The sequence below is a fragment of the Flagellimonas ochracea genome (assembly GCF_009903685.1).
Lineage (GTDB): Bacteria > Bacteroidota > Bacteroidia > Flavobacteriales > Flavobacteriaceae > Flagellimonas > Flagellimonas ochracea.
Map to the genome: position 1 here is coordinate 401742 of NZ_JAAABI010000002.1, position 115343 is coordinate 517084.

At 40.8% G+C, this 115343-nt stretch carries 120 protein-coding genes and 1 tRNA gene (2 of these 121 cut by a window edge); 58 read left to right on the top strand and 63 right to left on the bottom strand.

Annotation, left to right across the window (positions count from 1 at the left end):
• Together GTQ34_RS07340 and GTQ34_RS07345 are read right to left on the bottom strand one after the other, a co-directional pair.
• Positions 1-322, bottom strand: partial view of a hypothetical protein gene (locus GTQ34_RS07340; RefSeq protein WP_166523125.1) — the 5' end (the start) only. The gene continues 425 nt to the left of window position 1, outside the view; 322 of the gene's 747 nt are visible here — the first part of the coding sequence; its start codon is at positions 320-322; its stop codon lies beyond the left edge, outside the window.
• Between the two features lie 9 nt (positions 323-331).
• On the bottom strand, positions 332-1588 hold the full coding sequence (locus GTQ34_RS07345; RefSeq protein ID WP_166523126.1) for a phage integrase SAM-like domain-containing protein: 1257 nt from the start codon (positions 1586-1588) through the stop codon (positions 332-334).
• Between the two features lie 897 nt (positions 1589-2485).
• On the opposite strand from GTQ34_RS07345, the gene GTQ34_RS07350 reads away from it, so the two are divergent.
• From GTQ34_RS07350 to GTQ34_RS07395, 10 genes are all read left to right on the top strand, one after another.
• Entirely contained in the window at positions 2486-3061 is a 576-nt protein-coding gene (locus GTQ34_RS07350) for a Crp/Fnr family transcriptional regulator (RefSeq protein ID WP_235914990.1), read from the top strand.
• Between the two features lie 79 nt (positions 3062-3140).
• Complete coding sequence (locus GTQ34_RS07355) at positions 3141-3599, top strand: nuclear transport factor 2 family protein (protein ID WP_166523127.1); 459 nt, start codon at positions 3141-3143, stop codon at positions 3597-3599.
• A 79-nt stretch (positions 3600-3678) separates the two neighbouring features.
• Positions 3679-4323 carry a DUF4386 domain-containing protein gene (locus GTQ34_RS07360; RefSeq protein WP_262885610.1) on the top strand — a complete coding sequence of 215 codons (645 nt, stop codon included), beginning with the start codon at positions 3679-3681 and terminating at the stop codon, positions 4321-4323.
• A 149-nt stretch (positions 4324-4472) separates the two neighbouring features.
• Positions 4473-5078, top strand: a complete 606-nt coding sequence (locus tag GTQ34_RS07365; protein WP_166523129.1) for a DUF2306 domain-containing protein — start codon at positions 4473-4475, stop codon at positions 5076-5078.
• 114 nt (positions 5079-5192) lie between these two features.
• Positions 5193-5996, top strand: a complete 804-nt coding sequence (locus GTQ34_RS07370) for a carbohydrate kinase family protein (RefSeq protein ID WP_208103859.1) — start codon at positions 5193-5195, stop codon at positions 5994-5996.
• Between the two features lie 19 nt (positions 5997-6015).
• On the top strand, positions 6016-6912 hold the full coding sequence (locus tag GTQ34_RS07375; protein WP_166523130.1) for a GNAT family N-acetyltransferase: 897 nt from the start codon (positions 6016-6018) through the stop codon (positions 6910-6912).
• A gap of 201 nt (positions 6913-7113) precedes the next feature.
• On the top strand, positions 7114-7665 hold the full coding sequence (locus GTQ34_RS07380; protein ID WP_166523131.1) for an AAA family ATPase: 552 nt from the start codon (positions 7114-7116) through the stop codon (positions 7663-7665).
• Between the two features lie 123 nt (positions 7666-7788).
• Positions 7789-8265 (top strand): GyrI-like domain-containing protein, encoded by a 477-nt coding sequence (locus GTQ34_RS07385; RefSeq protein WP_166523132.1) that lies wholly within the window; start codon positions 7789-7791, stop codon positions 8263-8265.
• A 95-nt stretch (positions 8266-8360) separates the two neighbouring features.
• On the top strand, positions 8361-8924 hold the full coding sequence (locus GTQ34_RS07390) for a Crp/Fnr family transcriptional regulator (protein WP_166523133.1): 564 nt from the start codon (positions 8361-8363) through the stop codon (positions 8922-8924).
• 68 nt (positions 8925-8992) lie between these two features.
• The gene (locus GTQ34_RS07395) at positions 8993-9856 is read left to right on the top strand and encodes an alpha/beta hydrolase family protein (RefSeq protein ID WP_166523134.1); all 864 of its coding nucleotides are present in this window, start codon (positions 8993-8995) and stop codon (positions 9854-9856) included.
• An 8-nt stretch (positions 9857-9864) separates the two neighbouring features.
• Here the strand turns inward: GTQ34_RS07395 and GTQ34_RS07400 are convergent, their stop codons facing one another.
• From GTQ34_RS07400 to GTQ34_RS07425, 6 genes are all read right to left on the bottom strand, one after another.
• On the bottom strand, positions 9865-10446 hold the full coding sequence (locus tag GTQ34_RS07400) for an NAD(P)H-dependent oxidoreductase (RefSeq protein ID WP_166523135.1): 582 nt from the start codon (positions 10444-10446) through the stop codon (positions 9865-9867).
• Positions 10447-10502: 56 nt separating this feature from the next.
• The gene (locus tag GTQ34_RS07405; RefSeq protein WP_208103860.1) at positions 10503-11123 is read right to left on the bottom strand and encodes a Crp/Fnr family transcriptional regulator; all 621 of its coding nucleotides are present in this window, start codon (positions 11121-11123) and stop codon (positions 10503-10505) included.
• Positions 11124-11260: 137 nt separating this feature from the next.
• Positions 11261-12124 carry an alpha/beta fold hydrolase gene (locus GTQ34_RS07410; protein WP_166523136.1) on the bottom strand — a complete coding sequence of 288 codons (864 nt, stop codon included), beginning with the start codon at positions 12122-12124 and terminating at the stop codon, positions 11261-11263.
• A 67-nt stretch (positions 12125-12191) separates the two neighbouring features.
• Positions 12192-13328 carry an NmrA family NAD(P)-binding protein gene (locus GTQ34_RS07415; RefSeq protein ID WP_166523137.1) on the bottom strand — a complete coding sequence of 379 codons (1137 nt, stop codon included), beginning with the start codon at positions 13326-13328 and terminating at the stop codon, positions 12192-12194.
• A 30-nt stretch (positions 13329-13358) separates the two neighbouring features.
• A complete protein-coding gene (locus GTQ34_RS07420; RefSeq protein ID WP_166523138.1) occupies positions 13359-13922 on the bottom strand; it encodes a carbonic anhydrase in 564 nt (187 codons plus the stop codon).
• A 64-nt stretch (positions 13923-13986) separates the two neighbouring features.
• Positions 13987-14391 (bottom strand): MarR family winged helix-turn-helix transcriptional regulator, encoded by a 405-nt coding sequence (locus tag GTQ34_RS07425; protein ID WP_166523139.1) that lies wholly within the window; start codon positions 14389-14391, stop codon positions 13987-13989.
• A gap of 883 nt (positions 14392-15274) precedes the next feature.
• Here GTQ34_RS07425 and GTQ34_RS07430 point away from each other — a divergent pair.
• On the top strand, positions 15275-16798 hold the full coding sequence (locus GTQ34_RS07430) for a GH3 family acyl-acid amido synthetase (RefSeq protein ID WP_166523140.1): 1524 nt from the start codon (positions 15275-15277) through the stop codon (positions 16796-16798).
• Positions 16799-16817: 19 nt separating this feature from the next.
• On the opposite strand, the gene GTQ34_RS07435 is transcribed toward GTQ34_RS07430, so the two are convergent.
• The 4 genes from GTQ34_RS07435 to GTQ34_RS07450 all read right to left on the bottom strand — a co-directional run bounded on the left by GTQ34_RS07435 (position 16818) and on the right by GTQ34_RS07450 (position 19616).
• Entirely contained in the window at positions 16818-17429 is a 612-nt protein-coding gene (locus GTQ34_RS07435) for a hypothetical protein (RefSeq protein WP_166523141.1), read from the bottom strand.
• Positions 17430-17616: 187 nt separating this feature from the next.
• Positions 17617-19038: a cardiolipin synthase gene (gene cls / locus GTQ34_RS07440; RefSeq protein ID WP_166523142.1), complete on the bottom strand. Its 1422-nt coding sequence runs from the start codon at positions 19036-19038 to the stop codon at positions 17617-17619.
• 190 nt (positions 19039-19228) lie between these two features.
• Positions 19229-19426, bottom strand: coding sequence for a hypothetical protein (locus GTQ34_RS07445; RefSeq protein WP_166523143.1), 198 nt, complete (start codon positions 19424-19426; stop codon positions 19229-19231).
• A gap of 28 nt (positions 19427-19454) precedes the next feature.
• Positions 19455-19616, bottom strand: coding sequence for a DUF1328 domain-containing protein (locus tag GTQ34_RS07450; RefSeq protein ID WP_166523144.1), 162 nt, complete (start codon positions 19614-19616; stop codon positions 19455-19457).
• Between the two features lie 177 nt (positions 19617-19793).
• Between GTQ34_RS07450 and GTQ34_RS07455 the strand changes: the two genes are divergently transcribed.
• Together GTQ34_RS07455 and GTQ34_RS07460 are read left to right on the top strand one after the other, a co-directional pair.
• A complete protein-coding gene (locus tag GTQ34_RS07455; RefSeq protein WP_166523145.1) occupies positions 19794-20840 on the top strand; it encodes a helix-turn-helix domain-containing protein in 1047 nt (348 codons plus the stop codon).
• A gap of 145 nt (positions 20841-20985) precedes the next feature.
• The gene (locus GTQ34_RS07460; RefSeq protein WP_166523146.1) at positions 20986-22014 is read left to right on the top strand and encodes a helix-turn-helix domain-containing protein; all 1029 of its coding nucleotides are present in this window, start codon (positions 20986-20988) and stop codon (positions 22012-22014) included.
• Here GTQ34_RS07460 and GTQ34_RS07465 read toward each other — a convergent pair.
• Entirely contained in the window at positions 22004-22720 is a 717-nt protein-coding gene (locus tag GTQ34_RS07465) for an SOS response-associated peptidase (RefSeq protein WP_166523147.1), read from the bottom strand. The two genes, GTQ34_RS07460 and GTQ34_RS07465, sit on opposite strands and share 11 nt — an antisense overlap.
• Positions 22721-22955: 235 nt before the next feature.
• On the opposite strand from GTQ34_RS07465, the gene GTQ34_RS07470 reads away from it, so the two are divergent.
• Positions 22956-24008 carry a helix-turn-helix domain-containing protein gene (locus tag GTQ34_RS07470; RefSeq protein ID WP_166523148.1) on the top strand — a complete coding sequence of 351 codons (1053 nt, stop codon included), beginning with the start codon at positions 22956-22958 and terminating at the stop codon, positions 24006-24008.
• Here GTQ34_RS07470 and GTQ34_RS07475 read toward each other — a convergent pair.
• Positions 24005-24889 carry a mechanosensitive ion channel family protein gene (locus GTQ34_RS07475; RefSeq protein WP_166523149.1) on the bottom strand — a complete coding sequence of 295 codons (885 nt, stop codon included), beginning with the start codon at positions 24887-24889 and terminating at the stop codon, positions 24005-24007. The genes GTQ34_RS07470 and GTQ34_RS07475 overlap by 4 nt on opposite strands.
• 214 nt (positions 24890-25103) lie before the next feature.
• On the opposite strand from GTQ34_RS07475, the gene GTQ34_RS07480 reads away from it, so the two are divergent.
• From GTQ34_RS07480 to GTQ34_RS07490, 3 genes are all read left to right on the top strand, one after another.
• Positions 25104-25805: a flavodoxin family protein gene (locus GTQ34_RS07480; protein ID WP_166523150.1), complete on the top strand. Its 702-nt coding sequence runs from the start codon at positions 25104-25106 to the stop codon at positions 25803-25805.
• A 2-nt stretch (positions 25806-25807) separates the two neighbouring features.
• Entirely contained in the window at positions 25808-26410 is a 603-nt protein-coding gene (locus GTQ34_RS07485; RefSeq protein WP_166523151.1) for a DUF2652 domain-containing protein, read from the top strand.
• Between the two features lie 235 nt (positions 26411-26645).
• Complete coding sequence (locus tag GTQ34_RS07490) at positions 26646-27683, top strand: helix-turn-helix domain-containing protein (RefSeq protein ID WP_166523152.1); 1038 nt, start codon at positions 26646-26648, stop codon at positions 27681-27683.
• 11 nt (positions 27684-27694) lie between these two features.
• Here GTQ34_RS07490 and GTQ34_RS07495 read toward each other — a convergent pair whose 3' ends face one another.
• From GTQ34_RS07495 to GTQ34_RS07505, 3 genes are read right to left on the bottom strand one after another with little or no spacing between them, the layout of a single operon-like run.
• A complete protein-coding gene (locus GTQ34_RS07495; protein WP_166523153.1) occupies positions 27695-27901 on the bottom strand; it encodes a hypothetical protein in 207 nt (68 codons plus the stop codon).
• A complete protein-coding gene (locus GTQ34_RS07500) occupies positions 27894-28247 on the bottom strand; it encodes a hypothetical protein (RefSeq protein ID WP_166523154.1) in 354 nt (117 codons plus the stop codon). Before GTQ34_RS07500 ends, GTQ34_RS07495 begins: the two co-directional genes overlap by 8 nt.
• The gene (locus tag GTQ34_RS07505; protein ID WP_166523155.1) at positions 28247-28576 is read right to left on the bottom strand and encodes a YtxH domain-containing protein; all 330 of its coding nucleotides are present in this window, start codon (positions 28574-28576) and stop codon (positions 28247-28249) included. The genes GTQ34_RS07500 and GTQ34_RS07505 overlap by 1 nt, the downstream gene beginning before the upstream one ends.
• Before the next feature lie 383 nt (positions 28577-28959).
• Here GTQ34_RS07505 and GTQ34_RS07510 point away from each other — a divergent pair, with 383 nt between their 5' ends.
• Positions 28960-32676: a bifunctional metallophosphoesterase/BamA family protein gene (locus GTQ34_RS07510; RefSeq protein ID WP_166523156.1), complete on the top strand. Its 3717-nt coding sequence runs from the start codon at positions 28960-28962 to the stop codon at positions 32674-32676.
• Positions 32677-32761: 85 nt separating this feature from the next.
• On the opposite strand, the gene GTQ34_RS07515 is transcribed toward GTQ34_RS07510, so the two are convergent.
• From GTQ34_RS07515 to GTQ34_RS07530, 4 genes are all read right to left on the bottom strand, one after another.
• Positions 32762-33142, bottom strand: coding sequence for a VOC family protein (locus GTQ34_RS07515; protein ID WP_166523157.1), 381 nt, complete (start codon positions 33140-33142; stop codon positions 32762-32764).
• 93 nt (positions 33143-33235) lie between these two features.
• Complete coding sequence (locus GTQ34_RS07520) at positions 33236-33727, bottom strand: SRPBCC family protein (protein WP_166523158.1); 492 nt, start codon at positions 33725-33727, stop codon at positions 33236-33238.
• Positions 33728-33802: 75 nt separating this feature from the next.
• Positions 33803-34651 (bottom strand): AraC family transcriptional regulator, encoded by an 849-nt coding sequence (locus GTQ34_RS07525; protein ID WP_166523159.1) that lies wholly within the window; start codon positions 34649-34651, stop codon positions 33803-33805.
• A gap of 171 nt (positions 34652-34822) precedes the next feature.
• On the bottom strand, positions 34823-35578 hold the full coding sequence (locus tag GTQ34_RS07530) for a sulfite exporter TauE/SafE family protein (RefSeq protein ID WP_166523160.1): 756 nt from the start codon (positions 35576-35578) through the stop codon (positions 34823-34825).
• A gap of 75 nt (positions 35579-35653) precedes the next feature.
• Between GTQ34_RS07530 and GTQ34_RS07535 the strand changes: the two genes are divergently transcribed.
• Positions 35654-37456, top strand: coding sequence for a sodium:solute symporter family protein (locus GTQ34_RS07535; RefSeq protein WP_166523161.1), 1803 nt, complete (start codon positions 35654-35656; stop codon positions 37454-37456).
• On the opposite strand, the gene GTQ34_RS07540 is transcribed toward GTQ34_RS07535, so the two are convergent.
• Entirely contained in the window at positions 37457-38047 is a 591-nt protein-coding gene (locus GTQ34_RS07540; protein WP_166523162.1) for a riboflavin synthase, read from the bottom strand.
• 58 nt (positions 38048-38105) lie between these two features.
• Here GTQ34_RS07540 and pdxA point away from each other — a divergent pair, with 58 nt between their 5' ends.
• The 8 genes from pdxA to GTQ34_RS07580 all read left to right on the top strand — a co-directional run bounded on the left by pdxA (position 38106) and on the right by GTQ34_RS07580 (position 44706).
• Positions 38106-39158 (top strand): 4-hydroxythreonine-4-phosphate dehydrogenase PdxA, encoded by a 1053-nt coding sequence (gene pdxA, locus GTQ34_RS07545; RefSeq protein WP_166523163.1) that lies wholly within the window; start codon positions 38106-38108, stop codon positions 39156-39158.
• 111 nt (positions 39159-39269) lie between these two features.
• Complete coding sequence (locus tag GTQ34_RS07550; protein WP_166523164.1) at positions 39270-39800, top strand: YceD family protein; 531 nt, start codon at positions 39270-39272, stop codon at positions 39798-39800.
• A 6-nt stretch (positions 39801-39806) separates the two neighbouring features.
• Positions 39807-40007, top strand: coding sequence for a 50S ribosomal protein L32 (gene rpmF, locus GTQ34_RS07555; protein ID WP_055395884.1), 201 nt, complete (start codon positions 39807-39809; stop codon positions 40005-40007).
• A gap of 174 nt (positions 40008-40181) precedes the next feature.
• Positions 40182-41180, top strand: a complete 999-nt coding sequence (locus tag GTQ34_RS07560; RefSeq protein ID WP_166523165.1) for a beta-ketoacyl-ACP synthase III — start codon at positions 40182-40184, stop codon at positions 41178-41180.
• Positions 41181-41203: 23 nt separating this feature from the next.
• On the top strand, positions 41204-41692 hold the full coding sequence (accB, locus tag GTQ34_RS07565; RefSeq protein ID WP_166523166.1) for an acetyl-CoA carboxylase biotin carboxyl carrier protein: 489 nt from the start codon (positions 41204-41206) through the stop codon (positions 41690-41692).
• Positions 41693-41761: 69 nt separating this feature from the next.
• Positions 41762-43114, top strand: coding sequence for an acetyl-CoA carboxylase biotin carboxylase subunit (gene accC, locus GTQ34_RS07570; RefSeq protein ID WP_166523167.1), 1353 nt, complete (start codon positions 41762-41764; stop codon positions 43112-43114).
• A gap of 33 nt (positions 43115-43147) precedes the next feature.
• Positions 43148-44263, top strand: a complete 1116-nt coding sequence (locus GTQ34_RS07575; RefSeq protein WP_166523168.1) for an NAD(P)/FAD-dependent oxidoreductase — start codon at positions 43148-43150, stop codon at positions 44261-44263.
• A complete protein-coding gene (locus GTQ34_RS07580) occupies positions 44260-44706 on the top strand; it encodes a GreA/GreB family elongation factor (protein WP_166523169.1) in 447 nt (148 codons plus the stop codon). Before GTQ34_RS07575 ends, GTQ34_RS07580 begins: the two co-directional genes overlap by 4 nt.
• A gap of 3 nt (positions 44707-44709) precedes the next feature.
• Here the strand turns inward: GTQ34_RS07580 and arfB are convergent, their stop codons facing one another.
• The 7 genes from arfB to GTQ34_RS07615 all read right to left on the bottom strand — a co-directional run bounded on the left by arfB (position 44710) and on the right by GTQ34_RS07615 (position 51787).
• Positions 44710-45114 (bottom strand): alternative ribosome rescue aminoacyl-tRNA hydrolase ArfB, encoded by a 405-nt coding sequence (arfB, locus tag GTQ34_RS07585; RefSeq protein WP_166523170.1) that lies wholly within the window; start codon positions 45112-45114, stop codon positions 44710-44712.
• Positions 45092-46093 (bottom strand): ABC transporter ATP-binding protein, encoded by a 1002-nt coding sequence (locus GTQ34_RS07590; protein WP_166523171.1) that lies wholly within the window; start codon positions 46091-46093, stop codon positions 45092-45094. Before GTQ34_RS07590 ends, arfB begins: the two co-directional genes overlap by 23 nt.
• 38 nt (positions 46094-46131) lie before the next feature.
• The gene (locus GTQ34_RS07595; RefSeq protein ID WP_208103861.1) at positions 46132-48285 is read right to left on the bottom strand and encodes a prolyl oligopeptidase family serine peptidase; all 2154 of its coding nucleotides are present in this window, start codon (positions 48283-48285) and stop codon (positions 46132-46134) included.
• A 75-nt stretch (positions 48286-48360) separates the two neighbouring features.
• A complete protein-coding gene (locus tag GTQ34_RS07600; protein WP_166523172.1) occupies positions 48361-49374 on the bottom strand; it encodes an aspartate-semialdehyde dehydrogenase in 1014 nt (337 codons plus the stop codon).
• Between the two features lie 183 nt (positions 49375-49557).
• Positions 49558-49965 (bottom strand): large-conductance mechanosensitive channel protein MscL, encoded by a 408-nt coding sequence (gene mscL, locus GTQ34_RS07605; RefSeq protein ID WP_166523173.1) that lies wholly within the window; start codon positions 49963-49965, stop codon positions 49558-49560.
• A 75-nt stretch (positions 49966-50040) separates the two neighbouring features.
• The gene (gene alr / locus GTQ34_RS07610; protein WP_166523174.1) at positions 50041-51150 is read right to left on the bottom strand and encodes an alanine racemase; all 1110 of its coding nucleotides are present in this window, start codon (positions 51148-51150) and stop codon (positions 50041-50043) included.
• Complete coding sequence (locus tag GTQ34_RS07615) at positions 51143-51787, bottom strand: thymidine kinase (protein ID WP_166523175.1); 645 nt, start codon at positions 51785-51787, stop codon at positions 51143-51145. Before GTQ34_RS07615 ends, alr begins: the two co-directional genes overlap by 8 nt.
• 154 nt (positions 51788-51941) lie before the next feature.
• On the opposite strand from GTQ34_RS07615, the gene GTQ34_RS07620 reads away from it, so the two are divergent.
• From GTQ34_RS07620 to GTQ34_RS07650, 7 genes are all read left to right on the top strand, one after another.
• Complete coding sequence (locus GTQ34_RS07620) at positions 51942-52613, top strand: hypothetical protein (protein WP_166523176.1); 672 nt, start codon at positions 51942-51944, stop codon at positions 52611-52613.
• Between the two features lie 49 nt (positions 52614-52662).
• A complete protein-coding gene (rsmI, locus tag GTQ34_RS07625) occupies positions 52663-53334 on the top strand; it encodes a 16S rRNA (cytidine(1402)-2'-O)-methyltransferase (protein ID WP_166523177.1) in 672 nt (223 codons plus the stop codon).
• A 54-nt stretch (positions 53335-53388) separates the two neighbouring features.
• The gene (locus GTQ34_RS07630; protein ID WP_166523178.1) at positions 53389-54423 is read left to right on the top strand and encodes a helix-turn-helix transcriptional regulator; all 1035 of its coding nucleotides are present in this window, start codon (positions 53389-53391) and stop codon (positions 54421-54423) included.
• 111 nt (positions 54424-54534) lie between these two features.
• Complete coding sequence (locus tag GTQ34_RS07635) at positions 54535-54885, top strand: hypothetical protein (protein ID WP_166523179.1); 351 nt, start codon at positions 54535-54537, stop codon at positions 54883-54885.
• A 9-nt stretch (positions 54886-54894) separates the two neighbouring features.
• Complete coding sequence (locus GTQ34_RS07640) at positions 54895-55245, top strand: SPW repeat domain-containing protein (RefSeq protein WP_166523180.1); 351 nt, start codon at positions 54895-54897, stop codon at positions 55243-55245.
• Positions 55246-55269: 24 nt separating this feature from the next.
• Positions 55270-55743, top strand: coding sequence for a YHS domain-containing (seleno)protein (locus GTQ34_RS07645; RefSeq protein WP_166523181.1), 474 nt, complete (start codon positions 55270-55272; stop codon positions 55741-55743).
• Positions 55744-55832: 89 nt separating this feature from the next.
• The gene (locus tag GTQ34_RS07650) at positions 55833-56408 is read left to right on the top strand and encodes a uracil-DNA glycosylase family protein (RefSeq protein ID WP_166523182.1); all 576 of its coding nucleotides are present in this window, start codon (positions 55833-55835) and stop codon (positions 56406-56408) included.
• Here GTQ34_RS07650 and GTQ34_RS07655 read toward each other — a convergent pair.
• From GTQ34_RS07655 to GTQ34_RS07665, 3 genes are all read right to left on the bottom strand, one after another.
• The gene (locus GTQ34_RS07655) at positions 56405-56989 is read right to left on the bottom strand and encodes a Crp/Fnr family transcriptional regulator (RefSeq protein WP_166523183.1); all 585 of its coding nucleotides are present in this window, start codon (positions 56987-56989) and stop codon (positions 56405-56407) included. The genes GTQ34_RS07650 and GTQ34_RS07655 overlap by 4 nt on opposite strands.
• A 70-nt stretch (positions 56990-57059) precedes the next feature.
• Complete coding sequence (locus GTQ34_RS07660) at positions 57060-57647, bottom strand: hypothetical protein (RefSeq protein WP_166523184.1); 588 nt, start codon at positions 57645-57647, stop codon at positions 57060-57062.
• Positions 57648-57729: 82 nt separating this feature from the next.
• The gene (locus GTQ34_RS07665; RefSeq protein WP_166523185.1) at positions 57730-58332 is read right to left on the bottom strand and encodes a carboxymuconolactone decarboxylase family protein; all 603 of its coding nucleotides are present in this window, start codon (positions 58330-58332) and stop codon (positions 57730-57732) included.
• Between the two features lie 48 nt (positions 58333-58380).
• Between GTQ34_RS07665 and GTQ34_RS07670 the strand changes: the two genes are divergently transcribed.
• From GTQ34_RS07670 to GTQ34_RS07685, 4 genes are all read left to right on the top strand, one after another.
• Entirely contained in the window at positions 58381-58809 is a 429-nt protein-coding gene (locus tag GTQ34_RS07670) for an OsmC family protein (protein ID WP_166523186.1), read from the top strand.
• 101 nt (positions 58810-58910) lie between these two features.
• On the top strand, positions 58911-59582 hold the full coding sequence (locus GTQ34_RS07675) for a lysoplasmalogenase (protein ID WP_166523187.1): 672 nt from the start codon (positions 58911-58913) through the stop codon (positions 59580-59582).
• A gap of 6 nt (positions 59583-59588) precedes the next feature.
• The gene (gene recJ / locus GTQ34_RS07680) at positions 59589-61277 is read left to right on the top strand and encodes a single-stranded-DNA-specific exonuclease RecJ (protein WP_166523188.1); all 1689 of its coding nucleotides are present in this window, start codon (positions 59589-59591) and stop codon (positions 61275-61277) included.
• Between the two features lie 5 nt (positions 61278-61282).
• Positions 61283-62539 (top strand): MFS transporter, encoded by a 1257-nt coding sequence (locus tag GTQ34_RS07685; protein WP_166523189.1) that lies wholly within the window; start codon positions 61283-61285, stop codon positions 62537-62539.
• Here GTQ34_RS07685 and GTQ34_RS07690 read toward each other — a convergent pair.
• From GTQ34_RS07690 to GTQ34_RS07700, 3 genes are all read right to left on the bottom strand, one after another.
• Complete coding sequence (locus tag GTQ34_RS07690; RefSeq protein ID WP_166523190.1) at positions 62536-63303, bottom strand: UDP-2,3-diacylglucosamine diphosphatase; 768 nt, start codon at positions 63301-63303, stop codon at positions 62536-62538. The two genes, GTQ34_RS07685 and GTQ34_RS07690, sit on opposite strands and share 4 nt — an antisense overlap.
• A gap of 117 nt (positions 63304-63420) precedes the next feature.
• Entirely contained in the window at positions 63421-64188 is a 768-nt protein-coding gene (locus GTQ34_RS07695) for an enoyl-CoA hydratase/isomerase family protein (RefSeq protein WP_166523191.1), read from the bottom strand.
• A gap of 25 nt (positions 64189-64213) precedes the next feature.
• Complete coding sequence (locus GTQ34_RS07700) at positions 64214-65548, bottom strand: MATE family efflux transporter (RefSeq protein WP_166523192.1); 1335 nt, start codon at positions 65546-65548, stop codon at positions 64214-64216.
• A gap of 186 nt (positions 65549-65734) precedes the next feature.
• On the opposite strand from GTQ34_RS07700, the gene GTQ34_RS07705 reads away from it, so the two are divergent.
• The 4 genes from GTQ34_RS07705 (at position 65735) to GTQ34_RS07720 (ending at position 67780) form a co-directional block, all read left to right on the top strand.
• Positions 65735-66532: a universal stress protein gene (locus GTQ34_RS07705; RefSeq protein ID WP_166523193.1), complete on the top strand. Its 798-nt coding sequence runs from the start codon at positions 65735-65737 to the stop codon at positions 66530-66532.
• A 55-nt stretch (positions 66533-66587) separates the two neighbouring features.
• A tRNA-Ala gene (locus tag GTQ34_RS07710) sits at positions 66588-66661 on the top strand.
• 28 nt (positions 66662-66689) lie between these two features.
• A complete protein-coding gene (locus tag GTQ34_RS07715; protein ID WP_166523194.1) occupies positions 66690-66947 on the top strand; it encodes a GIY-YIG nuclease family protein in 258 nt (85 codons plus the stop codon).
• Between the two features lie 122 nt (positions 66948-67069).
• Entirely contained in the window at positions 67070-67780 is a 711-nt protein-coding gene (locus GTQ34_RS07720; RefSeq protein WP_166523195.1) for an SDR family oxidoreductase, read from the top strand.
• A gap of 1 nt (position 67781) precedes the next feature.
• On the opposite strand, the gene GTQ34_RS07725 is transcribed toward GTQ34_RS07720, so the two are convergent.
• The 4 genes from GTQ34_RS07725 to GTQ34_RS07740 form a co-directional block, all read right to left on the bottom strand.
• Positions 67782-70514 (bottom strand): PD-(D/E)XK nuclease family protein, encoded by a 2733-nt coding sequence (locus GTQ34_RS07725; RefSeq protein ID WP_166523196.1) that lies wholly within the window; start codon positions 70512-70514, stop codon positions 67782-67784.
• A gap of 61 nt (positions 70515-70575) precedes the next feature.
• The gene (locus GTQ34_RS07730) at positions 70576-71937 is read right to left on the bottom strand and encodes an OmpA family protein (protein ID WP_166523197.1); all 1362 of its coding nucleotides are present in this window, start codon (positions 71935-71937) and stop codon (positions 70576-70578) included.
• A gap of 113 nt (positions 71938-72050) precedes the next feature.
• A complete protein-coding gene (gene kbl, locus GTQ34_RS07735; protein WP_166523198.1) occupies positions 72051-73244 on the bottom strand; it encodes a glycine C-acetyltransferase in 1194 nt (397 codons plus the stop codon).
• A gap of 11 nt (positions 73245-73255) precedes the next feature.
• Positions 73256-76378, bottom strand: a complete 3123-nt coding sequence (locus GTQ34_RS07740; RefSeq protein WP_166523199.1) for a UvrD-helicase domain-containing protein — start codon at positions 76376-76378, stop codon at positions 73256-73258.
• Positions 76379-76498: 120 nt separating this feature from the next.
• Here GTQ34_RS07740 and GTQ34_RS07745 point away from each other — a divergent pair, with 120 nt between their 5' ends.
• The gene (locus GTQ34_RS07745) at positions 76499-77107 is read left to right on the top strand and encodes a superoxide dismutase (protein WP_166523200.1); all 609 of its coding nucleotides are present in this window, start codon (positions 76499-76501) and stop codon (positions 77105-77107) included.
• Positions 77108-77767: 660 nt separating this feature from the next.
• Here the strand turns inward: GTQ34_RS07745 and GTQ34_RS07750 are convergent.
• The 4 genes from GTQ34_RS07750 to purN form a co-directional block, all read right to left on the bottom strand.
• On the bottom strand, positions 77768-79666 hold the full coding sequence (locus GTQ34_RS07750) for an amidophosphoribosyltransferase (protein ID WP_166523201.1): 1899 nt from the start codon (positions 79664-79666) through the stop codon (positions 77768-77770).
• A gap of 45 nt (positions 79667-79711) precedes the next feature.
• Positions 79712-80638: a PfkB family carbohydrate kinase gene (locus tag GTQ34_RS07755; protein WP_166523202.1), complete on the bottom strand. Its 927-nt coding sequence runs from the start codon at positions 80636-80638 to the stop codon at positions 79712-79714.
• A 97-nt stretch (positions 80639-80735) separates the two neighbouring features.
• Complete coding sequence (locus tag GTQ34_RS07760; RefSeq protein ID WP_166523203.1) at positions 80736-81371, bottom strand: ribonuclease H1 domain-containing protein; 636 nt, start codon at positions 81369-81371, stop codon at positions 80736-80738.
• Positions 81371-81934, bottom strand: coding sequence for a phosphoribosylglycinamide formyltransferase (purN, locus tag GTQ34_RS07765; protein ID WP_166523204.1), 564 nt, complete (start codon positions 81932-81934; stop codon positions 81371-81373). The genes GTQ34_RS07760 and purN overlap by 1 nt, the downstream gene beginning before the upstream one ends.
• Before the next feature lie 162 nt (positions 81935-82096).
• Here purN and GTQ34_RS07770 point away from each other — a divergent pair, with 162 nt between their 5' ends.
• The 5 genes from GTQ34_RS07770 (at position 82097) to pyk (ending at position 86453) form a co-directional block, all read left to right on the top strand.
• Complete coding sequence (locus GTQ34_RS07770; protein WP_009778413.1) at positions 82097-82330, top strand: acyl carrier protein; 234 nt, start codon at positions 82097-82099, stop codon at positions 82328-82330.
• A 102-nt stretch (positions 82331-82432) separates the two neighbouring features.
• Positions 82433-83683 (top strand): beta-ketoacyl-ACP synthase II, encoded by a 1251-nt coding sequence (gene fabF, locus GTQ34_RS07775; protein ID WP_166523205.1) that lies wholly within the window; start codon positions 82433-82435, stop codon positions 83681-83683.
• A 10-nt stretch (positions 83684-83693) separates the two neighbouring features.
• A complete protein-coding gene (rnc, locus tag GTQ34_RS07780) occupies positions 83694-84431 on the top strand; it encodes a ribonuclease III (RefSeq protein WP_166523206.1) in 738 nt (245 codons plus the stop codon).
• A 112-nt stretch (positions 84432-84543) separates the two neighbouring features.
• Complete coding sequence (locus tag GTQ34_RS07785) at positions 84544-85008, top strand: IPExxxVDY family protein (RefSeq protein ID WP_166523207.1); 465 nt, start codon at positions 84544-84546, stop codon at positions 85006-85008.
• Positions 85009-85010: 2 nt separating this feature from the next.
• Complete coding sequence (gene pyk / locus GTQ34_RS07790; protein WP_166523208.1) at positions 85011-86453, top strand: pyruvate kinase; 1443 nt, start codon at positions 85011-85013, stop codon at positions 86451-86453.
• Between the two features lie 14 nt (positions 86454-86467).
• Here pyk and GTQ34_RS07795 read toward each other — a convergent pair whose 3' ends face one another.
• Positions 86468-86989, bottom strand: a complete 522-nt coding sequence (locus tag GTQ34_RS07795) for a PAS domain-containing protein (protein ID WP_166523209.1) — start codon at positions 86987-86989, stop codon at positions 86468-86470.
• Positions 86990-87154: 165 nt separating this feature from the next.
• Here GTQ34_RS07795 and GTQ34_RS07800 point away from each other — a divergent pair, with 165 nt between their 5' ends.
• The 4 genes from GTQ34_RS07800 (at position 87155) to GTQ34_RS07815 (ending at position 89251) form a co-directional block, all read left to right on the top strand.
• Entirely contained in the window at positions 87155-88003 is an 849-nt protein-coding gene (locus GTQ34_RS07800; protein ID WP_166523210.1) for a helix-turn-helix domain-containing protein, read from the top strand.
• Positions 88004-88094: 91 nt separating this feature from the next.
• Positions 88095-88253, top strand: a complete 159-nt coding sequence (locus GTQ34_RS07805; protein ID WP_166523211.1) for a hypothetical protein — start codon at positions 88095-88097, stop codon at positions 88251-88253.
• A gap of 29 nt (positions 88254-88282) precedes the next feature.
• Positions 88283-88831 carry a carboxymuconolactone decarboxylase family protein gene (locus GTQ34_RS07810; protein WP_166523212.1) on the top strand — a complete coding sequence of 183 codons (549 nt, stop codon included), beginning with the start codon at positions 88283-88285 and terminating at the stop codon, positions 88829-88831.
• Positions 88832-88861: 30 nt separating this feature from the next.
• Positions 88862-89251, top strand: a complete 390-nt coding sequence (locus GTQ34_RS07815) for a hypothetical protein (protein WP_166523213.1) — start codon at positions 88862-88864, stop codon at positions 89249-89251.
• 49 nt (positions 89252-89300) lie between these two features.
• Here GTQ34_RS07815 and GTQ34_RS07820 read toward each other — a convergent pair whose 3' ends face one another.
• Positions 89301-89879 (bottom strand): TetR/AcrR family transcriptional regulator, encoded by a 579-nt coding sequence (locus tag GTQ34_RS07820; RefSeq protein ID WP_166523214.1) that lies wholly within the window; start codon positions 89877-89879, stop codon positions 89301-89303.
• 48 nt (positions 89880-89927) lie between these two features.
• Entirely contained in the window at positions 89928-91028 is a 1101-nt protein-coding gene (gene dinB / locus GTQ34_RS07825; RefSeq protein ID WP_166523215.1) for a DNA polymerase IV, read from the bottom strand.
• Positions 91029-91055: 27 nt separating this feature from the next.
• On the opposite strand from dinB, the gene GTQ34_RS07830 reads away from it, so the two are divergent.
• The 3 genes from GTQ34_RS07830 to GTQ34_RS07840 are packed head-to-tail and all read left to right on the top strand — an operon-like array spanning position 91056 to position 92894.
• The gene (locus tag GTQ34_RS07830) at positions 91056-91733 is read left to right on the top strand and encodes an NAD-dependent epimerase/dehydratase family protein (protein WP_166523216.1); all 678 of its coding nucleotides are present in this window, start codon (positions 91056-91058) and stop codon (positions 91731-91733) included.
• Positions 91720-92193 (top strand): CYTH domain-containing protein, encoded by a 474-nt coding sequence (locus tag GTQ34_RS07835; RefSeq protein WP_166523217.1) that lies wholly within the window; start codon positions 91720-91722, stop codon positions 92191-92193. The genes GTQ34_RS07830 and GTQ34_RS07835 overlap by 14 nt, the downstream gene beginning before the upstream one ends.
• Positions 92187-92894 carry a lysoplasmalogenase gene (locus GTQ34_RS07840; protein WP_166523218.1) on the top strand — a complete coding sequence of 236 codons (708 nt, stop codon included), beginning with the start codon at positions 92187-92189 and terminating at the stop codon, positions 92892-92894. The genes GTQ34_RS07835 and GTQ34_RS07840 overlap by 7 nt, the downstream gene beginning before the upstream one ends.
• Here GTQ34_RS07840 and GTQ34_RS07845 read toward each other — a convergent pair.
• The 14 genes from GTQ34_RS07845 to GTQ34_RS07910 all read right to left on the bottom strand — a co-directional run bounded on the left by GTQ34_RS07845 (position 92866) and on the right by GTQ34_RS07910 (position 109259).
• On the bottom strand, positions 92866-94161 hold the full coding sequence (locus GTQ34_RS07845) for a M20 family metallo-hydrolase (protein ID WP_166523219.1): 1296 nt from the start codon (positions 94159-94161) through the stop codon (positions 92866-92868). The two genes, GTQ34_RS07840 and GTQ34_RS07845, sit on opposite strands and share 29 nt — an antisense overlap.
• Positions 94162-94243: 82 nt before the next feature.
• Positions 94244-95263, bottom strand: a complete 1020-nt coding sequence (gene pheS / locus GTQ34_RS07850) for a phenylalanine--tRNA ligase subunit alpha (RefSeq protein WP_166523220.1) — start codon at positions 95261-95263, stop codon at positions 94244-94246.
• Between the two features lie 299 nt (positions 95264-95562).
• A complete protein-coding gene (locus GTQ34_RS07855; RefSeq protein WP_166523221.1) occupies positions 95563-97425 on the bottom strand; it encodes a SulP family inorganic anion transporter in 1863 nt (620 codons plus the stop codon).
• A 101-nt stretch (positions 97426-97526) separates the two neighbouring features.
• The gene (locus tag GTQ34_RS07860; RefSeq protein WP_166523222.1) at positions 97527-98153 is read right to left on the bottom strand and encodes a carbonic anhydrase family protein; all 627 of its coding nucleotides are present in this window, start codon (positions 98151-98153) and stop codon (positions 97527-97529) included.
• Between the two features lie 17 nt (positions 98154-98170).
• Complete coding sequence (locus GTQ34_RS07865; protein ID WP_166523223.1) at positions 98171-99748, bottom strand: SulP family inorganic anion transporter; 1578 nt, start codon at positions 99746-99748, stop codon at positions 98171-98173.
• 78 nt (positions 99749-99826) lie between these two features.
• Positions 99827-100135: a hypothetical protein gene (locus tag GTQ34_RS07870; RefSeq protein ID WP_166523224.1), complete on the bottom strand. Its 309-nt coding sequence runs from the start codon at positions 100133-100135 to the stop codon at positions 99827-99829.
• 55 nt (positions 100136-100190) lie between these two features.
• On the bottom strand, positions 100191-100958 hold the full coding sequence (locus GTQ34_RS07875; RefSeq protein WP_166523225.1) for an SH3 domain-containing protein: 768 nt from the start codon (positions 100956-100958) through the stop codon (positions 100191-100193).
• Positions 100955-102739 carry a BatD family protein gene (locus tag GTQ34_RS07880; RefSeq protein ID WP_166523226.1) on the bottom strand — a complete coding sequence of 595 codons (1785 nt, stop codon included), beginning with the start codon at positions 102737-102739 and terminating at the stop codon, positions 100955-100957. The genes GTQ34_RS07875 and GTQ34_RS07880 overlap by 4 nt, the downstream gene beginning before the upstream one ends.
• On the bottom strand, positions 102739-103620 hold the full coding sequence (locus tag GTQ34_RS07885; RefSeq protein WP_166523227.1) for a tetratricopeptide repeat protein: 882 nt from the start codon (positions 103618-103620) through the stop codon (positions 102739-102741). Before GTQ34_RS07885 ends, GTQ34_RS07880 begins: the two co-directional genes overlap by 1 nt.
• Complete coding sequence (locus GTQ34_RS07890; RefSeq protein WP_166523228.1) at positions 103613-104659, bottom strand: VWA domain-containing protein; 1047 nt, start codon at positions 104657-104659, stop codon at positions 103613-103615. Before GTQ34_RS07890 ends, GTQ34_RS07885 begins: the two co-directional genes overlap by 8 nt.
• 3 nt (positions 104660-104662) lie before the next feature.
• Positions 104663-105661, bottom strand: coding sequence for a vWA domain-containing protein (locus tag GTQ34_RS07895; RefSeq protein ID WP_166523229.1), 999 nt, complete (start codon positions 105659-105661; stop codon positions 104663-104665).
• Positions 105662-107323, bottom strand: coding sequence for a BatD family protein (locus GTQ34_RS07900; protein WP_166523230.1), 1662 nt, complete (start codon positions 107321-107323; stop codon positions 105662-105664).
• On the bottom strand, positions 107323-108189 hold the full coding sequence (locus tag GTQ34_RS07905; RefSeq protein WP_166523231.1) for a DUF58 domain-containing protein: 867 nt from the start codon (positions 108187-108189) through the stop codon (positions 107323-107325). The genes GTQ34_RS07900 and GTQ34_RS07905 overlap by 1 nt, the downstream gene beginning before the upstream one ends.
• Before the next feature lie 68 nt (positions 108190-108257).
• The gene (locus GTQ34_RS07910) at positions 108258-109259 is read right to left on the bottom strand and encodes an AAA family ATPase (protein ID WP_166523232.1); all 1002 of its coding nucleotides are present in this window, start codon (positions 109257-109259) and stop codon (positions 108258-108260) included.
• Between the two features lie 158 nt (positions 109260-109417).
• Between GTQ34_RS07910 and GTQ34_RS07915 the strand changes: the two genes are divergently transcribed.
• From GTQ34_RS07915 to GTQ34_RS07925, 3 genes are read left to right on the top strand one after another with little or no spacing between them, the layout of a single operon-like run.
• Complete coding sequence (locus GTQ34_RS07915; protein ID WP_166523233.1) at positions 109418-110290, top strand: aldo/keto reductase; 873 nt, start codon at positions 109418-109420, stop codon at positions 110288-110290.
• A 9-nt stretch (positions 110291-110299) separates the two neighbouring features.
• Positions 110300-111055 carry an SDR family oxidoreductase gene (locus tag GTQ34_RS07920; RefSeq protein ID WP_166523234.1) on the top strand — a complete coding sequence of 252 codons (756 nt, stop codon included), beginning with the start codon at positions 110300-110302 and terminating at the stop codon, positions 111053-111055.
• Entirely contained in the window at positions 111052-112188 is a 1137-nt protein-coding gene (locus tag GTQ34_RS07925) for an ATP-binding protein (RefSeq protein ID WP_166523235.1), read from the top strand. The genes GTQ34_RS07920 and GTQ34_RS07925 overlap by 4 nt, the downstream gene beginning before the upstream one ends.
• Here the strand turns inward: GTQ34_RS07925 and GTQ34_RS07930 are convergent.
• The 3 genes in view from GTQ34_RS07930 to GTQ34_RS07940 are tightly spaced (at most 48 nt apart) and all read right to left on the bottom strand, a layout consistent with a single transcriptional unit that may run on beyond the window.
• The gene (locus GTQ34_RS07930; protein ID WP_166523236.1) at positions 112185-114113 is read right to left on the bottom strand and encodes an amylosucrase; all 1929 of its coding nucleotides are present in this window, start codon (positions 114111-114113) and stop codon (positions 112185-112187) included. The genes GTQ34_RS07925 and GTQ34_RS07930 overlap by 4 nt on opposite strands.
• Entirely contained in the window at positions 114114-115058 is a 945-nt protein-coding gene (locus tag GTQ34_RS07935) for a carbohydrate kinase family protein (protein ID WP_166523237.1), read from the bottom strand.
• Between the two features lie 48 nt (positions 115059-115106).
• Positions 115107-115343, bottom strand: the 3' portion of a protein-coding gene (locus GTQ34_RS07940; RefSeq protein WP_166523238.1) for a hypothetical protein. 192 nt of this gene lie beyond the right edge of the window; the window shows 237 of its 429 coding nt (coding positions 193-429); its start codon lies off the right edge, out of view — the gene reads right to left on this strand; its stop codon occupies positions 115107-115109.

Below are 115343 nucleotides of genomic sequence, written 5' to 3' on the forward strand. Positions count from 1 at the left end.
CAGGGGTAAGTTTGCCTTGGAGGTTAATTTGATCTTCTTCAAGTGAAATGAGAATGCTTTCTTGAACTTCTTCGCGGTATATTTCACTGCCAGGTGCGTCGTGATATCCTGGCAAGGGCATTCCCATCAATTCTTCAGACTGCCCAAAATCTGCTTTAGGAGGATCGAATCCAAGTTTTTGATTTGGTAAAAATGGGGTTATTTCATTTCGGTTAATCTTCGCCCAAAACTCATCAATACTGGATAGTCCGCTTCTTTTGAAGTCCGAGAATATTTTGATTCTTTCAAGAAGAGCTACAATATTTTTTTTGTTTGCCTCCAAATAATTGTGTTAAAGCTGGAAATAGTCTACCAACTCTAACGCAATATCTTTCTTATTCTTGCCCATATATTTGAGGAACATCTCTTCTGTTTTGTGTCCAGTTATATGAGTTAGAAAGGAGGTAGGCACCTTTCCGTAGTGCATAGTCGCGAAAGATCGCCTTCCTATATGTGAGGTTACCAGCTCCCACTTTTCAAATTCTCCGACCTCCTTACGCCATCGTTTAGGGCTTTTTGAAACAAGAATTTTCTTGCTGCCCCGAATCTTGTATGTCAAACCTGCACTGAGGCAGACATCTTTAATAAACCGATTGTAGACCTGGTCAGCGATGGGCCTGGGAAAATTGCCATTTCTTTTATTCAGGATATCCAATACAACCTTGTCCAAAGGGAGAGCTATAGGACTTTTTGTTTTACTCTGGACAAATTCGAGGAGTTGCACTTTTTTGCCTTTCCTATCTGTAGCCTGGGTAATCATGCTGGTGTTAAACCTCATGAAATCTGATACGCGTTGACCAGTGTAGCAGCTGATTAGGAGCCAATCCCTGGCGTTTTCGAGATATTCTGGGACCTTATCCAAAGAAGCGATTTTAGCAAGGTCTTCAGGCGTTAAAAAGACTTTTTCAGCCGAAACTTCTCTAAGTCTTACTTCGTCTATCTCTGGGTTAAGCTGGATGCCCCTTTTCTTTGCGTGTCTGCAAATGGTTTTGACAATCTTGAAGGCCTTCGCAATCGTATTCTGGGAATATTGCTGTTCAAAACAAGAGGCTTCAAATTCCTTTTTGAAATCCAGGTTAATGTCTGTGATTAGTAACTTCTTTCCTTTCTCTTTTTCAAATCTCAGTAGCATTTGTTTCACCACGCGATATTTTTTCTTGGTACTAAGCTGCAGGTCATGCCTCTTTAATTCCAAATAAGAGTCCAAGTTCTTTATTAGTTCATGGCTAACGACACTATTCTGTTGTTGAGGGTTATAATACTCATATATCGTCCTTTTCAACCACTCTTTGTCGACTTGTTCCTGGGGATATTTGTGAAATTCATTCAGTACATAGTTTTCCAACTTGTGCAACTCATTTCTTGTCCTGGCCTGAAATCTTTTCAACTCGGCATCCTTTAACCTTTTTGCATCGTGATACTTTTCCCAATACTCTTTAGAAACTAAATGCTTGGTGCGAGCACCGATTTGCTTGTTTCCGAATAGCAATCTTAGGGTAAGCGTCGAGCTGTCCTTTGTAGATCGGTAGAGGAAGTTTATTGAAGCCATACTACTAATTGTCTTCAACAAATATATATATTTGTACGGTATTTGTACGGTAATATGAATATTAGTGAATACAGATGAAACAATAGATGAAATCAAAATATAGTCATATATATCATATATACAGTATATTATGGTATATTTTGAATGCTGATGGCACGTTGAAGTTTCAATAGTATACATAATATGTAGTCCAGGTGGGACCACTGGGAAACTTCAAAAATTCCCTAAAAGCCTGAAAATGAAATGTTTTCAGGCTTTTTCATTTTCATTGGTTTCATATAAAACCATATGAAATCAACCATTCTGGTGAGTAAATCAGAGAGTAATTAATCTCGTAGATTTACAAAATACTTACAACAAACTCTAGCCCTAACAATAGTATGATGGACTTTTATCTCATAAAGAAATTCCAAGAATGGCATCTTTCTTAAAATCCTCGTTGACCGAGAAACCATTCCATGTTTGCAAATCTATTAAATGGTTTCTGGCGTAAGCATTTGTCTTTCACTCTTCTTTTGGGGCATTAGCATTGTTTACAAAGAAGTTAGTGTCTTTATATTTGGCCTTGATTAAATGAGGGAAAACGTGGCCAACTCAAAAATTGTGGTAAATGCAAAATCATCAAGTCTTTTACATTTTAAAGTAAGTATTCTTCAGCAAATTGTTTACCACATAAAACCCGTATGAATCCCGGATTCCAGATTCAAAAGAAGTGTAAACCTTGAAGGCAAGAAATTGGATGCCCAAGCAATTGGTTTTATGGCATGGCCCATTTTAGTATTCTGAGAGAAATTTGACTTCTTAATTAGATATTGCTAATGTTGTGCTAATTACAAAAACCGCTGCGTTTGGCAACTTGAAATTTGGTTAATTGCAAATAGTATAAAAAATGTCTTGATGGGCTCAGCAAATTTGAAAGAGTTTATAAATAATATTCACCATATCAATCAGGATGTTTTGGATGAATATATAAATCAATGGGTCTATAAAAAGGTCAGTAAAAAGACCCTTTTGACCTCTGCTGGGCAAACAGAACGCTTCATCTACTTCATTGTTAAGGGTGCCTGTAAATCATACTATCTGAACAACGGTAAAGAGCATGTGATGTTTTTTGGGTACGAACCCTCCTTTTGTGGGGTTATAGAATCCTTTCTAACCCAAACGCCTTCCAAATACTATCTAGAAACTATTTCGGACTGTGTATTTTACAGGTTGCCCTACTCTGTGCATGAAGAGTATTTGAAGAAGCACAGGGAGATAGAACGGCTTTTTAGAATAAGTACTGAACAATTTCTGGTGGGTATCATAGAAAGGCATCATGAATTGATGGCCTTGAGTGCCAAAGCGCGATTCCTAAATTTTATGGACAGAAGCCCTCATTTACTGCGGATAGCCTCCCAAAAGGATATTGCATCATATTTGCGTATTGACCCGACCAATTTTAGCAAGTTCATGAATTCGGAACAGGGTTAAAAATCTTGGTATTTACCATTTCGGATGGCCTTTGCATGGAAGAACTTTGCTACACAAATTAATCTCAAAACGTATGCAAATGTCAAAATTAATTGGGGTCATGGTCATTGCCATATCCTTCGCAGTATCCAGTAACATGCATTCACAAATGAAAAATAATTCCACCATGACAAACAAACAAACCGTATTGACCTTCTTAAATGGTTTTAATGATCCTGCCCAAATAGGGGCTTCGTTAGAATTGCTCATAGATGAATATGAATTTACAAACCCTATGGTTGAACTACATTCTAAAGCTGAATTCATCGCATTGGCTCAAGGTATTGGTGAGGTTTTGACAGGTTTGGAAATCTTAAATGTAGCAGAAAGTGGTGATTGGGTTACCGTAATGTACAATTTCAAGTCTAATATTCCTGGGCTTGAAACGACTATTGCGACAGAATGGTTTAGGTTGAAGGGGGGTAAGATTATAGAATCAGTATTAATTTACGATGCCTCAGAATGGCGTAAGGTCTACGCCAGTATGGAAAAGGAATGAAGATTTTTCTTGAGATTACGATGAGACTAGGTTTAGAGATGCAAACAAGGAAGTTCTGAAATACTCAAAAAAAATAGGGCTGCTTTTTTTAATTTCCATGGCCTTATCGGTTTTTGGTAATCTTACTATATCTGGTATCATTGCCGGCAAAGATTATTTGCCCGATGTACATGCCCAGCAATTCAGTTACAGCATAGCGACTTTAGCGCTTCTGTTTAATTCGTTCGGTGTTTTGGGGATTGGTCTACTGAGCTATTCGTTGTTGAAAACTACGAATCGGACAATTGCACGGACCTATTTGGTAACCCGCATTTTTGAGGGCACTGTCTTGGCCGTAGGAATCATCTTTTTATTGTCTGTAGTGTTTTTCGCCAACCAGACCAATGAGGCCATCAATGAACCAGACCCTAATTATTACATGATGGCCAATTATGCCATAAGACTTAATTGTTACAGTTATCATATTGCCATGGCAACCCTTGGCCTGGGAAGCATCCCTTTTTGTGCAATACTCTTGAAGCATAAGATAGTTCCCGGGTTTTTATCAATACTGGGGTTGATCGGGTATATGGTATTGGCCATCTCATCCCTAGTGGGTCTTGCAGGTACCGATCTGGGATTGCTTGTTGCAATTCCTGTTTTCTTTTTTGAAGTGATTTTAGGAATTTGGTTAATCATTAAAGGTATCAGACCTGCAATGGTTGAAAGAACCGTTCACTCTTAATTAAATAATATTTCATTTGCCAATACACTTTTGAACACTTAATGAAATGCCCAAAGATTGAGTATTATTAAATAGAAGTAAATTGCAAATTGCCTAAAAAGGGCTTTGTCTTGTGATATAACCAAGTTGGCCCCCTTTAAACAAACTGAATGAAAAAATATTTACTAATTGGGTTTTTCTTTATTGGAGCAATTACAATGTTGATAATGTCTCTACATTTTTTTCAGCATGAAATATCTGGAATATTGAAATATAAAGATATATCATCAAGTGCGTTATATAGATTATGTTTTAAATCCCACATTCTTTTTGGAATTATTGCAATTTTTACTGGACCAACACAATTCTTGACTAGATTGAGAATAGAGCGGTTGAATTTACACAAGAGACTAGGATACGTTTATTTTTTCTCGGTTCTGTTTAGTTCTGTAATGGGATTAATAGCTGCGCAATTTGCAATGGGCGGAATAGTTTCCACAATAGGATTTTCAGTTCTATCGGTATTTTGGTTTACCTCTGCTATACTTGCTATCCATACTATAAGAAAAAAAGACATTAGAACACATAAAAAATGGATGTATGTTAACTATGGTTTGACCTTCGCGGCCATAACGCAAAGAACTCTTTTGCTCATACCGTTGTTTCTGGATATAAAATTTATATCCATATACAGACTCTCGGCTTGGGCACCTTGGATATTGAATACCATGGTCGCATTGTATCTGTTCAAAAAATCTGAACCAAAAGTGTCATAAAGCCTTCATTTATTGTCATAATCCTCCTTGAACCGGGATGGAACAACATCTAATGCAATAATATCCTATCGGGCGCAAATTTAGCTCGATGCTGAGATATAATCATAAAGCAATATGAAAATAAAAATAACGGCATTAACATCTTTCTGCGTGGATTTCTTTCCAGAATTGGATAAAACTTACGTCGGCGGCAATTCATTGAACTTTGCCACGAAATGCAAACTTTTAGGCTATGAAAACACCTCGGTAATTGGTGCCATTGGAGAAGACAGATTCGGAAAACTAATTGAAAACCACTTAGATAAAACAAAAATAGATCGTTCTCGTCTATACCGGATTAACGCACCAACAGCTTCTAATAAAATTTTCATCGATGAAAATGGAGACAGATACTTTAAAGGCGATAGCTGGAACGGGGGTGCATTTGATAAATTCAGGTTATCAGAAAATGATTGGAGTTCATTAGGTGATAGCAACATTGTCGCAATGCCAGCTGGAGACCCCAATTTGAAGGATCTATTAAAGAGACGAAATGAAAATCAATTAATAGTTATCGACTTTTTGGACTATTTGGGAATTGATTTCATCAAAGAACATATTGATAATATCGACATTGTTTTTCTGAGTGGTAAAGAAGAAATGCTGGATGAACTGCAAGAACTTTCTGCTCAAAAGGGAAAATTGATTGTGCCCACTTTAGGCGAAAAAGGCAGTGTGGCTTTTTTTGAAAATAAGCGATACTACCATAAAGCGATTGAAATTGATAGAATTGTGGATACAACAGGTTGTGGAGACGCTTTTCAAGCAGCTTTTAGCCTCGAATGGATAAAGACCAAAGACATAAAAAAATCACTAAATGCGGGTTCAATTGCTGCAAGTAAGGTGTTGAGTTTTACTGGTGGAGTTGAACAAGAATAACCATTAAACCTTAAAAAGGATGGAACATTTAGAACTAAGAAATATAACATACGGGTTTGCAAAAGATTTTAAACACGACCCACAACTTAGAGCGAGTTTCAATAAACTTACCCAAGCCACATATGGCTTTGATATGGAGTATTCTTATTTAAGTGGTTACTGGAGCGATAATTATATTCCGTACTCTTTATTGCTCGATAATGAGATTATATCAAATGTTTCCATAAATAAAATGGAGTTTCTCATAGGAAAAGAGAAGAAGCTGGGTCTTCAAATAGGTACAGTTATGACAGACACTGCGCACCGTAACCAAGGGCTCAACAGATACCTGATGGAACGAGTGCTCAAAGAATGGAAACAGCAGTCCGATTTTATTTATCTTTTTGCCAATGACAGTGTTCTTGATTTCTATCCGAAGTTTAATTTCGAGCTTGTAGAGCAGTACCAATGCTCAAAAGCATTAGATATTTCTACTAAGTCATCATCGTTAAAAAAACTCAACATGGCAGATGATCAGGACAAGAAATTATTGGAACAAACCATAGACGATTCAATTCCTATGGCAAAGTTATCGATGCGAAATAATGCTGCTTTAATCATGTTTTCTTGCATGACGTTTAAACAAAATAGCATTTACTACCTTGAAAATCTCCTAACGATTATTTTAGCAGATATTGAAGGTGAAACGCTGTACTTGCACGATGTATTTTCTAAAGGACCCGTTGACTTGAACAACGTAATTAAGTTGATTGCCGATAATACTGTAAAACGAGTAGTGCTGGGGTTTACTCCGTTGGATGAGACTGGCTATGAAAGAAGTTTATTAAAGCCAGATGACACGCTATTTGTGCTAAAAGACCAAGTTGATTTTTTCAAAAACAAAAAATGGATGTTCCCGGTTTTATCACATGCTTGAAAAATTTTATCCCAAACCTTGTAAAAACAGCTATCCGCAAAATAAATGTGGGGTATGGGTTGATAATGCTGAATTTTTGTGGCCATAACAGTTCGCGGAACATATACTGGGCAGGGCATTCTTTAGCTTTGAACTGCCACCTGAGTATTATAAAAAAACTATACCAATAAGTTGCCCCCAACCCTTAAAAGGATCCGTTTGATGAAAATTTTACTTTTTGGCGCTTCGGGAACGGGAACAACGACCCTGGGCATGGAAATTGCGAAGAGGACTGATTTCAAGCACTTAGACATTGACGACTATTACTGGAAAAAAACAGACCCGCCCTTCCAAGAAAAAATACTGTTAACCGAACGTAACGCAAATCTCAAAGCTGACTTCAAAAAATACGGGAATGTCGTTGTTAGTGGTTCGCTGGTAAGTTGGGGGAAAGAATGGGAATCCGCGTTCGATATGGCTGTTTTTATGCGATTAGAAAACACCGAGAGAATGCAGCGCTTGAAAAAAAGGGAAAAGGAACGCTATGGGGAAAAGCTATTGACCGACGAAAAAACCCGTCAGATCTCAAAGAACTTTTTGGAGTGGGCAAACCAATACGAAAATCCGAAATTTACTGGCAGGTCTTTGAAAGTCCACATGAAGTGGATGGAATCACTCGGTTGTGAGGTGCTCAAGATGGACGGTCAAATGGAAATCGGGGAGAAAACAAACATTTTGCTACAGAGAATCAAAGCTAAAGGCTATGATTTTTAGTATCGATTGGACCGGTGACCCGTGGATGGATATGTTCAAAAATACCCGAGGCCTTCCACGGTCCAAATCAATATGCAGCGCATAAACTTAGTTACAATTAGAAAAAACAAATAAGGCACATACGTGAATCCAAGAATTGAACATTTAAAAAAGAAAAAATTAATCGGTCTCAATGTAAAAATGAGTTTGACGGACAATAGAACAGGACAGCTTTGGAGGCAATTTTCACCTAGGGTAAAAGAAGTACAAAACAGGGTCGCCGACGATAAGATCTCCCTACAGATCTACCCGCCATCCTATTTCGAACAGTTCAAGCCAACTACTGAGTTTGAAAAGTGGGCAACGGTAGAGGTGACGGATTTCCAAGAAATTCCAAATGGGATGAAGACCTTAATTGTCAATGGAGGGCTTTATGCGGTATTTGATTACAAAGGCCCGAGTTCCGACATGTCCATATTCCAATACATCTTTTCGAAATGGCTACCCAGTTCAAATTATGCTATTGACGACAGGCCCCATTTTGAGGTCTTGGGTTCACAATACAAAAATGACGACCTGGAATCAGAGGAAGAGATTTGGATTCCGATAAGGCAAAAATGAATCCGGCTCATACTATTCTATGCGAAAATCATGTCTGGCAAAAGCTGCTTTTGCGGCATATCCAATCTGTTGGGCAAAAACAAAAAATCTAAGAAATGGAAAGGCTATATCAACATTTTGAAAGTTACATAAGACTTTCCAAACCATTAAAATCAGAATTGAACAATCGCTTAAAATCAAAAACCTTTGCCAAAGGGGAGTTGATTTTAGACGCAAGCCAGGTCTGTAAGGAAAGCTATTTTATCCAACAGGGGATTTTAAGAGCCTATTTTTTGAAGGATGGCAAAGAAGTAAGTGAGTTTTTCTGTGGCACAAATGAATGGATGAATTCGCCCAAAAGCTATATGCAACAAACCACAGATATTTACTATATAGATGCCATTGAGGAAACAAGCACTCTTTCATTAAATGTAAATGATCTGGTTTTTCTTTTTGATAATTTTCCTGAAATGGAACGTTATGCGCGATTGTCCATGGGAAGTGTTTTTGGTCATTTAATGGAGCGAATCGCATCCATGCGCTTTACGTCTGCCAAAGAGCGCTATCTTAATTTCAAACAGATATATGCCGACATTTATCCAAGAATACCTCTTGGCATGGTGGCATCCTATCTGGGAATCACACAAGAGACCTTAAGTAGAATACGTGCCGAAAAATGATTTTTTGACATAGGTCAAAAATTATCATGCCGGGATTTTGGAATTTTGATGTTCAAATCTCCACCTAAATGAGGAAAAAAATTACAATATCCACAATCATTACTCTATCAATCATAATTGCGGGTTTGCTATATATTTTTACCTATGTCCCAGATCTTTCTGACCAATATGGAATTGTTGAATCAAAATTGTATTTGGGAAATGCCGTAAAACAACCATTGGTCGTTGCCTTCGGTGGCGGTGATGGCGGCAATGATTGGACTAGAAATTACCTAAAAGGAAAACGTGATAGTCTAAATCAAAAAGGTTATGCTTTGTTAGCCATTGGTTATTTCAAATCAAGTGGAACCTCTAGGCATTTAGACCGCATTTCACTCAATGCCATACGAGACACCATTTTAGCTGTTGCACAACACCCTAAGATTGATAGTTCAAAAATAGTACTCATGGGAGGTTCACGGGGTGGTGAACTTGTGCTAAATCTAGCTTGCAGATATCCAGAGTTCAGTGGTGTCATAGCGATGTCGGCACCCCATGTTAGCTTCCCCGCCATAACTTGGACAGCAAACACTTCTTCTTGGATGTACAATGACAAGGAAGTCCCCTATGTGCCTGCGCCATTTGAAACGATCTCGCCAGCTTTAAAAGGAGATTTATATACTGCACATGCTATGATGCTCGAGGATAAAGAAGCTGCAAAAAAAGCGGAAATACAAGTGGAGAACATCAATGGGGCCATTTTGATTTTATCCGGTAAAAACGATGAACTATGGCCAGCATCCGAAATGTCATCGCAAATCATCAATCGATTAAGGGAAAATGATTTTAAGCATTATTATCAACATATTCAACTTGATGGTGGACATATAGCGCCATTGGAACATTTTGATCTTGTCTATGATTTTCTTGAACGTCATTTCAAAATTGAATAGGGGCCGAACTATTGCAACCCCTCACCCAGTAAATAGACTTTGGTAAGCCACTTTTCTCTAAATTCTTCTTTGGACTTGATGATCGGAGCTATGTAAGTCACCTTAACAGGTTTTATGCCGCAGAACTCAAGTGTTCCTTTCTTTAACTGATTGATAGCCGGGCTTCTCATGAACAATTTGTCATACCAACGTGGTGTGTCTGCTGTTATAATCAATCTAGCGGATTTGCCTTTGAATAGCTTTTTAGGAAAGACTTTACCCTCTTCAAATTTAAAAGCAATTTTTGGCAGAAATGTTCGGTCTATAAAACCTTTCATCAGTGCTGGAGAACCATACCACCACATGGGGAAAACCCAAACCAGGTGGTCTGCCTTTTTTATTTTTGCTATTGCATTCTGTAAATCAGGCTCCAGTTCTGAGTTGTACTGGTCTCCGGATTCTATGACAGGGTTAAAATCTAATTCATTCAGGTTGATTTGACTTATTTCAACATCATCTCTTTTTCGGGCTCCTTTTAAATAAGCCTCAGATAAGGCATAATTATAACTCTCTTTGTTTGGATGTCCGTTAATTATCAAAACGTGTTTCATCTAATTATTTTTCTGCAAAGAACAGTACTACAAAACGCGTCTGAAAGGACATTTGTCTAATTCGTTACCGTGCGCCTTATACGGCTTAAATGGCGCTGCGTTATACCGAGATAAGAGGCTAGATAATTCAGAGGGATCAATTGCAGAAATTCGGGGTGATTGGCTTGCAGATTAAGGTACCGTATTTGAGCAGTTTCTTTCTGCAAAAGAAAAATTCGCTTTTCTGTTTGCACAAATTCTTGCTCTGCAATCACTTTAAAAAGCTTGAGCCAGTTATAACTTGACTTCTCTAATGCCAAAACATCTTCTCTTGAGATGCTAAGTAAGACCGAATCCGTTAAGGCTTGTACATTCAGCACGGTTTTTCTTTGTGAGAGAAAAGAAGTGTATGCGCCTGTAAATTCATTGGCAAATGAAAAGCAGTAGGTCACTTCCTCTGCGGAAGCAGTATGATAATAGGACCTGAGCAAACCAGAAAATACAAAGGCTATCTCCTTGCTCGTTTGGCCTTCCTGAATAAAAAGGTCGCCTTTTTTTAACCGCTTTTTGACCAATTTGCTTTCAAACAGATTGATTTCATCATCAGAGAGTATCTGGAATGATTTTAAGTATTCGTTCACGGAAGAATTCCGAGTAGCGACCGGTTCTAAATTGTCGCTTGCGCTAACAGTTTCCATGTTTTCTTTCATTTGCTGTAAGGCTATTGATCTTTAAAACTCTCAATTACAGGCCACATTAAAACTGGTAAAAACCAAGATTGGTGATCTGAGTTCTTTTTTTAGGTTTTTTGTTCTTGCATTTTTGCTGAGCCAATTTATGTCATTTGATGCTCTTTATACCATTTTCTAAACCACTGACTGGCCTCCAACCAAGCATCTTCCTGCCAAAAATGACCGGCTTGCAAAGGATGGGTTTGGTGGTTGACAAACAATTTTTGAAACCTTTTTAAGGCCCCAGTTTTAAAGGCAAAATCTTTAGTGCCCCACAAGAACAGAACGGGAATATGCTCGATGGTCTTGAAATTATTTATGATTCTATTCTCAAAATCATATGCCTTTATCAATTCCCTGGGAAAAACAGAGGTTTGTTTACGCCTAGACCTTTTTTTGAACGGGGCAGCATACATGTTCAAAACTTCCTTCGGTACTTTATGGTAAAAACCAGCACGCATAAACAAACGCCAAACACCGTTAAAAGCATAGGCCATGGAACGTCCAATGAACCCGCCATTTAGCCTGCTAAAAAGTTCAAATCGCAATGAACCTTTCAAAGGCCAACCCCAGGTGTTGCCCAAGACCATACCTTTGATATTGGCAGGATTGCTGATTGCCAAATTCAACCCAATAGGCCCGCCCCAATCCTGGCAAATTAAAATGACATCCTTCAACTGTAGGTGATTAACAAACTCAATGATCAGTTCGGCGTGTGAAGCTGCCCTAAAATCAAAACCCTTTGCTGGTTCTGATTTTCCGAATCCGCTTAAATCTGGTGCCACACATCTAAAATCGGAACTCAGTTCTTTGATCATATTTCTGTATAGAAAAGACCAGGTTGGATTTCCATGAAGCATTAAAATTACAGGTCCTTCGCCTTCATCAACATAGTGAAGTTTGGTCTCATCGCCTAAGAGCAAGTACTTACTTTCGAAAGGATATAGTTTTCGATTTATGTCGAACATTTCTCATATTTTAATAGTTCTCCTGTGGTAATAAAAACATCTTCCATATATCTAAAAAAAAGAGATGTTACAATGCCGCAGATGGGAGTAGATCAATTTGCCCTTTAATGGAGGTATTTTTGACATTATAAGAGGTTTGCGTTCTTAGTTTTATCCAAGATTCGTTTTCAATTACCTGATTCATTCCATGTATAAAATTGGGAAAGTGTTGTTGCCTCTCAAAACTTGTTAAATCCGGGGTTTTTGTAAATGCAATTTTCATGAAGTTAAACAGAGCCTTCATTTTATTCGGGAAATTTTGATTGGCCTGCGGCATTTTCGAAACAGCTCTTCTTGCAATGGTCTCAAAGTCTTCAGGTTCTCTTCCGGTAAGTTCTTTGACAACATCGGTCACTCCACCATAGGCCATTACATTTTGTTCTACGTCTTTTAAATAATAGATGATATTCGCATATTCATATATAGGGTATCCCATCGATTTTAATGATTTGAGTAGCATCTTCTCAGATATTTCCAGGATTTTGACCTTTCTTTTGAAAATTTTTGAAAAGGTATCCGCTACATCTTGTTGTGAGATGATCTTAGGGCCTGTGGGGCGATATGTTTTACCGTGATGCCCTGCCGGATCCTTCAATATATGGGCAACCACTCTTCCTTGATCTTCTTCAGACGGTGGAGGATTTAATCCCTTACCCTTTATACTGGTAGGCATAATTCCTAACTGAGCGATCATTTCGACCGTAAAGAAATAGGTAAAGGCAAACATTCCCGGGTTCACAAAGGTGTATTGAACTTTGCGATGCATTTTTACAATCTGATCCCCAAGCCATTGTTCTTTGGTGTTAATTGAGGGGTGGTCCTGACTCAAAAGCCATTGCGACATATACACTACATGTTCCACTGCAGATTCTTCGGCTGCAATTATGAATGCGATTGTTTTAAATAAAGTGTTCTTCGCAAAGGGTGGGCAGAAGTAAGCCCGATCAATTCCTTCCAGGGCTTTCTTGTTGTCTCGATAATCTTCGAGGTCTCCCACAAAAATTTCTGCTCCCATTCGTTTCAATGCTAGGGCGTTCGGGTTTTGTGGGTTCCTTACCATGGCTCGAACTTGAAACCCTAATCGCAACAATTCTTTGGCAGCCGGTAATCCAGTATGACCATTTGCTGCGGTTATCAATATTTTTTTATCGGCTTGGGAATTCATTATTGTTCAATTTTAAATGTAGTTGTCAAATTATTCATTTGGGGTTGCACGTCTTAAATCTTCCAATGTTGATGGGTTGATTGTCGTTTCAACACCTCCTGTTTTTACATCATAAATGCTTCCAGAAACAATTATGTGATCCGGGAGTTCTTTTTTAGCATCTATTAATCGATTTAAATCTTCGGCCATGCTTTCTTCATGGTCATGAATGGCTATAGAAGCGACATCGACCCCGGTCTTGTTTTTTAGTGCTTTTTGAAGCTCTGGGTTTGCAAATCTTTCGGCACCGCATTGGGTATGGTGTAGTATGACAACTTCAAAAGGTTCCTGCACTCCTTTGGATTTATCCATCATAGCCGACATAAAGGCATATGAGGCGATTTCATCTATTGTTTCTTGAGTTACCCTTCCACCGGTATTTCTGATAACTACAGAATCACCTAGACCAAGGTCAAAAATATGGGCGGGGTCCACACGAGAATCAGCACAGGTAAGAATCACCGTGCGGAGTTTAGGTAATATGGGCAGATCGGAATGGCCAAATTGATTTTTGAAATCTTGATTGCGATTAATTAACGTTTGTAAGTTTGACATGAAATTTGTTCAGAGTTAATTGTACTAATCCAATAAGTTGTATATACAACATATATGGAAATTTTTATATCATTTTTTGTTCTAGTTTCGATAACCACTCAACTCCTTGGTTTGAGAATTGTTCGGTAAGTTGGTCCATGGCTTCTTCCCATACAGGAATGAGCACTTTGACAAATTCTTGTCCTGTCTTGGTTAATTCCAATAAGGGCCTATAGTCACTTGATCTTTTTACCCAATCATTTTTAACCATTAGACGAATACTTCTGCTTATCGAAGAACGTTCTAACCCCAACATTTCTCCTAACTTTCCTTGTTCAAGTAGACCATTTTGGTGTAAAGCAAAGAGGATAGTCAACTGATTTTCGGAAATCCCAAATGCTTTAAGCTTTGATCGGTATACATTATCAATGATGCGCGATAATTTGCGCACCCTAAAGCCCAAACATTGATGTAATTGATACTTCACCATTCAAATGTAAACCTAAAAGTTGTGTATACAACATAATTAACATTTTTTTATACCTCTCCTAATATCAAATCAATACGTAGTATGTCTTTATTATTGTATTTACAAATACTTTGATGCATAGAGGTTTGTGCTATTGCTCTTCTCAACAGTTTTTAGTGAACTATTTGTGGTTGGCGATTTCTATCCAATTTCATAGGTTTTAGACTCCAAAAAATTTTCTGCAAAGGTTTTGAACGTCTTGGAAAATGCCCTTGTGATGTTCAAGATTCCTTAGATAAAGGTCATGAATTGTGAAATCATTTAAGGTCGAATTTAGGCTATCTATAATTTTGGGCCAATCCTTTTGTTGATCGAATATCAAAGAATTAAATACTGGGGATAAATAATTGTAGTTCCAACAATTATTTCAAGTTCTATCACTGGATAAATTATAGTTATATTTAATAACAAATAAGTTCATTTAAAATCCAACATAGTTTCGGTGAGTTTTTCGGTGAGCAATCCAGCTTGACGACTTACAAAACACTGAAAATGATTTAAATATGAGAATAGTTAAGTCCCAGGTGGGACCACTGGGAAATTTCAAAATTTCTCTAATAGCCTGAAAACAGTTGATTTTCAGGTTTTTTTATTTTTATTGATTTCATATAAAACCATATGAAATGAACTTCTTTGATTCGTAATTGAGCCGGTGTTTCTTTTTCGACAAAGGCTCTTTTCAAACAATGTTAATGGATGGCTGCTAGGTTATAGATTGCATTTGTCATTGAAAACACCAACGTAATAATATTTATGCCATCCGAGTTAAGGAAAAAATCTTTTGAGTAAATGTAGCGTGATGTTAGGCAATATTTTTGCTCTTACTGATAATCAACAAGTAAGAATGGCAATAATTGGCAATATAATCAAAGGGTTTATTGACCTTACAGAAACTGTTTTAAGTGACCCAAACCCTATAGAAGAACAAAAAGAGGTGCTGAAGGAACTCTTATCGAAAGCTGCCAAGACCACTTTCGGGGAAACATACGATTTTAATGAAATATCGAAATCCGATGATATAAGGAAAAAATTTGCACAGATAGTACCTTACCATGACTATAACAAAATCTATGATGAATGGTGGAACCGGGTGGTGGATGGCCAAGAAAATGTTACGTGGCCAGGAAACCCGGATTACTTTGCCCTCAGCTCTGGTACTACCGGAAAAAAGAGCAAAAGAATACCTGTAACTTCAGATATGCTGGCTGCTATAAGAAATGCCGGAATAAAACAGGTGTTGGCTTTGAGCAACTTTGACTTCCCCGCAGATTTTTTTGAAAAAGAAATCATGATGTTGGGCAGCTCCACAGATTTGAGACAAAGAGATGGTCGGCTTGAAGGCGAAATAAGTGGGATAAGTGCAAGCAATATTCCATTTTGGTTTAGGGGTTACTACAAACCTGGCGAAGAGATTGCACAAACAGATGATTGGGACGATAGGGTCCTGAAAATAGCAAAGCAGGCCAAAGAATGGGATATTGGAGCACTGAGCGGAATTCCATCATGGATGGAGCTAATGCTTAAAAAGGTAATCGATTACAATGGGCTAGAACATATTCATGAAATCTGGCCAAACCTCCAAGTGTACACCTCAGGTGGAGTAGCCTTTGAACCCTATCAAAAAAGTTTCAACGCGCTATTGGGGAAACCCATCCAGATTATAGACACCTATTTGGCATCGGAAGGCTTTATTGCCTTTCAGACCAGACCGGAAACTACAGCAATGCGTTTGGTTACCAACAACGGAATTTATTTCGAATTTGTTCCCTTCAAGGCCGAATACATTAATCAAGATGGTTCCTTAACAGACAATGCACCCTCCCTAACCTTGGATGAAGTGGAGAAAGACCAAGATTATGTATTGATAATTTCCACGGTTTCTGGAGCGTGGCGATACATTATTGGGGATACTATAGCTTTTACGGATATCGAAAAGGCCGAAATAAAAATCACAGGAAGAACAAAATTCTTTTTAAATACTGTAGGCTCACAACTTTCCGTGAACAAACTTAATGATGCGGTAAAGTATTTGGAAAAGGAAATGGATATGAAAATTCCTGAATATACATTGTGTGCCAAACGATACGAAGATGGTTTTTATCATAGCTGGTATTTGGGTTGTGATAGTAAATTGGAAGAGGAAAAAACGGCAAACCTATTGGACAATTACTTAAAACAAGCCAATAAAAATTATAAAGTGGCCCGTAGCAAAGCGTTGGAGGGGGTGAAGGCACATGTGGTTCCTGTTAAAACGTTCACAGATTGGAGTGGTGCCAATAAGAAAAAAGGGGGGCAGGTAAAAATGGAAAGGGTGATGGATGAGGAAAGATTTTCTGAATGGGAGGCATTTGTGGCCAATAATTCATAAAAGTATTATTTCGGGCTCATCAATCTTTTTCTTCTACGATATCCCGAATCTCTTCTGGAGACAAGTAATAGGTTCTAATGCGTTCTTTGTAACTCTCGTCAATTTCAGCATTGTCCAGGATGAATTTTTTTGTTTTAATGATATACTCTGCCATGCCATGACGCACAGCTTCCAAATCTGCGGTTCGCTCTGCTTTTCTAACGTGTTCTTTTAACAAAATGTAACGTACTCCGAAACCTATCAACTCCAAATTGCCTTTTTGCTGATAGTCCATTACATGTCCAAGTTCGTGCCCTATCCAGCCGATTAGAACATCTTTGGGCACATTGACTGTTTTAAATTTCTTCCCTGTTATTTTGAAGCTTTTACTGATCAACACCACGTAGCCCCGATTTTTACGGGAACGGAACAAGCTGCCAAATGACGGCTGAGCCATCATTACGGATTTTTTAATTTTTTTCTTGAACTTGAATTCAATGGGAATGTTCTCGAGCTCTGGAAAGTAATCCAAGGCGGCGGCCACTTCATCTTTAATGCTTTCTGGTACAGAATTTTCAGGTTCGGATAGGGCCATATATAGTATCAATGAAATTAGGGAGATGCTTAGGAATGTGATTAGTTTTCTTTTCAAAACAATCAAAAATAGAAAGGGACATGTATTGACTTGCCTTGGATTTGGATTAAAACAAATATGGTATGCCAAGGACAATTTTCAAACTGTACGCAACTTCCAAAGTTATGATAAAAGTAAAGCTCCTTTTAGCAAGAAATTGACCCATACCAAGGAATGTTTGATACAATCCCGAAATCGGGCATAGTTATAATAGGGGCTTGAAAAATTTGGAAAAACCTTCAAGAAATTTTTTCCACCGGGGCCGCTTTTTAAACGACTCATAATCCAGTTCGTTGGACCTTTTCCGTATTTTGAGAAATTCTTCGGATATCATGGCATTACATGATTCATCATAGATGAGGATATTGGTTTCGTAGTTATGCTCAAAACTACGGTTGTCAAAATTGCCTGAACCGATACTTACCAAGTCTTCATCAACAATCAAGATTTTACTATGCGAAAAATCGTCCCGTAAATAAATTTTGGCCCCTATCTTGAGCAATTCTTCAAACTGTGAGAACATAGCATACATAGCCGCTTTTGAATCTGATTTATTCGGCACCAGTAGATGAACGTCCACACCCTGTTGGACAACTATTTTAAGAGCTTGTAGAAATGCTTGACCGGGCATAAAATATGGATTGGCAATGTAAATCTTGCTCTTGGCTTGGTTGACCATTCCGATATACTGTTGCATAATTACAGGTTGGTTGGAATCTGGCCCGCCCGCCACAACCTGTGCTACAGTTTCTCCTTGGCTGGTTTGTTCGGAGAGGTAGTCCGATGCATCAAAATCATCTTTGTTGGAGGCATAAAAATAATCCTTTAAAAAAATTAGGTGAAGGTCGTTCACCAGAGGCCCCTTGATTTGTAGATGGGTATCTTTCCACTTTCCCAATTCGCCTTCAGCTTTTATGTACTTGTCGGAAATGTTCACCCCTCCCGTAAAGGCAATTTTATTATCTACCACAACAATTTTTCTGTGGTTTCGATAATTCAGCGAAAACAATAGGTTGCCCAGTCTTAAAGGCATCATAGCCCGCATTTCTACACCTATTTCCCTAAACTTTTTTTTGGGCTTCCCCTTTAGATAGTAACTTCCAAAGGAATCATAGATAATACGTACGGTAACCCCTTCATTAATTTTCTTTTCAAACAATTTGAGCATTTTGTCCAAGAGCATCCCTTTTTCCAAAATATAATATTGCACATGGATGAACTTTTCAGCTTTTTCCATGGCTTTGAACAAGGCATCAAAGGTTTCTTCCCCATCATTCAGAATGCTGATGGCATTTCCTTTTTTGGGTGTTGCATTGGAATTGGACGAGATAAGATTGGATAACCTCTTTTTCCGCAAATCATCAGGGAAATCTGCCAAAAATTCATCCCCGCTAATGGGGCTATGCCTGGAAATTTTTTTCCGACGTTCAAATTCCCGAATATTAAAAAACCTAAACTTTCTCCTGTTTACCCCAAAAAGATAGTAGAGTATGGGGCCTGCGAAGGGAAGCACTATTACAGCAAGCACCCAACTAATGGATTTGGTGGGCCTGCGACCATAATAGATTATGACGAATATAACGCCTAGGGTCAGCACGAAGTATAAGATTAAAAAAAAGGTATTCATACTACTATGTAATCGGACTGATTGGAAGCACTATTGGTGGAGAAACAGCAACACCTAAAATGGACTTGTAATATAACATGATTTTAGAGTAACACACAGGAAAACTTTTCAATTTCAAAGGGTTGTTGATAATGAACAAAAAACTCCGGCTATTCTTGCCGGAGTTTTTATCATTGCTTTTGGAGTGTGTCTAATTGTCATCTATTGCACCATCAATTTCTTCTTCTACATCTTTGGCGGCATCTTCGACCTCTTCTCCAGCCTCTTCAATCCCGTCTTCAACCTCTTCGATGGCATCTTCAGCTTTTTCCTCTTTTGTTTCTCTGCAATTAGTGAGGCTAAAAGCAAGTGCAATGAATAAAATAAACAAGCTTATAGATTTTTTCATTTTCAAGATTTTTTAAGTTAATGGATGTTTATATTTTTCTTCTACCTCTAATTAGGGAAATTACAAATAGAACGATAAAGATGAAGAATAGCACTTTGGCAATACTGGCCGCTCCAGCGGCTATTCCTCCAAAACCAAAAATTCCGGCCACAATAGCCAAAATAACAAAGGTGATTGTCCAGCGTAACATGTTTTCTGGGTTTTTAGTTAAGTGTTTGATTATCTCTTAATCAATACGATACAAAAATTATTTTTTTTGTTTGGAATGTTTGCCGCTAACGATTCACATGTTGACCCATTAGGAATATTAACCATGAAAAGGCACCTTAGCAATCTTAAATAAAGAATTATCTTTAAATGCATTAAGATGAGCGTGGAGCACAACATTCAAATAAAGAACCAAGGCGCAAAAGCGTTTGTCGAGACCGTCGGTAATGGTCTAGATTTGGAATATACCGAGGACGACAAAGAGTTTTCGCTTAATCTTTCCGCTGAGCTGGGCCATGGCTATATTAAAACCTACGATTTTGACCATGGATTGACCGTTTATGAGTTTGATTGTACCCTGTCCACAGAAATACGCATTATTTTTTCGAGAACAACAGTGCAACCCCTGCTTATACTTTTTAATAGAGAGGATGAGATTGGTATAGAGCACGGCGAAACGGGCCTCAATGAAGTAAAGCACTTGGAAAGCGTAATGAGTTCCGGCGGAACCGAAAAAGATCAGGCCATTATTATCCATTCTAATAGATCAACATGTTTTTTTGCCTTGGTGCTGGATAGAAAGGTATTCGAGAATAAGATTGATACTTTTTTACCAAACATGAACACCAATCTGGAAAAGATTTTTAGGGACGTGAACGGAATAAACTCTTTTTACACCCAAGGATACTATAGTCTCGACATCGCAAAATTCATGGAAGAGTTTACAACCACTGACTTGACCGGTTTTATGCGCTATGTTTTTCTTGAAGGCAAAACGTATGAGATTTTTACCCATTTCCTGAAACAATATTTGGATGACGCCAAGAATCCAAATCAGCGCAGAATATTGCGCCAGCACACCGTTGAGAAAATCGAGGAAGCCAGTACCATCATTCAAGACGAAATGGAAAACCTAGGGAGTATAGTGTCACTGGCAAAAAAGGTCGGCCTTAACCAAAATACGCTTCAGGAGGGATTTCAACAACTGTATAAAAAATCGGTGAACCATTACATTACGGAGGTTCGTATGGCTGAGGCCAAACGACTTATGGAAGAATCTGACCTCAACATTACCGAGATTACCTACCAGGTAGGAATCAATTCCCGGAGTTATTTTTCAAAACTCTTTAAACAACAATTTGGTATCTCACCCAAGGACTACGTGATTAAGAACAGAAACAAAAAAGGAGCCAATCGTTCTGCTTAAAAATTGTTTAAACCCCTTTAAATATTCGGACTTTTTAACAATTTAACCAAGACAACTGCCCAATTCTGTTATTTATAATTTCAAAATTGTTAAACACTTTTGGTCCTGTCCAATTTCTTTGCACCGCAATGTTTGAGCGGATGTTATGCATGAAATTGTTATTGCTAACCATAATATAGACAGTTCATTAGACCAACTTCACGAGTTTTTTGGTGGAACACTTGAGGAAAAATGGGGTGAGCGTATTTTGGTATTCAACAACCAATATGGTCAAGGAACCATAAAAAGCATATCCTTTGATTGGGGCGTTTCGTTAGTCGACTATGATGTAAACTTTACGGAAGAACTCAAACTTGTTCATCAAACAGGAGATGAGACCCCGGTGGAATTCATTTTTATATCTGAGGGCAATCTAAAATATAAAGAAGGAGATGACGATGAAGCATTACTGCTGGAACGCTATCAAAACATCATAATTGCACCGAGGACCAAGTCCAGAAAAACGTTTGTTTTTCCAAAATGGGTAAACGTCAAGGTGAATTTTATACAGATTCTTAAAAAGCAGTATCTAAGAAAGAAGAACAACAACCTTAGCTATCTTAACGATTTATTATCGTCCGTTTTTAAGGAAGAAACCTTGAACCTCCCTTACATGCATCTGGGTAATTTTAACCTAGAAATCGAAAATCATGTAAAGGAGATGCGGACACAAGAAACGAAGGGGATAATAAAAACCTTGGGGATAGAAGGCCGATTGAACATTATTTTGGCCATGCAGCTTTTGGAACACCACAAATTTGAGAATCGCGAGACCCTGCCATCTTCCTTGACTACATCTGACATCAAGAAAATACATGAACTGTCAGGTTTTATTGTTGATAATATTTCTGAACCACTTACAATAGCCAAATTGTCCAAAGAAGTTGGACTAAGCGCAAAAAAGTTACAAACAGGGTTTAAAATGCTGTACTCGAAGACGGTGAACGAGTACATCAAATTATTGAAATTGGAAATTGCAAGGGATTATCTTAAGAAAACGGATTTAACCGTTTCTGAAATTGTTTATCTGGTTGGCATAAGGAGTAGAAGCTATTTTTCAAAAATATTTTCGGAGCACTATGGTATTTTGCCCACGGAGTACCGGGCCAGAATTAAAAGGAAAACTAAAAGTTAGAATCGCCTCCATTCGGCACATCTTCATAGAAAACAGGCTGTAGTATGGAATCGTAAAGAATGTTTTTTTTAAAAAACTCTTGGGCTATTGGATTGGCCCGAAGCTTGGCCTTGGGCGGGTTTTCAATTATCCCTTGTAAAACGTTTGTTTCCGTTTGAGGGGACAACCATACGTCCTTTGCACTTTCAGGAATAATCAAGGGCACTTGATCTCCAATGTTGTGAAAACTTTTTAGGAAGTCATCGGTCGCCGTGGTGATAAGGCCGCAACTAAGAAATCCGTCATCCAGTCTGTGATATACACCGGCCACGTAAAAGGGGGATTCTGAAATCAATTGAACATAATAGGGATAGGTTTTCCCATTTTTCAATAAATAAGTGAAAAACCCGGAAATTATGGCAAGACACCGCCCTTGTTGCAAGGAATTGCCCATCCAGGTAGTGGTTTGTAAATCATGGAGGGTCACATTCAGGGTATTGGTCATTTGCTGAAAAACGTACCAATCCTCTTTATAGCCTTCTGGTAACAATCCCCAAATGGCAAATGTTACTTGGTTCGTATTTTCCATGGTCAAAACAGAAAGACTTGCCTCTTGCAAGCCATTGATCACTATGTCGGGGGTATAAAGATCGGGATACTTAAAAGTTAGACCAAACTCTTTCTCAATCTGCTCTCTTTCTACCGCATTGGAAAGCTTGTAAACCATACATCTAAAATATGGATACAATTAAACACCAAATTTTAATTTCTGTTGACCCAAAAAAATGGAATTGTAACACGTTTAAAATTAATTGTTTAATGTTTTCTCCTTTTAGAGGAAACATCCCTCTATATAGTTAAACATTTACCCGAAACTGTTAAAGACCACCTTTCGAATGGCCTAACTTTGATAGGCTTACAGGCAGAATGATTCTGCAAGCTAAAATGGAAACAAAAGGATTATGGAAGAAAGAAAACAGCGGGCCCAACATGAATTAAACCGACTTAACATCAACATAAAGGGCGATGTGGCAGAATATAAGGAAACGTACATGCTGAAGGTGGATAGGGCAGAAGGGAATGGCGCAGTCAAGTGCATTAATTTTGATGAAGGACTTTTTGTATTGGAGTTCGATTTAAAGCTCAACAGGGATACATATTTGTCCTTGTTGTCCGAAACTGACCAATCCATCTATTTTATCTACTGCTTTCAGGGAAATTGTTTTTACGCAACGCAGCATAACAACCATCATGTAAAATTGAACGAGCTACAGACCGCAATAGTAAAGACGAATAAAAATTTTGCTGGAGGCTTGGTGATTGGAAAAGACTCTGATGTTAGTCTTAACATTCTCCGGATTGACATAGACACCTATTTTAAAAAACATCCTGATGGGCAAACAGTGATAGCACAAAAACTGAAAGCCTTTTTAGGGGAATTGAATAAGAGACATAATTTGGTGCATTTCGGAAAACTTAATCTGGAAATTGCCGAATATGTAAGAAAATTGACGGAAGCCAAGTATGCCGATACCTTGTCCGAACTTCTATATTTTGAGGGCATATGCATTCTTATCTTGGCCAGCCATATTGAGCAGTATAAAAGAGAAACCACTGGTAAAATCAACTCCACCAGACTCATAAAAAGGGAAATACAAAAGCTGATGGAGATAGCGAGGTTTATTCAAGAAACCCCAGAACAGCAGTTTACAATACCGGCACTAAGTAAAAAATCAGGCCTTTCCGCTGGCAAGCTTCAAGAGGGGTTCAAGTTTTTGTACCAACGTACTGTTTCTGATTTTATCAGAAACGCCCGTTTGGAAAAAGCGGAAAAACTGATCAGGGAAACTGACATGAACGTTTCTGAGGTAGTTTATGCCATTGGATTGACGAGCAGAAGTTATTTCTGCAAAATCTTCAAGGAAAAGTATCATTGCAATCCAAAAAGGTATAAGACCAAGCAGAACATTCATGAAACTGTCAGTATGGGCTATCTTGAGAACAACCCAGTTTAATCACTATTGCGCAAGGCTCTCATAAATTTTTGCGGAAAGTCCAACGTACGAATGGGGAACGGGATTTGAATATCGTTCTCATCAAATACGGCCTTTATCAAGATCATGGCTTCTGTTTTTGCCTTGGCCACCTCTAAGGCTGAGGTGGAATTTATCCAAAACCTGGTTTCAAAATTGATGGAGCTATCACCAAAATCACGGTAAAGGAAAAGGATGTCCTCTTTGTTTTCCACAGCCTCAAAATGGTTTACAATGGTCTTTTTCACTAAATCCCTCACTTGCTGCAAATCCGAATTGTACGCTACTCCACATTCTAAAATTACTCGAGATTGTGCCGTGGTGGAATAGTTTTTTATCGGATTTTCAACGACCATCTTGTTCGGAACATACACAAGATTGTTGTCCACTTGTTTTATGGTGACCACCCTTAAATCTATATCAATGACTTCACCTTCGTAGTTATTGGTCTCTATCCAATCACCAAATTTAATTTGCTTTACATAGGAAAGAATAATGCCAGAATAAGTATTGGCCAATGCACCTTGCAGAGCCAAACCTACGGCCAGACCAGCAACACCTGCTCCGGCAAGTATGGTGTTTAGGGCTTTACCCAAATTTAAAATGCTCAGCACAAAAAAAAGTCCCATAAGAATTACAACGATGGATACAATCTGTGAAAGCAACTGTTTCATGCTTTCCTGCAAACTGCTCCTGCCGGTAATCTTATAGACAAGCTTTCTAATATACCTTGAAATCAGTACGGCCGTAATAAAAACGAGAATGGCCAATATAATATTTGGCAAATTGGAAACAAAGCTATTGAACCAGGAATCCAATTTGTCCCACATGCCGTTTAAGGCTTTTTTAAATTTTTCTTGCATCGTCAAATTGTATTGAAAATTTTTAGAGTATTGAGCCCCTTTTTCACGGGCACCCTAAAACTATACGAAACTATTTTTCTAAGGATGCTTAAACCGTTTGATCTTTAACGCTTTTGATATTTTGATTATCTTATGCATTACGCTTTATAGCATTAGCATCAAGAATTGTAAAAAATTCGCCTCAATTTTGAGGTGCAACGCCAAAAGCAAAAACATGGATTTTACAAACCTTAAAGCGATATACATTAATTGCACTTTAAAGAGCTCTCCCGAGCAAAGCCACACAGAAGGCTTAATGAACGTTTCTATGGAGATAATGAAAAAGGAGAGGGTAGAGGTCGAATACATAAGGCTGGCCGATTACAAGGTTGCTGTAGGATTGTTGCCGGACATGACTGAAAAAGGAGCCGAAAAGGACGATTGGCCTATGCTCTATGAAAAAATTATGGCAGCAGACATACTTGTTATAGGTACGCCCATATGGTTGGGCGAAAAATCCTCAGAGGCCACAAAGCTCATCGAAAGATTGTATGGAATGAGTGCAAAGACCAATTCCAAAGGACAGTACATTTACTATGGCAAAGTTGGCGGCTGCGTAATTACCGGTAATGAAGACGGAATAAAGCACTGTGCTATGGGCATTCTTTATGCCTTACAACATCTTGGTTTTAGCATACCGCCCCAAGCCGATTGCGGTTGGATAGGCGAGGCCGGACCAGGGCCGAGTTATATGGATGAGGACTCAGGTGGAAAAGAAAACGAATTTACCAATCGAAACACCACCTTTATGACGTACAACCTACTACATATGGCCAAAATGCTAAAACAAAATGGTGGATATCCCTCCTACGGTAATTCGCGCGAATCGTGGGATGATGGAACACGATGGAATTTTGATAACCCTGAATACCGATAATCATGGCGTCAGAACCCACATTGCTCTGTATACCCGACATTAGTGGATTTACGAAATTTATGAGCGACGTTAACTTTGAACTGACCTCAAAGGTAATCCCATCCTTATTGAACAAGGTAATTTATTCCAATACCTTAAACCTAAAGGTTTCTGAGATTGAAGGGGATGCTGTCCTGTTCTTCTCAAAAGGAAGTTTACCGTCCTTTTCAGAGTTGGTGGACCAATGCAATACTTTTTACACCGGCTTTTACAAACAATTGCACCTCTTGCAAAAAGCATATGCGTCCAATCACCAAGCATTTGAAATTCCGAGAATTTTGGGATTGAAAATTATACTGCACTATGGAGATGAAATCGTGATGACCCAAGTGGGAAACAGAATAAAATTATTGGGAGAGGATGTAATCATTGCACATAGGTTGCTAAAAAACAACGTTGAGGAAGATGAATACTTGCTTATATCCGATCAATTGCTGCAGTGTTATGATGAAAAAAGCGCCGAAGAAGAATTTGATTGGGGCACACTTCGCAAAGGTAGTATGGCCTACGAGCATATTGGCGAACTGAAATATCATTACATACCGTTATCCCCTTTAGTGGAATAATAAATTTCCGCACTTCCGCAGATTTTCTCAAAACATGCCAATGGTTAAATCACATTGAACTCAACAAGAACTATTTTTTATTACTGAAGCATTTTGGAGTAATCAAAAGATATATAAGATATAAAAAAGCGCTTCTTATAAGAGCGTTTTTTTTGTTCAATACAGCAACAGAGTTGTAAAACAAAGACTACATTTGAGATAAACGTACCATCGTTATTAAAAACATTCTTTTGGTATGATTAAAATCAATATTGACGCCAAAGACACTGCTGGAACAGTTAGGCAGATAAGAGACGCCATAGGAGGAGCCATAACAGAGCGTTGGGGAGAATATATCTTGGAAATTTCGAACAAGAAAGCAAGGGGCAAAATCCGTTTTATAACCTTTGATTGGGGAGTCAGCCTATTGGAATACGACATCATTTTTTTTGAAGATGTGACACTGATCATGGACGCGTCCAATTACAATCCGATACACTTTGCTTACTGTTTGGAAGGATATTGTGGGCATAAATTCGGTTATCAAAGCGACAAGGAAATACGAATATTGGAACAGTTTCAATCTGTGATCATCACAAGCAGGGATGGCGGCTATAATTATGGATACTTTCCAAAGGATGTAAAACTTTCCATAAATGTAATCCAAATTACTAGAAAGCCTTTTTTGAGAAAACGCTTAAATCAAGGAGAGGAGCTTAACAAACAATTATATAAGGTGTTTTTGGACACGGATCATGAAAAGGTGTTTGCTTACTATGGATCATATAACTTAAAACTGGCGGATAATATTGGAGCGTTGCGCAATATAAAATCGAAGGGTATGATACGCATTATGCAGATTGAGGGTCTGGTTTATCAAATCCTGTCGTTGCATATGATACAGCATAACAACGAGGTAATGAACAAACGCCCACACACAAACTTGTTGAAAAGAGAATTGAGAATCATTCGGAATTATGCCAAAAAAATAGAGAGGAACGTTTCTTTTAATTTCTCTCTTGAGTCTATTTCTATGGAGACAGGGCTTACCCAAGCCAAGCTTCAAGAGGGTTTTAAACTGCTCTACAACAAAACGGTCACAGAATATATAAGGCACGTACGGTTAGAAGTGGCAAGAGATTTTATGGTAACCACGGAGTTGAGTATCTCCGAAATAGTATATAGTATTGGTTTTACAAGTAGGAGCTATTTTTCCAAAATTTTTAAACGTAAATATGGCATTAGCCCTAGCGAATTCAAAAATAGTAGAAAAGATATTGCCCAAGTGGCCTAAAAGACAAAAGATTATTTAAAAAGCTTTTTCAGGAGATAGCCCAGCACCATTTTTTTAAGAGGCCCGAGCAGTTTATTGACCAAACTTAAGGGTTGCATGTAATTTTCCATTTCATACTTATTGCTTTCCAACAATTCAAGGCTGATGTCCTTTTTCAAACGCAGGATTTTCAGTTCCTGTTTTATATCCGATATGGATTCAAAATCAACTTTAGTCATCGTGAAGAATTGATTTAGCAAGTTTTTTTACAATGTAGCGTTCCAGCTTTTTACGAATTGAGAAGACTACCAAAATGAGCAGCACAAATAATGATGCGGTCAGTAAAAATCCCAAGGAAGAACTACTTAACAATTGACCCAAAAAAATGGCCAATGAAACTGAAAGCAAAACCACAGCTATGAATGCGAATATTCCCAATATCGCATATTTTACCAAGGCTGTGCTCAGCTCAGCCGTATGCAAAAAAAGCTTGAGCTTATAGTACTCCCAAGAGTTTTTAAAGTATTCTTGGGAGTTTTCAAGGGATTCGCTGGTAATAGCGCTTATTTTCTTTGAAGAACTCATTAAGAGCGCTGTAATTTTCTGTTTTTGGCTTTAAGCTCTTTCAGCTTTGATTCCAAGGCAGTAATTACGTCTTCAGTTTTGTAACTGGCTGAAGAAACCAAAGATTCCATTTTATCCTCCAAGTTATCCTTGCTGGAAGAAAAAGTATCTACCACCTGCTCCTTAAGTTGTGCTGTGCTATTTGCAACATCTTCTGCTAAAGCATTGGATTGTTCAACCAACTTTCTACGTGTAGAAGATCCTTTGTCCGGGGCAAATAGAATGCCTAACGTTGCTCCCAGGGCAGTACCTGCCAAAATTCCCAATATTGTGTTGCTACTATCGCTCATATAATTATGTTTTTAAAGATTTTCTCTAAAATTACTTTGGTTTTCCCTATTCAATTAGTCCAAATAATAGAATCATTGACGTATTTAAAAAATATGGATTGCGTTAATGTTAAATTCTTTTAAAGCATAGATTTTGATGCCCTAAGTTTACATTGCAGCGTCACTGTGAGCAACTTTATGGGTGAGGTCAAGCTAAGTTGAAATTCATTGTGCAAAAAAGCACAGGAAAGCTAAAATCAATTTTGAGGATAAATTTAAAAATCAAATTTCATGTAGTTTATCGCTAATCCTGTTCATATTTATGAAACTTCCTGTTTCAGCTGTAAAATTCTCTTTTGACTTAATGTACCTATTAAAAATTGACTTGCCATTAAATAATTCTTATGAGCAAAAAGCCAAGTAGTTTAATTTCAAAACCAACATTTGTTCTTTCAGCATTTCTATTGATTGTTAGTTGTGCGACCTATAAACCACAAAAAGGAAATTTGACTGCGTTCAAAAATAAAGGACAACCTACCCATACGTTCTTTATTGCTGGCGGCCTGGGAAACGCCAAAGCTGATACGGACACTGCCATTTTGTATAAATTGAAATCAGAACTAACATTATCCAATGAAAACAGTACGCTCATCTTTACCGGTGACATTATTTCGGAGATTGAAAACAATTGGGCACAAGACAAGAAGATTTTGGATAAACATTTGGAACTCACCCAAAACTTCAAGGGGAACACCCTATTTATTCCAGGAAATAATGAATGGAAGGGGAACAACACTGAAAAAGTTGAGCAAGTAGAAGATTATATCAAGGACAAGGAGGCCAAAAACTTGTCATTCTTTCCAGAAAATGCATGCCCAATTGAACACAGGGTCATCAACGACGACTTGGACGTGATTCTGATAGACTCCAAATGGTTTGTATCAAATTGGTCCCGTGTAGTGAACATGAACCAGAAGTGTACAGATATAGTTACTCGAAGAAGATTTATGGAAGAGCTGGAAGGCTACATCAATGATGGGCAGGGAAAAAATATAGTAATAGCCATGCACCATCCTATTTTTAGCAACGGAACATATGCTGGGAACCAAACCTTCGCCGACCACATGAAACCGCTTCCTATTCTGGGAACAGTTAAGGAAGCCGTTATGGACTTGGGCGCTTTTGACCCAGAACACGTGAACTCCAGACGCTATAACTACCTTCGGGTTTTGGTGAGTGCATTGGCCCAATCCTCCGATAGAATAACCATTGTTTCTGGTCATGAGGAGAGTCTACAATACTTGACCGGTGGCGGAATCCATCAAATAATCAGTGGATCTTTGGGAAGCAAAAGTGCAACACATAGGTCCAATGGCCACATAACGGCCATTGGTGGATCGCTCCCATTTGAAGGTAAATACACGCACGGAGCCAATGGTTTTGTCAAGTTGGAATATTTTCAGGATGGAAGTTCCAAAGCAACATTTTACAGCGAACAAGATTTGAATAATGACGTCCAGATAAATGTTTTATCGCCACTGGAAGAACCGGGTGCCCCCCAAAGCTTTCCAAATGTAAAACAGAAAAACGTTGAAGATGTTGTACTACGGGATTCTAACACCTATAAAAAAGGGGGTTTTTATAAGTTTTTGTGGGGCGAGCGTTATCGAAAATATTTTGGAGAATTGGTCACCGCTCCGGTTGCATATTTGGACACCCTGTATGGGGGTTTAAGCGTTGTAAAAGAAGGAGGAGGACATCAATCTTTTTCTTTGAGGTTACAGGATGAAAATGGGAAGCAGTACGCCATGCGGTCGCTAAAAAAGAATGCTCTGAAATTTCTCAAATTCCAACTGCCGGGCATTGCGTATAATCAGGAAGATTATCGAGATACATGGGCGGAAGAAGTAATATCCGACTTTTTTACCACGGCACATCCCTACATGCAATTGGTCATTAATCCAATGGCAAAAGCAGTGGGAATCAATCATTCGGATTCAGAACTGTATTATATTCCCAAACAAGAAGCCTTGGGCGAGCATAACGATGCCTTTGGCGACGAACTGTACTTTGTGGAACGCAGACCTTCGGATGAGCAGCTCAATTACAAAGGGTATATACGTACCATTGACGCATCTGGAAAGATCACCGATTTTGAAAGCACAACTGATATGCTTGAAAAGATAAAAAGTGACGAATCCTATACGATTGACCAAAAGAACTTCATCCGGGCCAGGATTTTTGACATGTTAATAGGAGATTGGGACAGGCATCAGGACCAATGGCGATGGATCCAGTATGAACGCCCAAGTGGGGATAAGGAATTTATGCCTGTTCCAAGGGACAGGGACAATGCCTTTCCAAGGTTTGATGGACACGCTTTAAAGCTGATTAAATTATTTGTCCCGACCAGTAGACGATGGCAAACTTTTGACAAAGATATTGACAATGTAAAATGGCAGAACATGGCCGGAAACAAGTTGGATAGGGCCTTGTTGAACAAATACGGGGTCGATACATGGAGGACAGAAGCTGAAATTATTCAAAAACAACTAACGCCTGAGGTTATCGAAAGTGCTTTTGAAAGACTGCCAATTGAAGTTCAGGATGAAACGGCAACATTCATCAAAGAAAGCCTAAAAGCACGTCTTAAAAGTATAGATGCAGATGCCGTGACCTACGCCAACTACTTAAATAGAATTGTAACCATAACTGGCACTGAAAAAGATGATTTATTTGAGATTGGTCGTATGCCAAAGGGACGTACCAAGATTACGGTTAAACGTATTTTTTCCGAAGAGAAAAATGAGGTAATCTATGAGCGGGTTTTTAATAGATCGGAAACCAAGGAAATTTGGCTGTATGGATTGGGTGATGATGACAAGTTCGAAGTGAGCGGCAATGGAGAGAATGCAATTAAGATAAGAATTGTGGGGGGATACGGAGAAGATGGATATGACATCACTAATAAAAAAAGAATAAAAGTTTATGAGTGGGAACACGAGGATAGTGAGTTTGATGGTGAAATGCCTTCGACCCAGATGAGCGACATATATAAGACCAACTCCTACCATTGGCGTTATTTTAAGCCAAACACCAATATATTGGTTCCTAATTTAGGCTTTAGGACCGATGATGGCATTTTTACAGGACTAGGCGACACCTATACGGTAAATGGGTTAAATGGAAACCCATTTAGACAGAAACACCAATTGGCGGCCAACTATTATTTTGGTTTTGGAGCCGTTGAGCTTAAATACAGGGGAATTTTCGGGAATGTGTTCCCTAAATGGAACCTGGAGGTTGAGGGATACTATACCAGTGACAGATATGCCAAAAACTTTTTTGGGCTAGGTAATGAGAGCGTGAATGCGGAGGACAATCTTGGACGTGATTTTTACAGGGCCAGAACAAGACAATTGAAGGCAAGCGTTGGAATAGCCTATTACAGTCTCAGATTTAAAGGCCTGATAGAATCGTTCAGGGTAAATGAAAATAGCCAAAGGTTCTTTAACCCGCCGAACTTCAATCCAGAGATTTTTGTGAATCAAACCTATGTGGGTGGAGAAGTTACAGGCGACTATGACCGCACGGATGCCGATGATTTCCCTACTAAGGCCATATACATTGGTTTATCTGCGGGGTATAAGTATAATCTAAGCCTCGAGGACAACAAATTCGGTTATGCATCCTTGAAAGTTGGATTTGACCATAAACTTATTCCCTCAGGAGATTTAGTACTGGGAACCGTGGCCGAGGTGAAGACAAATATTGGCAATAATAACTTCTTCTTCTACCATGCACCTTCGTTGGGTGGAGACAATGGCCTACGCGGTTTCCGTGACGAACGCTTCTCGGGCAGGGCCTATTTTTACCAAAGCACTGACCTTAAACTCCGCCTAAAACAATATCTGACAGCTGTTTCACCAGTAACCGTTGGCATCTACGGTGGATTTGACTACGGAAGGGTTTGGGTGGAAGACGACACCTCAAACATGTGGCACACTTCACAAGGTGGCGGTTTTTGGATTAGCAGCTTAAAAGCACTTACATTTAATATAGGCTACTTTAATTCAAGAGAGAGCAATTTGGTCCAAGTTGGTTTTGGACTATCTTTTTAAGATTTGATGGCTCAAGGGAATCCGTGTCATCCTTGATATTATTATGCAAAACCGCAAATTTTGCAGTAATTACACAAAATCTTTGTCAATCTCTAATTCTCCAAGGAGGATTCAATCTATGTTCTCCACCGTGGAACAAAATTAACTGATTGCCATCCATATCCTTAAGCCGTGCTTCTCGCCACAACCAGGGCTTATCATAGGGGAGCTCTTCGAACTGAACACCCTTTTCAATCAATTCATCTACTTTGCCGTCCAAATCTTCACACTCAAAATAAACATAAATGCCATTTCCGTGAGCGACTTGATCAACTTTATGGATAGAAAATGTTGAATCCCCATCAGGACATTCAAATCGAGCATAATTCGGCAAAGCGTCAACAATCATTACAAGACCCAATTTTTGATAAAAGGGGACAGCCAAATTTAAATCTGTTGAGGGTACGGTTATTTGATTTAGATTCATTTTTATCGAAGACTAAAAAGTGTATTTGATTCAAAAATAAAAGTAATTGTGCGGAACACAAGAAGATTGTTTCTATTCTGCAAAACCTTTGGGTTATTTAAGGAACTTTTCCATTTTTTGGACCTTTCTTGGGTGGGGCCTGTCATATTCCACGTAGTAGGCAAAATCATCTAAAATATCGTCCCACATCTTGGACATTTTGTACTTCATAAGCGGCACCATTAAGAAGCCCATTAGTCCTTTAGGAATCATTTCCAGTTCAATATGCACATCGGTTTGCTCTCCGGATGACGCTATAAGATTAAATCGATTGGTGATGGTTTTCATAAAAAAAGGCAGCCCTTCGGTAACCTCAAGTTTAAGGGAGTGGTCGTCGTCGGAATATGCAATAAGCCTTTCTCGTATATTGCCCATTTCAGTTGTGCAAGAACGCTCATTACACCGCATTTGATTCTCTTCGAATCCCTCAGGTTGGGAATGATTGACAGGTGACGCCCATTTGTGTGGATTGGCAAAGTCATGGCCCAGAATGGACCAAGCTTTTTGAATGGGCGCATCAATCCTCTTTGATTTTTCTATTCGCATGGATATTGTTTTTGATTACGACTCCAATATCTATGAAAAAGCCCCATAAACAATTGTCTATCGGGTCAACATTCTTCACTTTTGGTTCAATCTTTCTTGGCTTGGAGATACCCCATAAGCTTTGTTGTAGGCACGGATGAAGCCAGAGGTAGATGTAAAACCACAAGCCAAGGCGATTTTGGCAATGGGTTGATCATGCATTTGGACAAGTTCTTTGGCAGTTTGTAGCTTTTTTTGCAAGAGGTATGTTCTCGGAGGCACATCAAAATACTCCGAAAACCTTCTTTTAAAGGTGGACAAGCTCATATGGCACATGGATGCCAGTTCCTCCAAGGTCAGGTCGCTCAATATATTGGCCTCTATAATTTCTTTGAACTGATATTCAAAAGGATGGAACAAGGATTTTAAAAACGAACCCAGTGAAGGAAAAACGCCAGTCTTGTATAATAAAAGCATTATCTCTTTTAGTTTGATTCTTACCAAATCATCATCTGCCAAATGGGGATTTTCAAAAAGATGGGCTAAGCTATCCACATAGGTAGAAAAAATGGGATGCGGGTCAATTTCAGTAACATCAAAGTCGGTGACTTCAAAAGATTCTAGCGAAAGTTCAGAGGGGAAAAAGGCCTTCACCATTTCTGGATAGAAAAAAACACCAAAAAGCTCAAGAGGACTGTCTTCTTCATGCGCGGAGGTGCTTTTTTCAAGATAATAATTGCCGCACTTTGCCAACAACGCATTTTCAGGGGTCAGTGCTATGTTTTTAAGAGGTGTTCTAAAATTGAACCCTCCTTTTTTCACAAACATAAAACAGGACTCGTTTTCAAAGAAAGGCTTGGGTACCCTATGAAAGGGTGTTTCGGTAGACACGCTTTCAAATACCACTCGCCTGTTAAGTTTTATCTGCTTTGTTTGAAGCATCATTATTTTTTGAAGCCTTGCTAAAGTTTTCAGTGATGTGAAATCTCGGACTAACTAAGAAAACTTTAGGTTTCGTCAGTCCTTGATATAAGTCAGTTCCTTGTATGAAACCTAACAAAAAGACCATTTAATCTTGTTTCCCTTCTTCTTTTCAATGAAAACCTTGCAAAAAAATCACTTAAAAAGTATCGCAATAGCACCGATGGCAGTGACAATCAAAATAAACCTTTTGTAATTCCGCTCGTTGATCTTTTTAACGATAAAAACACCGAAAAAGAGTCCAGCCAAAATGGCCGGGACCAATTTTAGGTTGATGAGCAATGTTTCGGTGGAGATGGTCTTCCAAACGAAAACGTGAAAAGGCAGCTTGAATAAATTGGTGATGAAGAATAACCATGCGGCGGTTCCCACAAATTCATTTTTGGGCAATCGCATAGCCAAAAAGAAGATATTGGTGAAGGCTCCCGCCAAGTTGCCGATCATGGTACAAATGCCGGCCATAATACCCATGGAACCCGAAAAAAACCAGTGAGACGGGGTACTTGTGGATTTTCTTCGTTCCCACCAATACAGCAAGCCCAGACTGATGAAAATAACGATGACCATCCCCCATTTAAATTCTTTTTCAGGTAAGTCTTTGCCAACAAAAACCCCAATAAGGATACCAAGGACCATCCAGGGCAGAAATTTAAATATGTACTTCCATTGGGCATGACGATTGTAGTAGATAACCGCAAAAACGTCTCCAACCAATAACAAAGGGATGATCAATCCTGTGGATTGGCGAGCACCAAAGGCCAAGGCCATTAAAGTAACGTTGAAGATGGACATGCCTTTAAGCCCAGCTTTCGAAGTGCCAATCAAAAAACTGGCGGTAGCTGCCAAGAACCAGCCAAAAAGAGTTGGTTCGGAAGAAGAAAATAAGACCAAAGCCGGGATTTAGTGTACAGAGAACAAAGGTATTTCAAAAAACTTTACCTTTAATCGCGTACCAATCCAGAATAAATGGACATAAGAACATTAGACTATCTAATCATCTTCGGATTCTTCTCGCTCGTTCTCTTCATAGGAATCTACGTATCAAAAAAATCAGGAAAAAATACATCAGAATACTTTTTATCTGGTCGTAGAATGCCTTGGTGGCTATTGGGTTTTTCCATGGTGGCAACCACATTCTCCACAGACACGCCAAATCTGGTAACAGACTTTGTAAGAACGGATGGAGTTTCCGGCAACTGGGGTTGGTGGGCCTTTCTGTTAACAGGCTTGCTCACGGTTTTTGTGTATGCCAAGCTTTGGCGAAGATCCAACGTGGCAACTGACATGGAATTTTACGATTTGCGCTACGGAGGAAAACCCGCCCACTTTTTAAGGGGTTTCAGATCGCTCTATTTAGGAGTGGTGTTCAATGTAATGGCGATGTCTGCCGTAACGCTGGCAGCAATTAAAATTGGTCAGATTATGCTTGGACTGGCACCAATTGAAACCGTACTGATAGGTGGGACCGTAACTGTAATTTTTAGTGCAATAGGAGGATTCAGAGGTGTTGTGTACACTGACTTTATCCTATTTTTTGTTGCCATGGCAGGAGCCATTGGGGCCTCGGTCTATTTGGTGAATATTCCAGAAGTTGGAGGTCTTTCCAAGGTTCTTGAAAACGAATTGGTACAACAAAAGATGTCTATTCTACCCGATTTTTCGAATAAGGATGCTTTGATTACATTACTTATTGTTCCCTTGGCGGTGCAATGGTGGAGCGCTTGGTATCCTGGTGGAGAACCAGGAGGGGGTGGCTATATTGCACAACGGATGTTGGCCGCCAAAAACGAAAACCATGCCATAGGAGCGACTTTTTTCTTCAACATTCTCCACTATGCGCTTAGACCTTGGCCTTGGATTTTGGTGGCATTGGCCTCTTTGGTAGTTTTTCCAGATTTGGAAAGCATCCAAACGGCTTTTCCAGATGTAGAAGAAGGTATTTTGCGAAACGACCTCGCCTATTCGGCGATGCTCACCAAACTTCCCTCTGGGTTATTGGGGGTTGTGTTGGCCTCTTTGGGGGCGGCCTATATGTCCACAATCTCCACACATCTGAACTGGGGATCTTCCTATGTGGTCAATGATTTTTATAAGCAACAGATTAATAAGAACGCTTCCGAAAGGGAATTGGTAAATGTTGGCAGGTTATCCACGGTGCTCTTGATGGTATTGAGCGGATTTTTCGCACTGAACCTGAACAATGCCACCCAGCTTTTCGACATTATCATAATGTTCGGCGCAGGAACAGGGTTGATTTTCATCTTAAGATGGTTTTGGTGGAGAATTAATGCTTGGAGTGAGATTGTCGCCATGTTCGCCTCTGGAATTATTTCTATTTTCTTTTGGCAATTTGAAGAAACACTTTTTTTAAACGAAGGCGCACCTTTCCCAAGTTGGAGCAAGTTTTTGCTGGTAGTACTCTTAACAACGATTATTTGGATTGTGGTCACTTATATAACAAAACCTGAGGATAACCAAACCCTCTACCGATTTTATGAGACCACCAAACCAGGAGGGCCCGGATGGCGCAAAATCAGAGATGACGCCGTCAAAGAAGGAGTATCATTGGAAGAGGAAGGTAAACGATGGACGGTTCCCTCCGGTATTTTGGCTATGCTCGTAGGTTGTGTGCTGGTGTATGGTTGCCTATTTGCTACGGGCAATTGGATTTATGGAAACTACTCGTTGGCCATAGGACTCACGGCTTTGGTTCTATTGGCAGCATGGTTGCTGAAAATTATTTGGGGCAGAATGAAAAGTGTATTGTAATTAATTGCTCAAAGCCAAAAGCCTGGCCACATATTTTCCAACAACATCAAACTCCAGGTTCACGATTTCACCCAATTCATATTCCTTAAAACGGGTGTGTTCAAAAGTAAAGGGTATGATTGCCACACTAAACGAGTTTTTGTCGGAATCGACAACCGTCAAACTCACACCATCCACCGTAATGGACCCCTTTTCTATGGTGACATTATTCAACTCAGGGTCATATTCAAACCGAAAAAACCAGCTCCCTTCCTTTTGCTCGATGGAAGTACAAATCGCCGTTTGGTCCACATGTCCTTGGACTATATGGCCATCAAGCCGGGCTCCCAATACTATGCCCCGCTCCAAGTTCACCGCATCGCCTACTTCAAGCTTGCCCAAATTGGTCTTGTTCAGTGTTTCCTCTATGGCAGTCACCGTATACGAATCTTCATTCAATGACACAACAGTAAGGCACACGCCATTATGGGACACACTTTGATCAATTTTTAGTTCTGAAGCCATAGGTGAAGCGATGGTAAGGTGAAGATTTCCCCCATCATTTTCCAATTTTTCCACCCTGCCTAGCGTCTCGATAATCCCTGTGAACATGAATCTTATTAATTGACTAATTTTGTAATGTAAAAGTAGCCATATCGGTATAGATTTTATGAAAGAAAATCAAAAAATACGCTTAGGGATATCTATTGGAGATGTAAATGGAATAGGATGCGAGGTGATATTGAAAACGTTTGAAGACGCCAGAATGTTGGATTTTTGCACACCGGTGATCTTTGCATCGAACAAAACCATCTCCCAACATAAAAATGATTTGAGCATCAAGAGTACCTTTCACGGTATTCGTCAGGCTTCCGAAGCCGTTGATGGTAAAATAAATGTGGTCAACGTTTGGAAAGAGGCTCCAAAAATAGAATACGGAAAAGCCACAAAAGATGGGGGAAATTACGCAATTAAATCGCTAAAAGCTGCCGTTGTTGCCCTCAAAGAGGACAAAATCGATGTTTTGGTTACAGCTCCCATCAATAAAAACAATGTGCAATCGGAAGAATTCAAGTTTCCGGGACACACCGATTTTTTGGCCCAAGAACTGAAAGGTCAGAGCCTTATGTTCATGGTTGCCGATTCGCTGAGGGTTGGGCTGTTAACGGACCACATCGCCGTTAAGGACGTTGCAGAATCCATAACACCTCAATTGATTCGGGATAAGGTTGCCATTATGGAAAAATCGCTTAAGATGGATTTTGGCATACGTAGGCCCAAGATTGCACTTTTAGGAATTAATCCGCATAGTGGTGATCACGGAACCATTGGCGAAGAGGATGATAAAATACTCAAACCAACCATACAGGAGTTTTTTGACAAGGGAAGTCTGGTTTTTGGACCCTATTCGGCCGACAGTTTTTTCGGCTCTGGCTCCCACCAAAATTTTGATGCCATTTTAGCTGCATACCACGATCAGGGTCTCATTCCCTTTAAAACGCTTTCCTTTGGGAAAGGGGTAAATTATACGGCCGGACTCGAAAAGGTCCGGACATCCCCAGACCATGGAACAGCCTACGAGATTGCCGGCAAGGGAACTGCGGATGAAAGTTCTTTTAAGGAGGCTGTTTTTATGGCAATACAGATTTTTAAAAATAGGAAAGACTATTTGGAGTTGACCAATAACCCTCTACAAAAGCAGAAGGTGAAACGCGCCAGTTAAAAATTTGAAAGAGAGGTATAATTGTTGGCCGTGAAATTGCACTTTTACAAATAAATAGTATCTTTGCACCCGCCTTTAAAGGCTGGTACACAAACATTAAGTGTATACGCGATGAAGCAGAAGGAGTTTTTTATTCCATTTTCGGGATTGAAGTTGGGAAAACACAAGTTTGAGTACGAAATTGACAATGCGTTCTTTGAATCTTTTGAATATCAAGAATTTAATGGGGCTGAAATACAGATTGGCGCCACGTTGGACAAGTTGAGCAACATGATGGAACTCACGCTGGAAGCAATGGGAACCGTTAATGTGGATTGTGACTTGACCGGAGAGCCTTTTGACCAATCAATAAGTGCAGAATTGCATTTGGTCATCAAGTTCGGGGAAGAATACAACGACGAAAATGAAGAAGTATTGATCATACCCCATGGTGAGTATCAAATCAACATTGCCCAGTATATGTATGAGATGTTGGTCTTGGCCGTTCCACAAAAACGAGTGCACCCTGGGGTGTTGGACGGCACCTTAAAATCAGATATTCTGGATAAGCTGGAAGAACTTCAGCCAAAGGAAGAAAAACAAGAATCGGAAAAAACAGATCCCAGATGGGATAGTTTAAAAAAATTATTAACGGACAAATAGGTTACAATGGCACATCCTAAAAGAAAAATATCAAAAACCAGAAGGGACAAAAGAAGAACCCACTACAAGGCCACCATGCCCACCATTGCCAAAGACTCGGTGACCGGGGAAATGCATCTGTACCACAGAGCACATTGGCACGAAGGAAAACTATATTACAGAGGTCAGGTTTTGATTGACAAAACAGAAGAGGAAACTGCGGCTTAACCATCGCCATTTCTTAACGAACCAACTCCCGTTACAACTTAAACGGGAGTTTTTTTATGGACTAATGTTAATTTTTAAAAACAAGCCCACTTTGATAAAAAAGTCATATAAAATGACTAATTTTCACCGCTTTTGGGTCAAATTTTAAAGTTTTTGACAAAAAAAGACACTCTTATGAAAAAAACAACGGCAGCGATTACAGCTGTGGGGAGCTACGTTCCAGATTTTGTGCTGTCCAACAAAGTACTGGAAACCATGGTAGACACCAATGATGAGTGGATTACCACCCGCACCGGAATAAAGGAACGTAGAATACTAAAAAAAGAGGGTGAAGGAACATCTTATTTGGCCATAAAAGCAGCCGAAGATTTGATAAAAAAAAGTGGGGTTGACCCTGCGGAGATTGATTTTGTTCTGGTAGCGACCGCCACTCCCGATCTTCCTGTAGCAGCGACTGCGGCGTATGTAGCTTCAGAAATTGGTGCGGTAAACGCTTTTTCGTACGATCTTCAAGCGGCTTGTTCCAGTTTTTTGTATGGAATGTCCACAGCAGCGAGTTACATTGAATCTGGTAGATATAAAAAGATACTGCTCATCGGTGCGGACAAGATGTCTTCCATTATTGATTATACCGATCGTACCACGTGTATTATTTTTGGTGATGGTGCAGGAGCGGTGTTATTTGAGCCAAACGAAGAGGGATTGGGGCTTCAGGATGAATACTTGAGGACGGATGGCGTTGGCAGACAGTTTCTTAAAATTGAGGCCGGGGGCTCTATGTTGCCAGCATCCGAAGAAACCGTCAAAAACAAACAACACTATGTGTTTCAGGATGGAAAATCGGTCTTTAAGTTTGCTGTTTCCAATATGGCAGATGTCTCAGCTTTGGTAATGGAGCGCAACAATCTTACCCAGGAAGATGTGCAATGGTTGGTGCCTCATCAGGCCAATAAAAGAATTATTGATGCTACGGCCAAAAGAATGGGGTTGGAACCCGAAAAGGTAATGATCAATATAGACCGATACGGTAATACGACCTCGGCCACTTTACCTTTGTTGCTGAGTGATTATGAGAAACAATTGAAAAAAGGAGATAATTTAATTTTTGCCGCTTTCGGTGGTGGCTTTACTTGGGGAGCCATTTATTTGAAATGGGCCTACAATTCTAAATAACGAAACTAACTAAATCATATTCCATGGATATTAAGGAAATTCAAAGTTTGATCAGGTTTGTTGCCAAATCAGGAGCCAGTGAAGTGAAGCTTGAGATGGAGGATATTAAAATCACCATCAGAACAGGAAACATTTCCAACACTCCTGAAACCACAATTGTGCAACAAATCCCGATGGCACAAGCACCAGCGGCACCAGCTCCAGCACAAACGCAAACTGAGCAGGCTGCTCCCACAACTTCAGATGCGGCAAAGACCGATGACGATTCCAAATACATCACCATTAAATCGCCAATAATTGGAACCTTTTATAGAAAACCATCACCGGACAAACCTCCTTTTGTTGAGGTAGGCAGCACCATTGGTGAAGGAGATGTGCTTTGTGTAATTGAGGCCATGAAGCTGTTCAACGACATCGAGTCCGAAGTTTCCGGAAAAATTGTCAAGGTATTGGTTGAGGATTCCTCTCCCGTAGAGTTCGATCAGCCCTTGTTCTTGGTTGACCCATCATAAAAATCATAATTCCAAATTTCGATTTCTTGTCTAAATGGACAGAAATGAGATTTGAAATCCAGAGGTGTTATGTTTAAAAAAATATTAATTGCAAACAGGGGGGAGATAGCCCTTAGAATTATACGCACCTGCAAAGAAATGGGGATTAAAACGGTGGCCGTTTACTCAAAAGCCGACGAGGAAAGTCTCCATGTTCGATTTGCAGATGAAGCGGTATGTATTGGACCGGCCCCGAGCAACGAATCCTACCTGAAAATTCCAAATATCATAGCTGCGGCAGAAATCACAAATGCAGACGCAATTCATCCCGGTTACGGATTCCTTTCTGAAAATGCGAAGTTCTCAAAAATCTGCGCTGAGCATAAGATAAAGTTCATTGGCGCTTCAGAGGAACAGATTGAAAAAATGGGGGACAAGGCTACCGCCAAGGAAACCATGAAAAAGGCGGGAGTGCCCACTGTTCCAGGGTCTGAAGGCCTTTTGGATGACGTGGAACACGCCAAAAGAGAAGCCAAAAAAATGGGCTATCCCGTGATGATCAAAGCTACAGCGGGTGGCGGCGGAAAGGGGATGCGCGCCATTTGGTCGGAAGATGAGATGGAGAAAAATTTTGAAAGTGCGGTGAAAGAGGCAACGGCTGCTTTTGGCAATGGCGGCATGTACATGGAAAAATTGATTGAAGAACCACGACACATAGAAATTCAGGTAGTTGGGGACCAATACGGCAAAGCCTGTCATTTATCAGAGCGGGATTGCTCGGTACAAAGACGACATCAAAAACTTACGGAAGAAACCCCATCACCTTTCATGACCGATTCCCTACGGGAAGCTATGGGGAAAGCTGCAGTAAAAGCTGCCGAGTTCATCAAGTACGAAGGAGCAGGAACTGTGGAATTTTTGGTGGACAAACACCGAAATTTCTATTTCATGGAGATGAACACCCGTATTCAAGTGGAACATCCCATCACGGAACAGGTGGTGGATTACGACTTGATACGGGAACAGATTTTAGTAGCTGGAGGGGTTCCAATATCAGGAAAAAACTATTTGCCAAAACTGCACTCTATTGAATGTAGAATCAATGCCGAGGACCCCTATAACGACTTTAGGCCCTCTCCAGGCAGAATTACAACGCTTCACACCCCAGGAGGACATGGCGTACGTTTGGACACCCACGTTTATAGTGGATACACAATACCTCCCAACTACGATTCCATGATTGCAAAGCTGATAACCACGGCGCAAACAAGGGAAGAGGCCATCAATAAGATGCGAAGGGCTCTTGACGAATTTGTGATAGAAGGAATAAAAACCACCATACCTTTCCATAGGCAACTCATGGACCATCCAGATTATTTGGCTGGAAATTACACCACCAAATTTATGGAGGGATTCAAGATGGATCCTAAATATCAAGATTAACAAAGGCCCCGTATTTATCGGGGCTTTTATTTTATGGAACTAAGCTATTGGGAATACAAAACCTGGTTGACCAATGTGGATTTCACCATTGTTGGCAGTGGTATTGTGGGCTTAAGTTGTGCCCTTCAATTGAAGGACAAATACCCTAAGAGCAAAGTCTTGATGCTGGAAAGGGGAAGTCTGCCTCAAGGAGCCAGCACCAAAAATGCAGGTTTTGCCTGTTTTGGCAGTATTTCTGAACTGCTCTCTGACCTAAAAACACATTCAGAAGAAGAGGTTGTGCAATTGGTCACAAAACGTTGGTCTGGAATACAACTGCTTCGGAAAAATTTAGGGGACAAAGCTATTGGCTTTGAACAGAATGGGGGACATGAACTTTTTTTGGAGGGAGCCACCGAGCTTCACGAAGCATGTTTGGACAAAATGTACGAAGTGAACCAAATGCTGGCGTCCGTCTTTAAAAATGAACCCTTTGTTGTGCAGCCCAATAAATTCAAGTTTGGCCACATCAAGAACCACTACATCACTCATCTATTTGAAGGGCAATTGGACACTGGAAAGATGATGCAGGCCCTGCTTCAAAAGTGCTCAAGAGCTGGGATTTCCATCTTAAACGGAATGCAAGTGGACGAAGTGGTGGATTTGGGGAAGAAGGCCACGGTAAGAACCTCAAATTTTGCGTTTGACTCTAAACAAGTGATTATAACAACCAATGGTTTCGCAGAAAAACTGTTAAAGACCACCAAAGTGAACCCGGCTAGGGCACAAGTACTCATTACAAAACCGATTAAAAATTTGCAGATCAAAGGAACGTTTCACTTGGATGAAGGCTTCTATTATTTTAGAAATATTGATAATCGTATTCTTTTAGGGGGAGGCAGAAATCTTGATTTTGAGGGTGAGAAGACCACAGAATTTGGCCAAACACAACGTATTCAAGAAGAGCTTGAAAAAATGCTCAAAACGATAATTTTTCCAAACAAAGAAGTGGAAATAGAACGCCGTTGGAGCGGAATAATGGGAGTTGGCAATCAAAAAAGCCCGATTGTTAGGCAAGTATCCCCATCCATTTATTGCGGAGTGCGACTGGGAGGTATGGGTATTGCCTTGGGAAGTTTGGTAGGCAAAGAACTGGCCGATTTGTTATGAACAAGCAAGCACTCTTGGACCATTGCAAGCAATTTCTGGAAAATAGAGAGAAAACGGTTCATGGACAGATGGAACAGCTTAGAGAGTCTTTGACTTCGGAAACAAAGAGCAGTGCAGGGGATAAACACGAAACAGGAAGGGCGATGGTGCAATTGGAAATGGAAAAACTGTCACGCCAACTGTTGGAGCTTGAAAAAGCAAGAAATATGCTCCGACGGGTCAATATAATGCAGAATACTGACGCGGCCCATTTAGGAAGCTTGGTACAAACGGACACTGCCTACTACTTTTTAGCTATTTCATGCGATGTATTTCAAGAAGATGGCTCAAAAGTCTTTTGCGTTTCAACCCACGCACCGATTGCCAGGGCTTTAATGGGCAAAAAGAAAGGCGATAGTGTTCTTTTCAATGGAATAACCTATACAGTTTTAGATATCCATTGATTGCTATTCCAAAGACGGTCTTTTTCGGCTGGTTTTTTTTTGTGCTTTCAACTTTTTGACTTTCAACCGCTTTTCAACTGCAGACTTCGAAGGCTTAGTACGTTTACGCTTTTTGGGAACCTCTAAAGCTTTCTTCAATAACTCAAAAAAACGACCTGTTACCAGACTTTTGTTTTTGTGCTGACTTCGGGATTCTTCGCACTGTAATATAATAACGCCATCTTGGGTTATTCTAGAGCCAAGTTTTAACTGAATTCGCTCCTTTTCTTTACTGGAAAGCCCTTGGGAAGAAGCAATATCAAAGCTGAGGACTATCTTGGACGAGACTTTGTTTACATGTTGGCCCCCAGCCCCGCTACTACGTAACGCTTTAAAGGATAATTCCTTAAGTATTTGTTTTCTTTCCAATTTGAAGACGTCGGTTGATGGTCTCCAAAGATACATTAAGAAAAACCGTGTCGCCGACCTTCAGCTCATTTGGAGTATTGAAGTAGAGCATTGTTCCTCCTTCCGCTTCACCTTTGTTCAAATAATGTCCTCCATTGAAGTAGGACCGAACCACCTGCGTTTTTACCCCAGAAGTGTCCGAAGTCTTAAGCTCGTGCGGGTAGACCAAAACGGATTTCTCAATAGCAGCATATGATTTCAATAACCCAATGGGGACTTCGTTTACCTCTCCGAACAACGATGCCGTGTAGTAGTTGGGAGGGTTGGCGAACAAGTCCTTGGTTTGCTCGTTGGCAACAATTTCACCATTCTTCAAGATAAGGGTTCTATCCGCAAAGGGAAGCACATCGTTTGGGTCGTGGCTCGCAGTTATTATGGTGATTCCCTTTTCTTTTAAATGATGAAAAAGATTTCTTCTCAGGGAATTCCTCTTAAAATTGTCAATATGACCAAAAGGTTCATCCAATAAAAGAACTTCTGGTTCTTGTGCCAGGACCCGGGCCAAGGCGACCCGTTGTTGCTGACCCCCACTCAGTTTTTTGACTTTGACCTTGGCAAATGATTTCATTTCAATGAGGTCCAACAATTCAGTTATTCGTCGCTGGTGTGTTTCTCTTTCAAATACCGAAAGATGCTGGGCAATATTTTCCTCAACGGTGGTGAAAGGCATTAAATCAAAATCTTGGGAAAGGTATTTCATGTATCCCTCGCCTGGAACCAGATTATAATTTGGCCCCAACACCTCTTGATTTCCCCAAAAAATGTCACCTTCCTCAACATGCAAAAGACCATAAATGATTTTTAAAAGGGTGCTCTTTCCGGAACCGCTTTCGCCCATTATGGCCAAATGTTGGCCTCGGGGTACATTAAAAGAAATGTTTTGTAAAATATTTCGGCTTTCATAGCCAAAAGAGTCAACACGAACTTTCAATAGAGCCATACGGTCAGGGGAGAACGTTTATTAATGAAGTTTCATTTTCAATCCTTAAATTCTTTTAGAACTGATTGGTTGGGAAGTTTGTCAAATCCCATATTGAACAAAGTGAATCCAAAAATATCAGCATATTGTTCTATGGTTTTGCTTACCGGGGTTCCCGCACCATGTCCTGCCTTGGTCTCTATTCGAATCAGAGTGGGATTGCTTACAGCCTGCTTTGCTTGCAGTTCCGCAGCAAATTTGAAACTGTGGGCAGGAACCACGCGGTCATCATGATCGCCCGTGGTAACAAGCGTAGCAGGATAGGCTACACCCTCTTTGACATTGTGCACGGGGGAGTACCCTTTCAGGTAGTTGAACATCTCCTCGCTTTCCTCGGACGTTCCATAATCATAGGCCCAACCTGCACCTGCGGTAAAGGTGTGGTAGCGCAACATGTCCAAAACACCGACAGCAGGCAATGCGACTTGCATCAAATCGGGTCTTTGGGTCATGGTTGCCCCTACCAAAAGGCCTCCGTTGGAACCACCTCGAATGGCCAAATATTCTTTGGAAGTATACTTTTCCGCGATTAAAAACTCCGCCGCAGCAATGAAATCGTCAAAAACATTTTGTTTTTGGAGTTTGGTTCCCGCTATATGCCATTTTTTTCCATATTCACCGCCCCCTCTAAGATTGGGCACAGCATACATGCCTCCCTGCTCCATCCACACAGCGTTTACAATGCTGAAAGAAGGAGTCAAACTGATGTTGAATCCACCGTATCCGTATAAAATGGTCGGATTTTTCCCATTGAGCTCTAATCCCTTTTTATGGGTGATGATCATAGGCACCTTGGTACCATCTTTTGAAGGGTAAAACACTTGTGTGGATTCATAATCATCAGGGTTGAAATCGATTTCTGGTTTCCAATATTGTTCATACTCGCCGGTTTCAACATTGTATTTATAGGATGAACTTGGGGTGTTGTAATTGGTAAACGAAAAATAAAATTCCTTTTCCTCTTTTTTCCCACCAAAACCGTTGGCGCTGCCTAATCCTGGCAACTCGACCTCACGAACCAATTTGCCATCATAATCATATTGAAGCACTTTGGATAAGGCATCAACCATATATTCTGCAAAGAAATAGCCACCCCCTGTGCCTGCGGTTAGTACGTTTTCGGTTTCTGGAATGACATCTTTCCAATTTTCGGGTGTGGGATTGGAGGCATCTACGGTAACAATCCTTTTGTTGGGAGCATTTAAATTGGTCACCAAGAATAATTGGTCAACTTGGTTGTCAATTACGTAGGTGTCTGATTCTGTATCGTCCAAAATCGTGACGAGCTCACTATCAGGGAGGGACAAATCTTTCATGAACAACTTGTTGCCCGATGTGGAAACAGCTGCCTGGATGAACAGATACCGTTCATCTTCGGATACCGAGCCCCACACATTGCGGTGCTTTTGCTCTGGAAGTTCACCAAAAACAACTTGGTCCTCGGACTGGGGAGTCCCCAACTTATGATAATACAATTTGTGGCGGTCCGTTTTGGCCGACAGTTCGCTTCCATCAGGTTTGTCATAACTAGAATAGAAAAAACCTTTGTTGCCTTTCCAGGCAATACCGCTAAACTTAATATCGACCAAAGTGTCCTCCACAATCTCGATAGATTCAGTATTGATGACGATACCCTTACGCCAGTCACTTCCTCCTTCGGAGATAAGGTAGGCTGCTTTGGAACCGTCTTTTGTAAAGCTGAGACCCATCAGCGAAGTGGTGCCATCTTCCGAGAACGTGTTCGGATCTAGGAACACTTCTTCTTCTTGCCCCTCTTTTTTTCGATACACCACATACTGATCTTGGAGGCCGTTGTTCTTGTAGAAATAGGTGTAATCGCCTTCATTAAATGGAGACCCTAATTTCTCATAGTTCCACAGTTTTTCAAGTCGGGTTTTAAGGTCGTCTCGAAAAGGAATTTTTTCCAAATACCCAAAAGTGGTAGTATTTTGTTGTTTAACCCAAGCTTCGGTCGCTTCGCTTCGATCGTCTTCCAGCCAGCGATAAGGATCTTTTACTTCGGTGCCAAAATAGGTGTCAACGGAATCAACTTTTTCGGTGGTGGGATAGTTCACGATTATGGGTTCTCTTTTAGTTGCAGTTTCACAAGCCGCCAGCAGAATTATAACGGCTAATAGACAAGATTTTTGCATGCTTTTCAGATTGATTCCGATAAAAATACCACAAAAACCAACAATCCGAATGTGGTCGGATAGCTTTAACTTATTTTAGGAAATTGCCTTTGAAGTTGAGGACACGAGATTGTTCTCCACCAAATATTCCGCAATCTGTACCGCGTTGGTAGCAGCACCTTTGCGCAAGTTGTCGGAAACAATCCACATGTTCAAGGTATTGCGTTGGGTTTCATCCCTTCGGATACGGCCCACAAAAACCTCATCCTTACCGTGGGCATAAATGGGCATGGGGTAGGTATTGGTGTCTGGATTGTCCTGTACGACAACGCCAGAGGTTTCGCTCAGTAATTTTCGAACTTCGGAAAGGTCAAAGTCATTTTGAAACTCAACGTTCACCGATTCGGAGTGTCCTCCTGAAGTAGGAATTCGGACTGCTGTTGCAGTAATGGAAAAAGTCCGGTCGTCCAATATTTTTTGTGGTTCGCGAGCGAGCTTCATCTCTTCTTTGGTATAGCCATTCTCCATGAATACATCACAATGGGGCAACGCATTTCTGTTGATAGGGTACGGATAGGCCATCTCCCCTCGTTTCCCAGCCGCTTCATTTTCCATTTGTTCGACCGCTTTTACACCAGTTCCCGATACGGATTGATAGGTAGAGACTACCACGCGTTTCATTTTATATTTTTTGTGCAATGGGTTTAGGGCCATTACCAACTGAATGGTAGAGCAATTGGGATTGGCGATGATTTTATCCTCATCGGTAAGCACATTGGCATTGATTTCTGGAACCACTAATTTTTTTGTAGGATCCATTCGCCATGCGGAAGAGTTGTCAATTACCGTTGTTCCAACCTTGGCAAATTTGGGAGCCCATTCCAAAGAAGTATCACCTCCTGCAGAAAAGATGGCGATATCGGGTTGTGCAGCAATCGCATCGGCTAAACCAATTACGGTATATTCCTTGTCCAAGTACGGGAGCTTCTTGCCAACTGAACGTTCCGAAGCGACCAGCAATAGTTCAGAAATTGGAAAATTCCGCTCCGCCAAAACCTTTAACATAACTTGGCCGACCATTCCGGTGGCACCAACAACTGCTACTTTCATGTTTTTTGTTTCTTAGCACAAAGGTAATCCAGCTAAAGACTTAAACAAGGCCTAATTCGGTTTGTAATCATTATTTAACAAATTGTTATAAATAAAACAACCGTCAATATGTTATTAAGCATATTGACGGTTTTATGGTTATTGTCGTGTAGCGGTCTTCCCAGGTTTGCGGGAAGTGGATTTTTATTTCTTCAATAAATCTCGGATTTCTGCCAAGAGTTCTTCTTGACTCGGACCTTTTGGCGCCTCTGGCGCGGGCTCTTCTTTCTTCTTCATTTTGTTTACGCCCTTTACAACTAAGAACATAACAAAGGCCACAATCAAGAAATCGATGACATTGGTGAGAAATTCACCGTACATCACGGCTATTTCACCCACTTTTTCTCCGGCATCATTCACGGTTCCCTCATTTATTACATACTTTAAGTCATTGAAATCGGCATTGAACAATAAGCCGATCAGTGGGGATACTATTCCCCCAGTGAAAGAGGACACCACTTTGTTAAACGCGGCACCCATTACGAAACCTACGGCGATGTCCACCAGGTTTCCTTTCATCGCAAAGTCTTTAAACTCTTTTAAAAATCCCATGTATAGTTAAGGTATTGGTTAATAGCAAACAAATTAAATAAAAAAGACAATGGTTGGAAGAAAAAACTAAAAAATTCATGTTCCCGTTATGATTCGTTTAACACGTTGTGATATGGCTGTGAGAATTTCATAGGAAATGGTATTAGCACTTGAGGCAAAAACTTCCGCAGAATTTTGTTGTCCAAAAACCAAAACTTCATCTCCTTCTTTGCAGTCAATTCCATCAATATCAACCATGATCATATCCATGCACACATTGCCAATGATTGGAGCCTTTTTTCCATGAATCAGCACATAGCCCCTACCATTGCCATATTGCCTTCCAATACCATCGGCATGCCCTAGTGGCAGCGTTGCGGTGGTTTTTGACCTGTCTGATTTGTATGCCCGGTTGTACCCAACGGTTTCGTTGGGTTTTATATGATGAATTTGGGAAATAATAGTCTTTAACGTAGCAATCGGCTTTAGTTTGGAATCGATTTCAGCATCATTTCCGTAACCGTAAAGGCCAATGCCGCTCCTTACCATTTCAAACTGGGCTTCTGGATAGTTTATTATTCCTGAAGTGTTAACGATGTGCCGAAGAGTTTTGTAGTTCAGTTTTTGACTTATTCTTTCTGCTATTTTTTCAAAAGATGTTATTTGTGCTTTGCTGAATTCCTTTTCCCTAGGGTCTTCCGAAGCCGCCAAATGGGAAAAAATCGATTTAATCTTGACTTCGCTCCTTTGTTCCAGCTCTTTCAAAATAAAATCCACCTCATTTTCACCAAATCCTAATCGGTTAAGTCCAGTATTGAATTTGATATGCACTGGGTAGGCCTCTTGTTTTTTTTGTTGGGCCGTTTTCAGAAATTGATTCAAAATGTTTTTGGAATATAAACTGGGCTCCAAACAGCGGTCAATAAGGCAATCTAAATGTGCGGGTTGCGGATGCAGCACCAATATGGGCCTTTCTATTCCCGCATCGCGTAGCAAAACTCCTTCCTTAGCGTAGGCCACAGCAAAATAATCGACACCAAGGCTTTCCAATTTTTTGGCTATGGCTACCATATCGCTGCCATAAGCAAAAGCCTTGACCACGGCAAGAAACTTGGTCTCGGGCAATATCATGGATTTTAAGTAAGAATAATTATGCGCCAAGGCATTTAAGTCTATTTCCAAAGTGGTTTCACCAATTCTACTCATTGGCCGTCTTCTTTTTAACCTGAATTTCTTCTGCCTCTACATCCAACTCACTTATTTTTTCCTTGAGCATGGCCTTGTAGAATGCAGCTCTGCTGAGGGGTTCATATTCTTCTGTTTCTCCAAGAAGCACCAAATTGTTGTTCTTGGACTTTCGAAAACTGTAATTGGCCAAATTTCCCGTGCGGGTACAAACCGCATGCACCTTGGTTACATATTCTGCTGTGGCCATTAGTGCTGGCATGGGGCCAAAGGGGTTACCTTTAAAGTCCATATCCAACCCAGCCACCACAACACGAACTCCACGATTGGCAAGATCGTTGCACACTGTGACAATTTCATCGTCAAAAAATTGGGCTTCATCAATTCCCACCACATCACAATCGTCGGCCAACAATCGGATATTGGCCGCAGCAGGCACAGGGGTGGAACGAATTTCGTTGGCGTCGTGGGAGACCACCATATCCTCACGGAACCTAGTGTCGACAATAGGTTTGAAAATCTCAACCTTTTGTTTGGCAAACTGTGCGCGTTTCAACCTTCGGATAAGCTCCTCGGTTTTTCCAGAAAACATGGAACCGCAGATGACTTCAATCCATCCGAACTGTTCTTTGGGGTTAACCGTGTTTTCAAGAAACATATCGAAACTATTACAGAATTTGTGAGGTTTTTGGCTTGGTTTGGGCAAAGCACAAAGCTACTAAAAAAAACTGCCAAGGTTTTGAATCAAAATTTAACCTTTTGTTCGTAGGACTAAATGTAAAATGGTTATATTTTTATATAAAGATTTAGCGATGATTAGGAAATTGAGGGAAGAGTTGATAAAACTATCAACAGAAATAATCACTACTAGGGAGGATAGAGAGCTTACCGAACTTTATGACAAGGCCAAAGAAATCTATGAGAAATTGGCGGTGCTCAAGTTTATTGACGAAAAGTTGAGCGACGTTGAGGTTGACGTATCTAAAAATGTGATAGCCTCACGTTTTGAAAAGATGGCCAATGCTGTGTTGAGCGGCAACATGGCTGTTCCAGAAAGCAATCCCCATGAAGAGGATATCATCACCCCTGGAATGGACACCATAAAACATATGGTCTCCGAAATGCCCACTGAAAAGGCTTTGGAGCACATCTTCACAGAGTTTGTGGCCAAGCCTGACTACATGAAAAACGACAAGGACAATCTTGCACCAGAAGAAAACAATGCAAAATCAAAGTCCATCAATGACAGTTTTGCAAAAGACCTCCAAATAGGCCTCAACGACAAATTGGCATTTGTACAGCACTTATTCAATCAGAGCACGGAAGACTATAACCGTGTAGTGTCCCAATTGAATACAATCGATACCGAAGAACGCTCGATTGCTTTTATCAACAATATGGTAAAGCCTGAGTACAACAACTGGGAAGGCAAAGAAACCTACGAAACCCGTCTATTGGCCTTAATATCCCGTAGGTTCGCCTAGAAAGTTGCTTTCGAATTCTTTATTATGATGTAAGATGTAACTTTGGCTTATGGGAAAGTTGTATCTGGTGCCAACACCAATTGGAAATCTTGAAGACATTACACTCAGGGCTATTCGGGTTCTTAAAGATGTTGATTTGATTTTGGCCGAGGATACCCGAACCAGCGGAAAACTGCTCAAACATTTTGATATAGACACACCGTTACAAAGCCACCATATGCACAATGAGCACAGGCAATTGGATGGTTTGATTCAAAAACTAAAGGGAGAGTTGGAGATAGCACTCATTTCCGATGCAGGCACTCCTGCAATTTCTGACCCTGGATTTTTGTTGACCAGAGCCTGTGTCGAAAATGGCATTCAAGTAGAATGTCTACCAGGAGCCACGGCTTTTGTACCCGCACTGGTGAACAGTGGTCTGCCCAATGACCGTTTCGTCTTTGAAGGGTTTTTGCCCTTAAAAAAGGGACGCCAGACCCGATTACAGCAATTGGCTGAAGAAACAAGGACCTTGGTTTTTTATGAATCTCCTCATAAGCTGGTCAAAACATTGACCCAATTTGTGGAGTATTTTGGAGAAGACAGGCCGGTATCCGTTTCCCGGGAATTGACCAAGCTGTATGAGGAAACGATTCGAGGAACTATGGTTGAGGTTTTGGTACATTTCACACAAAACACACCCAAAGGTGAGTTTGTGATTGTAGTGGGCGGCAAGAAATAGTCCGTTAGCCAAACCAAATTTTTACGACCAAACGGGAACAATTGAAACCCAATAATGGTCAAGAAGTTCAGCCCAGAAATAAATAAGGTCTATTTTGTCAACAGATATACGCTGTTTCATATTCTTACCGGAACAGGAAGCATCCAGATAGATTTTAGGAACTATACCAATTGGATGGATAAGGCCATCTACTTAGAAAAAGGGCAGTACATCAAGTTTCTGTCGAACGATTTTGTAGTCCGCACAATAGAATTTCCCAATAAAGAGATTTTTGAAAACCAAGATGTAAGGGTTTTGTTCAAACACCTGATTTCTTTAGGATATATAAATTTCAATGAATGTTCGGACTGTGAAAAATACTTTTCTGAGACAGTTTTTGAGGAAGATATCAAAGAAATCATAGATGTGTCTTTAAAACAATGGTTCTGGCAAAACCCATTCAATGCAAGTAAAGATGAGTACCAGATTATTTTCGACATAAAGGAGGTGATTGATAAAGAGTATCCAAACCATTTGACCAATCAAGACATGGCAGCTTTGTTCCAGGAAAATGGCTATCAGGCACATTCCCTTATTAAGGACAAGGTTGGTGTTACCCTAAAAACAATGTTGGACGACAAACGATTGGTTGAGAGTAAAAAAGAGGTGGTCTTTACCGATAAAAGTATTCAAGAAGTTTCATACGACATGGGCTTTAGGGACCCGGCTTACTTCAACAGGGTTTTCAAAAAACGAACCGGATACAGCCCCACGCAGTTCAGGGAAAATTTTGATTATGACCGCAAGGACTCGTTTATTGAGGACATAACCCAGCTGTTGCGGGAACATCATATGCATCAAAGACACTTAGGGTTTTATGCAGACAAAATGAACCTTTCTGTTAAGGCCTTAGCAAAAAAGACAAGGGAAAAAATGAACGAATCCCTAGGCCGATTGATAAGAAATGAAATAATCAACACCTCAAAAAAACTTTTAGTAGAGGATATTCCCATCAAAGAAATCTCCATACAGCTTGGGTTTGAAGAGCCCAATCACTTTTCTACATTTTTCAAACACCAAACTGGGATGAACCCATCAGAATTTCGTTAAGAAAAGTGCAAGCAAATGCTCCTTTTTTGTATCAAATAGCTCCCTGAGCAATCAGAAATTTGCAGTGTAATTACAAAGTGAAATATTGTTTAATCAGTAAAAACATAGCAAATGGATATTAGAACCCTAGCTACAGAAATGGACAGCATGGTTGTACAAGGTGCAATAGTAGACGCTGTCGAAAAGTACTTTGCCCAAGAGGCAAATACTTCAGACTACAATAATGTGACCACCACGGGAAAAGCCCAAATGGTGGAAAAAATGAAAGGTTTTACAGACGCCATTGCCAAAGTTAATGGCATTTCGCTGCACAGAACCTTGGTTGACGGTAATGTCTCCGCATCAGAATTTACATTCGATTTTTTGATGAAGGAAGACAGTAAAGTGTATTGGCATGAGATTATTCGAAGGATTTGGAACAATCAAGGCCAAGTAATCCATGAAGAATACTTTAACGCTTAAAACGGAAAAATGAAATTAAGGTTTATTACACCCACACTACATGGAGTGGCTGATTATTCGGCCGGATTGGGCCTTGTTATTGCTCCGTTTCTGTTGAACTTGGGCGAGTCCTCCAGTATGGCCCTTTGGTTTTCCTTTTTTACCGGATTGGCCGTTTTCGCCGCTAGCTTGTTGACAGATTACAAATTGAGTGTATACCGGTTGATTCCGTTCCAAGGTCATTTGGCCATAGATTTAGTGGTGGCCGTGACCTTTATGATCGTTCCTTCTGTATTTGGTTTTTCGGGTATCGATGCCATGTATTATTGGGTAAATGCCACCGTGGTATTTTTGGTGGTTTCGTTGAGCGCAAGCAAATAATAGTAGTAATTAAAAACTTAAAAAATGAAAATAATTAAAAACATATCAATTTTGATCATAGCAGTAATGACTGCAGGTACAGCTTTTTCACAAGATAAGAAAGCAAACAACATCGACAACAGTAACATTGCCCTGCAAGGATACAGTCCCGTATCATACCTTGATTTGGGAATTGCCCAGAGGGGAATCAAAGACCACAAGTCGGAACACCACAAGGTGATTTATTACTTCACCAGTGCTGAGCAAAAAAAGAAGTTTGACAAAAATCCGAGCAAATATTTGCCACAATATGGCGGGTACTGTGCCTTTGGAGTTTACGCTGGCGCAAAGTTTAGGCCAGACCCCAATAAGTTCATTGTAAAGGACGGAAAGTACTTTTTGTACCTCTATAATTTAGAGTTGGATGCACAACAGCTTTGGTTGGCCGAAAACAATCATGGTGGACTTGTTAACAAAGCCAATATGAATTGGGAAAAACTAAGGAAGACTTACAATTGAATTTCTCCTGATTGATTGTGTGTTGAAATACCCTGGCAATTTTATTTTGTTGGGGTATTTCTCATTACTTTCAAGGATTAATCAACGGTATGAAGGGACTTCTTTCACAAATAAGAAATTGTACCATTTGCTCCCAACATTTGCCCTTGGGCCCAAGACCCATTGTTGCAGCTGACCCAAAGGCCAAAATCTTGATTATTGGCCATGCTCCGGGAACAAAAGTGCACCAAACTGGAATTCCTTGGGATGATCAGAGTGGGAAGCAACTAAGGAAATGGCTGGGCGTTTCGGACGAGGTTTTCTACGATGAGACAAAGATTGCCCAGATGCCGATGGGGTTTTGCTATCCCGGTAAAGGAAAATCGGGCGATTTGCCCCCAAGGCCCGAATGTGCTCCGCAATGGCACCAAATTCTTTTGAACCAATTGCCCAATTTAAAGATGACACTTTTAATTGGGCAATATTCCCAGCGCTATTATCTAAAAAGCAAGAGAAAAAGAAATTTGACGGAAACAGTCAAAAATTATGATACGTACTTGCCAGGGTACTTTGTTTTGCCCCACCCATCACCCAGAAACCGATTTTGGTTACGGAAAAACCCTTGGTTCGAAGAAGAGGTTTTGCCAATATTTAAAGAACAAATATCTCAGCACCTTAACCCTTAATAGTCAACTGACCGACGTAAACGACTAAAGGTCTCTGGCTTCATGTTCAGATAGGAAGCTAAATATTTTTGGGGAATTACCTTTAACTCATCTGGGCAACGTTGCATAAACGCCTTATACCGCTGTTCCGCAGCAAGCGTCAACAACTCCACTTCGCGGCTAAGGCGACCGAATAAAATATTTTGAAAAAAATCATGCCCCCAAACATAAAAGCCAGAATGCTTTTCAAAAAGGGACAAATAATCTGTTTGGGTAATGGCCAGCATTTTAGAAGGCTTCAGTGCTTCTAAAAAAGTTTGGGAAGGCTGTTGTCCAATAAAGGAGTCGAATACGCCCGAAGGACTCCCCGAATAGGAAAATCCAAGGACAACTTTTTCTCCTTTCTCATTTAGCACGTAAATGGCCTGAACCCCTTCCAGCACAAAATAGAAATAACGTTCAATACTACCTGCCTCGGTAATCAAATCATATTGACTAAAACTACGAATTGACCAAAGCGACCTAAAATGGCTTTCCTCTTTTTCAGTAAAGGAGATGTTGGGAAAGAACGCTTTTAATTTTTGATACTGCTCGTCGTCCATTGGATTTGAAAAGAGAAAGTTGCCTAAAAATACAGAACAATGTCCGTTGAAAAAAAATGGGCTGTTTGGTTTACGATACCACCGCTTGCTTTTTTAGGATTTCATCAATCTGGACCATGTGCCGCTCCAAATGGCAAAGCAAAAATTCAAAAGCCTCTGGTAGATAAAACTTGACAATGGGGCCTATGGCAGAAGAGATTTTTCGTTTGGAGACATCTTTCCTCCTGCTTTTAAGAATACAATCCTTTAGATGCAAGTGCGAATCAAAAAAGTGCACAAAAGTTGCTGTAACCTTTCCTTCGTTCATCGTTTCGGTGTCCAACAAAGGTTCAAAACGTTTTAGGGTCTTCATTTTCCATTTTCGCACAGTTCCCTTGGGTCGTTGCATGTTGATGATCATTCTTTGCCAAGCACTTACCTTGAATGTATTGGATTCCTTTTGGATATTGGGAGTGTTTTCAAGAACCTCATCAAATTTGGGCCTGTATAATCCATAGGCAATGTTCAAATGTGTCAATACCTCAACAATGTTCCATGATTTTGGCCCCGGTGGAGTGGTCAAAGTCTGGAAATCGAGCTTTTGAAGATGCTCAACCCTGACAAGAATGGAATTTAGTCTTTGAATTTGATTTTCGGGAGTAACGACTAAACTTGACATGACTGTTCGTTTTTTGATTACGACAAAGTTCAAGCATTGACCAAAGACAAAAGTTGATGTAAATCAAGAAATCTTAATTGGTCTAATAGCGACTCCCATCATGCTTCCCTTTTTCCCATCCGGTTTTGCCCAAATACTGTTCGGCACTTTCCACAGCGCCATCCTCAATGGAGGTGCCCATGGAGTCGTTCCAACGGTTGAGATATCCAAACAAAGCGATAACCCCTAGCATTTCCACAATTTCACCTTCGTTCCAATGTTGGTAAAGGCGTTCTTTTATTTCGACATTTACGGCATTGGGTATTTGGGAAGCAGCCAATGAAAAATCCAAAGCGGCACGCTCTGCCTCTGAAAAAGCAGGATGTGTTCGGTACTCCCAAATATTGTCCAACTGTTCTTGCTCGGCGCCGTAGCGCTCTGCGGCACGAATGGCATGTGCTTGGCAATACCGGCAGCCTGTTGCGTTGCTGCTTACCCAGGCGATCATTCTTTTAAGGGCTGAAGTAACCCGGCCCTCGTTTGCCATTACTGCCTTGTTCAGGTTAATGAATGCCTTGGAAATAGCCGGGCGGTGCTGCATGGTCAATACCGAATTGGGACAAAAACCCAAGGTCTCATTGAAGAATTCTGCCAATTTTTTGGTCTCAATATCATGATTCGGGTCAAGGGGTTTTACTAATGCCATTGTGGGTCTATTTTATTGTATTTTTAGCCTTCACAAGAAACAAAAATTATGGCAAATACGAATCATGTGACCACCAAGTGGTTGGGCGAAATGACCTTCGAGAGTACGAATCCATCAAACCATACTTTGCGAATTGACGCATCGCCGGATGACGGAGGAAAGGGCTCTGGTTTACGACCCAAGGCGTTGATGCTTTCTGCACTCGCTGGCTGCTCTGGCTTGGATGTGGCCTCTCTAATAAAGAAAATGAAATTGGATGTAGATGATTTTCAAATAGAAACCATCGCGAACCTAACCGATGAACATCCAAAATATTATGATGCCGTTACCATTGAGTATCATTTTTACGGCTCTAACCTAAAGGAGGAAAAGCTGCAAAAGGCGGTGGACTTATCCGTGGAAAAATACTGTGGTGTCATGGAGATGTTCAGAAAATTTGCCAATTTGAACATTGAAATCTTGTATCATCACAAGTAAATGGCATACAGAATACCATAACCCCTAGTTCATTTTTGGTAATGTAGGTTTTCTTGACAAGACCTATGTTTTGGACTAACAACATTAAAAAATCAAGCAAAATGTGGCTAAAAAAGAATGGGTTATACGTGTTGTTGATGCTTTCGGTCATCCTTGCAATTTTAGGCGTAACTACTGAAAAATTTGTTTTTAAATCCGGCACGGCTGCTATGGGGATTGTCATTATACTGATTCTCAACGTACAGCTAAAGCAAAATACCAAGGACACTTGGATGATTCTTGGAGCTTTTTTGTTTTCCATTATCGGAGATTGGTTTTTGTCCCATATGCATGGGGACAGCCTTATGTTTGTTAAAGGAATCGCCTTGTTCTTTTTGGCTCATGTGGGGTACTTGCTTTATGCCCTGTTCAACGGACGGATCCAAGGAATTTTCACAGGCGTTTTGTTGGCTGCGTATCTGGTGTTTTTCTTTTTGGTGCTCTATCCCACTTTTACCGATGTGTCCTTAATGATTGCCTCTCTGGTGTATTTGCTCATCTCATGTTTTTCATTGGGGGCCGCAATGGGAATGGAGGGGAATCCAATTTCCAAGTGGGGCTATATTTTTGGCATAGTCCTTATTATCTTCTCGGATACCATCATAGCTTTTAAAGAATTCGTGGATTATCATATGACCGATTTTCTTATCACTCCTACCTACTATCTGGCCCATATTTTTATTACATTTTCCCTAATCAAAAAATTTGAGGCAATAGTCCCAAAAACAAAGTAAATTTCTATGCGTTGGACCATTAAACCCATACCAGCACCAGAAGCTATCAAAAGACTTTCGGAAGAATTAAAAGTGGAACCCTTGATTGCCCATCTATTGCTTCAAAGGGGCATAACAAACTATGATGAGGCCAAACGATTTTTCAGACCAGAATTGACCCACTTGCATGACCCTTTTTTGATGAAGGACATGCAAAAGGCTGTAGACCGAATAGAAGTTGCCATGGCCAACGGAGAGAATGTTCTGGTGTATGGCGACTACGATGTGGACGGTACCACCGCGGTGGCCTTACTTGCCTCATTTTTAAGAGAAAGTTACCCCAATGTGGCCACTTATATTCCAGATAGATATACTGAGGGTTACGGGATTTCATTGAAAGGTATCGATTTTGCATCAGATAACGATTTTTCCTTGATTATCGCTCTGGATTGTGGCATAAAGGCAGTAGAACAAGTGAACTACGCTAAAGAAAAGAGCATCGACTTCATTATTTGTGACCACCATAGACCAGGAGATACCCTGCCTGATGCTGCAGCTGTGTTGGATCCCAAACAGGACGATTGCACGTATCCCTACAAAGAACTTTGTGGTTGCGGTGTCGGGTTCAAATTAATACAAGCCCTGAGCACTAAATGGGGAAAAGGAACAGAAGACTTGATTGCCTATCTTGATTTGGTAGCTACGGCAATAGCTGCGGATATTGTGCCGATTACAGGTGAAAATAGGATATTGACGTATTTTGGGCTACAAGTGATCAATTCACAGCCAAGGCCAGGCATTAAAGCAATCATAGATCAAATTAAAAAGAAAAGACTTACGGTAACCGATGTGGTTTTTATCATTGCCCCACGAATCAATGCGGCAGGGAGAATGAAACATGCGGAGCATGCGGTAAACCTCCTTATTGAACAGAATCTAAAATCTGCGCAAAGTTTAGCTAAAGAAATAGAAGTTTTCAATGCAGAACGAAAAAATTTGGATCAAGAGATTACCGATGAGGCTTTGCAGCAAATAGAGGATAACAATGAAAAGGAACGGTTCACTTCGGTGGTTTACAAAGAACATTGGCATAAAGGGGTCATAGGTATTGTGGCCTCAAGATTGACCGAAACGCATTACCGACCCACACTGGTCTTTACCAAAAGCGGAGACAAGCTGGCGGCATCTGCCCGATCGGTAAAAGGATTCGACGTATATAACGCATTGGAAGCATGTGCCGATTGTATAGAGCAATTTGGTGGGCATAAATATGCAGCAGGACTTACCTTGTTGGAAGAACAATACCAAACTTTTAAACAGCAATTTGAAGAAGTAGTTGCCAATACCATCGACCGTAACTTGTTGCAGCCGGAAATAAGTGTTGATGCCAGAATACAATTAAGTGACATTACCCCAAAGTTAATGCGCATACTTCATCAGTTCGCCCCTTTTGGCCCTGGGAACATGACTCCGGTCTTTATGGCTGAGGGAATACAGGATACCGGTTACGCCAAAGGTGTGGGGGAGGATGAAAAACATCTGAAAATTTCAGCCTACCAAAATGGGTCATCCGCCATAGGGGGCATTGGGTTCAATTTAGGACATAAATTGAATGTAGTTAAGAACAAAAAACGCTTCGATGCGGTATTTTCCTTGGACGAGAATGAATGGAATGGCTCCGTAAGTCTTCAACTTAAATTGAGAGATATCCGCTAGAATATATGGACCCTTACGCTGCCCTTCGATATAAGGAATTCAATATTTTTTTGTTGGTCCGCTTTGCCATGGTGTTTGCATGGTCCATGCAATTCATTGTAATTGAATGGCAGGTCTATTCTTTGACCAAAGATCCACTGTCTCTCGGCATCATCGGGTTAATGGAAGTAATCCCTGCAGTGGGCATGGCTCTTTTTGCTGGGCATATCGTGGATCAAAAAGAAAAACGGAACCTTTTAATCCGGTGTATTGTTGGTTTTTCGGTAATCAGTCTGGGACTGTTTTTGGTGAGCCACCCCAATGTGGAAGCTACTTGGGGACAAACAAAAATTTTGTACGTCATTTACTTTTTGGTTTTTTTGGGAGGCCTGGTCCGGGCGTTTATCGGGCCAACCATTTTTTCATTGATTGCCCTTATTGTTCCCAAGAAAATATATCCCAATGCGGCCACATGGAGCAGTTCCACATGGCAGTTGGCCTCAGTTTTGGGCCCGGCCTTGGCAGGGTTTTCTATCAGTTGGATAGGTGTCCATTGGTCCATGTGCGTCATTTTTGGGTTTTCTGTGGGGGCCTTGCTTTTTCTGATAAAAATCCCACAAAAGCCTATTTTGAACCCGAAAATTGGAGAACCTGTGCTCCAAAGTTTAAAAGATGGACTCCGTTTTGTATTTAGAAGTAGGGCCATATTTGGTGCTTTAACATTGGATATGGTTGCTGTGCTGTTTGGTGGGGCAGTGGCCCTTTTACCCATTTACGCCCAAGACATTTTGCATGTGGGCTCTGAAGGATTCGGAATACTCAGGGCGGCTCCCGCTGTGGGAGCATCCATTACGATGATAGCTTCTACCCGTTTCCCATTACATAAAAAGGCAGGTAAAAAATTACTTTGGGCGGTCTTTGGTTTTGGAGTGTGCATCATTGTATTTGGGATTTCAAAATTGTTCTGGCTTTCAGTGTTTGCACTCTTTCTAAGTGGTGCCGTGGATGGTGTTTCCATGATAATCAGACAGACTATACTGCAATTGAAAACACCGGACAACATGCGGGGCAGGGTGGCTTCAGTAAATTCCATTTTTGTGGGATCTTCCAATGAGTTGGGCGCTTTTGAAAGTGGATTGGCGGCCAAATTTTTGGGCACTGTACAAGCCGTGGTTTTCGGAGGTGTAATGACCTTGTTGACTGTTGGCACTACTGCTGTGGTATCTCCAGGGTTTAGACGATTGGATTTGTCAAAAGACGTGGAGGAGGGAGAAAAGGATTAATCTTCCCATTTTTTCAAGCTCAGTTCTTGTCCATTGAAAACAGCGTAGGTGAAATAGGAAATCCAATCCCCTAGATTGGTATAGGTTGATTTTTCGTTGAGTTTGATTTCCATGGGCAGATGCCTGTGCCCAAAAATAAAATGGTCATAATGTTGGGTTTCCAATTTACGTTTGGCGTAAAGAACAAGCCACTCTCTCTCCTCTCCCATAAATTTTGCATCGGCTTCTCCGGAAATAATCTTGTTGTTCACCGAAAGATGCTGTCCTAAGCGCACGCCCCAATCGGGATGTAGCCATTTGAAAAACCACTTTGCAACAGGATTGGTGAACACTTTCTTCATACGCTTAAAACCTTTATCATCTGGACCCAGTCCATCCCCATGTCCAATGAAGAACGAAGTGTCATTTATAAGAAACTGTTGTGGCTTATGGTATACGGGAATACTAAGCTCTTCTTCAAAATACCCATTCATCCACAAATCATGGTTTCCAACAAAGTAGGTGATTTGGATACCACTGTCGGACAGTTCTGCCAATTTACCCAAAGTACGGGTAAAGCCCTTTGGGACCACAGTTTTGTACTCGAACCAAAAATCAAAAAGGTCGCCCATCAAAAAAACGGCCTGCGCATCATGTTTGATGGAGTCCAGCCAGGCTACAAACCTTTTTTCGCGAGGCAAACTATCTTGTCGGGTAGGCGCCCCTAAATGGTTGTCACTGGCGAAGTAAACCTTTTTGTTTTTTTGTAGGGAAATGTCTTTCATCTATTTCTTAAAGCGTCTGCGGTTGCGTATTCTAGTAAAAATGTACACCACAATGACGAGCAGCGCCATCAATGGGAATACAATATCACTGTTCAGAAATGAAAGTATATCCATAACTTACTTTTTAAATTTTTCCAAAGCTTTTTTGGTGTTGGGTGAAAGGGCCAATCGCCCGGAAGCTTCTGCGCGTTCCAACAGTAAGGTGTCCCAGTGGTCTGTTCCCTCCCAAAGCACCCGTTTCATCTCTGCAAGGGCATCAGGATTAAAGGCAGTTAATTTTTGGATATGGAAGTCCAGTTCCTTGTCCATTTTCGAAATGGAATCAAACACTTTGGAAAACAAGCCTTTTTCTTTGGCCCAATAGGCATTTTTCCATTCGGTGGGATTCAACGAAAGTTCCCCAAGGGCAGCTTTTCCCATTTTTCGTTCTACTGCTGGGGCAATTACCATAGGTGCAATGCCTACGGAAATTTCCGAAAGCCTAATGCTCGCAGCTTCTGTTGCATATACATAATCACATGCTGCGGCGAGTCCCACACCACCCCCAACGGTTTTACCCTGAATCCTTCCAAAGATGGGTTTGCTACAGGTTCGCATGGCGTTGATAACATTCGCAAATCCACTGAAAAAGGCTTTGCCTTCCTGGATGTTCGAAATAGCTACCAACTCATCAAAGGAAGCCCCGGCACAAAAAGCCCGATCACCTTCCGACTTCAAAATTATAAGCGAAACGGCTTCATTTTCGGATAATTTATGAAACTCCCTGGTCAATCGTTGCAACAGTTCTGAAACAAAGGAATTGCTTGCAGGGTGTCCAAATTCAACCGTGGCAATGCGATTGTCAATTTTCGTATAAAGACTTCCGTTGGGTCTATCCGTGGGCATGTTGTTTCTTGTTCTAAGTGCTAAATTAAGAGTTTTGGGCCAAGGGCCCGATTTTTCGTTCAAATTTCCAAACCAGTGCCAAGCCGCGTACCATCATCCAAACTACAAATGCAATCCAAATGGCATGGAGCCCCAACCCAAAGTATTTGCCAAGATAAAGTGTAGGGATAAATCCTAAAAAGGTGGCAAGGAGCAGTACGTTTCTCGGATATTTCATTTCTCCCATTCCCTTAAAGAGTCCATCGAACACAAAAGCCATGGTATTGATGGGAAGGCTTAGGATAACGATATAAAAAATACCGTAGAAAGTGTCCAGTACAATGGCATCATTGGAGAAGACCCGACCAATGGGACGATAGAAAACAAACCCTGCCAACATCAGTAAGAGGCTTATGAAGAGACCGTAGCGCATTATTTTTTTGGCCAAATTGGTGAGTCTCGTGTAATCATGAGCTCCCAAAAACTTTCCGCCCATGCTGTTTCCCGCTGCGGAATACCCGTCAATAAAGAAAGCTGCAAACAACCATAAATTGATGGCAATGGTATGTGCCCCGATATACTGGTCTCCCAGTGCAGTGGCCTCTCGCACTGCTAACATCAATGCGACATTTAGTGCCAAAGTCCTAATAAACAGATTTAGACTCATTAGAATCAGTTGTTTTAGTTCTTTATTCAGGGGAAAGCTCAACTTTAGACTTATATCGGTTGTCCGAATCAAAAGAATAAATACTAAAATGGCCATTACCCCTTGTGAAATTAGACTGGCCCAGGCAGCACCTTCCAAGTACAATGCAGGGACAAGCCCATCAATGCCATAGACTAGGGCAAAATCCAAAAGAATGTTCAGTCCGGCACCAATTATGGCAATAACCATGGGATAAAAAGTATTCTGGAGTCCACGGAAAATACCAAACACTGCAAAAGTGAACAACGTAAGTGGAAATCCCCAAACTCTAATGGAATAGTATGAAATACAGTACTCCAAAATTTTTCCAGAGGCTTCAAATAGTTTAAAAATATCCTCAATAATAAAAATTGTTGACAAAAGCACAATCAGGCTAAGCAGCAAATTGAAAAAGATGGCCTGTGCTGGAAGGTCTTTAACTTCGTTGAGTTTTCCGGCACCGAGATATTGGGATATTATGGCCGAAATGGCGCTCCGGGTTTGGCCCAACACCCAAATCAACATCGACAAAAAGGAACCTACAATTCCTGCTGCCGCCAAAGATTCAAGACCATTTACCGGAATATTGCCAACTATGGCCGTGTCGGTAATAGAAAGGACAGGTTCTGCAATTCCTGAGATGGTTGCAGGAATAGCGAGGCGGTTGATGGATTTTAAATTGACTTCTGTTTTCAAAACCACCGCAAGTTACTGCACTAATTTGTAATGGTGAAGGGGTTGTTCGGTTTGTTGTTTGTCAATATTCAGTCGACCAATGCGCCATGACGAATATATCCTTTATTTGAAATATCTTTGCACGACCTTTTATGAATTGATTTCAATTATATTGTAAATTTAAGGGATAAACATAACCGCCACAGCATGAACAATATACTAGTACCCATTGGAACTTCCCCAGACTCATCATTGACGCTTCAGTATGCCATTGACTTTGCATCACATTTTGGGGCAAAAGTTTTCGTAATGGATGTGTTCTCGGTTATTTCAACAGCTGGAAGTTTGGCCAGTGTGGAAAAAAAGGTGGCCGAGAGCAGCAAAGCGCATTTGAAAGCTGTTATTGAGAAGGTGGACACGAAAAATGTTGACCTCAAGATAGCCACTTACAACGGTGATATCATTGATGGACTTACAGAGATAGACAAGGAGTTGGGCATTGATTTGATAATAATAGCGCCAAGAAGCAATGAGATTAAGGAAGAACTTTATCTGGGCCACACTTCTGGGGGCATCATCAAAAAGACGGACATACCTACCTTGATAGTGCCAAAGGGCACCACATTTTCACCAATCAAAAGGATTATGACAGCTTTTGGTTCTGGAGTTTTGAAACGATCTAAAGTTTTAAACCCATTAATTGATATCCAAAATAAATTCAGATCTGAAATTTCTTTGCTTTTGGTAAAAAGGCCCGGATATTCAGAGGAGGATTTACAGGTGAACACTGCACTGATGGACATTAGCACTCAGTTGACTATCACAGAGAACGGAAATACATATCTTGGCGTTTTGGAACATTACCAAAATCAACATCCGGATATGTTGTGTGTTTTTAGAAGAAAAAGAGGCTTCTTCAAGAAGCTATGGGAAAAGAACACCATACCAAAATCAGAATTTTTTGTACCTATTCCCGTCTTGGTATTAAGTGTTAAAAAGGATTAAGGCGTAAGCAACAAATTTTGATACTTTCTCAAAAAGTATTTCCTTTGCGCTCTCTGGGGGATTAGCTCAGTTGGCTAGAGCGCTTGCATGGCATGCAAGAGGCCACCGGTTCGAATCCGGTATTCTCCACACGGCACCCCACTAGGGGTGCTTTTTTATGGATTTCTTTGTGTACATAATTTTCAGCGAGTCCGTGAATCGTTACTATGTCGGTCATTGCGGCAGTTTGGAAGACCGAATACAGAGGCATAGAACGAGAAGGTCAAAATATACCAAAATAGCTGGGGACTGGGAATTGAAGTGGACCAAGGTATTTCCATCACGGGGTGAGGCGATGGCCATGGAACGGGAGATTAAGAAAAAGAAAAGTCGGAAATATCTGGAATATTTGATTGCCAGGGACTCCGGGGGCTAGAGTGTTCCGAAGGCATTCGGAAAGGCCATCGGTTCGAATCCGGTATTCTCCACACAGCACCCCACTAGGGGTGCTTTTTTTATGCCTCTATTTTCACGAACTTTGGCCAAAAACATACAGTTATGGATTTAAAAGAAAAGGTGGCTTACATTACTGGCGGCACAAAGGGAATAGGATTTGGAATAGCCGAATGTTTATTGGAACAAGGAATGCGGGTTGCTATTAGTGGAAGGGGCAGAGAGGGAGTGGACAATGCTGTTCAACAACTAAATGCAAAAGGAAAAGTTATGGGTTTAGTGTCAGATGTTACTCGTTTGCAAGATGAAGAACAAGCTGCCGATACAATCTTGAAGGAATGGGGCCAATTGGATGTAGTGATTGCCAATGCCGGTGTAGGACATTTTTCATCGATTGACGAGATGGAAAGTGACCACTGGCATCAAATGATAAACACCAACTTAAACGGGGTGTTCCATACTTTGAAAGCTTCGGTGGAGGCACTAAAGAAATCTGAAGGATACTACATGACCGTGGCAAGTTTGGCAGGCACCAACTTTTTCGCTCAGGGGGCAGGGTACAATGCCACTAAGTTTGGCGTTGTCGGTTTTACACAGGCAGCCATGTTGGACTTAAGGAAGTATAATATTAAGGCCACCACCATAATGCCAGGTTCTGTGGCATCCCATTTTAATCAAAATGAACCTTCTGAGAAGGATTATTGGAAGATACAACCTGAGGATATAGGGCGATTGGTGATAGATCTTTTACTAATGCATCCACGTACATTGCCAAGTAAGATTGAGGTGCGCCCGACCCGTCCAGATCTTAAATAGGTCAATCCTGTTTTTCCACAAGGGTTACTCTGGCATCGCATATTTCGAGCACAAGCTGTTCCAGATACTTCTCGAAAGTAAGCAGTGTATCACTAGTGATTAAACTACTATTCTGCTCCTTAAAGGAAAAAAGTCCTTTACCAAGTGTCTTGAATGCGTAGATTCCAGCTTGCAACTCCTTATTTTGATGCTCTTTCATATACAAATATGCATAGCAGAGCAACTGAAAAGCTTTGCTTTTGTCGTAATTGGCAAGCAACTCCTCCCAGTCTTTAATGGCCACGTGCCTTGCCTCTACACGACCTGTTTTAAAATCAATTATTCGGGTAATCCCATTATATTCATCAATACGGTCAAGCGTTCCTTTGAGCACCACCGGAAAATCCAACTGTGGAATTTCAAGCGGAACGCTATATTTTTTTTCTAGGGCGATAAGTTTTAGGGAATTGTTCTTAAGTTGATGTGCCTCTAGTAAAATAAAATTCTGCAAATATTTGGCAATAACGTTGTAGACCAACACATATTGGCCCTTTGTAATATCTATCCCTGGAAGTGTCCTTTGAAAATTAGTGCGTAGCGTGCCATCAATGTTGGCATTTAAACCAGTAATCTTTTCAATAGTTAACATTTGTCCAACAAGGGGAGCGTATAAATCCTCTAAGCAATTATGCAAAATTGTTCCAAATGTATTGGCGGCAATGTTTTCCTCCACTTCGTCTAAATCATTGATTCGAAGGATGTTTCTGGTATAGAATTCAATAGGGTTCTTTATATAGTTTGTAAGCGAAGTGGGCGAAAATCCTTTGGCAGCGAAGGATTTAATCTCTTCAATTAGCAAACCCGTTTTTTCAATGTGTAAACGGGGCGCTTCTTGCAGCTTTACTGGAGGCGAAGCAATGTTGTGAGTTATATAGGACTCAAGATTTGAGTCTGTCAATAGCTGTGAGACCAACCTGCTCATTTCCCCTCCCTCCAAAACATCGGGTTCTGTGTTGTAAGTTATGAATATGTTTTTGGCGCGCTGTATAAGCCTGTAAAAATGGTAGACAAAAATCGCATCTTTCTCTTTATAAGTGGGTAGGCCATAATCTCGTTTGACATCAAAAGGAACAAAAGAATTATTGGATTTACCAGAAGGAAGAATGCCTTCATTCACCGAGGTAATGATAACGGTGTCAAAATCCAGATTTCTGCTCTCCAGCACTCCCATAATCTGTAACCCTGTCAAGGGCTCGCCAATAAAATCCAAAGTTTCCATGGAAGCTAATTGCTTAAATAGATTTTTAATAGACTTCATATTGGGCTCGAAATCCATTTGGCTCAAGTATTGCCTTAATTGATTAAATAGGGTGTAGAACCGATAGAGCCTCTCAAGTTCCAGGGCATTGGATTCGCTTTGAAAAATATTCCTGAGCTTTTCAATAAGATTGATACAGGTATCTATCCAATGGGCGGGAGGTACCTTATCTTTTGGCAAGATTTGTGTGATTATATCATTCTCCTCTTCATGATGAATCAAATTATCGGTAGAGACATATATCCAATTTTTTTGTTTGATTTGGTCAGTAAGAACTTGGGCAAAATCATACTTCTGATTGTTAGAAAGAGTTTTGCAATAGGGGTTGGCCAACAATTCCAAAACGGGTTTGTAAAAATAGCCTCTGTTGGAGACAGCTAAACGGAGCTCAAGAAAATCATGAAAAAATGAATAAAGAACCGTTTCCTTCAAGGGCAACCCCATTGTAATGTTTGCTTTTTCAACATTTGTTGGAATAGCTTGGAGCATGGGCGACAACAGCGACTCATCGGCAAGCACTAGCGCTGTGTTTTCCGGTGCACTGAAGGGCTTGGTCTGAATATGCTGTAGCAGCTTCCCAACATATTTTGTTTGTGAGATGTTTTTGGGAACACCGGTAATCGTTATTTTTTTTGGTGAACGAAAGTGGTCATGGGTTTTGATGCTTTCCCTATTTTTATAGTAAGGCCATTCCCTTTGATATTTTCGAATAAAAAGACCAGCATCATGAACGGGATCGTTGAGAAAATAAGAATCAATATCCCAATAGATTAGGGCATTCTGGGATTCAAGAAAATATTGGATAATTTTCTCTTCAGCTGAACTTAATGCGTTAAAACCAACAAATACCAACTGTTTATTATCCTCCAGATTACCGGCATATTGACTGATATTTTCAACAGCTGTTCGTTGTATTAATCCTGGATATCCGTTTCCCTGTTTCTTGAGTGTTGCGCTGAACAGTTCGTATATGGATTCTAAATTACCCCAAAGTTGAAGATAGTTCTGGACCAATTCGGTTTTCTGCTTTTTTACAGACCAATGGTCCAATTCTTTTATTGCGGATATATAGTTTAGAATGTTGTGGACAGGGATAAGATGGGAATCTATTTCGTTGTAATCCTGTAGCAGTGTATTTCCCCATTTTAGAAAGGATGAAAAGTCATCAAGTTGGGTTACCTTGGATTTTCTGTACGCATTGTAAAGTTCCAACAGTAAATCGATGTTTGTGGCTGGATGTAGGCCCGCCTGATCGGCAATGAAGTCTTGGATGGACCATATTTTCGGACTGAATATGGTTTTGCCAAGTTTGGCAGCAATGTGTTTTTTTAAAAAGATTCCTGAACGCTTACTTGGAAGAACAAAGGAGCATTCGGCCAGATTGACTTCTTTTTTATTCAAATCATCAACGACATATTCTAAAAAACTTTGGGCCATGAATTAAAAATAAAAAAGGCGCTGCATATGCAGCGCCTTTTTCAAAAGAAAACTATGTTTTCTATTCTTTTACTAAGTTGATTTCAACTCTTCTGTTCTGTGCTCTACCAGCTCTTGTGTTGTTTGTGGCGATAGGCTTAGCCTCTCCATAACCAATTGCAGATAGTCTGAACTCGTCTATTCCTTTGTCAACCAAGAAGTCTTTTACAGAAAGTGCACGAGCTTCAGAAAGACGTTGGTTGGTTGATTCTCTACCAACACTGTCAGTATGACCTTCTACGGTGAACTTAGCGTTAGGATACTCGTTCAAGATTTGGATAATGTCTACCATTACAGAAGTCGACTCTGCTTTGATGGAAGATTTGCCAGTATCGAACAAGATAGTTCTAGCATAGTCGTTCAACTGCTTCTGAACTTCTTCAGTTACTTCTGGGCAACCATTGTTAGCTACAGTACCAGCTACTTCTGGACATTGATCGTCTTTGTCAAGGACACTGTCACCATCGCTATCTGGCCATGGGCATCCGTTGTTCTCAGCAGGACCAGCTTCGTTAGGACACTCATCATCTTTATCAGCTACACCGTCACCGTCAGCGTCTGGGCAACCAGCCAACTCAGCAAGACCAGCTTCGTTAGGACAAGCGTCATCTTTGTCAGCTACACCGTCACCGTCAGCATCTGGGCAACCATTAAGTTCTTTGGAACCAGCTTCATTAGGACAGTCATCTTTGCTGTCTTCGATACCATCACCATCAGAATCAGGACAACCATTGAAAGCTTCCAATCCAGCGACCTCGGGACAAGCATCGTCTTTGTCATAGATGCCGTCACCATCAGTATCAGTACCACCAAAGCGAACACTCACACCTGCCATGTGCTGGAAGTGTCTAATCAAATAATCTTCGAATGCATGCTTGTATTGAGTTTGCAAAGTAAGGCCGATATTTTCAGAGAACCAGAAATTAACACCAATACCTCCGTTCGCCGTTCCAGCACCAATTTGGTCAATCCAAGTGTAACCACCACCAATCTCAATGAAAGGATCAACAGTAGTATTTTTTAGGAAATTGTATTTGATGGTACCATCTATAGCATAGTGAGAAAGATCATCGGCAGCAGCATCGCCCAATTTCTCTATTCTATTAATAGAACCTCTGGCTCCTAAAGAAAAACCGTCCCCAATATATTTGGAAACGCCAACATAAGAAACAGATGGCAAGATATTCCAGTGATCGGAAAGGTTAAAGTACTCGTCAAAGAGAGAAGTACTTGAGAAGGAATTATTTGGATCGTTGGTTGGGTAAGCATCAATCGCATTTATTCCAAAACTAATCTGCCATGGATTATTCTCGTCTTGCGCTTGTATGTTGTTGAACCCTACAAAGACAAGGGCAACAACTAATAATTTGCTAAGATGTTTCATGCTCAAAATTTTAAGTTTAAGTGTTTATCAGCAGCAAATGTAAGTTGTTAAGACTTATTAACAAAATCAAACATTCTTTTTTTTTGATGCATTACATAGAACTTTTGGGCCCGTTAAACGATTTTTAACAATTTTCCCACTTTAACAAAGGCTTCTATCGCTTGGTCTAGATGGAGTTTTTCGTGGGCGGCTGATAGTTGAACGCGGATTCTGGCCTTATCTTTGGGCACCACGGGATAGAAGAAACCGATAACATAAATTCCTTCTTCCAGTAACATATCTGCCATTTTTTGAGACAGCTTGGCATCATACAACATAACGGGAACAATGGCAGAATCACCATCTATAATATCAAAACCGGCGTTTTTCATTCCTTTTTTAAAATACTCCGTGTTATCCTGCAACTTGTCACGAAGTGAAGTATCCTTTTCAAGCATTTCGAACACCTTAATGGAAGCCCCCACAATAGCTGGAGCTAGTGAGTTGGAAAAAAGATAGGGCCTTGAACGTTGTCTTAGCATCTCTATGATTTCTTTTTTTCCGGTTGTATAGCCTCCCATGGCCCCGCCGAGAGCCTTGCCCAAGGTTCCTGTGATAATATCGATACGGTCCATGACGCCCTTTTCCTCTAAAGTGCCACGGCCTGTTTCTCCAATGAAACCTGTGGCATGGCACTCATCAATCATTACTAGAGCATCGTATTTCTCGGCTAGATCACAAATCTTGTCCAGTGGCGCCAAAAGCCCATCCATGGAAAACACTCCATCGGTAACTATAATCTTGAAACGCGCCTGATCTTGTACGCTCTGTTTCAACTTTTCTTCTAAATCGGCCATATCGTTGTTGGCATATCGATATCGTTTTGCTTTGCAAAGCCGAACACCGTCAATAATGGAAGCATGGTTCAAAGAATCGGAAATAATCGCATCTTCTCCTGTCAGCAGAGGCTCAAACAGTCCTCCATTCGCATCAAAGGCAGCAGCGTACAGAATGGTATCCTCAGTACCGTAGAAATCGGCAATATTTTGCTCCAGTTCCTTATGTATGTCCTGTGTTCCACATATGAAACGCACAGAGGACATTCCAAAGCCATGGGTGTCCAATGTATTCTTTGCAGCTTTGATGACTTCAGGATGTGAGGAAAGCCCCAAATAATTATTGGCGCAGAAATTAATGACCTCTTGTCCGGTGGAAATTTTTATGACTGCTCCTTGAGGCGAGGTAATTATGCGTTCTTTTTTAAAAAGACCAGCTTCTTTTATGGTTTCCAGCTCATTGGCCAGATGCTCTTTAATTTTTCCGTACATGATGCTTCAGTTTAAACAAAAACAAGGTTTATATTTTGATCAATATAAACAATAATGGCGTGTTCTATTTCAAAATCCATGTCCTGCAACACCTTTTTATATTGTATGAGCTGTGTTTTGTGTTTTGGAGCTGGATCTCCAGTTTTGTAGTCTATGATTGTTGCCCGATTTTCAGAGATGGTTATTCTGTCCGGCCTTAAGGACACACCGCTAGCGGCAAGTATTTCTTGTTCGTTCAATATTTGAAGATCTTGAGAATAGTATCTTTTTAACTCAGGGTGCGTAACCACCTCCATGACTTTTATGGTTACTTCTTCGGCTGATTCCTGCGGTAAATCTCCCGAGGCCACTAGATTTTGAATCGCCTCTGGAACATCTTCGGATGTTTTTACTTGACTTAGCGCAAAATGGATGAGGTTGCCCTTGGCTATGGCCTCAAGTCTTTCATTATCCCATAGACGTCCTGTGGTGGTTGCTATGACGAACTCGGAATCTCCTGTAGGCCTTGTAACATAAGAGACGTCTTCCTCGACAGAGGACGTTTTCACAGCGGTTTCGATTTTCTTTGGGAAAGCACCAAAGGTGAAGGAGTGGTTCTCGTTTGTTGAATCGCCTTGCTTATTGACAAACCATTGGAACAAATCGGAATAGGTGGAGGCCATTTTCACTTCGGTCAATTCTTTTCCCATTTCTGTAAAAACATAGAGACCCTTTATCGGTCGGGTGAGTGCTACATAAAGTACATTCATCGAATCCAAGACCGACTTATGCTCCTCTTCAATATAGTTTTGCGCTGCTTTGTTGTTATACTCCAGCATTTCCTTGGTGGTATTGACAAGAAATTCATCCAATGCGAAAATCTTTTCGTCTTCTGTTGTTGGCACCCACGATTTCTTTTTCTTTCGTTTATCGTCCAGAATAGCATTCGCAAAAGGAAATATTACAAAAGGGAATTCCAATCCTTTGGCTTTGTGAATGGTCATAATGCTCACTGCATCCATCCCTTCGGGAGCGGCAATGGACAGCGACTCTTTTTTTACGTCCCAATAATTAAGAAAAGCATGCACACTTGGCCCCTCTCTTTTTTCCACATCCAAAACAACATCCATCAATGCGATGATATGGGCAACGGCTTCAATGGCCAAGTTGAATTTTATAATGGCCTTTTCTAGAATGGTCAAGACAGGCTTTCCTTGTAGATTCCCGATACAGAATCCGTAGGCTTCCAAAAGAAATTCTGCTATGTGATCTAGATTTTTGGAAATGAAGACATGTTTGTCGGTTTCATCTTGGGCGAGATATTTTAATATATGATAAGCCGCTTCACGATTCTGACGATTTTCAAATATTCGGAGAACAGCTATTAGAAAAACAACTTTTTCATTCTTTTTCAACAATAGGGCTTCCGAAGAAATAATTGGAATGTTGTTCTGAGCCAAAAAGTCTGCCATGAGTGCACCTTTTCTATTGTCCCTAACCAAAATGCAAATATCGGCATAGCCATAGTTTTCGGAAACGATTTGGTCAATTGTGTCCAAAACCCTTTCGCAATAGAGACTATGGATATCTTCAACTTCTTTTTCCAAAAAGGTGATTTGTACAAACCCACCAGGTTTATTGTTGGTTTTTTGATGGGAATCTTTCAGAAAAAGACTTCGATAGTCCTCATTCTTCAAAACAGGCGCAGCTGTGGTAAAGAACATGTTATTGAACTCCACAATCTTATCTTGGCTCCTCCAATTTGTGTCTAGGGAATGCAGGGAGGGTGCCACCACAAACGGATTGGCCTTTGCATTTATAAGATTTAAGAATTGCTCCGCTCTTCCGCCCCGCCAACGATAAATGGCCTGTTTCGCATCGCCAACCAAAAAAAGCGATCCCCGTTCATTCCTTTCATTTTCACTTTCCAAGGCATTTCCGACCAATGGAATCAAATTGTCCCATTGCATTTTGGAGGTGTCTTGAAATTCGTCAATAAAATAATGTCGATACTTCTCACCCATGCGTTCATAAATGAAAGGCACAGGCTGATTTTTAATTTCTTTGGAAAGGATGGTGTTCAATGATGAAATGGGAATGATGTCCTTTTCCTCTTCGATATTTTTGATTTCCTTGGCGATTTCGTTCAAAACCGTCATGGGAACGATATTGCTATAAATGTTTCTTAGATAACTGTGCCGATATATATTTTGTTTGATGGACATATAGGCAGCAAGAATGCGACTGGCCAGTGATGAAATATCACGATTGTCGTTGGCCTTTAGGAGTTTTCCTTCCAATAAATTTGGCTCAAGAGTTTTACTTCCATAAAGGTCTTTTGTACTAAATTTCCCTTCGGTTATTTTTTTGAAATGATTGGGAAGTGTTTTCCTGGGAAAATCCTCAAATTCAAAACCTTGGTTCTGAATTTCTTGAAGCACATTTTGGGCGGCTTCTTTTAGCTCTTTCTCCAGAGCAGCTATTTGTGATGCTATTTTGCGCTGTATTTCCTGAAAATCGTAGATGGATTTAGAACGCAGGGTTTCCACATTTGCAGCATGATTTTCTTGAAATAGCAGTTTGCCTATTTCTTTTAGATCAAAGGCAATGTTCCAACTTTTGTCGTCGTCTATTTTTTCCAGAGAAAAGGCAATCAGAGCCTCTGTAAGCTTTTTATCAGCACCTGTTCTCTCCAATAACCTCCCGACTGCTTCTTCCAAAAGAAGCTCAGTGTCCAGTTCCACCTCAAAATTTTGGGAAAGTTGTAAGTCCCGAGCAAATGTTTTTATGATTTTATGGTTGAACTTGTCAATCGTGGAAATTTCAAAAAAAGAGTAGTTGTGCAGAATTAGTTTTAGTACCAGCTTGGCCCTTGCCTTCATTTGTTGCTCATTCATCGTTAGCTCTTGACAAAGCTGTTTAAAAAGAGACTCTTGTTTTTTTGGTGTTGGGTTTTTGCCAAAGGCAAGGAGCTGCCCTAAAATTCGGGTTTTCATTTCGTTGACCGCTTTATTGGTAAAGGTCATAGCCAAAATTTGCCTGAATTTGGAGGGAGATGGGTGTGAAAGTAAAATCTTGAGATATTCCTTGGTTAGGGCATAGGTTTTCCCTGAACCAGCCGAAGCACTATATATTTTAAAGTGGGAACCTTCCAAAAATGTTTTTCCTGCAAATTAAGGATTCCCTTGCTGAACTTAACACGGATTTAGTGGAATATATGTGTTAAAACCCGTATTTTTACTGGAATTAAAATATTAACAATAAAACAAATAATCATGGCTTTTGAATTACCAAAATTACCTTATGCATATGATGCACTAGAACCACATATTGATGCAAGGACCATGGAAATCCACCATACCAAGCACCACAATGGTTATACCACCAAATTGAATGGTGCCATTGAGGGGACTGACCTTGAGGGCAAAGGAATCGAGGACATTTTGTCCAATCTGGATATGTCCAACGGAGCCGTTAGAAACAACGGGGGAGGATTTTTTAACCATTGCTTGTTTTGGGAAGTGATGTCACCTAATGGTGGAGGAACTCCGAGCGGAGACCTATCCTCTGCCATCAATGATGCCTTTGGCTCTTTTGATGCTTTTAAAGAAAAGTTTGCCAGCGCCGCTGCGACGCAGTTTGGATCTGGATGGGCTTGGTTGTGTGTGCACAAAGGAGGCAAAGTGGAAGTTTGCTCAACGCCCAACCAAGATAATTCCTTGATGCCCGGAGTGGGTTGTGGTGGACATCCAATTTTGGGACTGGATGTATGGGAGCATGCTTATTATTTGAATTATCAAAACAGAAGGCCGGATTATATAGCTGCCTTCTTCAATGTGATTAACTGGGAAAAGGTTGCCGAGAATTACGAGGCCGCAAAATAATTTTTAAAAAACTAAAAAATGAAAGCCGTACGCAAAGCGTATGGTTTTTTTTGTTTGGAAAGTGCCTCAAATAGAAAAGGGTGAGGAAGCCCCCACCCTTTTCGTCCCAAATCTTACCATAAACTTAACCTACTTATGCTATGGCGAAACTAAAATACTGGTATTGTGAGAAATAACAAAGGGTTTTGTATAAATTTTTGATTTTTAGTGGAAAAATAAAGACAGCAGTTCGTCGATAAAATTGATAAATCCTTGGTATTCAAACATAAAGAAGGCGGAGTGATCTCCGCCTTCTTTCCCCAAATCTTACCATGAACTTAACCTACTTATGCTATGGTTCTCCAAATGTAATGCAGAGGCGTCCTTTTGGAAAAAGCTTTTAGACGAAACCCTTTAAATTCGGATGAAATGCGATTATTGGAAATTAAGACAAGTTATTCGACAAAAATAAAAGTGAATGTGAGGGGCAAGGATGCTATAAAATAAAAAAGGTGGAATAGCTTCCACCTTTTTTGCCCCAAATCTTACCATGAACTTAACCTACTTATGCTATGGCAACGCTAAAGTAGGTTTGAGGATTTCCCAATGTACAAAAACCCGTTAATCTACTCGTTTCATCGATGAAATGCACGCATCTGTAAACCAGGTACAGATGTACATTTAATAGGCTCTTTGATTCTTTCCTTCGTAGAAATTGATGAAGGCCCTGTTGACGACCTTGTTCCCTCCTGGGGTAGGATAATTTCCGGTGAAGTACCAATCACCAAGATTGTTTGGACATGCCTCATGTAAACTCTCAATGCTCTGATAGATGATATCCACTTCTGCATTAATAGATTCCGGACTTAATATTTCTGCAATCTTTTTGGAAATTTGCTCCGCACTAAATGGCTGGTAAAACTCCTTTACATAGTTTACCACATCTTTGTCTTTAGAATCTAACTGGGCAAGACATTTTTCATAGATGTCCTTTATTATTTTTGTTGTGCCGTGTTCTTCGTGCAAGGCCTGGGCAGCTTTAAAAGCCACAAAATCTTCCAGCTTGGCCATATCAATGCCATAGCAATCAGGATAGCGTATTTGCGGGGCGGAGGAAACCACAATAATCTTTTTTGGTGATAAGCGGTCCAAAATCTTAAGGATACTCTTTTTTAACGTAGTACCTCGAACTATGCTATCGTCAATAATAACCAGATTGTCGTTCTCTTTCACGGAGCCATAGGATATATCGTATACATGGGTCACTAAATCATCACGGCTGCTATCTTGGGTAATGAAGGTCCGTAGTTTGGCATCTTTGATGGCAACTTTTTCTATTCGGGGGCGTACATCCAAGATTTCATGGAGCTCTTTGCGAGTAATTTCTGGCCCCATGGCCAATATTTGTTCTTCCTTTCTTTTGTTGAGGTAATTCTGGGCCTCTTTTACCATACCAAAAAAGGATGTTTCCGCCGTGTTGGGAATATAAGAGAACACCGTATGGGCCAAATCGTGGTCTATTGACTTCAGAATTTGTGGAAACACCAGTTTACCCAACATTTTTCGTTCTTGGTAGATTTCTTTGTCGCTTCCACGTGAAAAATAAATGCGCTCAAAAGAACAGGCCTTGCGTACCGTTGGCTCTTGAATTTGCTCCAATTTAGCACTGCCATCTTTTTTGATGATAATGGCATGCCCCGGATCCAGTTCGCGCACATCATCATATTTTACATTGAAAACGGTTTGGATTGCAGGCCTTTCCGAAGCTACCACCACAATTTCATCATCCTTATAATAATAGGCAGGACGAATTCCTGCAGGGTCTCGAACAACAAAGGCATCACCATGTCCCAATAATCCGCCCATGGTATAGCCGCCATCCCAGTTTTTGGAAGCTTTTCTTAGTATCTTTCCAACATTAAGTCGCTCTGCTATCAATGGGGAAGCTTCCCTTTTGTTATACCCTTCTTTTTTTATTTGCTTGTAAAGCTTGGCCACGGCATCATCCAAAAAATGACCAATTTTTTCCATAACGGTAATGGTGTCGGCCATTTCCTTTGGGTGCTGTCCCAATTCCACCAAATTGCCGAAAAGCTCGTCTACATTGGTCATGTTAAAGTTGCCGGCCACAATAAGGTTTCGATGCATCCAGTTGTTTTGTCTTAAAAAGGGGTGCACATTTTCTATGCTGTTCTTGCCAAAGGTACCATAGCGCACATGGCCCATCAATAGTTCACCTATATAGGGAATGTTGCTCTTCTGCAATTGTACATTATCGACATAGTCGGGATTTTCAGTGAGCGATGTATTGATACGCGCATTGATTTGTGCAAAAATATCCTGTATGGGCTGTTGGTTTGCGGACCGCACCCGGCTCATGTACCTTTCACCGGGGGCCATGTCAAGTTTTATACTGGCAAAGCCAGCACCATCTTGCCCTCGGTTGTGCTGTTTTTCCATCATTAGGTACATTTTGTTCACTCCATAGAAAGCCGTACCGTACTTTTCCTTGTAGTATTCCAGGGGTTTAAGCAAGCGGATCAGTGATATTCCGCATTCGTGCTTAATGGCATCACTCATATCAAAACCAAAATAAAAAGCCCCCGTATTTTCTGGGGCGTGTATCTAGTCCAATTCAATATTGAATTGAGTCAATTCTTTAAACTGCATCAAACGGGCTTCCACCTCATGCTTTTGCAGCTTCAGCATACGCTCCGTACCAAATTGTTCCACACAGAAGGATGCTAAATTAGATCCTTGGATAATGGCGTTTTTCATGCTTTCGAAGGATATGTTTTCAGCTGCTGTAAGATAACCTGAAAACCCTCCCGCAAATGTATCTCCCGCTCCTGTGGGATCAAAAACTTCTTCCAAGGGAAGTGCAGGGGCAAAGAAAATATGCTCATCATGGAATAACAATGCGCCATGCTCCCCTTTTTTAATAACCACATATTTTGGGCCCATTTCCTGTATTTTGGCAGCCGCCCTTACCAAAGAATATTCCCGGGTCATCTGGCGGGCCTCCGCATCGTTAATGGTAATCACGTCTATTTTTTTGACAACCTCCATTAGTTGGGTCCATGCATTGTCCATCCAATAGTTCATGGTGTCCAAAATGGTCAACTTTGGTCGTTCTTTCATTTGATTGATTACACTCATTTGAATGTCGGGGTGCAGATTGCCCAACATAACTACATCGGCATCTAAAAAATTGTCAGGTACAATTGGATTGAAATCGGCCATGGTATTGAGTTCAGTAACCAACGTGTCCCTCGAATTGAGGTCATTGTGGTATTTACCTTTCCAAAAAAAGGTCTTGCCCCCCTTTACCACTTCTATGCCAGAGATATCGATGTCCCGATCAGCCAAGATATCCAAATATGCTTGCGGAAAATCTTCGCCCACTACCGAAACTATTGCAGACTCAATTTTAAATTGTGAAGCGGCCAAACCAATGAATGGAGCTGCACCTCCCAAAATTTTTCCTGTTTTTCCGAATGGTGTTTCTATGGCATCAAAAGCCACACTTCCCACAATCAGCAATTTGCCCATTCACGAAATTTTGGTGCAAATATACGGTTTAGCATTTCCATTTTATACAATGGGGGTTTCATTTGCAAAAATTTGGGAGTTTGGGCCTGGACATACGTTATTTTCTTCCAAAATCAGCAGGAATTTCGCCCCAGGCCTTGGTCTCCCATTTCACAATGGGGGTGTTGTAGCGATTCTTTCGCAACCAATCTTCTCCCCGTTCAATCAGTTCAAAAAGATTTTTGTTTTTGGAGGTCTTCTTCAGTTTGGTCCCACATTTTTTCTTTCGAACCCATCCAATAGCAATCCTGGAATCGGAATAGAGGATACGATCACTTTTTTGTTTTTTTAAAAATGCCAACCCGTGCACCAAGGCCAAAAACTCTCCCACATTGCTAGTGCCCTCTGGAAATGGCCCTTGTTTGAACAAGACCCTCTTGGTCTTGGTGTCAACTCCCCGGTATTCCATTTTTCCTGGATTTCCACTTGAAGCGGCATCCACGGCAATGGAGTTGAAATTGGGTTCGCCAATTTTAAGCAATTCCTCTGGTGATAGGCCTTCCTTTCCTTTTGATTTTCCCTTATACTCCAAATAATTGCCATTGAAAGCTTTTTTGGCCTCCTCAAAGGTTGTGAAAGATTTGTACTGCGCTCCCTTAAATCCTTCAATCTGTGCTTTGCAGTCTGCCCAAGATTCAAAGATGCCGGGGTGTTTCCCCTTCCAGACCACATAAAACTTCTTTTTCTTTGCCATTACAAAAGGAGTTTTTCAATCACCTTTGGAAAATGCTCGTATTCCAATTGATGTACTTTTTGGGCTATGTCGCATGCATCATCAGTGGGTGCAATCAAAGTTTTTGCCTGATGGATGATGGCCCCCTCATCATAATTTTCATTCACATAATGAATGGTAATGCCGGTTTCTGACTCCTTATTTTTCTTAACTGCTTCGTGTACATGTGCACCGTACATGCCTTTTCCCCCATATTTGGGCAACAAAGCGGGGTGAATGTTGATGATCTTGTTAGGGAAAGCATAAATAATTTTGGAGGGGATCTTCCACAAAAACCCAGCAAGCACAATTAAATCGGGATTCAGGCTTTTGATCAATTGAACCACGGCCCCAGAGTTTACAAACGCTGATTTATTGAAATAAAAGGCAGGTGTTTTGAGTTTGTCACAGCGTTCCAGAACCTGTGCGGTACGTTTGTTGGTCAGCACTGCAGCTACCTCCACCTGCTGGTTTTCCCTAAAGTAGGTGATGATGTTTTCTGCATTGGAGCCACTGCCCGATGCCAAGATGACAATTCGTTTCATGGTGAAAGGAAATGCTTAGTTTTACTACTAAATATGATAAGCTAAAGTAGTGTTCTCAATCTTAAGATGTTTAATTTGAGGCACATTTTATCGACAAATGGTGTATTTAAACCAAAGTTTTATATTTTTGCCAACGATTAAATTTTTAAAACCAATATAATTATGTCAGACATTGCATCAAGAGTAAAGGCAATCATCGTTGATAAACTGGGTGTGGATGAAAATGAAGTTGTTGCTGAGGCAAGTTTCACCAACGATTTAGGGGCGGATTCCTTGGACACTGTTGAGCTCATCATGGAGTTTGAGAAGGAATTCGACATTCAAATCCCTGATGACCAGGCGGAAAACATTGCAACTGTTGGCCAGGCCATTAGCTATATAGAAGAAGCGAAGTAATTTTATGATAATTTATTAAAGACTTTAAATTATCCATGTGATGATGGTCACATGGATAATTTTTTTTTTAAATTAGGTTCATAAGGGTAAAACAATAGTCCAATGCAGTTAAAACGAGTAGTGGTTACCGGTATGGGTGCGCTAACACCCATCGGCAATAATTTGGAAGCTTATTGGGAAGGGTTGCGCAACGGTAAGAGCGGGTCCGCCCCCATTACTTATTTTGATACGGAAAAGTTCAAAACAAAATTTGCTTGCGAACTGAAGGGATACGACCCCGGGGATTTTTTTGATAGAAAAGAAGCCAGAAAACTGGACAGATTTGCGCAGTACGCACTTGTATCCTCCGACGAGGCCATTGCCGATGCCGGGTTGGACCTGGAAAGCGTGGATAAGTTTAGGGTAGGTGTTGTTTGGGGTGCTGGAATAGGTGGCTTGGAAACTTTTCAAAATGAAATGATTGGCTATGCACAGGGAGATGGAACCCCAAGGTTCAACCCCTTCTTCATTCCAAAAATGATTGCGGATATAGCGCCAGGGAATATTTCTATTAAGCATGGATTTATGGGCCCCAACTATACTACGGTATCGGCCTGTGCATCTTCTGCAAATGCATTGATAGATGCACTCAATTATATTAGACTGGGCCATTGCGATGTTATTGTAACAGGCGGTAGTGAAGCGGCCGTTACCATTGCCGGAATGGGTGGTTTCAATGCTATGCACGCCTTGTCCACTAGAAATGACAGCCCTGAAACTGCATCTAGACCTTTTGATGCTACGCGGGACGGCTTTGTTTTAGGTGAAGGTGCGGGAGCTCTAATCCTTGAGGAGTACGAGCACGCAAAGGCTAGAGGAGCAAAGATTTATGCCGAGGTAGCGGGCGGAGGATTGTCCAGTGACGCTTACCACATGACAGCACCGCACCCCGATGGGATTGGAGTGGTCAAGGTAATGGAAAATTGTCTGGAAAATGCAGGAATGAAACCAGAGGATATAGATGCCATCAACACACATGGGACATCGACACCCTTGGGCGATGTGGCTGAGTTGAAGGCCATTTCCAGAGTTTTTGGCAAACATGCCACCAATATCAATATCAATTCCACAAAATCCATGACGGGACATTTGCTTGGAGCCGCAGGAGCCATAGAGGCCATAGCCTCTATTTTGGCCATGCACCATAATGTAGTGCCTCCAACCATAAACCACAGTGTAGTGGATGAGGAAATAGATTCCTCGCTTAACCTTACATTGAACAAGGCCCAAGAAAGAGAAGTCAATGTGGCCATGAGCAATACTTTTGGCTTTGGAGGGCACAATGCCTGTATATTGTTCAAAAAAATAGGGTAGTTTTGTAGCTATGAAGCTTACCTCAAAAATATTCAATTCCCATCCTAAAAAGGATGGGGATTTTTTTTTGGGAATAAGGAAAATCTTGGGATTTAAGCCCAAGAACATCAAAATTTACAAAAAAGCATTTCTTCATCGTTCGGTGAACAAGAAAGATGCCAAAGGAAATCCCATGAATTATGAAAGACTTGAGTTTTTGGGCGACTCTATGCTGGGCACTATAATTTCGAAACATCTTTATAAGGAGGTACCCGAAGGGGATGAGGGTTATCTTACCAAGATGCGCTCCAAAGTGGTAAGCCGAAAGCATCTCAATGAACTAGGAAAAGATTTGGGCCTTTTGCGTTACGTGGAAAGTAGGATTCCCAAATCCCATTTTGGGGAGAACATTCATGGCAACGTGTTTGAAGCATTGATTGGGGCCATATATCTGGATAGGGGTTATACTTATTGCGAAAAGTTCATCAACAAAAGGGTCATAGAGCCCTATGTGGATATTGAGCAGTTGGAAGGTAAAGTGATCAGTTACAAAAGCTTATTGATAGAATGGTGTCAAAAACAAAAAAAGCCCTTCAACTATTCCGTATATGAAGACACCGGAAATGACGAGCTAAAGCATTTTGCCGTTAAATTAACCATTGGAGATAAAATTATGGCCAAGGCCAGGGCCACTTCGAAAAAAAAGGCAGAAGAAAAAGCATCCAAAAGAGCTTATTTTGCCCTCCAGAGCCGAATAGAAAATCAATAACATTAAGAAATTGCGAACTCAAACGTTTTCGTTGGGTTTAAAAATGTATTGTCCTGTATCAACTATGGGTTTCAAGCGGATTAAGACTATATTTACAGTTCGTTTTTAGGACATGTTGACAAAGCATAAGATATCGGCTGACTTTTACGATGATGAATTTAAGCTAATAGCCATTCATTCCGGTTTGGCAGATTATGCCATCACTTATGCCATTAATGATGATTGTGGTCTGCGGTTAAAGCGGATGACGAACGATCTTCAAATTGGAGCTAATACTTCATTTTCCATGTTTGACTGGGAAGATAAGTACTCGGACACCTACTGGACACTTATTTCCAACAAATGTGAAATGGAGGAGGTTATTTCATCAGAAGGTCTTTTCACTAGCAGCACTTCCGTTAAAAAAAACTATCTGATAGAAGAGCGAAAGGAAGTAGATTACTTTCTTAAAGTGGATGCTGTCGATGAATACATCCTATACCAGCAGGTAAAAAAAATCAACAAAATTGCCAATGTGGTCACCGCATATCCGGTAGAGATTCGGTCCTTAAAATCGAAAAGAAATTTAATCTTTTAACAATGCCAACAAGAAAAAAGACTAAAATAGTAGCTACCCTCGGCCCGGCTACCAATAAAAAGGAAACCCTTAAAGCGATGATTGCTGCAGGCGTTGATGTTTTCAGGATCAATTTCTCCCATGCCGCTTATGACGATGTGGCTAATCGAATCAAAATGATTCGTGAACTGAATGAAGAAATGGAGGTCAACACCTCAATATTGGCAGATTTACAGGGGCCCAAACTAAGAGTGGGTGTGATGGGCGGAGAAGCCGTGGTATCTCCTGGGGATGAAATCACCTTTGTTACGGGAGAACCCTTTGAAGGAATGGCAGACCGAGTGTACATGAACTATGAAAACTTCCCGAAGGATGTAAAACCTGGTGAGCGTATTCTTTTGGATGATGGCAAGTTGATATTTGAGGTGAAATCCACCAACGGAGAAGATGAAGTAAAGGCCGTGGTCATACAAGGAGGGCCTTTGAAATCCAAGAAAGGTGTAAACCTTCCCAACACCAATATTTCATTGCCAGCTTTGACAGAGAAAGATATTAAAGATGCCATATTTGCCATTGGACAGGAAGTGGATTGGATAGCGCTATCTTTCGTGCGCCATAGTCAAGACCTTATTGGGCTGCAAAGTTTGATCGAGGAGCACTCAACCCACAAAATCCCAATTATTGCGAAAATAGAAAAGCCAGAGGCGGTAGAAAACATTGATAAAATCGTCGCCTATTGTGATGGATTAATGGTGGCTAGAGGTGATTTAGGGGTGGAAGTCCCGGCCCAAGAAGTACCATTGATTCAGAAACAATTGGTGCTCCGCGCCAAAAAAGCTAGGATACCGGTAATCATTGCCACCCAAATGATGGAAACGATGATTACCAGTCTCACACCTACACGCGCCGAGGTAAACGATGTGGCAAACTCCGTGATGGATGGTGCCGATGCCGTAATGCTTTCGGGTGAAACTTCCGTTGGGAATTATCCGGTACAGGTAATTGAAAAAATGTGTAGCATTCTATCCAGTGTTGAAGGATCTACATTGATTAAGGTTCCTCAGACACCTCCACATATTCGTACGAAAAGGTACATAACCAAGTCTGTTTGTTACCATGCTGCTTTAATGGCCAATGAAATCCAGGCCAAAGCCATTTCTACTTTGACAAACAGTGGATACACCGCATTTCAAATATCGGCATGGAGACCCAGTGCCCATATTTTGGTGTTTACATCGAACAAAAGGATTTTGACCCAGTTGAACTTACTCTGGGGAGTGAAAGCTTTCTATTATGATAGATACGTTTCAACGGACGAGACCATTGAGGATGTGAACCAAATTGCCTGCAAAAAAGGATTTTTGGATGTTGGGGATATGCTCATCAGCCTTGCTGCTATGCCCATTAAAGATAAGGGGATGGTGAACACGTTGAGAGTTACCGAAATAGAAACCTGTAGTTTTTAATTGGGAGTAAAGAATCAAGCAACTTTCTTCTCAAAAGCAATGAAATTGACCACTTTTCCCGATTTATTGTAGACCGGAGCTCCTTTTATCCAACATTTGTATGGAGCGCCATCTTTGCTATAATTGGTCAACACAACCTCGAACGGAGAAAGGGATTTAACGGCTTTTGAAACTTTTTTGGAAGTTTCCTTGCACGTATCCTTGCCCTGAAAAAGTTTAGGAGTTTTCCCAATAACCTCTTGCGGTCTATACCCATTCATCAAACGCATATTTTGTGTGGCATAAACGATGTTGAGGTTCTCATCTGTAACCACGACAACATGTTCTTTGTCCAGAATTTCTTCTTGAAAGGGAATATCACCTTGCCAATTTCCACTGTTGGCCAAATGATTTAGATTCTTTGTGTCATGCAAGTTTTCACATACCCTGTTGAAACGCTGGGCATAAAATTCCACTGAGCAAATAGGAAGTGCTGAAAAGCTCCTCTTACCATGAAAATGGTTCACTGCCTCTTCATAAAATCGTATCTTTTCCATACCCAATACTATGAAAACTCAAAAAACTGGACAAGATATTAACAGTCTTGTTTAAAACTTAGGGGGTAAGAGGTACAAATAAGTGGTGTAAGCATCAACAAACGAAACGGACTAAGTGTGGAAATAGTGGTAATCTTTAGGGAAATATAAGTTAGTTTCAATGGTATGAGGCACCAATTTAAGGATAGTAAGCTAGGATCTATTTTAGGTTTTACAGACGATATAGCCGCAGATGAAAACCGATTTGCCATTACAACGAATACCATTAAATTTTTATGGAATAGAAATGATATGCCCATAACTTTTATGGTTGATGGCATTGAAGTTGGGCTTAAACCGAACCAATTGGCGACCATAACCAATTTACATGTTGTCTCGTTTGCCCAAATGAAACTGCCTCTGTCAGCCATTTTGTTCAACAAAGAGTTTTATTGTGTTTTTGACCATGACAGCGAGGTCTCATGCAATGGCATCCTTTTTTATGGAACCCAAGACCTACCAATCATTACCATTCCTGAACATCAATTAACAAGATTCAACCTTTTGTTTGACATTTTTGTTGAGGAATTTGCCACACCTGATAATATTCAAGGAGACATGCTGCGGATGCTTCTAAAAAGATTGATTATTATGAGCACGCGTTTGGCCAAGGAACAGCTTATCGTAAAAACCTTGGACAATGATCAGATTGACATCGTACGAAAATTCAATTTTCTTGTGGACCGTCACTACAAGACGAAAAGAAGAGTGAGTGATTATGCCGAAATGATGTTTAAATCACCAAAGACACTTTCCAATTTATTTGCAACCTACAATCAAAAAACGCCTCAGCAAATAATTATGGAGCGTATTGCCTTGGAGGCAAAACGGCTCATGAACTATACAGACAAGCAAAACCAAGAAATTGCCTATGAATTGGGATTCAATGATCCTGCGCATTTCAGTAAGTTCTTCAAAAAAATGTACCAAGTTAGCCCTACGGCGTATAGAGAAAAGCTCGCTCTTATCACTTAAAGGAAACTTGGACAAGTCATCGGGAAATCCTTCCTAACACCCACCTCTCCTTTCAACGCATCTTTGCCCTGTAATTTAAAACGAAGTAAAGATGAAACGAATAGAAAAATCCATTTTTAGTTTAATAGAGGTTTTTAGGTTTACCCCAAAAACAGCTTCGAACACGCTTATCGCATCCAATCATTGTGAGCAAAAGTATCACCACGATTTCTACTGTGATGCTGAGAAACCCTTTATAGTAAAAAAATAATTGCTTAATAACATAAATAGAAATAGATCATGAGCACATTAAATGTACCTAAAAGAGAAGAAGTAAGTACTGGCAACCAGGTAATTTTTGACAATCTGGAAAAAGCAGTTGGCTTTGTTCCCAACCTCTATGCCACCTATGCCCATTCAGAAAATGCATTGGGCAATTACCTAAATTTTGCCAACGCCAAAACGTCTTTAAAGGCCAAGGAAAAAGAAGTGGTTAACCTGGCGGTCAGCGAAGTTAATGGTTGTCTGTATTGTTTATCTGCCCACACAGCAATTGCAAAGATGAATGGTTTCAACGATGAGCAAATTATGGAACTAAGAGCTGGAGAAGCTTCTTTTGACCCCAAGCTTGACGCTTTGGCCCGCTTAGCTAGAAACATCACCGAAAATCGAGGGACGACGGATGCCGTTGTCTTGGAAAACTTCTTTAAAACTGGTTGGACCAAAGAGAACTTGATTGACACCATTGTATTGGTGGGTGACAAGACCATCTCCAACTATATCAACAATACCGCCGATACACCAATCGATTTTCCAGTAGCACAACCTTTGGAAACAGAAGTAGTTTAAATCAATTTAATAAAAATCAAACAGAGAAAAATGAAAAAAGCAATTGCAAGTTTAGTGTTTGTTTTTGGAGCTGTTTTTATGATGAGCGGCCAGGATTCCATGATAGACAAATCCGTTAAAACCATTAGTCTGGAACAAGTTCCGGGAGAATTTACCCAGAAGACACTTACAGTATTCCCAGGGACCTACATTTTTGAAATAGCAAATAATGGTGTAGACCATAATATAGGATTTGTTTTGGTCAAAAAAGGAGAGGATGTGAGCAAACCTGAAAACCACATTCAGACTGCTTACGTCACCGCACCGGTATCGACCAACAAAAAGCAAACATCCAAACCTACCGTATTGGCTGAGGGAGAGTATGTGTATTTCTGTCCTTTAAATCCAACAAGTACGGATAACACATTGATTGTCAAATAAAAGACGAGATTTTCGACAATTTATTTAGGGCCCCATCAATCGATGGGGTTCATTTTACCTTGGCACCAGCAAACAAGGATGGAGCTATGCTCTTGGCCAAGTAAATGGGCCAATCATTTTTGAACAGATGACTTTCCATAATAGCACCCTCAAAAAGAAGATAGAGCCCTCCTGAGATTTTTTCAATCTCCGCTTTTGACACATTTTCAATATTCTCACTTACCACTTCTCCCAAAAACAGTAGAAACTCTTTCTTTTGTTTTCGAAGTACAAGTAATATTCTTGTTTGTTTAGGAGAAAGCTCACCCAATAACCGCAATCCCCAACCGCCAAAAAAAGTATCGGAGCGATAAAGGTCTTGCAGAAAGTCGAACACTGCCAAGAGTTGGTTTCGGCCGCTTTTTCTTCGGCCAACATAATCTTTAAGATTTTGGATAAATACTTCATGTCTTTGCTCCAAATAGGCTATACAAAGATCTTCTTTGGATTTAAAATGGCTATAAAGCGTGGCCTTGGCAATATCACACTTGGCTATAATCTCATTGATACCAGTTGCGTTGTACCCTTGGGAATAGAAAAGATTACCTGCGGTGGTTATTATGTGTCGATGTAATTCAGGACGTTGCATTGGCAACAAAGTAAAAAGAAATTCTGGGCTGGACAATAGAACTTCAGACTAAAAATCAAACTGCAATTGGACCGATATGGTCTCTTCCTGGGACTTTTCTTCTTTCTTCTCCGCGTTAAGATTGGCTAAGGAAATGCCAAGCAACCGGACAGAATTTTGTAACGGGGACTGGTATAGCAACTCTTTTGCGGTTTCAAGAATCAGGTCTTTTTGCCCGATAAAATAGGGAAGCGTTTTGCTTCGGGTTTGAAGGGTAAAATCGCTATATTTTATTTTTAGGGTAATGGTTTTACCTGAAATATTGGATTTCTGAAGCCGTCTTTCCAGTTCAGCAGCTATATTCTCAAGCTTATCCAGCATAAAGATTTCACTGCTCAAATTTTCAGAAAACGTTCGCTCTGCGCCCACCGATTTGGGAACGCGATGGGGCTTGACAGGACTATTGTGGATGCCGCGTACCACATAATAATAGTACTTGCCACTTTTGCCGAATGTTTCTTCCAAGAATTCCAGCGATTTTTTTTTAAGGTCTTTACCTGTAAAAATTCCGAGCTTGTACATCTTTTCCGCAGTCACCTTGCCAACACCATAGAATTTTCTAATGTCCAATTCTTCCAAAAATGAAATCACCGCTTCTGGGTTCACCGTTTTTTGTCCATTGGGTTTGTTGTAATCACTGGCTACCTTTGCAATGAACTTGTTAATGGATATGCCAGCGGAGGCGGTCAACCCTGTGCTATCAAAAATTTTTTGTCGGATTTCTTGCGCTATCAAGGTTGCGGATGGATTTCCTTTTTTGTTCTCTGTGACATCCAAATAGGCCTCATCCAACGAAAGCGGCTCAACCAAATCGGTGTATTCAAAAAAAATGTTTCTGATGCTGTTTGAAACCTCTTTATAGCGATCAAATCGTGGCTTCACAAAAACCAGATCAGGACAATTTCTTTTGGCAATGTATCCGGCCATGGCACTGCGAACCCCAAATTTTCTTGCTTCGTAGCTGGCAGCAGAGACCACACCCCTTTTAGAACCACCACCCACAGCAATGGGCTTTCCCTTCAACTCAGGATTGTCATGCTGCTCCACCGATGCATAAAAAGCATCCATATCTACATGAATTATTTTTCTCAAGGGAAAATCGAAGTCCATACTCAAATTTAAGGTATATTTAGTTTGATGGAAACGCATAAAAAAATCGCGATTGTTCTTGGAGCGACGGGCCTTGTTGGTGGATTGCTGCTGGATATGCTACTACAGGATGAGCGCTATTCTAAAGTGGTAGTTTTTTCTCGTCGTGATTTCCCGGTTGAGCATCCTAAATTGGAAAAGAAAATAGGGAACCTGTTGAACTTACAAACGTTTGTAGAGGATTTCAAGGCCGATGAGGTGTATTGTTGTATCGGGACCACTAAGTCCAAAACTCCAAACGATACAAGGTACAGGGAAATAGATTATGGCATACCCGTCGAAGCTGCTGAGTTGAGCCAAAGCAATGGCGTTTCAACGTTTATCGTAATTTCTGCGCTAGGTGCCAATGACAAGAGTTCCATTTTCTATAATAGGATAAAGGGAGAAATGGAACGGGATGTGTTACGTGTAGGAATTCCCAAAACCCATATCGTACAACCATCCCTGATTGGTGGAGAACGGAATGAAAAACGATCAGGGGAGCTATTCTTCAAAAAACTGATGAGCGCGATTGAGTTTTTATTGATTGGCCCGTTAAAGCGGTATAGGGTCATTGAACCTGAAAGCATAGCAAAAGCAATGATTTGGTTGGCGAACAATCCATATGAAGAAAAACGGATTCCCTCAGTAAAATTGGAAATATTGGCGAAAAATGGAACATCTTGAAATTGAACGCAAGTTCTTGGTAGCATCCAATACTTATAAAGAACAAGCCACTTCACAAATCCGCATTGTACAAGGTTTTCTGAACACACATCCAGACAGGACCGTGCGTGTACGAATCAAGGGAAACAAAGGATTTTTGGCAGTAAAAGGCACCAGCAATGAAACCGGGACCACCCGTTTTGAGTGGGAGACAGAAATAAGTATAAATGAGGCCACAAATCTTATTGATTTATGTGAAGGGGCCATTCTGGAAAAGATGCGATATGAGATTCCTTTAGGGGCACACACTTTTGAAGTGGATGAATTTTTTGGAGAGAACAAAGGCCTTGTCATGGCCGAAGTAGAACTCAATCATGAAGACGAAGTTTTTAAAAAGCCAGATTGGTTGGGCAAAGAGGTTACAGGAGATATTAGATACTACAACTCACAGCTTAGCAAAAATCCCTTTAATACATGGTAAGGCAAGGGAACAAGAAACAACAAGTATTAAATGGACTGGCATTTTTATCAGGCGTCCTGGCCATCTATTTTGAACTTAGGGATAATACGTCGCTCTTTACTGTTTTTAAACCTTTGACCACCATCATAATATTATCACTGTTGTTTTTAGCTCCAAAAAATGGAGATATAAAACTCCGCAATACTGTTTTGGCAGCTTTAATTTTTTGCTTGATGGGCGACATCTTGCTGCTGTGGGAAACCTATTTCGTTCTTGGATTAGCCTCTTTTTTGATGGCGCATATATTTTTCACCACCGCTTTTATAAGATTGGAAGGTTTTCAATTCAAGGGCTTATCGCTTTTTGTGCTCTTAGCCATCGGCTTAGGGGTATTTTTCTGGCTAAAACCAGATTTGGAAAAGTTGCTATTGCCCGTGGGCATTTACATTTTGGTAATTGTCTTCATGGCATGGCAGGGAACTAGTCTATACTTTGCAAGAAATAAAAAGAACTACGCACGGATTGGTATAGCAGTTTTGTTGTTTATGTTTTCAGACACCTTGATTGCCATTGATAAATTTAAAGTGCCATTTCGTTGGTCAGGACCCGTAATTTTGGGCACCTACTGGGTAAGTATTGGGCTTATTACCAATGCAATGTTAAATGGGGTCACCCAAAACAAAGAGGTAATTATCAATCCAGTTTTTGTTCAAGAGCAATAATTGTATTAAGAAGTACATTGGCTCCATTGGCCATATCCTTGGCAGATGTAAATTCTTTTGGCGAGTGACTTATTCCTCCCTTACTGGGCACAAAAATCATTCCTGTAGGTGCTACTCTTGCCATGTCCTGGGCATCGTGCCCGGCGCCACTCGGCATATATTTAAAGGATAGGCCTAGTTCTTTGGAAACGGCTTCAATCTCTTTTTGAATTTTTGGATGCGTCAATGCGGGTTCGGCTGTGGTGTCCAAAGCATTGAATTCAATCTTCACATTACTTTCTTCGGCTATCTTTTCAGCTTCGGCTTTTATGGCCTGATATACTTTTTCAATGATTTCGGAGGATAAATCTCGGATTTCAAGGCTGGTAACTACCTTTCCGGGAATTACATTTGGTGCTCCTGGCTCGGCCTTAATGCGCCCAACTGTACCCACTTGACTTCCTTCGAAACTGTTGGTAACCTCATTCACGACCACTATGAATTTTGAAGCTGCGAGCAGCGCATCCTGTCTTGCGTTCATTGGTGTGGTACCGGCATGATTAGAAAATCCTGTGAAGACCACATCCCACCATTTCAATCCCACGATACCTTCTACAATCCCGACATTCAGTTTTTCCTTTTCTAAAATACCACCTTGTTCAATATGAAGTTCTAAAAAGGCGGCCATACTGTCCTTATTCCGGACCACTTCGGCAATTTTGGTGGTGTCGCCTCCGATGCGCATAATTCCCTCACCCATAGAATACCCAGTGGAATTGACCACTTTAAAGGCTGCTTTTCCCAAATTCCCGGACATGGCCCTGCTTCCCATAACGCCCCCTTCTTCATTGGGAAAAATGATGACTTCCAGTGGATGAGCGGTCTCCATATTGTTCTCATTCAAAGTATGAATCACCTCCAAGGCAGCCATGGAACCAACACAGCCGTCGTAATTGCCACCATTGGGCACACGGTCGATGTGGGAACCGAAAGAAATTGGCTTTTTGGAGCTGTCCGTTCCGCTTCTACGCCCTATTATGTTCCCAGCAAAATCGATTTGCACCTCCATATTCATATCCTTCATGGTTTTTACCACCCAATCCCTGGCAGCAATATCCGCATCGCTAAAGGCCACACGCTCTGTTTCTCCATTCTCTTGCATACCGAATTGGGCAAGATCAAAAATCCGTTTTTCCAAGCGATCTTGATTAACTTTGAATGTATTCTTCTGTGAAAGAACAACAGTATGTCCAAACAGGATGAGAATAAGGATTATCCTAAAAATCATAGTAATAGCATTGGTTGATGTTGGTTCAGAAAGATAAGGATTTTACTTCTGAATAAATGGGGCTTACCAAGCTCAATTTTTTTTAGAAAGACGACTTGAACTGCTCCAGGAACCGCAAATCATTTTCACTCAAAAGGCGAATGTCCGAAATTTGGTGCAGCAAAAGGGCAATACGGTCTATACCCATGCCGAAAGCGAAACCAGAATAAACATCAGGGTCTATGTTGCAGTTTTTAAGGACGTTGGGGTCCACCATACCACATCCCATAATTTCCAACCAACCTGTTCCTTTGGTCATGCGGTAGTCGGTTTCAGTTTCCAATCCCCAATACACATCTACTTCTGCACTGGGCTCCGTGAAAGGGAAATAGGAAGGACGAAGGCGAATCTTGGATTTCCCAAACATCTCTGACGTGAAATACTGTAACGTTTGCTTTAAATCGGCAAAAGAAACGTTTTTATCCACATACAATCCCTCTACCTGATGGAAGAAACAATGAGAGCGTGCTGATATGGCTTCATTTCGATAAACCCTTCCCGGAGATATGGTTCGGATTGGAGGTTTGTTGTTTTCCATATAGCGTACCTGCACAGATGAGGTGTGCGTCCTTAATAAAATATCAGGATCGGTCTGGATGAAAAAAGTATCCTGCATATCTCTAGCCGGATGGTATTCCGGAAGGTTCAATGCGGTGAAGTTATGCCAGTCATCTTCAATTTCAGGCCCTTCGGAAACGTTGAACCCTATTCTGGAAAAAATATCGATAATTTGGTTCTTCACTATTGAAATGGGGTGTCTTGCACCAATCTCAATAGGTTCGCCAGGACGGGTTAAATCACCATACTTACCGGTGGACTCTGCTTGATTTTCCAAAACAGCTTTCAGTGCGTTCACTTTTTCCGTAGCCTCACTTTTTAATTGATTCACTACTTGCCCAAATTCTTTTTTCTGTTCGTTCGGAACGTTTTTAAATTCGGCAAAGAACTCATTCAAGAGGCCTTTTTTCCCCAAATATTTAATTCGGAAAGCCTCTATCTCATCTTTGGAAGTGGAAGTGAATTTCTTAATTTCTTCCAAATGTTCTTTAATGGTCTCAATCATGGCAGGCTTAATTGGCCGACAAATTTAACAAATTGTCCTCGAATATATAAGCTATCAGGAAATGAACCTCAATTCCATCAAATAAATACCAAAGCCAATGGGTTTTTATGTGAAACAGATTTTGTGACTTTGTATATGCGAAGACCGCGATAGACCAATAGAATTAGGAAAATCAGGTTGCTACGGATGTTAAACGATTCAACAGGCAGTCTTTTTTTAAAGGTTTCTAAGTAAACGGGTCCCTAATACCCTGGGAATCATATTAAGATTGGTAGGGTTTAAGCTTGGCTAGTTTAGTATCAATCGTGATATATGTCTTCAACATTTTCTTCCAACCAAAGCAAACAGCTATCAAAATCTTCAAAAATATGTTCCTCCGGAATAAGGTCGGGAATGATATCGATACGTTCCATCATATACCTTGGCTGATCTAGAATATCAACCAAAATTACGGTCACATTTTTCTTGATAAGATCCTGAAGCACATCTTCCATGGCATATAGGCCTGTTTGGTCCATGTACTGCATTCTTCCCAAACGGATGACCACAGTTGTTGCAGTGTCTGGAATCTGCTCGGCCAGTTGTTGGAACTCATTGGTGGAACCAAAAAAGAGTGGTCCTTTAACGTGCTTTATGAAGACTTCTTCCTGCAACTCTGTGGGGAAGTCTTTTTCGTCAGCCCAAGGTTTTTCGCGTTTTAGCGGCTTTACATCGGACCGTTTTGCGGTAAGATCTCCCATTTTCTTCATGAACATTAGGGAAGCAAAGACCAATCCAATACCTACGGCATAAACCAAGTTCCAAATGGATGAAAGAATCATCACGGACAACATGATGAGCACCTCCGAGCTGAGCTCAACAGGCCCCAATTTAATATCCTTGGGGAGGTAAGGTATAGCTTTCAATCCTTTATAGTCCATAACCCCTATACCCACTGTAACAAGAATACCGGCCAAAACTGCAGCTGGAATTTGTGAAGCCACTGGCCCCAACGCCAATAGAATCACCAACAAAAGAACACCGGCAATCATCCCAGAGAGCCTGGTTTTTCCACCGGAGTTAATATTCACCACGGTTCGTATGGTGGCCCCGGCCCCGGGAATACCTCCAAATATGGCAGCGATGCTATTCCCAATTCCTTGACCTACAAGTTCTTTATTGGGTTTGTGCTTGGTTTGAGTCATGTTGTCAGCAACAACAGATGTCAACAGAGAATCTATGGCACCGAGCAACGCCAAAGTGAGTGCTGTAAAAACATAGGGTGTTATAGAGCTTACACTGAAACCAGTGAAAATTTCCAAATATGGTATGGGAAGCCCAGTTGGAATTTCCTCAATGGGACGGTAATTTAAACCAAAACCATATGCAACCCCGGATACAACGACCAATGCAACCAGAGTACTGGGAACTGCTTTGGTAATGCGCTTAAACCCATATATGATAAAGATTGTACATAAGGCCAAAGTCAATTCCAACCAATTTATATTTTTTAAGGCCCGAGATAGCACCTTGAAGGTTCCAACGACACCAGAAGCCTCTTTAGCCGCAAGGGTTTTGGCTTCTTTCAACATATCGGCCTCGGTTATTCTGCTTGCTCTTTTAATGGTTTCCTCAAAGTCTTCCAAAACCAAAATGCCTTCACCAGCTTCTTCTCTAAGGATGTTCTCCAGAATCTCTTCCTCCGCATCTGCCATGAATTGGCTCACGTACGCTTCATCTTCTTTTGGATAGTAACCTACTGCTGGTAGAAGCTGAGTAACCAAAATAATGACTCCAATGGCCGTCATAAATCCGGAAACGACGGGGTAGGGAATGTACTTTATATACTTTCCAAGGCCAATGAGCCCAAGACCGATCTGAATGAAACCAGCCAACAGGAATATTGTTAGAATGGCCGGAAGTGCTTTGTTGATATCACCATCATTGATGGCCACAATACCAGCAATCACCACCATGCTAACTGCGGTCATGGGAGCCGTGGGCCCTGAAATCTGTGTATTTGTACCGCCGAACAGAGCTGCAAAAAAACTAATAAAAATGGCCCCATACAAACCTGCACTGGGGCCCAATCCTGAACTGACACCAAAAGCGAGGGCCAAGGGCAAGGCGACAATTCCTGCCGTAATTCCTCCAAAAAGGTCCCCTTTTAAATGTCTAAACATAGTCAGGTGCTAGTGTCGGGTTAAGATAGCAATTTTAAAAAACTAAGATAGGCCAACAAAGTGTTAAACATTGGCCTATCTCAACGTTACAGGGTTGGTGGTCATGCAAAATGTACCTGCCCACTGGCAATGTCGTACATAGCCCCTACAATCTTAATTTCTCCGTTGTCCTCCATTTCTTTTAGAACCACGCTTTGACTTCTTATGTTCTCAATGGTCATTTCCACGTTTTTCATGGCCACCGCATCCACAAATTCAAGATTTTGTGAGGTACGCAAAGACTCGTCCTTGGGTTCTTTTGTGGCATAAACTGCAGGCTCAATCTTGTTGATGAGCATAGTAAGGTTTCCTAAGCGGGCATGGTCGCATGCTCCTTTTACAGCTCCACAGGAGGTGTGCCCCAAAACCACAACCAATTTTGTGCCTGCAAGTTTGCATGCAAATTCCATGCTTCCCAAAATGTCTTGATTTACAAAGTTGCCAGCTATACGTATGCTGAAAATATCCCCCATGCCCTGATCAAAAATCAGCTCGGAGGAGACGCGGGAATCTATGCAACTGAGCACAGTAGCAAATGGATACTGCCCATCTTTGGTTTCCTGCACTTGTTGTAAAAGATTCCTGTCGGCCCTTTTGTTTTCTTGAAAACGCTGATTGCCCTCCATTAAGGTTTGAATGGCCTTATCTGGTGTCATGGCGGCTTGTGTTTCTTTTGTATGTGCTTTCATTGGTTTGTTATTACGATTTATTTTTTTGGGTTTAGCCTGAAAAATTCAAGATAACTTTCCGGGTTCTCAACAACACCCCTTTCGGAAATCAGTTTAATATCAAGATTTTTGTTTTTCGCCTTTTCAGAGAAGTCATCCAGAATCTCAATAATGTCGTTATCCAAATATCGGGTTTTCCTAACATCCAACTCAAGATAGGAGTTTTCAGGGATACTGTCCAATTCTTTAAGAATAGCTCCTTTGTTAAAGAAAGTAACCTCTTCAGCCAAGGTCATTTTTATCTTGTGCGCTCCATTGCTTTTATCTTCAATATGCAAAAAATGGGAATTCTGGTAGCTTTTGATAAGAATTACCACAATGCCCACACCTAGACCTAGTCCGATGCCCACCAAAAGATCCGTGAAGACTATTCCAAGAACAGTCACGACAAAGGGAATAAATTGCTTCCATCCCAACCCATACATGGTTACAAACAGTTTGGGTTTGGCCAGCTTATAGCCTACAATAAAAAGAATTGCAGCTAGGACTGATAAAGGAATCATGTTCAGTAATCTTGGGATGAGCATTACCGAAACCAAAAGAAAAAAACCGTGGATAATGGCTGAAGCCTTTGTTCTTCCCCCTGATTGTATATTGGCTGAGCTTCTTACAATCACCTGGGTCACGGGCAAACCACCCAAAAGTCCTGAAACACTGTTTCCGACTCCCTGTGCCAGTAGTTCACGATTGGTAGGGGTAGTTCTTTTGTAGGGGTCCAATTTATCAGTGGCCTCTACACACAACAAGGTTTCCAAACTGGCTACCAAAGCAATGGTGAAGGCGGTAATCCAAATTTCCGATTTTCCTATCACTGCAAAATTGGGAAAGGTCAAAAGGCCTTTTAGGGACTCGAAACTTTCAGGAATAGGCACACTTACAAGATGATCGCTGGAGATGGACCACGTCGGATTTTCCTTTGTGAGCACAAAATATAAAATACCGAAAACAACAGCGACCAAAGGGCCTTGTACCAGCTTAAATATTTTGGATTTTTTGATAAGAACCTTATCCCAGAGAATAAGAATTGACAAAGCAATTACGGCGATAACAGTTGCACCAGGACTTACATAATTGAAGGTGTTGACGATTTCACTAAACGTATTCTCCCCATCAACCTGAAAGAAAGCAAAGTCTCCTTCCGGATCAGCGTCATAACCAAAGAAATGAGGAATTTGTTTTAGGATTATAATAATTCCGATGCCCGTTAGCATTCCTTTAATTACAGACGACGGAAAGTAATAGGCAATAACACCGGCTTTCAAAATGCTGAACAGAATCTGGATCAATCCACCAAGCACAACGGCCACAAGGAAGTTTTCGAAACCTCCCAAAGTACCGATGGCGGTGAGTACGATGGCGGCCAGTCCTGCAGCTGGACCACTAACGCCAATCTGGGAACCGCTCAGGGAACCTACAATGATTCCGCCGACAATCCCTGCTATAAGACCTGAGAACAAAGGTGCTCCACTGGCTAAGGCAATGCCCAAGCAAAGCGGGAGTGCCACAAAGAACACTACAATACTTGCGGGCAAGTCGTTTTTAATATATCTGAACATAATGATTATAATTGTTTGGATTCTCGCCAGGAAAAAGACGAGAATGGTTTGCAGTTAGTGTTGATAAATCAGTAAGGATTAACTACAAATTCGTGGAGGTGGAACAAGAATGTCCAAGTTATAATCCAACAGTGAAAATAAGTACTCGGTAGTATTTATTTTTTTCTCTTTGGAAACCATTTTGTGGGATTCAACATAATCACTTAAAAAGAGGTCTTTTTCATCCAATTTTTTTTCGGCTTCCTTTTCATTGTTTTTTTCCTCTTCCTCAGGTGACAGTATAATCGCTGCGCATAAATCTTTGTCAAAAAGAGACATAACCGGTGGAGCCAATAAGAAGGTTATCAGCAAAGAAGCAATAATTGGCAATGAAATGGCTTTGAGCACGGTCTAGATTTTCGTAAATGTAATAGTAAAGCTATTGTTTTTTGTTAAATATAAACTAAAAGTCCTTCAATAGCTTGAAGTTGTCGCTCTTTAACCAGCCTGTTTGTCCGTCAGCAATTTTTATTTTACTCCAATCGTCCAATTTGTCCAATACATTGACCTTGGTTCCTTCATGTAGAGTAAAAACGATTTCACTTTGTTTATTGGGTTCAGAGGAGATTTTTACTTCTTTGGTATAGATGATTGCAGGATTGTTGTTCTTAAATTCCTGATGCTGTAAATAGGCCATCAAAACACAAATGGCTCCTGCAATAAGACAGAACATGCTTGCAATAAAAGCAATTCTCTTTTGGTTGGCGACCCGCAGAAAGAAATAGCTTAAATAGCCAAGCACAAATAAAAATATCAAGGCGACAGCTATGTAGGCCCATTGATCAAAGGAAAACAGGTTCACTACTTTGCCATACATCTGCGCTATTTCGGTTCTTGGAATTTCTTCAATGGCGTCCAATCTCATGTTCCGGGCATAGGACAAGTTGTTCAAAATTTCACCATCATTGGGCTTCAGGAGCAATGCCTTTTCATAATAATAGATGCTTGGGCCTATTGCATTCAGTTTGTAATGACAGTTGCCCAAATTAAAATATAGGGCCGCAGAATGTTGGCCATTGTCAAGTATCTGCTGATACTGTTCTATTGCTTTGGAATACTCCCCATTGTTATAATACTCGGTCGCCTTGTCAAAGAATTTACCGTTTTGGGAAAATCCAAAAAATATGGAAAACAGCAGTACAATGTTCAATAGTATCTTTTTGGGAATCATAATTGCTTGTCCAAGTTAGATATGACTTCACTGGCTTTTTCATAATCGTTCTGCATTTGTACATCAGAGAATGGACTATAACGGGCCATTTCACAGCTTTTCAGTAAATCAATGAAACCATCCACATCCGAAGCCCCCACATTTTTGTCACTCAGTATTTTGGTTATTTTTTCCTTGCTGAATTCAGAGGTTTCAATCTTCAATTTAGCTTTCAAGTAGTTATGCAGCCCTTTTTCCAGAGCTACATAAAATGCCTCCTTGTTGCCTAGCTCTCTTTTTGAGGTAGAAAGATACTTTTTAGCAAGTTTGTTGGCCTTTTTTATTTTGTTGCCTTCAATATCACTGGCGATTGCTTCTCGTTTTTTAAAGGAGAAAACAGCTATTGGGATAAGCAGTAAGGGGGCAAAAAGCAGTATATAAAATGTTTTTGAGCCAAAAAAGTAATCTGTTCCGATATTGGTTAGACTGGGTTTGATCTTAATGAAATGAAACTGCTTTCCTGTGGGAATCACCAATTGTTTGTTGGGTGAACCAACCAGTGCATTGTCGGACGAAGACCCAACGGGACCATCCAGAACCTCAATATTTATTTCCTCAGAATCAAGGGTAACGTATTTTCCTGTCTTAGGGTTAAAATAACTAAAGGAAATGCTTGGAATGGGATATTTTCCGCGGAAAGAGGGCACTATGGTGTAATTGTTGGACACCTTCCCTTCCATGCCAGAGGTATAGGTGGTCACTTTCTCTTCGTATTCCGGTTCATACACCTCTAGGGCACTTGGAAGTTCAGGTTCTGGTAATTGAAATAGTTTTAGGTTTCCCTTTCCAGAAACTTCTACGATGGCCTGAAGGGATTCAGCTGCATTGAGTTGTTTTTTGCTGGCGGTAACTGAGAACTCAAAATCACCCACAGCACCGCCAAAGTTTGCCGGTTTTCCTGCTTCAGGTAAGGGTTTCACGTTAATGGTTCTTCTTCCTGCGGAAACAGTTTTGGTGGTTTGGGTATAAATGCGGCCTCCAAAGAAATCCCTACGATTTGTGGGCACATCCACAAAAATTTCCAGAGAGAGCGGTTCAATCTCCAACTTGCCAGGCTTCTGCGGGTAAAGTACCACCCTTTTCAATATCACGTAGCGATATGGTTTTCCTTGAAAGGTACCATTTTGGGCGGTATGCTTCGTAACCGGAATGTCTTGGCTCCAAAAATTGTTGTACGTTGGATTGTCCAAGGGGCGATAGTTGGTGACACTTATATTTGGACTTACATAGAGCTTATAGATCACCGTCACCGCTTCGTTTAGGTACGGGTTGCCTTTGGAAACTTCAGCCACCAAATGAAGGTTTTCGTCTGCGACATCATCCACGGTTTTTTCCGAATTTGGTTTGTCCACAGCTGCAGTAATTTCAACAGTCTTTGGCAGGGTTTTATAGGTTTCTCCTGCTATTTCAATGGTGGCCTGCTTTATGGTGAACTTTCCTCTGGATGTAGGTACCAGTATGTAGGAATAGGTTTTGGAAAAACTTCTTTTGCCATTGACCCATGAAGAACTTATGGATTGCGATGGGCCCATTACGACCTTAAAGCCTTCAAAAGAGGGAGGGTTGAAATTATCACCATCCTTGTTCATGGTAAAGTCCACCCTTAATCGCTCATTGATTCCCAACCTTTCCTTGCTCAGTTTCATTTCAAAGGAAACCTCGTCTTCCTGGGCGTGGCAAGAGAGCCCAACGATGAGGGCCAAACACAATGAAAACAATAAATTACCTTTCACCCCCTGCATCACCAATCCTTTTCGTTCTTAATTTTTTTGCCCCGAACTTTTCGCGCCTCCATCTTTTCCTGCACCTTTTTTTCCTCATTTTGCATGGCTTCTAGCAGGTTCTGTATTTGTTGCTTGGAAAGTTGATTAGGTCTGGGTTGTTGTTTTTGTTCTTCAGGCCTACTGCCTTCATTGGGTTTCTTTTCCTGCTCCTTTTTCTCATCACCATCACCTTTTTGGTTTTCTTCAGGCTTATCTTCTCCATTTTCGCCATCGTCTCCCTGATCTTTATTCTCACCTTCATTTTGCTCTCCTTCATCCTGGTTTTGATTGTCCCCACCATCGTTCTGATCTTGATTTTGGTCTTTTTGATCTTGCTGGTCTTTGTTGTCGTCACCGCCCTGGTTGTCATCATTTTTTTGCTCATCCTGTTCTTTTTCCAACATTTTCTTGGCAAGGGCTAAGTTGTATCTGGTCTCATCGTCATTGGGATTGTTTCGAAGCGCCTCTTTGTAGGCCTCAACTGCCTTTAGGTACTCTTTGTTCTTCATGAACACATTGCCCATATTGTGGTAGGCTTTGTGCTTTTCAGGTTTTTCTTCGGCCACTTCCCCGGCTTGTTTGAATCGTCCAAAAGCTTCCCCGTAACTTTCCCTGTTGTAGTAAGCATTTCCGAGATTAAAGGGAGCTACAGCATTTTGTTTGCTTTTGGATATAGCCTTTCTGTACGTGGCCTCGGCAGATGTAAAATCGTTCGTGGTCAACTCATTGTTAGCTTCCCAGGTTAATTCTGTTGAGTTTTTGAGCGCCTTTTTGGCTTGCTCATCCAAAGGGTTTTCCTGGGCCTTCACGACAAGACCAAGCGCCAGTAGAAATCCAAAAAACAATCTTATCCTATTCATGTCCATTTTCATTAAAAAGATTCAGTTTCTTCAGCCATTGGGTTTTCCTGTCCAGGAGAAAGACATCCAAAAATAAAAATAAAAAGCCCAGACCGAGGAACCATTGAAATTGGTCCTTGTACTCGGCAAACTGTTTGGCCTCAAATTCTTTTTTGTCCATCTGGTTCAATTGTTCCTTGATGTATTCCACGGCTTTCTCCGTGTTGGTGCCATCAATGTATTCTCCATTCCCTTCCTCCGCAATTTCCAACAACACATTTTCATTTAGACGTGTAATGACCACTTCACCTTGGTTATCTTTCTTTAAACTTTCCACCACACCATTTCTTTTTAAAGGAATAGGGGCACCCTTTGCTTTACCTACGCCAATGGTAAACACTCTAATGCCATTTTGAATGGCAAGATCAACAGCGTCTATGGTTGACCTTTCTGAGTGGTCCTCCCCATCAGAGATGATAAAAAGAACGCGATTGGTCTGTTCGGCATCATCGTAATAGGTGCTTGCCAGTTCTATGGCAGCATCGATAGCGGTGCCTTGTGATGAAAGCATGTCGGTGTTCATGCTTTGTAAAAACATTTTCGCTGCCCCGTAATCTGTGGTAATGGGCAACTGGGGATACGCCTGTCCGGCATAGGCTATAATGCCGATTCGGTCGCTGGCCAATTGGTTAATGATTTCCGAGACCAATCTTTTGGCCTTTTCCAATCGATTGGGAGCGATATCCTCGGCGAGCATACTTTTAGAAACGTCAACAGCAAATACGATATCAACTCCTTCGCGTTTTACCGTCTCCAATTTGGTGCCGATTTTGGGATTTACCAAACCTATGATCAGGAAGGTAACTCCTATGAGAAAGAAAATCAATTTTAAGGCGGATTTGAAGCTGGATTTATTGGGAGCCAAACGCCGTAATAATTTTAAACTGGAAAATTGCCGTTGGGTTTTTCTTTTCCAAACTTGAAGAAACAAAAAGGCCAGGACCATTATTGGAATAATGGACAAGAGGTAGAAATATATTTTTTCGTCAAACTGGATCATACTCTAAATAAAACTTTTGAAAACAGAGTTGCGCAACCCCCATTCCAGTAACAGCAAAGCCCCTGCCAAAAGAATCAACGGTCTAAACTTTTCTTCGTATTTGTAGTATTTAAATTCCTCAATCTCCGTTTTTTCCAACTTGTTGATTTCGTCATAAATCTCTTCCAACTTTTCGTTGTCGGTAGCCCTAAAGTATTTTCCTCCCGTAGCCTTGGCAATTTCCTTTAAAAGTGCTTCGTCAATTTCTACTTGGCGCATGCCATATCTAAAGGTGCCGTCCCGATTATACGCAATAGGGGATAGGGCATTCCCATTGGTTCCCAATCCAATGGTATAGGTCTTTATTCCGAATTCCACAGCAAGGTCGGCGGCTGTTTTTGGTTCAATAAAGCCCGAGTTGTTCACCCCATCCGTCAGCAAAATGATCACCTTACTAATGGCCTTGCTTTCTTTTAAACGGTTTACCGAGGTAGCCAGCCCCATTCCAATGGCCGTACCATCTTCCAGTTCGCCGTAGGTTATTTCCCTTAGTGCGTTCAGCACAATGGTCTTATCGCTGGTAATAGGTGTTTTGGTATAGCTTTCACCTGCATAGCCCACCAGCCCGATACGGTCGTTGGGTCTTTTTTTGATAAAACTTGCTGCCACTTCCTTGAGCGCGGACAGGCGATTAGGTTTTAAATCACGGGCCAACATACTGGAGGAAACATCTATGGCCATTACGATATCAATACCTTTGGTGGTTTTGGTGCGGGTGGAGATATCCTCGGTCTGTGGTCGGGCCAGAGCAGTAATGATCAGTGCGAGGGACAATAATCTGAGAACAAAAAGTAGTGGCCTAAGTTTAGATGTCCAATGAGATACACTGAAACCTTTGATGCTCGAAATTTTCAGCGAGGCAACTTCTTTTTTGTGTTTGAAAATATACCATAGCAAAGCCAATGGAAGCGAAAGTAGCAACCAAAAAAACTGTGGATTTGCAAACTCTACATTTTCAAACATTTATACTTGTGTTTTTACGTCCAAACTGCTCAATATTCGAGACACAATATCCTCGGCATAATTATCTCCTTCTTCCCAAGTAATTACTACTTGTTGCACAAACCCTTTCCCGCCAAAGGTTAGGATATTATATTTAGCCTTTTGCGAGGAACCCCCTTCATCATCTTTAAAACTACCGGTTCCATAAGTTTTCAATCCCTGGACACCAGATTTTGTTACAAACTCCTCTTGTTTGGTAATGATATTCCGTAATCCCAAATTCTCAAAAGAGGCCAAAGTCGAACCTATGGCTACTTCAAAATTGGGGTCGGTTTGTTCTTTGTACGTAACTGAACTCGTTGCTACTGAAAAGATGCCAACATAACTTCCGTAAGAAAACGTTTGAAGCTCTTTGATAAGTTCTTCCGTTTCGGGAGGCAATTTTACCTCTTGGCGTACTAGGACATCTGGAGTCTCCAGTTCGATGGGAGGGTATCCATAAGAGCTTGCCACCCATTCTCCTTCCAAAAGCTCTTTTGTAGGGTAGCCAAATACGGTGTCCCTTACCTCTTTAAAACCGAAATATGCCACGGAAAGTCCGCTGCCCAAAAATAGAACCCCAACGAAAATGGCTGCGGTCCAATAGATTCGCTTACGCTGTTTTTTTCTTGCCAGTTCTTCCAAGTATTCTTCATTCAACAACAATTCTTCTTCTGTGGGCTCGGGCAATGCTTCATGGGTTTTCACCACAATGTCCTCCACCAATTTTCTGTCTTGTTCGGCAATAGAAACCGCAGGCTTCGACTTGGCAAATTTCACTAAATCTGCTGTCTGCAATATTTTTTGGAATTGTATGATGGTTTCATCCTCTAGGTTGAGCTCTCCACTATCTTTTAGCATTTCCAGTTTTGTGATCAGTTCTGAAGTAGTACTTTCCAATGCGGAAACCTGAACGTCTTCCTCTAAATAAGATCGTACAATATCGGTCAATTCTGAATAGTACTTCTTGTATTCATCTTGAATGAGGTATCTTGAGTTCTCCAGTTTTTTCAATTCCAGCAAAGCACGGTCATAGGGAGGTAAGAGTGCTTCTTTTTCTTCTTCTGTCAAAGGTTTCTTTCTCAGAACGAACCAGTACACCAACCCACCAATGAGGCCAAGCGCCAACAGTAGCCAAAACAAAGTCCACCATAGCTTAGCATTGCTCTTCTCCACCTGTATCAAGGGTTTGATGTCGTACATTTTTTGTTTGGTGGTATCCACAGCCACGTCGGCCACTTTTATTCTGAACGAGTCGGTAAAAAAGGGTTGTTCGCTGATTGCCACTCGCTGAGGGGGGATTGTGTAGGCCCCACTATCGAATTGGGTCAATGCATAGATGCGTTGAAGAACAATCTTGTTTTTGTTTTTTATCGTATCGGCCATGATGGCTTCAACGGTCTCCAATGGAGAAAAAGTTTGCCCCTCAGGAAAGTGAACGATATCCGTGGAATCAGTTTCAACGGTAATCTTATAGTGTATCTGTTCACCAATTTTTATCTGCGTTGTATCAATTTCAGTTGAAATTTTGGGTGTGTTCTGGGCGAGAGCTTTCTCTGGAACCAATAATACAGCACAAAACAAGACCATGGCACCCCATAAACGAGGGCCAGAAGACCATAATTTTGTTTGTTCCTTATTCATCACACTCTTCGTTTAAAATAACCCAGCAATTTTTTTACGTAGCTCTCGTCCGTACGACAATGGATTACTCCGCACCCCGCTTTGGTGAATGATTCTTGAAAGTAGCCCACCTTACTTCGGTGGAATTGCACATAGGCATTGCGCACCTTGCGGGACTGCGTGTTCACCAATTGGAGCACACCGGTTTCAGCATCCTCCATCTGCACCATGCCCAAATTGGGAATGGATTCTTCGTGTTGGTCGAAAACTCGTATTCCCGTAACGTCGTGTTTGTTTCCCACTATGCGCAACGTGTTATCGTAGTCGTCTGCAATAAAATCAGATAGTACAAACACAATGGCCTTTTTCTTCATCACATTGGTCAGGAACTTGAGGGCCTCCGCGATATTGGTCTTATTACTTTTAGGGGTGAATTCCAATAATTCCCTGATAATTCGAAGTACATGGCTTTTCCCTTTTTTTGGTGGAATGAAAAGCTCTACCTCATCCGAAAAAAGTATTAACCCAACTTTGTCGTTGTTCTGCATGGCCGAGAAAGCCAGGGTGGCAGAAATTTCCGTGACCACCTCTTTCTTAAACTGCTTTGCGGTGCCAAAAAACTCGGAACCGCTCACATCGACCATAAGCATCATGGTAAGTTCCCGCTCCTCTTCAAAAACCTTCACATAGGGTTCATTGTATCGGGCGGTCACGTTCCAGTCGATGGTCCTTACATCGTCCCCAAATTGATATTGCCGAACTTCACTAAAGGTCATACCCCTCCCCTTAAAGGCAGAATGATATTCTCCTCCGAAAATATGATCGGAAAGACGACGGGTCTTTATCTCGATCTTACGTACTTTCTTAAGAAGTTCTTTTGTATCCATTGGTTGAAACAATCAGGTTTTCAGGTTCGAAAAGAGTGGTGGCACTTAGAACGCGAAAGATTGAACCGTTACGGTACTTCAACCTCGTTTACAATCTTGTTGATGATTTCTTCAGAAGTTATATTTTCAGCTTCGGCCTCATAGGTTATGCCGATACGGTGTCGCAATACATCATGGACCACAGCTCTAACATCTTCAGGTACCACATAGCCCCTTTTCTTTATAAATGCATAGCACTTGGAGGCATTGGCCAAGTTGATGCTTCCCCTCGGAGATGCACCAAAGCTGATAAGTGGTTTTAGCGCTTCGAGATTATATTTTTCGGGATATCGGGTAGCAAAGACCAAATCCAGAATGTACTTCTCGATTTTTTCATCCATATAAACCTCACGAACTGCTTGCTGGGCGCTCAAAATTTGTTTTATGGTCACGACAGGTTTTATGGGCTGGTTTTCTCCGCGAAGATTTTGCCGGATAATGAGTTGCTCCTCATTTAGCTTCGGGTAATCGATTACGGTTTTTAGCATAAAACGGTCTACCTGGGCCTCTGGAAGTGGATAGGTTCCTTCTTGTTCCACCGGGTTTTGGGTGGCCATGACCAAAAACGGAGGATTCAATTTAAAAGTTTCATCACCTATAGTGACTTGCTTTTCTTGCATGGCCTCCAACAAGGCGGATTGAACTTTTGCAGGAGCCCGGTTAATCTCATCCGCAAGCACAAAATTGGCGAAAATAGGACCCTTCTTTATGGAAAAATCATTTTCCTTTATGTTATAAATCAAGGTTCCCACGACATCCGCAGGCAAAAGATCTGGGGTAAATTGTATTCTGCTAAAACTTCCTTTAACAGCCTTTGCCAAGGTATTTATGGCCAAAGTTTTTGCAAGCCCTGGAACACCCTCTAAAAGAATATGTCCTTGTCCCAACAATCCGATCAGGAGCCGTTCCACCATGTGCCTTTGACCTACAATGGCCTTGTTCATCTCGGTGACTAGCAAATCAATAAAAGCACTTTCCTGAGCTATTTTTTCATTCACCGCACTAATATCAATAGTAGTGTTTTCTTCCATGTAAACTTTTATTGTTACGTGTAATTATATGTCATAGTACTAAGAAGTGCAAAATGAAAATTAATTTAAAATCCATCTGTTAATTAATGGTTAAAAAAATCGGCAAACCCCTAGTTTTATGAAGGTTTTAAGGGTTTAATTTTATACATTCAGCATATATGGAACTAACGGAAACTTTTTCAAGAATTATTTCTGGATGCATGACCTGGGGAAGTTGGGGCAAAAAGCTTTCCACAAACGAAATGATTGGGCTGATCGATCATTGCCTGGAACATGGATTGACCACATTTGATCATGCAGACATTTACGGGGATTATGGTACGGAAGCTGATTTTGGAAAGGCTTTTGCAAACAGCAAAATAGCCAGAACAGACATTCAATTGATATCCAAATGTGGCATTCAGATGACCAGCGGTCGCAAAAATCGACTGAAACACTATGACTACAGTAAAGAATATATCGTTTGGTCAGCTGAGGAATCCCTAAAAAAGCTTAAGACAGACTATCTTGATTTGTTTCTATTACACAGGCCAAGTCCCTTGATGGTGCCTGAATATGTAGCAGAGGCCGCAATGGCCCTATTAAAGGATGGAAAAATAAAAGAATTTGGGGTTTCCAATTTTGCTCCTTCCCAAGTGGCCCTTTTGGAAAAGATGATTCCGGTTTCATGCAATCAGGTCGAGTTTTCACTGACCCACACCACCCCAATGTACGATGGCACATTTGATGATTGCATTCTACATGGAAGAGCCGCCATGGCATGGAGTCCTCTTGGCAGTGTGTTTCGGAAGAAAACCGAACAAACCAAACGAATACAAAAGACAATGCAACAGCTGGAAGAAAAATACGATGCGGATGCAAGCCAGTTATTGTTGGCTTGGATTTTAAAACATCCCGCAAAGGTTCATCCTGTTATCGGTACTACAAACAACGAAAGAATTATGGAAGCGGTCAAAGCCGTCGAAATAGATTTGGAACTTCAGGATTGGTTTACTTTATTGGAGGCTAGCCAAGGACATGAAGTCCCTTAAACGAAAAATATGAAGAAGACAGTATTGATCACTGGTGCCACAAGCGGCATTGGCAAAGCCACTGCAACGCTTTTTGCCAAACACGAATACAATTTGGTTTTATGCGGTCGCAGATCTGATCGACTTGAAGAGCTACAAAATACTTTGGGCCTGAATACAGGTATTCATACGCTTGAATTTGACGTCAGGGACCGAGAGGCGGTTTTTTCTGCCATAAAGGATTTGCCCAAGAATTTTTCGCGGATTGACATATTGATCAATAACGCTGGAAATGCCCATGGCCTAGACCCCATTTACCAGGGCAATCTTGATGATTGGGATGCCATGTTGGACATCAATGTGAAAGGACTCCTATATGTGTCCAGAGCAATTTTGCCTCAAATGGTGGAGCGAAAATCGGGACATATTATTAATATTGGTTCCACTGCAGGAAAGGAAGTGTATCCGAAAGGCAATGTGTATTGCGCCAGTAAGCATGCGGTAGATGCCATCAACCAAGGTATGCGTATCGATTTGAACGCCCATGGAATCCGAGTAGGAGCGGTCAATCCTGGACTGGTGGAAACAGAGTTCAGTGAGGTGCGGTTCAAGGGAGATTTGGACAAGGCGGATAAGGTATACCAAGGATATCAACCCTTAAAACCTGAGGACATTGCGGATATTATCCACTTTGTGGTTACAAGACCCTATCATGTTAACATTGCCGATTTGGTGGTGATGCCCACGGCCCAGGCCAGCAGCACCATTGTGAAGAAAGAATTATGATCAATAAACGCCTATTGGTAAAAAATTTACTGGCGCATAACGACGAAAACAGTTTCTACGACAAAAAGCGCTTTATCTCCATTGGCGAAAAAGAAGGCAAGGCAAAATTTCTGAAGCATGTTTGTGCACTGGCCAACAGTAATCCGAAGAACAATTCGTTCATCGTTATTGGCGTTGAGGATGAGGACAACAAAATTGTAGGGGTCGATTTCTTCGACGATAGCAAAATCCAGAACTTGGTCAACGCCTATTTGGATAATCCACCACTTATTTCTTATGAAAACATCCCATTTCCGCATCTACCGGAGGGCAAGGTGGTCGGCTTAGTGACCATTCGTTCCAACGGAAAAGTGTGTGCCTTGCGCAAAAATATTTGGAAGTACTATGGGGGAGCGGTGTTTTTTAGAGAGGGGAGTATTAGCCTTCCCAAAGCTTTTGATATTGAATTGAAAGACATCAATTCCAAAGCGGTGGCCACCATAGAGCAGCATGCACGGAACAATATAGAGCTCACCTTGGATGCCGTGATCAACTTCATCAACAATCGGCATCCAGACCTTACAAGCGACTACAAGGTATTTAAAGAGCAATTTGTGGTCTGTTGGGCTGGGATTAAAAAGAAAATCAAGAACAAAACCTATTATTCAAGGGTGGATATTGAACTCATCAACGAACAGGTAAAGCTTTTTTATTCTGCCTTGGATGAAATTACTATCTCATTTAATGAAGATACCTTCAGCATTTTGGAATTTGTTCAATTGGGACTGGGGTCTCAGCAAAAATATTATCCATTGGAAAAAGTGGTGATAACCTTCTCTGAAAACGGAAAGTATACTATGAACAGCGAACTGGTTTTTGACCCACCGCAATACGATAAGAAAACCTTGCATCATGTGTTCAATGCAAACAATGCATTACTTCAAAAAATCGAAAAAAAAATTGTGCTCTCCAATGCCGAGCATGACGACTTAACCCATTTGCCAGCCACCTATCTTATTTGCTATTTGAATGGTTTTGAGGAAGCCAAGGAAAAAATGGATGCGGCCAGGCCTTTATTGAAACAATATGACAGCGGAATCCATCAGTCTTTAAAAGAATCGCAACGTATTCTGAGAAAGGTGAGGTACAACTAAGATTTTTTCAGCCAGAGCATTTGATAGGGCAACAACTCCAGTAATCCACTGTTTGTCTTCACCTTTTTATCCGAAACCAAGTCTTGGGGCTCACCTTTGGTAAAGTACCCTCGTTTTTTAATCCAACTGGTTTCCACAACCTGAGGCTTTTCATCAAAATTGCATAAGACCAGGAGCGCGTCTTTATCATTGCTTGTTCTTTCAAAAACAAGTATGTGTTCGTTTCCAGTATGATATAATATGGGATGGCTATGGGCTGCAAAAATGGGATTTGCCATTCTAATGGCAATCAATTTTTTAAGAGTATGGAATATTTGAGATTGCGGTGTTGTTCTGTCATCCAAGGCATCAATGACATTCCAATTCTGCTTGGGTCTGTTCACCCATCGGCTGTCTTCTTTCTTTGCATCTTCCTTTAGGAAGGAATAATCGTTAAGGGTTCCAATTTCGTCACCGGCGTACATCATCGGAATTCCCCCAAAGGCCAGTACTATGCCATGCAGCATAACAATTTTCGCCATGGACTGTTCAACGAGCGATTCGTCTTTTTTGATCAATCCCTTTTCCAGGCCCAAAAGTGATGCGGCACTTCCAGTTATCCGGCCATCACCAGTTTTGGGATTGTACATGAACAAAAGACCCATAGCTGGGGACCAATCCAAACGCTGACAGTAATAATCCAACAAAAACTTGCGGTGCTGTTGGGGATTCCAACCCATTTCTTGGATGAAATGATCTTCGTAACCCAAACCTATATCATCATGGCAACGGATATAATTGATCCAGGTGCAATCTTTGGGTTTGGAGGGGACGTTGGTCAAACTTTTGTAGAGTAGTCCTGTTTTCTTTGTTGCAATGGAATTCCAAAGCAAGGCCATTAAAGAAGCATTGTAGGCAATTTCACATTCGTTTCCTCTTGTTTGACCTTCACCAAAGTATTTGACTATCTGTGTTGGCGCCACAATGGCCTCGGCCAAAAAAATGGTTCCGGGAGCCACCACTTGAAGGCACATCCGAAAAAGACTAACAAGAGTATGGGCCTCAGGCAAGTTTTGTGAAATAGTGCCCATTTTTTTCCAAAGAAAGGCCAAGGCATCAAATCTTACCACATCCACACCCAGGTTTGCCAGATTGACCAAATTGGTGAGCATTTCAGAAAACACTGTGGGATTTGTATAATTTAAGTCCCACTGATAATCATTGAAAACGGTCATCACCCATTTTTCCATTTCAGGAACATAGGTGAAGTTGCCTGGAGAAGTTTCAGGGAATACTTCGGGAAGGGATTTTTCAAATTCTTTAGGAATGGTGTCCTCTTCAAAAGTGTAGTAATACTTCTGGTACTTTTTATTGCCCTGTTTGGCTTTCTTGGCCCAGGGAAATTGGTTGGAGGTATGGTTCACCACAAAATCCAACATCAAGTACATGTTTTGATTGCGCAGTTCTGATGCGAGCTTTAGCAGGTCGTTTTTGGTTCCATATTTTGGGTCGACCTTATCGTAGCTGTTTACCGCATAGCCCCCATCATTTTCTCCTTTCGGCCTTGTTGTAATGGGCATCAGATGCAAAAAGTTGACGCCCAAATCCTTAAAATAAGGTATTTTTTTATGAAGCCCCTTTAGGTCCTTGTTGAACTGCTCCACATACAACTGCATTCCAACCATTTTTTCAGACTGATACCAATTGCCCGCTTCCAATCTTTGCAAATCTTGTAGTTTCAGTTCTTCTGGACGTGAAGCAAACAACTTTGGGAGCAAATCGAGTAATTTATTAAAATCAACCAAATGTTCTTTTTCAGGATATAGTGAAAAGAACAGGTGTTGAATAAGCCCCACATTGGTGGCCATCCGCAGCTTGAATAGCCGTGCCGGGTCTTGTTCTTTCAGTTTTGATGAAAGCAATCGGTGTAAATGGGCCTGGTTCATTTAATCTTCAAGCTGAGATTTTGTTGGGAGCGCATTGATGGCTCCGTAATTGGTAGTAGTAATGGCTCCTGCTTTGTTGGCTGTTCTCACCATTTCCAAAACCAGATTAAAATTATCAAAAACTTGATTGAAGCTTCCAAGATTTGCAATTTGGTATAAAAGACAGCCAATAAAGGCATCTCCAGCACCGGTGGTATCCACAGGTGTAACTGGAATACTGGGCACAGTTTCCATGTTTCCATTCATACTAATCAAAGTGCCTTCTTTGCCCAAGGTTATTGCAATGATTTTGGTACCCACTTCGTGCAAAAAAGCACAAGCTTCACTTAGGTCAGACTTGCCAGACAATAACTGTGCTTCTTCCAAACTGAACTTGCACAAATGCGATTTTTCAACAAAAGGCATGCACTTTTTTATGAACTGCTGTTCTTTTCCTTTCCAAAGATCGCTCCTAAAGTTAGGGTCAAAACTGATGAACATTTCCTTGGTAAGACCATCAAAAAGATACTTACCATACGTTTTCTCCAAAGGTCCGCCCAAGAGTGCCGTTGCGGCTCCTAGGTGAAGAATGTTTCCTGGGAAGTTTTTACGAAGGCTTGGATCGTATTCCAGTTCTTTGTCGGCACCCCGACTAAAAACAAAATCTCGCTCGCCATCTTCCGCCAATGAAACAAAAGCAAGCGTAGTAAACGTCTCGGAACGTTGGGTTAGGGTAATGTCAACACCTTCCTTTTTAACCGTGTTCAGCAAGAACTCACCAAACGGGTCGTTGCCAACACAGCCAATAAATACCCCTTTGCCACCGAGTTTGGCTATGGCACAGGCCACATTTGCTGGGGCACCTCCTGCCTTTTTGGTAAACGCAGTTGCTTTTGAGAGGTCACTTCCCTGCTTTTCTGCTACAAAGTCTATCAGTAATTCCCCGATACAGAAAACCTTCTTCATTGTAATTGTTTAAACAAAAGGTAATCCAATGTAAGGAGAAAATACGTGCTATTCTAAAATTCTGTGCTCAATTATAGTGAAATAACTGCTTGAAGTATCTGGACATAAACCTTCCCTGGCCTTCACTTCAAGAACGGTATTTACAAGAAGATCTTTGGGTTCAAACAAAAAGGAAACATCCATTTTTTCACTTTTGGATAGTTTATGGTTTACGCTACCCCCAATTTTGAGAACTTCAATTACTTCAATACGGAACACGTATTCTTTGGAAAGACCACAAATTTC

Bases quoted from the DNA above. Each gene is read 5' to 3' on its own strand.
- GTQ34_RS07345 (WP_166523126.1), bottom strand. From the start codon at position 1,588: ATGGCTTCAATAAACTTCCTCTACCGATCTACAAAGGACAGCTCGACG.
- GTQ34_RS07350 (WP_235914990.1), top strand. From the start codon at position 2,486: ATGGGCTCAGCAAATTTGAAAGAGTTTATAAATAATATTCACCATATC.
- GTQ34_RS07355 (WP_166523127.1), top strand. From the start codon at position 3,141: ATGTCAAAATTAATTGGGGTCATGGTCATTGCCATATCCTTCGCAGTA.
- GTQ34_RS07365 (WP_166523129.1), top strand. From the start codon at position 4,473: ATGAAAAAATATTTACTAATTGGGTTTTTCTTTATTGGAGCAATTACA.
- GTQ34_RS07370 (WP_208103859.1), top strand. From the start codon at position 5,193: ATGAAAATAAAAATAACGGCATTAACATCTTTCTGCGTGGATTTCTTT.
- GTQ34_RS07375 (WP_166523130.1), top strand. From the start codon at position 6,016: ATGGAACATTTAGAACTAAGAAATATAACATACGGGTTTGCAAAAGAT.
- GTQ34_RS07380 (WP_166523131.1), top strand. From the start codon at position 7,114: ATGAAAATTTTACTTTTTGGCGCTTCGGGAACGGGAACAACGACCCTG.
- GTQ34_RS07390 (WP_166523133.1), top strand. From the start codon at position 8,361: ATGGAAAGGCTATATCAACATTTTGAAAGTTACATAAGACTTTCCAAA.
- GTQ34_RS07395 (WP_166523134.1), top strand. From the start codon at position 8,993: ATGAGGAAAAAAATTACAATATCCACAATCATTACTCTATCAATCATA.
- GTQ34_RS07400 (WP_166523135.1), bottom strand. From the start codon at position 10,446: ATGAAACACGTTTTGATAATTAACGGACATCCAAACAAAGAGAGTTAT.
- GTQ34_RS07405 (WP_208103860.1), bottom strand. From the start codon at position 11,123: ATGGAAACTGTTAGCGCAAGCGACAATTTAGAACCGGTCGCTACTCGG.
- GTQ34_RS07410 (WP_166523136.1), bottom strand. From the start codon at position 12,124: ATGTTCGACATAAATCGAAAACTATATCCTTTCGAAAGTAAGTACTTG.
- GTQ34_RS07415 (WP_166523137.1), bottom strand. From the start codon at position 13,328: ATGAATTCCCAAGCCGATAAAAAAATATTGATAACCGCAGCAAATGGT.
- GTQ34_RS07420 (WP_166523138.1), bottom strand. From the start codon at position 13,922: ATGTCAAACTTACAAACGTTAATTAATCGCAATCAAGATTTCAAAAAT.
- GTQ34_RS07425 (WP_166523139.1), bottom strand. From the start codon at position 14,391: ATGGTGAAGTATCAATTACATCAATGTTTGGGCTTTAGGGTGCGCAAA.
- GTQ34_RS07430 (WP_166523140.1), top strand. From the start codon at position 15,275: ATGGCAATAATTGGCAATATAATCAAAGGGTTTATTGACCTTACAGAA.
- cls (WP_166523142.1), bottom strand. From the start codon at position 19,038: ATGAATACCTTTTTTTTAATCTTATACTTCGTGCTGACCCTAGGCGTT.
- GTQ34_RS07445 (WP_166523143.1), bottom strand. From the start codon at position 19,426: ATGAAAAAATCTATAAGCTTGTTTATTTTATTCATTGCACTTGCTTTT.
- GTQ34_RS07450 (WP_166523144.1), bottom strand. From the start codon at position 19,616: ATGTTACGCTGGACAATCACCTTTGTTATTTTGGCTATTGTGGCCGGA.
- GTQ34_RS07455 (WP_166523145.1), top strand. From the start codon at position 19,794: ATGAGCGTGGAGCACAACATTCAAATAAAGAACCAAGGCGCAAAAGCG.
- GTQ34_RS07460 (WP_166523146.1), top strand. From the start codon at position 20,986: ATGCATGAAATTGTTATTGCTAACCATAATATAGACAGTTCATTAGAC.
- GTQ34_RS07465 (WP_166523147.1), bottom strand. From the start codon at position 22,720: ATGGTTTACAAGCTTTCCAATGCGGTAGAAAGAGAGCAGATTGAGAAA.
- GTQ34_RS07470 (WP_166523148.1), top strand. From the start codon at position 22,956: ATGGAAGAAAGAAAACAGCGGGCCCAACATGAATTAAACCGACTTAAC.
- GTQ34_RS07475 (WP_166523149.1), bottom strand. From the start codon at position 24,889: ATGCAAGAAAAATTTAAAAAAGCCTTAAACGGCATGTGGGACAAATTG.
- GTQ34_RS07480 (WP_166523150.1), top strand. From the start codon at position 25,104: ATGGATTTTACAAACCTTAAAGCGATATACATTAATTGCACTTTAAAG.
- GTQ34_RS07485 (WP_166523151.1), top strand. From the start codon at position 25,808: ATGGCGTCAGAACCCACATTGCTCTGTATACCCGACATTAGTGGATTT.
- GTQ34_RS07490 (WP_166523152.1), top strand. From the start codon at position 26,646: ATGATTAAAATCAATATTGACGCCAAAGACACTGCTGGAACAGTTAGG.
- GTQ34_RS07495 (WP_166523153.1), bottom strand. From the start codon at position 27,901: ATGACTAAAGTTGATTTTGAATCCATATCGGATATAAAACAGGAACTG.
- GTQ34_RS07500 (WP_166523154.1), bottom strand. From the start codon at position 28,247: ATGAGTTCTTCAAAGAAAATAAGCGCTATTACCAGCGAATCCCTTGAA.
- GTQ34_RS07505 (WP_166523155.1), bottom strand. From the start codon at position 28,576: ATGAGCGATAGTAGCAACACAATATTGGGAATTTTGGCAGGTACTGCC.
- GTQ34_RS07510 (WP_166523156.1), top strand. From the start codon at position 28,960: ATGAGCAAAAAGCCAAGTAGTTTAATTTCAAAACCAACATTTGTTCTT.
- GTQ34_RS07515 (WP_166523157.1), bottom strand. From the start codon at position 33,142: ATGAATCTAAATCAAATAACCGTACCCTCAACAGATTTAAATTTGGCT.
- GTQ34_RS07520 (WP_166523158.1), bottom strand. From the start codon at position 33,727: ATGCGAATAGAAAAATCAAAGAGGATTGATGCGCCCATTCAAAAAGCT.
- GTQ34_RS07525 (WP_166523159.1), bottom strand. From the start codon at position 34,651: ATGATGCTTCAAACAAAGCAGATAAAACTTAACAGGCGAGTGGTATTT.
- GTQ34_RS07535 (WP_166523161.1), top strand. From the start codon at position 35,654: ATGGACATAAGAACATTAGACTATCTAATCATCTTCGGATTCTTCTCG.
- GTQ34_RS07540 (WP_166523162.1), bottom strand. From the start codon at position 38,047: ATGTTCACAGGGATTATCGAGACGCTAGGCAGGGTGGAAAAATTGGAA.
- pdxA (WP_166523163.1), top strand. From the start codon at position 38,106: ATGAAAGAAAATCAAAAAATACGCTTAGGGATATCTATTGGAGATGTA.
- GTQ34_RS07550 (WP_166523164.1), top strand. From the start codon at position 39,270: ATGAAGCAGAAGGAGTTTTTTATTCCATTTTCGGGATTGAAGTTGGGA.
- rpmF (WP_055395884.1), top strand. From the start codon at position 39,807: ATGGCACATCCTAAAAGAAAAATATCAAAAACCAGAAGGGACAAAAGA.
- GTQ34_RS07560 (WP_166523165.1), top strand. From the start codon at position 40,182: ATGAAAAAAACAACGGCAGCGATTACAGCTGTGGGGAGCTACGTTCCA.
- accB (WP_166523166.1), top strand. From the start codon at position 41,204: ATGGATATTAAGGAAATTCAAAGTTTGATCAGGTTTGTTGCCAAATCA.
- accC (WP_166523167.1), top strand. From the start codon at position 41,762: ATGTTTAAAAAAATATTAATTGCAAACAGGGGGGAGATAGCCCTTAGA.
- GTQ34_RS07575 (WP_166523168.1), top strand. From the start codon at position 43,148: ATGGAACTAAGCTATTGGGAATACAAAACCTGGTTGACCAATGTGGAT.
- GTQ34_RS07580 (WP_166523169.1), top strand. From the start codon at position 44,260: ATGAACAAGCAAGCACTCTTGGACCATTGCAAGCAATTTCTGGAAAAT.
- GTQ34_RS07590 (WP_166523171.1), bottom strand. From the start codon at position 46,093: ATGGCTCTATTGAAAGTTCGTGTTGACTCTTTTGGCTATGAAAGCCGA.
- GTQ34_RS07595 (WP_208103861.1), bottom strand. From the start codon at position 48,285: ATGCAAAAATCTTGTCTATTAGCCGTTATAATTCTGCTGGCGGCTTGT.
- GTQ34_RS07600 (WP_166523172.1), bottom strand. From the start codon at position 49,374: ATGAAAGTAGCAGTTGTTGGTGCCACCGGAATGGTCGGCCAAGTTATG.
- mscL (WP_166523173.1), bottom strand. From the start codon at position 49,965: ATGGGATTTTTAAAAGAGTTTAAAGACTTTGCGATGAAAGGAAACCTG.
- alr (WP_166523174.1), bottom strand. From the start codon at position 51,150: ATGAGTAGAATTGGTGAAACCACTTTGGAAATAGACTTAAATGCCTTG.
- GTQ34_RS07615 (WP_166523175.1), bottom strand. From the start codon at position 51,787: ATGTTTCTTGAAAACACGGTTAACCCCAAAGAACAGTTCGGATGGATT.
- GTQ34_RS07620 (WP_166523176.1), top strand. From the start codon at position 51,942: ATGATTAGGAAATTGAGGGAAGAGTTGATAAAACTATCAACAGAAATA.
- rsmI (WP_166523177.1), top strand. From the start codon at position 52,663: ATGGGAAAGTTGTATCTGGTGCCAACACCAATTGGAAATCTTGAAGAC.
- GTQ34_RS07630 (WP_166523178.1), top strand. From the start codon at position 53,389: ATGGTCAAGAAGTTCAGCCCAGAAATAAATAAGGTCTATTTTGTCAAC.
- GTQ34_RS07635 (WP_166523179.1), top strand. From the start codon at position 54,535: ATGGATATTAGAACCCTAGCTACAGAAATGGACAGCATGGTTGTACAA.
- GTQ34_RS07640 (WP_166523180.1), top strand. From the start codon at position 54,895: ATGAAATTAAGGTTTATTACACCCACACTACATGGAGTGGCTGATTAT.
- GTQ34_RS07645 (WP_166523181.1), top strand. From the start codon at position 55,270: ATGAAAATAATTAAAAACATATCAATTTTGATCATAGCAGTAATGACT.
- GTQ34_RS07650 (WP_166523182.1), top strand. From the start codon at position 55,833: ATGAAGGGACTTCTTTCACAAATAAGAAATTGTACCATTTGCTCCCAA.
- GTQ34_RS07655 (WP_166523183.1), bottom strand. From the start codon at position 56,989: ATGGACGACGAGCAGTATCAAAAATTAAAAGCGTTCTTTCCCAACATC.
- GTQ34_RS07660 (WP_166523184.1), bottom strand. From the start codon at position 57,647: ATGTCAAGTTTAGTCGTTACTCCCGAAAATCAAATTCAAAGACTAAAT.
- GTQ34_RS07665 (WP_166523185.1), bottom strand. From the start codon at position 58,332: ATGGCATTAGTAAAACCCCTTGACCCGAATCATGATATTGAGACCAAA.
- GTQ34_RS07670 (WP_166523186.1), top strand. From the start codon at position 58,381: ATGGCAAATACGAATCATGTGACCACCAAGTGGTTGGGCGAAATGACC.
- GTQ34_RS07675 (WP_166523187.1), top strand. From the start codon at position 58,911: ATGTGGCTAAAAAAGAATGGGTTATACGTGTTGTTGATGCTTTCGGTC.
- recJ (WP_166523188.1), top strand. From the start codon at position 59,589: ATGCGTTGGACCATTAAACCCATACCAGCACCAGAAGCTATCAAAAGA.
- GTQ34_RS07685 (WP_166523189.1), top strand. From the start codon at position 61,283: ATGGACCCTTACGCTGCCCTTCGATATAAGGAATTCAATATTTTTTTG.
- GTQ34_RS07690 (WP_166523190.1), bottom strand. From the start codon at position 63,303: ATGAAAGACATTTCCCTACAAAAAAACAAAAAGGTTTACTTCGCCAGT.
- GTQ34_RS07695 (WP_166523191.1), bottom strand. From the start codon at position 64,188: ATGCCCACGGATAGACCCAACGGAAGTCTTTATACGAAAATTGACAAT.
- GTQ34_RS07705 (WP_166523193.1), top strand. From the start codon at position 65,735: ATGAACAATATACTAGTACCCATTGGAACTTCCCCAGACTCATCATTG.
- GTQ34_RS07715 (WP_166523194.1), top strand. From the start codon at position 66,690: ATGGATTTCTTTGTGTACATAATTTTCAGCGAGTCCGTGAATCGTTAC.
- GTQ34_RS07720 (WP_166523195.1), top strand. From the start codon at position 67,070: ATGGATTTAAAAGAAAAGGTGGCTTACATTACTGGCGGCACAAAGGGA.
- GTQ34_RS07725 (WP_166523196.1), bottom strand. From the start codon at position 70,514: ATGGCCCAAAGTTTTTTAGAATATGTCGTTGATGATTTGAATAAAAAA.
- GTQ34_RS07730 (WP_166523197.1), bottom strand. From the start codon at position 71,937: ATGAAACATCTTAGCAAATTATTAGTTGTTGCCCTTGTCTTTGTAGGG.
- kbl (WP_166523198.1), bottom strand. From the start codon at position 73,244: ATGTACGGAAAAATTAAAGAGCATCTGGCCAATGAGCTGGAAACCATA.
- GTQ34_RS07745 (WP_166523200.1), top strand. From the start codon at position 76,499: ATGGCTTTTGAATTACCAAAATTACCTTATGCATATGATGCACTAGAA.
- GTQ34_RS07750 (WP_166523201.1), bottom strand. From the start codon at position 79,666: ATGAGTGATGCCATTAAGCACGAATGCGGAATATCACTGATCCGCTTG.
- GTQ34_RS07755 (WP_166523202.1), bottom strand. From the start codon at position 80,638: ATGGGCAAATTGCTGATTGTGGGAAGTGTGGCTTTTGATGCCATAGAA.
- GTQ34_RS07760 (WP_166523203.1), bottom strand. From the start codon at position 81,371: ATGGCAAAGAAAAAGAAGTTTTATGTGGTCTGGAAGGGGAAACACCCC.
- purN (WP_166523204.1), bottom strand. From the start codon at position 81,934: ATGAAACGAATTGTCATCTTGGCATCGGGCAGTGGCTCCAATGCAGAA.
- GTQ34_RS07770 (WP_009778413.1), top strand. From the start codon at position 82,097: ATGTCAGACATTGCATCAAGAGTAAAGGCAATCATCGTTGATAAACTG.
- fabF (WP_166523205.1), top strand. From the start codon at position 82,433: ATGCAGTTAAAACGAGTAGTGGTTACCGGTATGGGTGCGCTAACACCC.
- rnc (WP_166523206.1), top strand. From the start codon at position 83,694: ATGAAGCTTACCTCAAAAATATTCAATTCCCATCCTAAAAAGGATGGG.
- GTQ34_RS07785 (WP_166523207.1), top strand. From the start codon at position 84,544: ATGTTGACAAAGCATAAGATATCGGCTGACTTTTACGATGATGAATTT.
- pyk (WP_166523208.1), top strand. From the start codon at position 85,011: ATGCCAACAAGAAAAAAGACTAAAATAGTAGCTACCCTCGGCCCGGCT.
- GTQ34_RS07795 (WP_166523209.1), bottom strand. From the start codon at position 86,989: ATGGAAAAGATACGATTTTATGAAGAGGCAGTGAACCATTTTCATGGT.
- GTQ34_RS07800 (WP_166523210.1), top strand. From the start codon at position 87,155: ATGAGGCACCAATTTAAGGATAGTAAGCTAGGATCTATTTTAGGTTTT.
- GTQ34_RS07805 (WP_166523211.1), top strand. From the start codon at position 88,095: ATGAAACGAATAGAAAAATCCATTTTTAGTTTAATAGAGGTTTTTAGG.
- GTQ34_RS07810 (WP_166523212.1), top strand. From the start codon at position 88,283: ATGAGCACATTAAATGTACCTAAAAGAGAAGAAGTAAGTACTGGCAAC.
- GTQ34_RS07815 (WP_166523213.1), top strand. From the start codon at position 88,862: ATGAAAAAAGCAATTGCAAGTTTAGTGTTTGTTTTTGGAGCTGTTTTT.
- GTQ34_RS07820 (WP_166523214.1), bottom strand. From the start codon at position 89,879: ATGCAACGTCCTGAATTACATCGACACATAATAACCACCGCAGGTAAT.
- dinB (WP_166523215.1), bottom strand. From the start codon at position 91,028: ATGGACTTCGATTTTCCCTTGAGAAAAATAATTCATGTAGATATGGAT.
- GTQ34_RS07830 (WP_166523216.1), top strand. From the start codon at position 91,056: ATGGAAACGCATAAAAAAATCGCGATTGTTCTTGGAGCGACGGGCCTT.
- GTQ34_RS07835 (WP_166523217.1), top strand. From the start codon at position 91,720: ATGGAACATCTTGAAATTGAACGCAAGTTCTTGGTAGCATCCAATACT.
- GTQ34_RS07840 (WP_166523218.1), top strand. From the start codon at position 92,187: ATGGTAAGGCAAGGGAACAAGAAACAACAAGTATTAAATGGACTGGCA.
- GTQ34_RS07845 (WP_166523219.1), bottom strand. From the start codon at position 94,161: ATGATTTTTAGGATAATCCTTATTCTCATCCTGTTTGGACATACTGTT.
- pheS (WP_166523220.1), bottom strand. From the start codon at position 95,263: ATGATTGAGACCATTAAAGAACATTTGGAAGAAATTAAGAAATTCACT.
- GTQ34_RS07855 (WP_166523221.1), bottom strand. From the start codon at position 97,425: ATGTTTAGACATTTAAAAGGGGACCTTTTTGGAGGAATTACGGCAGGA.
- GTQ34_RS07860 (WP_166523222.1), bottom strand. From the start codon at position 98,153: ATGAAAGCACATACAAAAGAAACACAAGCCGCCATGACACCAGATAAG.
- GTQ34_RS07865 (WP_166523223.1), bottom strand. From the start codon at position 99,748: ATGTTCAGATATATTAAAAACGACTTGCCCGCAAGTATTGTAGTGTTC.
- GTQ34_RS07875 (WP_166523225.1), bottom strand. From the start codon at position 100,958: ATGATTCCCAAAAAGATACTATTGAACATTGTACTGCTGTTTTCCATA.
- GTQ34_RS07880 (WP_166523226.1), bottom strand. From the start codon at position 102,739: ATGCAGGGGGTGAAAGGTAATTTATTGTTTTCATTGTGTTTGGCCCTC.
- GTQ34_RS07885 (WP_166523227.1), bottom strand. From the start codon at position 103,620: ATGAATAGGATAAGATTGTTTTTTGGATTTCTACTGGCGCTTGGTCTT.
- GTQ34_RS07890 (WP_166523228.1), bottom strand. From the start codon at position 104,659: ATGATCCAGTTTGACGAAAAAATATATTTCTACCTCTTGTCCATTATT.
- GTQ34_RS07895 (WP_166523229.1), bottom strand. From the start codon at position 105,661: ATGTTTGAAAATGTAGAGTTTGCAAATCCACAGTTTTTTTGGTTGCTA.
- GTQ34_RS07900 (WP_166523230.1), bottom strand. From the start codon at position 107,323: ATGAATAAGGAACAAACAAAATTATGGTCTTCTGGCCCTCGTTTATGG.
- GTQ34_RS07905 (WP_166523231.1), bottom strand. From the start codon at position 108,189: ATGGATACAAAAGAACTTCTTAAGAAAGTACGTAAGATCGAGATAAAG.
- GTQ34_RS07910 (WP_166523232.1), bottom strand. From the start codon at position 109,259: ATGGAAGAAAACACTACTATTGATATTAGTGCGGTGAATGAAAAAATA.
- GTQ34_RS07915 (WP_166523233.1), top strand. From the start codon at position 109,418: ATGGAACTAACGGAAACTTTTTCAAGAATTATTTCTGGATGCATGACC.
- GTQ34_RS07920 (WP_166523234.1), top strand. From the start codon at position 110,300: ATGAAGAAGACAGTATTGATCACTGGTGCCACAAGCGGCATTGGCAAA.
- GTQ34_RS07925 (WP_166523235.1), top strand. From the start codon at position 111,052: ATGATCAATAAACGCCTATTGGTAAAAAATTTACTGGCGCATAACGAC.
- GTQ34_RS07930 (WP_166523236.1), bottom strand. From the start codon at position 114,113: ATGAACCAGGCCCATTTACACCGATTGCTTTCATCAAAACTGAAAGAA.
- GTQ34_RS07935 (WP_166523237.1), bottom strand. From the start codon at position 115,058: ATGAAGAAGGTTTTCTGTATCGGGGAATTACTGATAGACTTTGTAGCA.